The sequence below is a fragment of the Brumimicrobium sp. genome, assembly GCF_048268645.1.
GTDB classification, from domain to species: domain Bacteria; phylum Bacteroidota; class Bacteroidia; order Flavobacteriales_D; family Crocinitomicaceae; genus Brumimicrobium; species Brumimicrobium ulvae.
This window is the reverse complement of record NZ_JBLWVE010000013.1, coordinates 1-97,420: the sequence shown is the minus strand read 5'-3', so window position 1 is coordinate 97,420 and position 97,420 is coordinate 1. Positions and strand designations below refer to the sequence as shown.

Genomic DNA, 97,420 nt, shown 5'->3' with positions numbered 1-97,420 from the left:
TTAGATGATTTGATTGTAACAGTTATCGCCTCTTAGTTTATTGCTTTTGAAGCTATGTCATACCTGCTGGTATCCCCCAAGATTTCCATGATAAAACCGAGATTTAGCCCCAAGCTGCCCCAAGATTTAGCGCAGCTTCTCGTGGCCTTGGGTCTCAATCCCCCAGCCGCCACGAATTTCACCCCAACTTCTCCTGGCCTTAACTCTCCACACATCCACCCAGTAACCCACACAAAAAAAGTCTCCGACTAGAAAACTAGTGCTTAGATTGTAAAATATTTGTATTTTTAGAAGATAATAGTTGAGCTTCAGTCAACCACGAGATGAACCACGGAGTAGCACCGAAGGTAATCTCGCGGTAGCGGGAGGAAAACAGTATTTCTGACGTTAACAAGATTTCTGCCGGACAGACTATTAAAGTGACAAATTAAAATGATTAAAAAAATAAGTAAATACGCTATTATTTTAGTTTTAATATTTATGATATTATCCTTAGTAGATTCCCCCTTAAGTAAAAGGGATAAGAAACAATGGATTCCGTCTCAAGGCTTTGTGCCAAATGAGTTGACGGCGAGAAAGATAGCTGAAAGTATTTTAATACCAATTTATGGAAAGGAAATAATTAAACAAAAACCATTTAATGTTGAGTTAATAAGAGATAGTGTTTGGGTTGTTACCGGCACTCAAAATGAACTTGCTTTATCTGGAGTAGCTTATATTGAGATTCAAAAGAGTGATTGTAGGATATTAAAGGTTACTCATGGAAAGTAAATTCTTTTGTTGATCCTTCTTGACCAGTAACCAGAAAACTCATGTTTAAGTTGTTCGGGTTTTCCGATACCTTCAAATGGATTATCTTCAATTGCTTCAACAAGAGCAGTGATTTTTTTAAGAATAGATTTGTTACCAGATTTTTTCCAAAAGTCACGGTCTTTTAAAGCGTCAGGTGTATAACTTACTTCCATAAATCTTCGGTCTTGATCACCTTGTCTTTTCCTTGGGTATGCTGAAGTTTACTGCGTTTTATCTTTTTGACAAACTCAGGATTATAGGGTTTATCTTTTGCTACTTCAAATTTCATTTTCAGCGCTTTTACAAAAGCTTTTAAGGCGTTTGCCTGTTCTTCGTTTTCTGGATGTATAATGTAAATATCTTTTGCTTTCATAATGTGACTTTAAAACCTAATATATGAGGGTATTGCAAATATAAGACAATTTATTGCGAAAAAAGAAAGCTTTCTTAAAGCTCCAAACTTCCCCAAGATTTCCATGATAAAACCCAAGTAAATCTAACATTAAATAATCAACTAAATCTTCCGTGATATTCAAACATCTATAAAAACAAAAAAGGCCGACACTCATGCCGACCTTTATCAATATGATATAAGATTCAGATTACAAATTAAATGCTTTCTTAATTTTATCTACATAGTCTAACTTTTCCCACGTGAAGAATTCAACTTCCATTGTTTCTTTTCTTCCACCGTTTTCGAAAGTTACAGTTTTCGTTTCTGGTTTTCTTCCCATGTGACCATAAGCTGCTGCTGGTCCATAAATTGGATTTCTTAGTTTCAATCGGTTTTCAATAGCAGCTGGGCGCATATCGAACAACTTAGAAATCTCACGTGCAATAGCTCCATCTGTCATGTCAACCTTTGCTGTTCCGTAAGTGTTTACATAAAGTCCCATTGGTTCTGCAACTCCAATTGCATAAGAAACCTGAACAAGTACTTCGTCACACAATCCTGCAGCGACAAGATTCTTTGCAATATGACGCGTTGCATAAGCTCCAGAACGGTCAACTTTTGAAGGGTCTTTTCCTGAGAATGCACCACCACCGTGTCCACCTTTACCTCCGTAAGTATCTACAATGATTTTTCTTCCTGTTAATCCAGAATCTCCGTGAGGTCCACCGATCACAAATTTCCCTGTTGGGTTAATGTGGTAAGTAATTTCACCTTTGAATAGCTCCTCAACTTTAGGATTGTTTAATTTTTCTATCACACGTGGAATTAAGATTTCTTTGATGTCTTTCTTAATTTTATCCAACATAACTTTCTCGTCTGTATCAAACTCATCGTGTTGCGTTGAAAGAACAATCGTGTCGATCCTTTGTGGCTTATTGTCATCACTATACTCAATTGTTACCTGTGCTTTTGCATCTGGACGTAAGTAAGTAATTTCTTTTTCTTCTCTTCTTAACTCGGCAAGTTCCATCAACAAACGGTGAGATAAATCAAGTGCCAATGGCATATAATCTTCTGTTTCGTTGGTTGCGTAACCAAACATCATTCCTTGGTCACCTGCTCCTTGATCTTCTGGATTTTCACGCTCAACTCCACGATTAATATCAGGTGACTGTTCGTGAATCGCAGAAATTACTCCACATGATTTTGCATCAAATTGATATTCACTTTTCGTGTATCCAATTTTCTCGATGGTATCACGAGCAATCTTTTGAACATCTAAGTAAATGCTTGAATTCACCTCTCCTGCCAAAACAACTAATCCAGTTGTGACTAGTGTCTCACAGGCAACTTTTGAATTTCTATCAAAGGCTAAAAAGTGATCTATTAAGTTGTCAGAAATTTGGTCCGCAACTTTATCTGGGTGTCCTTCCGATACTGACTCGGATGTAAATAAATATGACATGTTCGAATTTTTTCTTATTTAGAACTTCCAAAAATAGTAATACTTCATCAAAACCCTCCAAATTTTGTCATAATTAAATGTGATTAATGAATAAAATTGTATTCTTGCAAAACGAATTGAATGATATGGCAAAACTTCTTCACATAGAAACATCTACAAAAGTGTGTTCTGTTGCACTTTCAGAAAACGGGAAATTAGTCGATTTACTGGAGGAAAGTTCAGACGCTTATATTCATTCTGAACGTCTAACAGTTTTCATCGAAAAGATCATCAAAACGAACAACTGGAAGCTTCCAGAACTATCTGCAATCGTTGTTACCAGTGGCCCTGGCTCCTACACAGGATTGCGCATCGGTGTATCTACAGCAAAAGGCTTGTGCTACGCATTAAAGGTCCCAATGATCGCTGTGAACACCCTGGAAAGCATCGCTTGTTTGGCACAAAAAAAACATCCAAACTCATCGATTTGCGCCATGATTGATGCCCGTAGAATGGAGGTTTTTTCTACTATTTTCGATAAGGATTTAAACATTATCAAAGCACTTGCTGCCGATGTTTTAGTAGCAGATTCTTATCAAGAGTTCCTACCTTTCATTGTTTGTGGTGATGGAGCTGGAAAAGTAAAAGAATTATGGCAAAACCGTAATCTTGTTTTTGATGAATCTATTGTTTCTAGCGCAGCAGGACAGGTAGAAATAGCATTCGAAAAATTCAAAAATGAAGCCTTTGAAGATGTGGCTTATTTTGAACCAAAATACCTTAAAGATTTTGTGGTGACACCGTCGAAAAAAAAGCTTTTTTAATGATGAAGGATGAAGGTTGAATTTTTTGAATTCATCATTCATAACTACCATGAATGTATCGCAGGTCTCAACTTTAAAAGCCCTGCAAGTGCAAAACCTATCACTAAAGTCAAGTCAGCGCAATGATAAATCCAAAACTGGTCCTCTAACTGCATAAAACTAGCTTTGGTTTCAATGGTTTGAACAATATAATACAAATGAATAATCCAACCCGGAAAAAAGGCCAACACGCTAGCGATAACAAAAGCATTAAAAGCCTGACCTTTTCCTTCTGAACTTGTGTTTTCACTTTTATTTAGTGTCAACAACATAGCAAAAGTGACCACGAGTAAAACCAAATACATTAATTTCAAAAATGCAGGCTGCACATATTGAAATGCCGTATCTGTATAATAAGCAACAATTTGTTCTGAAGTTTGATCAACATAAAACAGAAACATTCCGAAAACGAGTGTAAGAATTATTCCTAGTCGATATTCTTTTTTGAAAAATAAATTCAACGTGCTTAAGTTTTACGTTTTTTCTTCTTCGCAGCGGGAAAAAGGACATTGTTAAGAATTAGCCGATAACCAGGGGAATTTGGATGTAAACTCAAATCTGTATGAGGATCCCCTACTCTATGTTGATAATCTTCAGGGTCATGACCACCATAGAAAGTCCATGTTCCATTCCCCAACTCACCATGAATATACTTTACTGTTTCCAAAGCTTTTGATTCGCCCATAATTGTCACAGACGGTTTAACGTATTCTTTTACAAAATCTGTAGTTTGTCCATAGAAGTTTTTAATGATTTGGGTGTGGTTTTGAGTCAACATTGTTGGCACAACATCCCATTTTGCAGAAAATTCGAACAAGGTGAAAATATCGTCTTTTTCTGAAACCCTTCTGTGTCTATTGGTTCCGTCAATTGTGGAGTACTCGTATTCCAAAGGGTTTTCGATGATTTCATAATTTTCAAATGCCAATCCATTATCAAAATCTAATTTCGAACGGTAATTAGGATCCATTCCGTCTCCATCAAACATATGCTCAACGATATCGGTTTGATGTGCAGCTAGAGCAATATCAAAACTGTCTGTCCCACTACACATGGTAAAGAGAAAACCTCCAACAAAAACATAGTTTTTAATCGCTGTTGCCACCGCCAATTTCATGTCAGAGACTTTACTAAAGCCCATGCTTTTAGCACTTGCTTCCAATTTTGCTACCTGTTCTCTGTACCATGGGGCGTTTCTATATGCAGCATAAAACTTACCATATTGACCGGTGAAATCTTCATGGTGCAGGTGCAACCAATCATAGTCTTTTAATCCTCCCGCGATAACAGTACTGTCATAAACCTTATCGTAAGGAATTTCTGCATATTCCATCACTAGGGTTACTGCATCATCCCAGGGTTGCTTTCCTCCAGGTGTGTAAACTGCTATTTTAGGAGCTACTTCTAATTGCACCACTTCCTCATTAACTTCAGGTGAAGCAATGTTTCTTTTAATGTTATTGGCTTGACCATCTGCAATGATTTCATAGCTCACGCCACGGATTACCAGTTCGTTTTCAAGCGCAACAAGATGGGGCATTAAGAAAGACCCTCCTCTATGATTCAATAGCCATTCTAAAGTCACCCCATTTTCTAAAGCATAATAGGCAATACCGTAGGCTTTTAAATGATTGGTTTGACTTTTATCCATTGGCACAATAATTTGTGCTGCGTTTAATTGCACGGACAAAAAGAAGGCAAATATTAGGGTAAAAATATAACGCATAAATAATTCGTTTTAAGTAAAGTAATAAAATTTTATGACTCCACAATTAAAACGGTGCATCATCAACATCATTGTGTGAGATATCGAAGTCGTCATCGTCAATGTCATCCATACGACTAGAAATCACCATTCTGTTTTCGACTTCTGTGGAGTCAAAATCATGACCTACAGGCAAGGCGCCCGGTTGTGGAATATCATCATCCATTCCGAATGATTCAACGTTGTCGAACTTGGCGAATTTACCAACGAATTTCAATCGCACTGTATCTGTTGAACCGTTACGGTGTTTTGCAATAATAATATCTCCCATTCCTTGTGTTGGACCTTGCTCGTCTTCCAACAACCCATAATACTCAGCACGATAAATGAAAGAAACGATATCAGCATCCTGCTCAATAGCTCCAGACTCCCTCAAATCCGAAAGAATCGGTCTTTTATCTCCTCCACGCTGTTCAACGGAACGGCTTAATTGAGACAAGGCAATCACAGGAATATTTAATTCTTTAGCAATTTCTTTAATCGAACGAGAAATTTGCGAAATCTCTTGCTCACGGTTTCCTCCCCCCTTATTGGTTCCTGCTGTCATTAACTGAAGATAGTCAATAATCACCACTTCAATATTGTGTTTTTGCTTCATTCGACGGCACTTGGCACGCAATTCGAAAATTGAAATCCCAGGTGTATCATCAATAAATATAGGTGCTTTGGAAAGTCGACCAATTTTAGAGTGAATCATCTGAAATTCATGATCCTCAATATTTCCTTTTCTTAATTTTTCAGCATCAATTTGCGCCTCAGAAGAAATCAAACGTTTAACAAGCTGTACACTTGACATCTCCAGAGAGAAAATCGCGACTCCCATGTTATAATCAACCGCAGTATTTCTTGCCATAGACAAAACGAAGGCTGTTTTTCCCATTGCAGGACGTGCCGCAATAACAATCATGTCCGAACGCTGCCATCCTGAAGTAACACGGTCTAATGCTTTGAACCCTGTTGGAATTCCGGAAACACCATCTTTATTTCCACGTGCGCTTTCTATTTCCTCAATGGCGCCTTTCATCGCTGTCTGCATAGTGTCATAGCTCTTCTTCATATTGTTTTGAGCAATGGCAAACAAGTCTTCTTCCGCTTTTGAAAGTACACTAAATACGTCTTTGGTTTCGTCGTATGCTTCTTTTAGAATCTCGCTAGAAATCCCAATTATTTCACGTTGAATATACTTTTCAATAATAATTCTACTGTGGTGTTCAACATGGGCTGCAGAAGCCACTTTGTTGGTCAATGTTGAGAGGTAGTAAGCTCCTCCTGCTAGTTCTAAACTTCCCAGTTTACGAAGTTGTTCCGTTACTGTTAGCAAGTCAATTGGAGTCGTGGTATTATACAGCTCAGCCATGGCTTCAAAAATAGCCTGATGTTTTGGGTCGTAGAAAGCTTCTTTAGTACGGAGAATATCAATCACGTTATTCATCGCTGTACCATCAATCATCATTGCCCCAAGAACAGCTTGCTCTAAATCAGTAGCTTGAGGTGGTATACGACCAACGTCCATTGGACTTTTCCCACCACGATTACTTCTGCTAACTGCAAATTTCCCTTCTTTTCTATCTTCCTTCTCCATGTTACAAATATATCCAAATCCAAAACGATAATCGGTGATAAAAGCCGTCATCTTTTCAGAATGTGTAAAACTCAAAATTAGTGGATAACTTTTATCGGTCGCTAAGCTCGAATAGCACCTTTATTTAGCCTCTTCCAATTTCAAAAGCTGCATTAGTTTTGAACATTCAAAAATACGACATTCATCTTAGATTAACGAAACAAAAAAACTTTTTGACGATTAAATTGTAATACTTGAACATCGATAAATAATCTTTGTAAATTGTGTTATCCAACGGAGAAAATGAAAAAAATCATTCAAAACCAATTCCTTGTCAAGCTCCTTTTTGCGCTTCTCATTATCATCAGTTTATCTGGACTCATCAGTAGTCCTACAGCCTTAATTGGCGGTTTTTTATTTGCTCATTTTTTCGGACATCCATTTCTTTATCTCAACGGAAAAGCAGTAAGTTGGTTATTGAAAATAGCGGTAGTAGGGCTTGGTTTTGGAATGAATTTAACAGAAACCGTTGCAGCTGGAAAAGAGGGATTTATACTCACCGTTTTCTCTATTTTTACCACCTTGATTGTTGGGTATGGACTCGGAAGAATACTCAAAACAAACAGAAAAACCAGCCACTTGATTTCTTCAGGAACAGCCATTTGTGGAGGTAGTGCCATTGCTGCAGTAGCACCTGTGATTCGCGCAACAGAAAAAGATATTTCCATTGCTTTGGGAGTAATATTCTTATTGAATTCAATTGCATTAATTCTTTTCCCATTGCTTGGTAGTTTACTTGAATTAACACAACATCAATTTGGATTATGGTCTGCAATTGCCATTCACGACACCAGTTCTGTGGTAGGTGCTGCACATGCCTACGGAGATGAGGCTCTCCAAGTAGCAACTACCGTTAAATTAGCGAGAGCTCTTTGGATTATCCCCATTTCAATCCTCTCTGTGTTTCTGTTTAAAGGAAAAGGAAAAAGCGTAAGTATTCCATATTTTATCTTCCTATTTATTCTTGCAATAGTGCTCAACACTTACTTGCCAATTCCAGCGATGGTAACATCAGGAATCACCCAAGTTTCTAAATCCCTTTTGGTGTTGACGCTCTTTTTAATTGGTGCTGGATTATCGATTGACAAAATTAAATCTGCAGGATGGAAACCAATGATTTTAGGAACCTCACTGTGGATCTTTATTTCCATCACCTCTCTTTTGGCAATTCTTGCATGGTAAGTTGATTAAAAACATGTCTTTGATGGAAACAATCTTTATTTTTACAACAAACAAAAAACAATGAAGCGAGAAATAATAGAGACTAAAGATGGGTCTAAAACCATCCACTTGCCTGAATTGAACGAAAGTTACCACTCTACCCACGGTGCACTTCAAGAGGCGAAACACGTTTTTATTAAAAGTGGTTGGAATGAAATACAAAATTCTACCGTTTCAGTTTTAGAAATTGGTTTTGGCTCTGGATTAAATGCCCTCCTGACTTTATTGAATAGTATGAACGACAAGAAAACTGTTCATTACACCGGTTTAGAGGCTTACCCCGTTTCCTCTGACGAGATTAGCGCTTTAAATTATGCCCGTTTGGAAGATTTTGCTGAAGTTCGAAAAGAATATGAGTTAATGCATACCATACCTTGGGGAGAAAGAGCAACAATAAATGAATACTTCAATCTTTTGAAAGTAGCTCAAAAAATGGATGATTTCAAGCCAGAGAAAAAGACGTTTGACCTCATCTATTTTGACGCATTCGGTCCTAGGGTTCAACCTGAGATGTGGACAAAAGAAGTTTTGCAAAAAATGTATGATGCAACCGCTCCGAATGGTGTTTTTGTAACCTATTGTGCCAAAGGGGAAGTCAGAAGAAATTTAATCAGTGTTGGATTTGAAGTGGAGAAAATTCCAGGGCCTCCAGGGAAAAGAGAAATGCTTCGTGGTGTGCGTAAATAATTTTGGCATTGATTAAAACGTAGTGATTAAGTACGCTTCTGTTCAAATTAAACACGTCAAACCTACAGAAATGCTTACATTTGTTATTCAGAAAAGAACATTATGATTAAACATACTATTTTTTACATTTTTCTTATCTCTATGGTAGCTTGTACTACTGAGGAAACAACCAACGAAACACAGTTTTTCGAAAAAGGAGAACAAGTCACAGCTGAAGATCGTTTTCAACAGCTAACAGACAGCTTAGAACAATTTCCAGAAAAAACCAACCTTTGGATTGAGAAAGGTAATTTGTGTAAAGAGAACCTAGATTTCAACTGCGCCCTTGATGCTGGTGCTAAAGCTTTTCGCTTGGACTCTACAAACGTAAAAGCACGTCAACTTTATGCATGGACATTAATCAACAAGCCCAACGCACCAATCGCTGATATCGAGCGAGCGCAAAGACATTATCAATACATTCTGTCAACAAATCCTAATGACCCACAATCTTTGGTTGAACTGGCCAACACTTATTCTTTAACAGGAGATTTCAAAACAGCAATAAAATACATTAATGATGCTTTGAGAATTAATGAACGCTATAGAGATGGCTACGTTTTAAAAGGATCGATTTATAAAACCCTTGAGAAAAACGATTTGGCCTTATCCAGTTACCAAACAGCAGTTCAAATAGAACCTGATTTTTTCATGGGCCATTTGAATATTGGATGGCTATTAACAAGCATGGAAAAACATCAATTGGCATTGGAATATTATCAAAACGCGGTTGAATTAAAGCCCGAAAACATCAATGCGAACTATGGAGTAGCTAAAAGTCTACAAGACTTAGGTCAATATGATGCTGCTTTAGCGGAATATAGAAAGATACTAAAACTAGAGCCTAAGTTCTACATTGCCAACTTCAATCAAGCATACATCAAGCAACATTTTCAAAAAGAATTAGATAGCGCTGTATATTTTTACCGTGAAGTAGTAGATACAGACCCTAATTATATTCACGCATGGTATCAACTGGGAGAAACTTATTACGCGCAAGACAGAAAATATGAATCGGCTAAAGCATTTGCTGAAGCACTAAGCATTGATGAAGATTACCTCCCTGCCCGCGAAGCAGTTGAAAAGCTGAGGGACTACAAAATAGATTAGGCAATGAACCGACTCAGGTTAATTAACGCAATTAGCGAAGCGATTATTCCATTGTTGGGAATCTTCTTTTTTGAATGGGGAATTTATTTCATACTTCTGTTTTACTTTATCGACTTAGTGGCTACAGAGGTTTTTCTCTACATAAAAGTCAATAAAATCATTCAATTTCAGAAAATTAACTTTCCTTTTCAGACGAGGTACGGAAGATTATTGATGAATACTTTTTTAATGCTTTGCGTTATTCTTATAGCTCATATTGCTGTGTTTTATATTGTGCCAGAAATTGATTTCTTTGCTCAGATCCATGCCTTTATTCACTATGAGGAAGCCGGAATTCCAATTCCTCAAGGGTATATACTTTTACCTTTTGTGATTCTCGGGAATTTTCAACAATACAAAACCATGTTCATTAAAACAGGACAATATCAAAGGAGCTCTTGGAAGACGCTTATTTTTTCTAGGCGAAACGCCCTTTATGTTTCATTGATTGGTGGTGGTTTGGCGATTGTTCTCGCACAATTCATAACAATTCCAGAATTTGTATATGTGTTAATTGTAGTCGCTGTAAAATTTTACATCGATTTATACCACACAAAAAATAGCGCTGTATAAATACTTACACAGCGCTATCCTTATTTTTTGAACATTATTATTTCCACGTTTCCTCTTCGTTGTACAAACGAGGTGGATCGATTTGCTTTTCATGGAATACAATACCGTAATTTTCTAATTCTTTTAGAATTGGACCGTAAACATCCTTATGGGTTGGTATATGCACACCTTTCAAATCAATTGTGCCGTTCAGTACTTTCTTAACACAAGCCCCCAAAGGTAAACCAACTGTGTTGCTCATTGAAGTAAAGACTTGGTCTTCTCCAATATTTACCATTTCGGAAGTTATTTCTTTAAGCTCTCCTTTTAACTTGTAAACAAACTTATGATACATCACAATCATGTCCTTATCGTTTGGTTTGAGTTGCCATTTCTCTTCAAGAATTTTCTGCAACATTTGGGCTGGAGTAGCATTCTTAAGGCCGATTTTTTTCGTGTCATCAAAGATTCCTAACCAAACCAATTTGTCCCATAGAGAGTCATCTAAATCTATTTTCATGTAGTGACGCAGTTTCAATTCTACAGTATCACTATGATTATACGGTAAGAATGAGTTAATAAAATCACGATTCGTCATGTGCTCACTCCCTTCTAAAGTATAAGAATCATCAGTTGCACCTAATTGAACAAAGACATCCCACGCTCTAGAGAATCCAACCCTACGGAGGGTTCCTCTATAAATCGTTGGAATTCCTTCCAAACCATAAAGTTCTCTATACATTAATGAGTTTCTATTGGCATATCCTTCAAAACGACCGTACCCTTCAATGTCAATAATTTCTGTACGTCTAAATAGCTTGGTATAAGGAATATATTTGTACATTCCTTCTTGAATAAATTGAGCTGCACCACCTTGTCCGGCCAACACAACATTTCTCGGATTCCAAGTAAACTTATAGTTCCAAGGGTTGTCATCACTTTCTGGTGCAACCAATCCACCTGTGAAAGATTCGAATATTTTCATCTCTCCACCAGCATCTCTAATTTCATCAATTACACGCATTGCGCTCATGTGATCAATTCCAGGATCTACTCCAATCTCATTCATGATTAGAATTCCAGCCGCTTTAGCTTCTTTATCTAAAGCTTTCATTTCTGGAGAAACATAAGAAGGTGTAATTAAATTTGTTTTGAGATCGATACAATCTTTGGCTACATCTACATGGAACCGTGCGGGAAGCATACTAATTACGATATCTGCCTTCTCGATTTCCGGTCTTCTTTCCGCAGGATCTAAAGCATTAAAAACCATTGCTTCGGCGTGTTTAGAACCATTGATTTTTTTCTCAATAGCTTCTTTGTTCTGATCTACGATTTTCAAATGCCATTGTTCCTTCTCAGCATTTTGGAGCAGGTAGCGTATCAAAGAAGATGCGGACAATCCTGCACCTAAAATTAAAATATTTTTCATTGTTTGTTGTTTTTCACCCTGCGTTCTTATCTCATTTTAAAACCTCTTGTTCTGTCGGAATTAATAACGCAAGACGCTTTTTTGTCATATAACAAAACAACTAAAAATCACGAAACTTATCAAGTAAATTAGCGCTTAGTTTTCCCTTTAATTTACAGTTTGGATGAAGAAAAATATAAAACCCTCATTAAAAGTGATCTGATCAAATTTAACAAGGGGAAAACTACAAACTATGAACTATTTGTACCTTAAAATTCTATACTCATCTTTAGATTAAATGTCGTTCCTTGCTTCAATGAATAAAACATTTGGTCCTCTGCTTCGAAGGATTTAAACACGGCTTCTTTTTTGGCGTTGGCGATATTCTTTACTCCCAGTCCTATACTGAATTGCTCCTCTTTTCCGAATCGTTTTGAAATATTCATATTTAGTCCATGAAAAGGCACAGTGTAAATATCAGGCCGGTCTGCAATTCCTGAGAATAGCAAGGTTTCTCCTTGAACATTGTAGTACAGTCCTACTTGTAGGTTTTTACCAAATCCATGTTCTCCAGTGTATTCTAATCCACTATTGATAATCCAAGGTGACTGTCCAGCCATGTCTCGATAGGGTTGGATTTCTTGTCCTTCTCGGGCGTTGATTTCACGTGACTCTAACTCTGTAGCACTTAATTCAATTTGAGATTGCGTTAAAGTCACATTTACAGCTAAGTTGAAATTGTTTAATTTATTTGAAATAAAACCTAAAGACTGTCTGCCTTCAAACTCAACACCGACCACAGATCCATCTCCAACGTTTCTGGGTTGAAATGCCCCTGCTTGAGATGCAAACTGAACAATTTCTATAGGATTATTGAACATTTTGTAGAAGGCACTTATAGAAAAAGTTTGTCCTCTTCCATGAAACAGCTCCCAACGTAAATCGAAATTATGAATGGAGGTACTCACCAAGTTTCCATCCCAATACTCTATTCCCAACACATCATTGGCGTCTCTGAACAATCCACCAATAAATGTTCTTCCTGTAATCGGATCTAATATTTCAGAGTAAGACAATTCTTTGAAAGACGGACGGGCAGTTGTTTTTCCATAAGACAGCCTGATATTTTGTTGTTCAGTGATTGCAAACACGGCGTTCACAGAAGGGAAAAACCCTAATTCTTGCAAAACCACATCGTTGTTTAAGACATTGGTTCCCATTTGGTCTTGCCCTGTATATCTTTGGTTGTATAACTCTGTTCTCAAACCAACAATTAACCTCAAGCGTTCAACTGGTGAAATTTCAGTCATTGCATACAAACCTGATGACAATACAGAGGACTCAAATTGATTTGGGTTGACGGGAATAAATGGAGTTTCAAAGGTTGTCCCTTTAGAAACGTCTCCATTGTAAGGCCATAAGTTTTCAGGGGCAAATAATTCATTGGGGTCACCTGTTAACTCAACGTTTCTCACATTAATTGAAAAAGAACGAATATTAAAGTCACGTTTTTTATAATTCTGAATTGCTCCCGCTTTCAGTTGGGCTGAATTTCCAAACCATTTAAATTGCTTGGTTAAATCTACTTTCGCAGAAGTATTCAATTCATTTAATTCCCTCCAAATACGCTCTGGAAATCCTGATTCAGTACCAATAGAATAACTTCCGTCATTGCGTTCTTCATATCGTGTGAAACGAATGTCTGGATTATCAATAGAAGACAAAGATGTTGATGAAGCCCATGAGAGCTCCCAATCTTCATTGGTGAACTTGTGTTTTCCTGAGAGCATAACATTTGACAATGAGCGCTGCGCATATTCTAAGTTATGTTGAAAACCCTCGAACACAGCTCCTTGATCTGTTTTTTTATAATCGAAAATCCCCGCCGTTGATGTCCCATTTTGTAAGTGTAATAAATTTAAATTGAACTTTGATTTTGAAGTGCTTAGACTCAAGCCCAACATTCCACTTAACAACACGTTATTTTCTCCATAACTTCCTGTTTGTAGTTCTCTTAATTCCATTTCATTCACTTCTCTTTCACTTGATAAACCATATCTTGAAAACAAAGCATTTTCATAGAATTGCGTTTCATTTTTATAAGCTAAGTTGAAATTATATCCAATGGTGAAAGCTTGTTTTTTGAATGCCTCTCCAACATTTGCATCTATTCCAATGTCCATCATTGACGTAGCTTCCATTGCTGCTAATTGCGGATCAAAAGCACCTAAAATTTCTTTGTACCTTCTTGCTTTTTCACCATCTGGATCTGCTATACTTTCCGCAAAAAAAGGAATATTGTTTTCTGCTGGAATTGTTCTTCCTCCTTTTCCCATTGCAAAAAGGTCTGCACCCTCATTCTCGTAGGTCAAATAATTACTTTTAAAATGAGATGTAGGATTGAAAGAGGTGCTTAAAGCAATGCTTCTTGTTTTTTCTGACGGAGTATTATTCAAACTAATGTCAATTAACCCACCAGTAAAATCAGCGGGTAAATCTGCAGATGAAGATTTATAAACCACAATATTATCGATAATTTTTGTTGGAAAAATATCCATCTGAACAGTATTTCTGTCTGGATCAAGACCAGGAACGTCGAGTCCATTCAACAAAGTTTTACTGTATCGATCACCAATTCCGCGAATAAAGATATATTTTCCATCGCTTAAAGAAACCCCTGGGATTCTTCTCATTGCCGAACCTGCATCTGAATCTCCTGTTTTCTTAAACTTCGCCGAAGACATTCCATCAATCATATTGGATGACTTTTGTTTTAAAGAAAGAATAGCATTTTCTGTATTGGTTTTTCGGCTTGCAGCGATGACGACCTCATCAAAATCACTTACTTGTGCTACAATTTGTAAGGGTGCTAAGACATTGGTTTCATTGGCCATAACATTCACCTCTTTTACGATCAATGTATCATATCCCATAAATGTTACTTGCAGGTCATACTTTCCTTCGTTAATGGAAATTTTAAATTGACCATCAAAATCAGAATAAGCACCTACCTTATGATTTTTTACCGTAACTCTTGCACCTGGCATCAACTCACCGGTTACTTGATCACTAATTACACCTTCAATAAATCCTTGTTGAGCAAACACAGGAAAGGTAATCAATGCCAAAACGAATGTGATATATTTTAATTGTACTCGCATAAAATTCAATGTTAAAACAGTTCAAAAAAACAATCCCAAAAGCAAATTGCCTTTGGGTTGTTTGATAATTTGAAATTTTTAGAAGTTTGATAATTCTCCACGTTGATCAGAAAGTGTCCAACCAATAAACGGTGTTAGACTTGCTCCAACTGTGTTGGCTCCTTGCACCACATTTGTCACATTAGCATCTGTTCCATTCTTGAACACATCTGTTAATGCTACTCCATTGGGAAGTGTTACCTCTATGTTCGAAAAGTTCAATATTCCATTTGCGAAGTTGTCAATAGAAGGTTGACCACTTAGAGAAAAGTCACCCCTTCCTGCAGCTGCTGGATCTGGGAATCCGAAAAAGTACAAATTTTCAAGGGTTGCTCTTGCTCCATCTCTGAAGTCTCCAAGCTCACAGTTCTCAGCACCTTTAATTGAGCCGTTTTTCAATGTATGTGCACCCAACAAAGCTCCTTCTGGCCCATCGATTTCAAGTGCATGGTCTGTACTTTCTCCTGCGATAACGACAAAATTATCTAAGGTACCGCTCCAAGCTTGGTCTGTGTCTATTGCATCATCTCCAGCATTCCACACAATTACATTACGTACATTTACTGTACCTCCAAACCATTCAACACCGTCATCTTGATTGGATACCACTTCGATATTTTCGATCACCGTTCCATTTCCAACACCACCAAGTGTCAATCCGTTGATTTCGTTTCCTTCTCCGATATTTGCGCCTCCATGACGAATAGAGATATATTTCAGAACTCCAGAATTATCAGCTGCATCTGAACCACCATACAATCCATTTTGATCTGAAGGTGGAATTCCTTCGATTTGAACTGAAGGGTTATCTGCAGAAATTGGTGCATTCCCTAATACTATTACACCTCCCCAAAGTCCGTCTAATCCTGTATCCATGTTTGGACTATTGATTTGTCCCGGTTGAATTTCATCAGCAATAGTTGTAAAGATTATTGGTGAACTTACTGTTCCTTCCGCCATTAACTTCGCACCTCGTGCAATAATCAATGCTGTTGCATTCGGTCCAGACCCGACTTCTCCTTTTATGATTGTTCCTGGCTCAATTGTTAAAGTTGCACCTGAAGTAACTACAACACGTGTATTTAAAACATATACTTTATCATTTGTCCATGTGGTGTTCGATGATATATTTTCTGAAACGATGATTGTGGATTCATCATTAGCGGCATCACTGTATGTACACGAACCGTCGTCTTTTTTTGCTTCTTCGCTATAGTTGATTGCTGATGCATCTGTACACCCTTCTTTTTTACACGACACTGATGTAAATGCAAGCGTGGCAACGATTAGTAACCCTCCAACTTTTAATGTTTTCTTTTTCATTTTTGCTTTTTTAATTATTTAAAGCAAAGGTGCGTCAGAATAACATTTTTTGTATTTCGGGTAAATTAAAGGTATGTTAAATCCGTATTAACAGATTTAAGAAAACATGAATGAGGAGTTTTAATAAGTGTACAAATCATCGCTTTTCGCCCATAGCAATTCGTTTCTATCAGACTTAACTTGAACCCAAGTATCATCTTTGAAGAATTTTATAATTTTCAATCGACTTCCTGGATCAACATTATCTGAAGCTTCTACTCCATTAGGTGAGATAAAAAATGGGGTGTGATCATCTTTCACAATCGCAAAACGCTTTTGTGTATAATGTTTATTTGTGGCGTAAATACCATAAAATGAAATCAAGAATAGGACAAGAGCGGGTCCAAGTAAACGCAAACACCATTTATTCAAGGTAGATTTAGCATCGGGATTAGACGTTACTCTATACACCAAAATTGCTAAGAAAACAGAGGAGATAATGACCGCAAAAAGCCATAAATTTGCTCCAAATCCAAGTACTACCCTTTCAAACCAAGGGTAAGGATGTGTCCAATTGAATTTCGGGCTCAATTTCTGGGTGACAAATTCTGCATTAAATTGTGCGTCCCCGTTTAAGGGTTTAAATTTCAATGCAGATTCAAAAGCCCACTTTGCTTTACTCCATTCTTCCAGTCCTCCAGAAGCTACTCCTAAATTGTAATAAGAAGAGAAAGACGGGCTTTTTAATACATCATTGTGGAAGGTATTTTGCGCAGCATCATAGTTTTCCTCCAACATTTCATCTAAGCCTTTTACAAACAAAGAGTCTTTACTATTGCTCAAGAAGGCGATAGAGAATGTAAACAATATGGATAAAAAAACGACTTTCATTATTCAAATGAATTTATAATTTGTTCTGCTTCTCTTACCAAATGATTCACATCAGAATTTTCAATTTGACCTCCGTATTTAGTCGCATCTATTTCGTCAAAAATAGCAATAATAGAAGCATAAGTTTCTTCTGATAATTCTCCAGGAGTTTTTGTTTTCAAGAACATCCTGGTGATTTCTCCATTGCTGACTTTAAATTGCTTGGCTAGGAAACGAACCATTATTTGACTCAATTGGTCGATACGCGTCTCATTGTTTTGATCATCACTCAATAAACTCAATTCATACAAAGCATCAGTTTTATGCTGAATACGTTGTTGTTTTGCTAATGTATTTTCTGCGCTGTTATTTTTCACACGGACCAGCAACCCCAACACCAATCCAAACATGATCGGGGAACACAATAAGAATGCCCCTCCCCAACCTGTAAATAAGTCTATTGGTGCACTCCCCCCAGGAAGATATTCTGTTATATAAGGTTGCATAACTGGATCTCTCACCTCCTTCTTTTCCTCTTCTAATTCCTCTGGTTCTTCAAGGCCTGTCGATTTAACGTGAATGGTTTTCAATCTGCTTTGAACAGTAACATACTCCTCAGTTTTCGGATTAAAATAAGCGATTTTAATGGGGTTTAATTGAACTTCACCACTTCGATTAACTTGAATAAAGTAGGTGTAAGATTTACTCCCTTCAGCACCTTGACTTGAAAATCTTATAGAATCAACAACTTCTGGATCTCCATAAAAACTGAGTCCACGCGGCAGTTGAATTGTTGGTTGTTCAATATTATGAAGATTTCCACTTCCAGAAATTTTAAGTTTTAGCTCAATCACTTTCCCTTGATCTATGTATCGATTAGCAATATTTGCAGACACATTAAACTCACCTACTGCATCAATAAAATGCTTTGGTGTTCCAGCAGGCAATGGTTTAACGACAACATTTGCTTGGTTAGAAACGACTTTCAATCGTTCTGGAAATATTCTTCTTCTATCGTTATACACAATAATGGTTTGGAAAGGCTTAATACTATAATCTCCGATTCTTTCTGGGAAAATTAAGGTTTTTCCAATCTTAAATGTTTGAAGGTTTTTCCCATTAATCACTTCATAAGCGCTGGACACTTGATTTGAAGCAACCAATGACTTTGTTTCTGCTGGGCCATCAAAAGTAAAAGAGGAATAATCCTCAACTTGTAAAATTTCAACCTGTGAATATACCTTTCCTTCAACAACTAGAGGTTCACCTTCGTAAATTTCTTTTTTTGATTTTTGGATAATCCCAAAGACCATCTTATTCAAGTTTTTTGAAGGATCATCACTCATCATATTTTGACGGTTCGTTACCCTAACCTTGAATTCTTCTGAAAGGTATTCTTTTGTTCTCGTGATGACTTTTACTGGTCCCATCAAGTAGGTCCCCACATCTTCAAAATAACCGGTAAAAGTTCTATAGTTGTAACGTATGGCTTTTTGTCGGCCGTTAACATATTCAATAGATGAAGACATACCCGTTTGCATTGCACCAGATTGGATGAACTCATCAGGCAGACTCATGTCCAAATCTCCATCTACATTCGTTTTGATTGTAATGGTAACAGATTGACCTATTTCAACATCTTTTGGGTTGATGTCTAGTTCAACAAACTCATTTTGTCCGAACAATTGTACTGACAAAAGCAAAAACACGATATGTAAGGCAATATTTTTTACCATCGTTTCCCTGACTTTACCTGTTGTTGATTTTTACCCGATTCAATTCCACGTACTTTTCTTTTCGTTTCCATTTCCTTCTTAAGCAAATCCTCCAGCATTCGGTCAGTTTTTCTATCGGTTAATTTACCTTCAGTTTCTTGTGAAGCATCTCCCTCACTACCACCTGACTCAGAGTTTTGATTTTGAGGATCTTGGCTTTGGTTGTTTTGATTCTGGTCTTGATTCGACTGATCATCATTCTGACTGTTATTTTGATCGTCGTTTTCAGACTGATCTTGCGAATCTTTTTGATCCTGATTTTGATCTTTTTGGTCCTGCTCTTTTTGCTCTTGTTGCTTTACTCTTCTTTGGGCTTCTGCAAGATTATAACGTGCTTTATCATCAGCTGGATTTTTACGTAAAGCATTCTTATAGCTATCCACCGCTGCTTTATAATTTTTCTTTTGCATTTGACTGTTGCCTACATTGTGCCAGTGTTTTGCCTGACTTATCTCATCTTCTCCATTAGATGCTGCAGCACGAAAAGCTTTTTCAGCCATTTCATAATCCTGACTTCTATATGCAGCGTTACCAATATCTTGAGATAAATCTATTTCACTAGGCGCAAGTTTTTGTGCCTCAAGTAGACTTTGATAAGCCTGCTTATAATTCCCTTCCTGATAATATTTTTTACCTAAACGCAAAGAATCTTTCCATGATTGAGCTCCTACAAAGCCAGTTACGAATAAGACAATTGCCAATAAGATAATATTTTTCATTTTATTTAATTTCTCTTTTCGGGGCAGCTTCCCACACCAATAAAACAAGTAAAGTCAATAAAGCTAAGCCTAAAGGCCATTGGTATCTATTTTCACTTACCTTGAACTCCAAATCTACTGTGTTAGTCTCTGAACTTGTGTTAATTTGAGTTAAAAAATCTGAAACATTTGGAAAAGATTCGTTGGACAGGAGTACTTCACCACCTACTTCATTTGCGATATCTTCCAACATCGACAAATTCACTTTAGAAATCACAGACCTTCCCATATCGTCTTTTAGTGATAATGCTCTAGGCTCTTCACTTTCTGGAACAATACCTCCTTTTTCAGTTCCTATTCCAAGAATAAAAACATCAACATTTGCTTTTTTAATTTCGGCATACGCTTTTTTCATCCCTCCTTCGTGGTCCTCTCCATCCGTAATTAGAATCAAGACTTTTTTGGTCTCCTCCTTTGAGAAAAAACGACTTGATTCTTCCAAAGCTGCCGAAATATTCGTTCCTTGATTCGAAATAATGGAAGTGTTTAACTCATCAATGTACATTTTGGCTGCATTCTTATCTGCCGTCAAGGGCAACTGAGGATATGCATTTCCCGCAAACACGAGTAATCCAATGCGTGAAGCTGTTGATTCATTAATCAGTTGATTCATTGCACGTTTTGCGACTATCAACCTTGTTTCTCCACCAACGATATCTCGGGTATTCATTGAATTCGATATATCCACGGCAAAAATCAATTCCACACCAGTGGTTGTACCTTTAATGGTTTTGGTTCCAAGAGCAGGTTGCATCAATGCAAATACAGCAAAAACAATTGTATTTCGTATTAAAAAGTAACGAATGAACACATTTCGGGTAGAAACATAACGCATAAATGTACGTAGTGTTTTAACGCTTCCTAGCTGTTCAACCAACTGATTTCTCTGACGCAATTGATAAATAAATATGGCCATCAATAAAGGTACAGTCAAAAACCACCAGGCATATGCTGGATGCAAAAAGGAAAGCTGTTCACCAACACCTTGGTCTGAAAAAACGCCAAATATGCTGAGTAATTGCCATACCAAAACCCAAAACACCAGCTCCAGTACTACTACAGCACTAATAAATATAGGCAAACGATATTTAAATTCTTTTTTAGGCATTTTTCTTTAACAAAATCTGTTCTGTGGCCATTCCAATAAATATAAAAATCAAACCAAACAACAAGAAGCTTTCTGGCATATATGGAGGTTCTCGATGAATTGTGTTGTTTACCATTTTCTTTGTCTCCATTTGATCAATGGTTTGATATATTTCCCTTAATGAGTTTTCATCTGTAGCCCTAAAATATTCTCCTCCTGTCAAGTCGGCCATTTTCTTCAACAGCTTTTCATCGATATTGACCTGTGTATTTTGCATTATTTGTCCAAAGGGGGTGTTGATGGGCATTTTCACAATCCCCTTTTTACCCACACCAATCGTATAAACTGTAATGTTTTTATTCTTAGCCAACTCGGCTGCTGCCATTGGAGAAATCTCTCCTTTATTGGACTCTCCATCAGTCAATAAAATAATTACTTTCGATGAAAGGCTATCGCTTTTCAGTCGTGCAACAGCAGTCCCTAACCCTGTTCCAATGGCAGTTCCAGGTTCTATCATTCCCGATTTAATTCCATCAATTGTTTGTTTGAGGTAATCGTAATTTCTAGTGACTGGACATGCGGTATAAGCCTCTCCTTCAAACACTACGAAGCCAATACGGTCAGATTTTCGGCCATCAATAAATTCTTTAGCCATGGTTTTTGCTGCCTCTAATCTATTGGGTAAAAAATCCGTAGCCATCATACTTCCAGAAATATCCATAGAAATAATGATATCTATCCCTTCATCAAAATCATTTTCATTATCCTCAGCATACGGTAAGTAGGGCAAAGCTAAAGCGATAATTAAAAAGCTTGCCCCCACACCGATCAGTGCATAAACCGTTAGAATCAACCATTTTATAGGTGAAAAAGCAATAGCATTCAAATCTTTTGCTGGCCGAGGAAACTTAATGACTCCTTGACTTTTTTCTAAACGATAATACCTTAGAAAAAGCAGAATTGGGATCAATAAGAGTAGCCACAACCAATGTGGTGCATAGAATTGGTATTCCCAAAATCTAATATGTAGAAACAATGGACTATTCATTTTCTAAATCTAAGTCTGCTACTTCATTAACCACTCTTCTGGCGTCATTGGTAATGCTTTGTATTTCTTCTAAGCTTGGTTTAGACTGTGCAAATTTCACCATATCTGATTGTGTTAACAATTGACGCGTAAGTAAAACCATTTTCTGATCCAAACCATAATCAGATAAAATCGACTCTATTTCACCTGTTGTTTTATCTAATATTCTTTCTTGATAATGTGCTGCGAAGAACCGCCTTAAAATGATGGATAAATCGAAATAATATTCTTTCAAATTACTTTCGTACCCTTTACTTTTTTCAAGTAAATCTATTTTTTGCAAAGTTGATTGACGCAGAGACAAAGGAGTAGGTTCTTTTCTTTTTCTTGTGGCTAGAAAAACAACAACTCCAATAATTCCTAGTCCCATCAATGAAAGCCACCACCAATTGTTTTTTAAAAATTGTAACAATGGTCCATCTTCCTTTGGTAGTTCTGTAAATGCTTCATTAATATCATAAATAGGCTTGCTCGGGTCTGCAACTGGGCTATTAATATAAATTAAGCCTGCTGGAAAAGTATGAATACTGTCTTCAATTTGGACATGTTGTGGAGGAATAACTACATACGCACTATCCCATCCTGTCAGTTCATAGCTTCCTTCCCAGAAAAACTGTCCTTCCTTTGTATAGCTTGTGTCTTTAAACTCCTTTAAAACCTCCAATTCATAAGGAGTGCTCACACCAACTTCAGTTGCGTTGGCGCTATTTTTCGCAGCAAAAAGAACTTCTTGATGAGCATACACCAATGTATCTATCTTCGTATCACTAACAATTGTATATTTCAAAACGAAGGGTTCACCAATCAAGACTTCTTCTTTATCAATTGCCATCGATAAGTCTTGTCCGGATGCTCCGAAGGCAATTGCAAAAACAATGCTATTTAGAATCCACCTCATTATCTACTTCTCGTTAAGAACAGTTTATTCAATTCTGCCAAATATTTACCTTCGGTTGACAACATAGCATAGTCAACTCCTGACCTTCTGAAATTATCGTTTAGATTTTGTTCAAACGTCATATACCTTTTACTATAATTTTCTCGCACCCTTTTAGAGCTCGTATTCACCCATCTCACAAGACCTTTTTCTGCATCAAACATCTTCACCAAACCAAAATTAGGTAATTTCTGTTCTGAAGGGTCATATAAACGAAGTGCAACCATATCGTGTTTACTGTTAGCTATTTTCAAGCCTTCAAAAAAATCATGCTCATCATAAAAATCACTGATTAAAAAACAGATACTTCTTTTTTTCACCACATTTCTAAAGAACCTTAGGCCTTCATTTAGATGGGTATCTTGACTTTTAGGTTTGAACAGGATTAGCTCTCTCAAAATCATCAAGGCATGAGAGCGTCCTTTTTTGGGTGGAATATATTTCTCGACATTATCACTTACGAAAATAGCTCCAATTTTATCATTATTGGCCACTGCTGAAAAAGCTAAAACGGCGGCAACCTCAAGCATCAATTCCTTCTTTGACTTTTGTCGAGTTCCAAAATTATTGGATCCTGAAATATCCAAAACAAGAAATACCGACAGTTCTCTTTCTTCTTCGAAAACTTTAATAAATGGTTCATTGAACCGTGCAGTAACATTCCAATCAATATTTCTTACATCATCACCGTATTGGTAGTTTTTCACCTCTGAGAAAGTCATACCACGCCCTTTAAAGGCAGAGTGGTACTCTCCAGAAAACACTTGCTTGGTCAGTCCTCTGGTTTTGAGTTCAATCTCTCTTACTTTGCTCAGCAGCTCTTTAGTTTCCATCTAAATTACTGTTTACGGTACTTCAACTCTGGCTAAAACTTTATCCACAATATCGCGTGCATTTACACCTTCGGCTTCTGCTTCATAAGTTAAACCAAGCCTATGTTGAATTACATCTGCAGCGATATTTCGAATATCATCTGGAATCACATACGCTCTACCTTGAAGGAATGCGTTGGCCTTACCTGCTAAGGCTAAATTTATACTAGCTCTTGGAGATGCGCCAAAAGAAATCAAAGGAGCTAAGTTTCCGAGGTCATATTTCTTTGGATCACGTGTAGCAAATACGATATCAATAATATATTTCTCAATTTTTTCGTCTAGGTAAACATCACGAACCAGAGTTCTTAAACGAATAACATCTTCAGGGCTAATAATTGCACTTGCTTTTTCTAGGCCTTGACTTCTCACATTATTTCTCAGGATTAACATTTCCTCTTCGGGATTCGGATAATCTAACGTCACCTTCAACATAAATCGGTCAACTTGCGCTTCTGGCAATGGATAAGTCCCTTCTTGTTCAATTGGATTTTGAGTCGCTAACACCAAAAACGGCTTCGGCAAAGTAAAGGTTTCGTCTCCAATGGTTACTTGTCTTTCTTGCATCGCTTCCAACAAAGCGGATTGAACTTTAGCTGGGGCTCTATTGATTTCATCTGCCAAAATGAAATTGGCGAAGATTGGTCCTTTAGTAACCGAAAATTCTTGCGTTTTTTGATTGTAAATTTGAGTTCCTGTTACGTCGGCTGGAAGTAAATCTGGAGTAAACTGAATTCTACTGAAATCACCTCCAATCACATCTGACAAAGTTTTGATGGCTAAGGTTTTTGCTAAACCTGGAACACCCTCTAATAAAATATGTCCATTCGCCAAAAGCGCAATCAGTAAGCGTTCAAGCATTTTATCTTGACCAACAATTACTTTTGAAAGTTCTTTATTGACCAAATTAATGAGCGGTCTTTCATGTTGTATTTTTTCTGTAAGCTCCCGAATTGTATCTGCGGGTGTAAGCGAAGATGATGTGTTTTCTTCCATAATTTTACATTCTTTTTGCACTGTATACAAAGATGTTGATACTTAAGCCAAGGTCAACGAGTTGCGTGTTAAATATTGTTAATCGCATAGCCTCACGGCTTTTAAGTTATTTAGAACAAATATAAATAACTTAAGAACATGATAAGTCTTGCCTAAATTTTCTACCTTTACGGTAGGATGAAAATAATGCGGCTAATTATATCATTTTTTTTAATTGTTGGTTATCTCACTGGACTAACCAATAACCTAATGCCGCGTTGTGAAAGTGAAACTGCTCACCAAGACCATATTGTTTCAATTCATATCAATCACTTTCATAATTCAACACATTCAAATTCTGAATTAGCACATATTGGACATGAAGATCACGACGATGAGACTTCATTCATCAATATATTGCAACATCTTTTTGATGATATAGATAATCCAAAGGAAAAGTGTGAATCTGGCTTTTTCGCTAGTATTCACAGCTATACTCCTGATGTAAAATCATATGCTTTATATGCTGTTTTAAAATACCCTACACTATTTCTACCGGCATTTGATGATTCTATTAAGAATTTCGAATACAAAACACCTAATTATTCTCCACCCGATCAAAGGAATAAGCAACAGCGTGGACCTCCATTTTTTCTTGTTTGATTTATTAACTGTCTCTTCGACAGTTAATCTTGGGCTTTTAACAAGCCCATAAGTAGAGGAAATACATTTATGTATTCCTTTAAACATTAATTAAATACAAGAAAAAATGATTTACAGAATTATATCATTTTCTATCAAAAACAAATTAATCGTTGGGTTATTGACTCTAGCCATGATCGGCTTTGGAATTTTCTCAATGCGTACCATCAATTTAGGTTCAGTTCCTGATATTACCAACAATCAAGTTCAGGTAATGACGGTTTCGCCAAATCTTTCTACTGAGGATATCGAGCAATTCGTGACCTATCCTGTGGAAGTTGAAATGGGAAATCTGCCTGGCGTTGAAGAAATTCGTTCAATTTCTCGATTCGGATTATCAGTGGTTACCATCGTTTTTGAAGAAGAAATAGGGACTTACCATGCCCGACAATTGGTACAGGAAAAATTAATTGATGTTCGCCAAAACATTCCTGAAAAATTTGGAGCGCCTAGCATGGGACCAATCACAACGGGTTTAGGAGAAATCTATCAATACAGTATTGAAGTTGATCCAAAATACGACTCCGTTTATACTTTAACAGAATTACGCTCAGTTCAAGATTGGATTGTTGCGCGACAATTAACACTTATAGAAGGTGTTGTTGGAGTGAATGCTTTTGGTGGAAACGTAAAACAATACGAAGTTAGCGTTGATCCAAACAAACTAAAGTCGATGAATGTTACCATTGGTGATGTTTATAAAGCGCTTGAAGAAAACAACACCAACACAGGTGGAGCTTATATTGAGCGCAATAAAATGGCCAACTTTATTCGTGGAGAAGGTTTGATTCGCTCTTTGGATGACATTCGAAAAATTCCTGTAAAAACAGAAAACGGAGTTCCTACGACTATTGCCGATATTGCCGAAAAAGTAAGTTATGGAAGTCAAGTTCGTTACGGTGCTTTCACTAAAGATGGAAAAGAAGCCGTTGGTGGAATGGTTTTAATGTTGAAAGACGCCAATCCAAATAAAGTAATCACTAATGTAAAAGAACGAATTGAAAAAATTCAATCTTCCATGCCAGAAGGGTTAAAAATTGTGCCTTATCTTGACAGAAGTGAATTAATTGCTAGAACGACAGATACAGTTTCAACAAACCTCATCGAAGGAGCGTTAATTGTCATTTTTGCATTGGTTATTTTACTCGGTAGTTTTAGAGGTGGATTAATAACTGCCACGACAATTCCTTTGGCTTTGTTGTTTGCTTTTATTCTGATGAAACAATTCGGTGTTTGGGCAAATTTAATGAGTTTGGGGGCTATTGACTTTGGAATTATAATCGATGGAGCTGTAATTATTATTGAAGGAACGGTTTTCGAAATTCAAAGACGAATGCGGAAGGGAACACTCAATTTCTCCAGAAAAGAAATGGACAATGTTGCCATTGAAGCGAGTAACACCATGATGGAATCTGCGTTTTTTGGTCAAATCATTATCTTGATTGTCTTCATGCCGATTTTATTCTTGCAAGGAGTTGAAGGAAAAATGTTTCAACCGATGGCTTATACTTTCGGTTTTGCGATGATTGGAGCGATTATATTGTGTTTAACATATGTTCCAATGATGTCTGCATTATTTATGCGTCCAATGAGAAACAAAAACAATTGGTATGCTAAATTTGAATCCAAATTAGAGCGATTCAGCAATGGAATAATTGGTGGAATCAACAAAGTTTATCATCCAATTCTTGAAGCTGCAATGAAATTCAAATTGGCTGTTATAGGCGTAGCGGTTTTAATTCTAGGATTAACAATTTTCACTTTCTCAAGAATGGGTGGAGAATTTATTCCCCAATTAAAAGAAGGGGATTTAGCCATTCAAGCATTGATTAGACCTGGAAGTAGCTTAGAAGAAATGATTGCTACTTCTACAACTATTGAAACCACTTTATTGGAAAATTTCCCTGAAGTGAAATCAGCTGGTTCTCGAATTGGAGTTGCCGACATCCCAACAGATCCAATGCCTATGGATATTGCAGATATGTTTATCATACTTGAAAAAGACCACAGCAAATGGACATCGGCAGAAACGCAAGAAGAACTCATCGAAAAAATGAAAGATAAACTTTCCGAAGTTTTGGTTGGTGTAAACATCGTTATTAGTCAGCCTATTGAATTGCGTTTTAACGAATTATTGACTGGAGTCCGTGAAGATGTGGCCGTTAAAATTTATGGTGAAGATTTGGACGTATTGAATGAAAAAGCACAAGAACTTGCTGCGTTAATTCAATCCATTGATGGAGTTGGAGACATAAATGCAGAACGAACTTCCGGTTTACCACAAATAAACATCAAGTTTGACAGAGATAAAGTGGCACAATATGGTGTTTCCATCGAGCAACTGAATACTTATCTAAGTACTGCATTAGCAGGTGGAGTTGCAGGAACGATTTACGAGGGAGAACGTCGTTTTGACTTGGTTGTTCGATATGGAGAGAAATACCGTCAATCGATTGATGACATCAGGCAATTATACGTTGATATTCCAAATGGCTCACAAGTCATGTTGAAAGAATTTGCAACGATTGAATATGAACCCGGTCCAATGCAAATTTCAAGAGATGATACTTACCGCCAGACTTATATAGGTGTAAACACAAGAGGTCGAGATGTAAAATCTGTGGTAACTGACATTCAACAGAAAGTTAAAGATGAATTTGTTTTACCTCCTGGATACAACATCTCTTATGGCGGAGAATTTGAGAATCTTGAAAGTGCCACAAATCGCTTAATGGTTGTAGTACCAATAGCACTTGTACTGATTTTTATTCTGCTCTATTTCGCATTAAAATCATTTACGCAATCCATCATGATTTACATCGCTATTCCTTTAGCGGCAATAGGTGGAGTATTTGCTTTATGGATTCGTGATATGCCGTTTAGTATTTCAGCTGGAGTAGGATTTATCGTGCTTTTTGGAGTAGCTGTATTGAATGGTTTGGTATTAATAAATCGATTTAATTCTTTAAAAATGGAAGGAATAACAGATATTAAAGAACGAATTTTCACTGGAACGAGAGAACGTATTCGTCCAATTATGTTGACAGCAGTAACAGATATTTTCGGGTTCTTGCCTATGGCATTTTCCGCTTCTGCAGGTGCTGAAGTTCAACGTCCTCTCGCAACGGTTGTAATTGGAGGAATGATTAGCGCAACACTACTCACATTAATTGTTTTACCTATTTTGTATATGTATTTAGAAAAAAGAAAGGAAAGAACGAAGCGAAATCCATCATTAGCAATGGGAATTGGAGTGTTGTTTATTCTAATCACTCCAATGTTTAACGCACAAAATTCAATTGAAGAAAATTGGCAACCAATTACAATCGAAGAAGCACAAGAACAAGCGTTGAGTCGCTTACCAACATTAAAGGCCAAACAATTAGAAGTCGACCAACAAACGGCTTTAAAGAAAACAGCTTGGGATTTTGGCAATACGACAATATACACCGGAAAAGAAGAGATTGGAAATGGTTCAGATGGAGTTTATACCCGGATTGGCTTACAACAGCAAGGAATCAATTTATTTGGAATTGCACCGGGGATAAAGTTTCAGAATCAACAAATTCTTTTGGCCGAAAAAGCCTTAGAATTATCTCAAATTTCTATTCGTTATGAAGTTAAAAAAGCTTGGGCTGAAGTTTATACGAATCAAGAAATTTATAAAGTTTATCAAGCTTTAGACTCAATTTTCTCAAAAATAAAAGACACGGAAAAAATACGTTACGAAGTGGAAGATATTTCAAATTTATCCTATTTATCTACAGCCAATGAAGCCAATGGATTAAGGATTAAAAAGGAACAAAAATATCATGAATACCTGATTTCAATCAAGAAATTAAACCTTTGGTTGGTCAGTGACACGGTTTTCACAGTTCCAGAAATTGAATATTCAAACTTTGTTGAGATTATAGAAATGAATGAAGATTCTATCCTTTCTCACCCGCTTCTTTCTTATTATGAACAGCAAATTAATATTGCTGAAGCGCATATTAAAAAACAGAATTCACAGTACTTACCTACTTTTAATGGTCAGTTTGGTGAACAGATGATCGCAAATCAAACAGGATTCTACACCTATCAAATTGGTATAAATATTCCGTTAATATTTAATCGTCAACTGGGACTTTCTCAAGCAGCCAAAATTGACCGTAAAATTGCTGAACAAAATTATCAGCAACAAGCAATGGAGTTGAAAATGGAGATCAATTCCACTTATGAAGACTATCAGAAATGGCGAAATACGTGGATGTATTATCAAGAAGAAGCTTTGCCTTTAGCACAATTGCAACGAAAAAGTGCGATTACTGCTTTTGAGGAAGGCGAGATTGATTACACGCAATTTTTACAAACCGTAAGAACTGCTATTCGCATTGAGGTTGACGCTTGGGATGCTTTAGATAATTATCTGCTTCAGCGTTATTTATTAGAATACTATTTACAATGGAATTAATTTCCCTAAAAAACATTTAAAATGAAAACACAATTCACAATTATAATAAGCGCTATTTTGTTGTTGGCATTTTCTGCCTGTTCAAACAACGAAACAAGCCAAGGAAATCAAGCGGAAGAGGAAGATCATGACCACGCTCATGACGAAGTGCATCTTTCACCGCAAAAATTCAAGAGTTTAAAAATTGAACTCGATACCATGCAAAGACACACTTTCGAAGGTATTATTTATACGAATGGAAGTCTTGAGGTTCCACCACAACACGAAGCGACAATCACCGCTATCCTAGGTGGAAATGTTGTTGGAATCGAAGTGATTGAAGGGACAGTGATTAAAAAAGGGCAAACCATTGCTTACTTAAGTCATCCTAATTTCATCAATATTCAAACGGCGTATTTCAAGGCATTCAACAATGATAAATACTTGTCTAAACAGGTTGAGAGACAACAAAAGTTGTCAGATGCTGAAATTGGAGCTGGAAAAGAGTTACAAAAAATAGAATCGGAATACCTATCCAACAAAGGAGATTTGAACGGTTATGCGGCACAATTGAAACAGTTAAACTTGAGTTTAAATTATATCCAATCAGGAAAACTGTATGATAGAATTCCGGTGATTAGTCCAATTGCAGGTTCGGTTGAGGCCGTTGACATTCAATTGGGACAATTTGTAGATGCACAAAAAGAAATGTTTAAAGTAGTGAACACAGAACATGTACATGCCGACTTTATGGTTTTTGAAAAGGACATTGTTCATGTTAAGAAAGGTCAGCAAATTGAATTTACAGTAGCAACATCAGAACAAACCTTAAGTGCAAAAATCATCTCGGTTGGGAAACGTTTTGAAGAAACTCCAAGAGCAGTTCACGTTCATGCGGAAATTGAAGAGAAAGACCTTCACTTGGTCGCAGGAATGTACATTAAAGGAAAGATTTTCACTGCAGACAATGAACGCGATGCCCTTCCTGAATCTGCTGTGATTACAGAAGAAGGTAAAACATACATTTTTATCACCACGCAATCAGAAGAAGAGCAAAAAGAAGAATTCGAGTTTAAAATGGTTGAAGTAATCACAGGACAACAAGAAGGTGGTTATGTAGCCATTGATTTATTGACACCTCTCCCAGAAAATGCAAAAATCGTTCAGAATGGAGCTTATTATTTGATCGCAGAAATGATGAAAAGCGAGACAGAACATAGTCACTAACAACAACTTTTTACCCTCGTCGTAGATTTTAACAGAATAGACCTAACTCTTTGTTGATGATAAATATCGATCATTGACAAAGAGTTTTTCTTTTTTAGATGAAAATTCACTAGATTAGCTAAACTACTTATAAATTAATACCTTATGAAAGAGTCCGAAAAAGAAAGAGCTTGCCAAGAGTGCGGAACACAATTGAATGGAAGACGTGATCAAAAGTTTTGTGGGGACTACTGTAGGAACACTTTCAACAACAGATTGAATGAGGACAGCAATAAATACATGCGTAGGATCAATAATATTTTACGGAAAAACAGACGTATTTTATCAAAACTAAATCCCGAGGGCAAAAAAACTGTGGATGGTATTACAATGGCTGAGGAAGGATTTAACTTCCACTATTACACCAATATCTACACCACCAAAAAAGGAAGTCAGTATATTTTTTGTTATGACCAAGGTTACCTTAAAATGGACGACAATCAGTACATGTTAGTTCATAAGCAAGATTATGTTAAATAATTATGAATGATGAGTGCTGAATACGATAGGGGTGGTTGTTTTATTCCAAACACGCGCTGTATTAAACTGCGGAAGTAGGCGGTTTTATCTAATGCTAGCTGATTGACAATTAAAAAATCCGTAGGAATCTGCGACGCATTGTATTGGAGCACGATTTTCTACAGGCCTTACAAAGCGATGACAACAATCGTCTATTACGGATTAAAACCAATTGTAATTAGTGGCTCACTTAAACTATAGAAAAATGCTTCATACACCAACTGTTTAAACTTGACTGATTTTGATGAATACATACTTGTCTTTGTTGGAGAAGATTTACATTGAATACCATTGTTTTCTGCATGCAGCATCCCCCTTTTCATGTGCAGTGGATCAGAAATCAACAAAACACTGTTTAAATTATGCGACGTAAGTAACTTTTTTGCTTCACTCAAGTTTTGAGTTGTATACTTTGACACTTTTTCAATTAGAATATCTTCCTTCTTGACGCCTTTACTAATGGCGTATAACATGGCTACTTCGCTTTCCGACTGTGTGTGACCTTTTCCAACCCCACCAGTATAAATCACCTTATCGATTACTCCTTTCTTATACAAATATATACTGTGATTTATCCTTTCTCTAAAAACAGGTGATGGAGTACCATTGTTAATTGCCGCACCTAAAACAATTGCAACATCCGATTGCTCTTCACTGTATTCAGATGAATAGTTATAAATGCGCAATGCATTCAGCATAAAGTATGCAAAAAAGAACAAGGTGAAATAGACGATAGATTTTTTTAAAAATTTCATCACTACTGAAATTAGTATTGCGGATAATTACTGTTACTTCGCAAACTTAAACTGCAATGTCACATATCCGTTAATCCCTTCAGAGGGTAGAATTCCAGGTCCAGGATAACCTGTTGCTCTTCTGGTAAAATAATTTGAATTGGTAAAGTTATTTACACCAAACTCAACTTGGAAATACTTTTTAAATGCATATTTCCCACTGAAGTCAAAGACAGAATATGCGGGGACCTCCCCCAACAGAGCATCACCTGAAGCTTCTACAGCGTTAGAGGCGTCAGAAAATTGCGCAGAATTAAAACTGTATTGAATTTTAAAAGTCCAGCTCTTGAAACTGGTACTGATTCCGGTTTTCACCATAAATTCACTGACATATTCCACTTTGTTCCCTACATAGTTTGGTTCTTTCGAACGGATGTAATTGGCGTTAATATAAGAAGCATTAACGAAGGTGTTCAAACTCCATTCGCGCTTTTCGGTCCCCAATTTCATCCAATCTATTTCCGCAAATGCTTCCAATCCATAATTCTGTGCATCACCAATATTGGTTCTTTCTTTTTTAACGGTTTTTGGTTTTGGTGCTAAGCCAATTTTATCACCATAGAAAATATAAAAGGCTGATAAATCATAAATTAAGAGGTCTTTTAAAAGTCCTCTAAACCCTAATTCAGCAGTAAACCCATATTCATCTCTAATGTTTGGATCCACCACAACGTTTGGATTGGTCACGCGTATATCTGTGAAGTTTATGGCACGGTAATTCTGTGTGAAATTAGTATATAAACTTGCGCTTTTCCCGACCTTGTAGGATACTCCAGCTCCAAACAAAGGAACTGTTCTCGACACAGCATTCGAATCTGTAACACGGTTTACCATCAGGGTATCGAAATTTAAGGGATGAACTACATATTGTTTATAGAATCCTTCCGAGCGAGTAGAAATATTTTCTAAACGGACACCTAAATTAAACCTCCATTTTTTACCTAAAAAGAACATGTTTTCTGCAAACAAAGCTTGATTTACTGAAGGATAAACAAAAGATGAACCTTCTACGTCATCGGGATGAATAAAAACAAAGTTGGCATCATCACCATCTGCGGCTGTTCCCTGTTTGGTTTTTGTTTCTCCTTGGTAAACCCTAGCTCCAACAAGTAATGCTCCTTTAATTTTTGCAGAGGAAGTTTCTGATTTAAACCAGCTGTACTTTTTCATGAAACGTGCTTCTATTCCACCGTTGATGAAGTCAGAATAAATCATTTCTCTGTTTCCTCCATTGTCGGTTTGGGTTATTTTCCCTAAGAAACCTAAAGTTCTTCGGTTTGAAATCATTCCAAAAGCACGTATATCAAAAGTTGTTGTCTTATTGATTTGATAATTTGAAGTCAAGGCCAACAAGTTCCAATCTACAGCGAACCAGTTTCTATCTCGAACACTTTGACGTGGATCTTCTTGGAAGGCCACATCGGTTAATCCCCCGGCTTGTTTGGTCAAATAATTCATGTGCGTAAACTCAATACCGACCGTCCAGTTTTCGTTTAAATAGTACCCCAACTGTGCAAAAGCTTGGTGTTGATAAAAGTGACTATTTTCTCTGTAGCCGTCTCCTCTTTTATATTGGTGATAAGCTTGATAATACATTCTTTTGTGGGAACCTGAAATCCTGTTGAATGTACTAAAGTAGCCATATCCTCCTCCAGTAATTCTAGAAGTAAACTCAAAGGGACTGTGTTTAACTGGTGCTAAAATTTCAAAATTCAATAGACCTCCAAACTGAGTTCCGAACTGTAATGCGGCAGAACCACGGATAATCTCTATGCTTTTTAGCGCCTCAATTGGTGGCGTATAGTAGCTTTCTGGATAACCTAAAGCATCCGCACTGATATCGTATCCGTTTTGTCTGGTATTAAAATTGGCTGTCCTTTTTGGACTCAACCCCCTTCCTCCAATTCCCGTTTGAATACCTGAACCATCGTTTTCCCAAATATTTAGTCCGGGAACTTTTGCATACATTTCACGCGCATTCCCTGTGGATTTTGCTCCGCTTAAGTTTTCTAATTCAATAATAGAGTTGGTTCCGGTATTTAATCGAACTCCTTTGATGGGTGGCATAAATCCCACGTTAAAATCGGCCATTCGCTTTTTCACAATAATTACTTCACCAATCTCTTGGGTTTCGTAACACATCTTCAATCGGTTGTTATTGTTGGTAGACATATCCTTTCCAGCAACAACCAATAAAGTATCATACTGACTAAAAGTAAATTGGATTGTATCTCCGTAATTTGCAGGTATAGTAAATTCACCTTTATTCGAGGCTCTTGCCAATGCTTTTGAGGCCAAGTTCTGAACCTTTATCCCTGGAACTCCTTCATTCTCTTGATCGACAATGATTCCACTATAATTTTCTTGTCCGAATGAAACGAACACCATTAAAAATGATATGATTGCTACTACTGTTCTCACTTTTCAAAAGGTTCTATCCAATCACGGTGTTTTAAATTATAAGGCAAGGCTGTCAAATCGTGTTTTTTATCAATAAACTTCTGTGATGGCCTTCCATTCAAACTCACAAATACTTCTGCATGAACTGCAGGATCGTGCAAAGTTATTGATTGTTCCTTGTTAGAGTAGGTTTTTCCATCAAATTCTTGCTTTAAATATTTTGCAAATTGCAGAATCATGTCTGGTTGGGTCATCATTTGATCTTCTTGTCTTACGGTAAGGTAATCAGTGTTGTCAATTTCTATCGTTCTCCCTGTTGCTTTATCGGTTACGTAAAAAGTAGCGTGACCTTCTTTATGCATCAGCATAACCCGCCATGAAAAGCGGAATCCTTCTTCATTCCAAAACAAGTTTCCAGGATACAAAACAAAGCGCAATGGGATGATTATTTGAAGCGCTATATACGTTGGAAGTGCAAACCTCACTAGCTTCTGTGAACCAGTATGTTTTCGAACAAGGTTCGGAACTGTCGCTGTCCATCTGAATACTTTCTTGAGTCCATTCAACATGGTCTGGTGAAACTTCACACTAAAAAACAAAGTGGTAGAAAAGATCATCACCCAAGGGAACACACCAATAGGAAACAATAACCACGTCACCACATGAAAGAAGATAACTGCCAAGTAGGCAAAAGGACGGGTGCGTTTATTCAATAAAAAGAATACGATGAACAAGTCGTACAGACACCCCATCCAACTGAAGAAATAAGCTGTAATTTCTTCCTGAAGTAATCCACCTATGAAAGGTACATTATGGTGCGCCTGCAACCAAATCTTTAAGGGTTGAGCTTCAAAAAGCCAATCAGAATTAATTTTTGCAATTCCTGCGAAAATATACACCACGGCCAATTGAAACTTTAATATTCCAATATGCCAAGCTGCTGTTTCCGTCCTTCTGATTTTAGGAAAAAGCTTTGCGTCAATGGAGAAGTCGCGATGAGCCGGAATCCACATCATTAAGAAGCTCATTAAACTTAAAAAATAATAGTGGTTGAGGTAATTGGATTTATCCAGTAATTCAACATAGGTAAAACACACAAAAAACAACAGCGTACTCACCCGATAAAACAACCCCAAGACGATAAACAGTGCAGCAACAACCATGATGATGAATGGAATGTACATTAAGTTTCCTTCCAAAGGTTTAACCCATTCAAAACCTAAGAATCCAAAAAAGAACTTCGGCTCGATGTATTGCGTTTCCACCCATCCTTTCAAAATAAAACGCACACTACTAAAAAGCAGCATAGCTCCAAAAATTATGCGAAACATAACCAATGGAGCTATAGCTGTTTGCTTAAAAAAATCAGCCTTTGTGCTTCTATTTATTGCTTTAATCACCGTCGTTGTCCTGATAAGTAATCAATACTCCAAACGCTGAAGTCATGTCTGTTTTAATGTTGACCACTTGCTGTTGAAGATGAAGGTATAACTCATCTAACTGATTCATCATTGAAGGATTGTTAATGGCTTCCTCTAAAGTCACTGTAAAAGCTTCTGCGTCTGCAATAATCAAATCGAATTTATCATTGATCACATCATCCAACCCTACTTTTTCTAAATGGACTAAATAATTGCTAAATCCAACACCACTGGTGTTATTCGCAAAACTATTTCCGTTATAAACGGCCTTTAGCCTTTTAATGCTCTCGATAAGTAATTCAAATGAAATACCGCTGTAGCGTGCCTCCACATATTCAGGCTTCACCAATCCAAGGTTTGCTTTTCCTATTGGAATTCCAACTTTTGCAGTCTTTGCCAACTCATAATCTCTATTGAATTCATTAACGAACTCCGAAAAAGCTGAAGTTGAAGAAGTACCGGTCGATTTATTGAAAACTGACTCATAATTGACCCATGCATTTACCACAGATTGTGTTTCACTGTATAGCTTCTCAATTACTTCCTCAGTATATGATAAATAAGCTGTTTCATTTTGAAAGCGATTCAGTGCATCGTAATTGTACAACAAATAATCTAAGGCATTGAACCCAATAGCGTCCAAATTATTCACAGCAGCTAAATTATAACCTCCGTTGGATATGTTGGTTTGAATTTTTGCGGTATCAACAGGATAAGTTCCTGTTGCATTTTTAAATCCAATAGAGCGTACCGGACCAAAATCAAATATCTTAACCGTTTGCCAAGTCAAATAAGCTGCTTTCCAGTTTGACTTTACTATATCCAAGTTGGCATTTGTCGGATTGTTTTTAAAATCCATAAAGCTTGATTTTAAATCACTCACCTCATGATCAAAACTATTCAAAGCGGGTAAAATGATATTCCCAGACACATTCTCTAAGAGGGCGCTTTTATTAAAATCGGCTTGATCACCATCCTTGTTTTTATCCTTACAAGAGAATAAAAAACCAAGGCTTAAAACAAATACAAATCCAACTAATTTCTTCAACATGACTTTCTTTATTTTAACATTAAAACTTCGCCTCAATCGAAGCTACAATCGCATTGATATCTGCAACTGTAATATCCCACATATTTGCAGGGAACTGAGCCATTAATGAAGTATGTTCAGCAACTGACATTCTTCTCGTTTCCAAGGGCGCATAACGTAAATTCCAGGCAAAAGCATAAGCTTCAGATAGTGCATGAAATGCTTTGGCATTATCCACACCTAAATCAGCTACAGCAGCGTTTAAGTAATAAATTGCCTGACGTGCAGAAATGGTTTCCCACATTGTTCTAATTTCTTGAATTGCAGCATCACGCTTTGCCATATCATCATTTGAAATTGCAGCACGTCCTTTCAAGAAGTTATCCATCATTACTGAATTTGAATTTAACTCTGCATCACGCACATTACAGTATTTCCCCCAAAAACTATTGGGTACATCAGTTGGGAAATTTGTAGGAACACCAAAGTATCCAAACGCTTCATCAAAATGATGTTCCATTGCCGTATAGAATTTGCCATTTGCTGCATCTACAGCTACAGAATTATCCACATTCATTTTAGCATCACTAAAATATCCATTCACTGCTTGGTGCATAAAAACAGCCCCCATCAATCCTTTTTCAATTAACTGAACTGGCTCATATCCATTGGCATCAAATAAATACTTTTTAGAACCTGATGTTAAAACACCTGCTTGACCACTAGCTGCAGTTTCAGCAAAATCATTACTGGCAAATGCTAGATCAGCCATCCAGTCTTTAAACATCTGAACATCGTCCGGAAAACATTTATTCTCTAGTTGCTTGGTTGAAGAAAAAGAGAAGTTTCCTCCTCCATTGTCACCGGTATTGGCAAACATATCTAACAAAGCTTGCTCACCAACCATACCTGTTATTCCAGACTTCATTTCAACCACCATTTCTTCTAATTGACTTAGACGATCAATTTGTCCTCCGTAACTTACAGTTGAATTTCCGTTAGCATCTTTAAAGGTATAGGTCGTTGGAACAGTATACCCTTCTGCTGTTTCATATTTACAAGAACCGTCTTCTTTTTTGGCTTCTGAATTATAATTGATTGCAGTTTCGTCCATACACCCTTCTTTCTTACAAGAAAATAATGTCGCTGCAACTGCTGTAACTAGTAAAATATTTTTTAACATCCTTTTTTGTTTTTTTGATACTGCAAAATAACAGCTTCTTCGGAAAACTGACAATACCCTAAAATAGGTATTTAGAATCATTTTAAATAAAGAATATTAATTGATATCTTTGACTGTGAACAATAGCAAGCAAAAAACGTTAAGATTAAAAAACATAGAACAATGTCAGAAAACATAAAAAAATACAATGAGCTAACACCAGAAGAGCAACGTGTCATCCTCCAGAAAGGGACAGAACGTCCTTTTACAGGAGCATTACTGAACGAATCAGCAAAAGGGATATACACCTGTAAACAGTGCGATGCTCCACTATACACTTCGGAAAGCAAATTTGACGCGATGTGCGGTTGGCCAGCCTTCGACGACGAAATTGAAGGTGCGGTTGAACGTGTACCTGATGCAGATGGGAGAAGAACAGAGATTATTTGTTCTAATTGTAAAGGTCATCTAGGTCATGTTTTTGTTGGTGAAAACTTTACTGCAAAAAACACAAGACACTGTGTGAATTCTGTTTCAATGAATTTCAAAGCATTATAAGTCTTTGTTGGAAAATGTAAAGACTTAAAACTTTGTTTTTTTGTAATAGATAAAATCTCGTTTACTTAATTTTCTAAAGATGAGTATAACAAGACCACTATGGACTGAAAGCGCTATAGGTTTAGATAAAAAAAATTCTAAGTGTAAAAGAAATAGCCAGCCGTAATTAACGACTGGCTATTTTATTTTTAACTAGTTCTGCCTATTTAGACAAGACCTTAAATTCTGTTCTTCTGTTTTGTTGATGCGCAGCTTCTTTATCTGAGCGGCGTGACATCTTAGCTATTTCAGCATCTGTTTTTATAGGTTGCTCCATACCATACCCAGCAAAAACCAATCGGTCCTTTTTGATTCCTTTTTCAACTAAATAGTCAACAACTGCTTTCGCTCTGTTCTTAGAAAGTTCTTTGTTAAATGCAGCAGAACCTCTTGAATCTGTATGACCACTAATCTCTATCTTTAATCCTGGATTTTCAATTAATAACTGTGTTAATCTGTTTAATTCAATTTCAGATTCAGGTCGTAAAGAATACTTACTCAAATCAAAGAAGATGTTTTTCAAGACGATAGATTTACCAACATTCACCTTCTTCAAGTCTATATTTAATTCGACTTCTTTATAACTAGCATCTTGTTTTACATCAAAGTTCTCTGAATGGAACAAATAGTCCGTTGCTTTTACTGCGATACCATAGTTTTTACCCCCTGGTAAAGAAACCAAATAACGTCCAGACTTACTATCTGATGTAAATTCAGCGATTACCTTATTGGTCTCATTGTCAACCAACTCAATATCAGCGGCAATTGGCGATTTAGATTCATCATCTCTTACCACTCCTCTCAAGATCATCAGCTTACTTCCAGAAACCTCAACCTTTGGCTCAATTTGGACAGCGCGAATGGCAATTGTTGCGTTGGCCAAAAGCATATCTTCCCCGCTCAATATCGGATCTTTCTTTTCCCCCAATAAAGTTACTTTATAGAGGTCGTTTCCTCCAAAGCCATCTTCACGGTAGGAGGTCATATAAGCATCTCGTCCATTTGCAGCAACAACAAAAAACACATCATGGTCTGGTGTATTGATTGGATAGCCTAAATTTTCAGGGTCAGACCAAGTCCCGTCCTCGTTTTTTACTGCTTTAAAAACATCATACCCCCCCATTGAGTTATGACCTTTTGATGAAAAATATATAGTCTTCCCGTCTGGATGAACATAAATTCCATCCTCATCATATTTTGAATTAATATTTTCTGGTAAACGCTCGACATTACCCCACTCCTCTTTTTCTTCATTCCAAGTTGCAACATAAATATCTCTGTCCTTAGGGTCTCCTTTTTTAACCAAAGGACGCTCACTAATAAAATACAACTGTCTTCCATCTGGAGTATACCAAGCAGAAGCTTCGTGGTACTCACTGCAAATGGCTTCATTTAATTTTTTTGGTTTACTCCAAGTATCACCATCTCGGAGGCTTTCATAGAGGTTACCATCTCCCTTATCATCGATATAAACAATCATTTTACTTCCATCAGGACTCAATGAAACTACAGCATCGTGACCTTTAGTATTGATCGGAGCACCTACATTTCTTGCTGGAGTCCAATCTTTGCTTGTATACCGGTTCGAAGTATAGACATCTTCAAAATATTCATCTGTAAACTCATCTCTTTCATCACCAGTTGAACCCGGTCTACGGCTCGTAAAGAAAATCTCAGAAGCATTGGCCGTCATCACCATTCCATATTCTGGATAAGCAGAGTTAATTTGCTTTCCCATATTGTCTATCCAAACGCGAACAGGATTTTTCACCAACTGCTTACCCGACTGACATTCTAGGATTCTTTTGTTTACATCCATATATGCTTCTAGGTCTTTTTTCGAATCAATACGTCCTTTATGGGTTTCGTAATGATTAATTGCCTTATCCCAATCCATTTTCAGGTGAAAACCTCTACCTAAAAAATAGTGGATGTCTGGGTGTAAGTTGGCATTTAATTGGAATGCATTTTGAAAATACTCCAAAGCCTTAAATTTTTGAGGTGTATTCAAATAACACAGTCCAATCTGATAATTCACATGAGCGCTTTTCGGATTGAATTCTTGGGCCTTCAAATAATAACTCAAAGCTTGTCCATATCTCGGAAAAGGCATTGGCATCATCAATTCGTCTGCCATTTTAAGATGACCTTCCGCTTCCTTAAACTCTTTCTTGTTGTCTTTAAAATTCTTTTTATCGAAAGTCACTTCTTGTGCAAACAAAGAAATACTGAAAAGGCTTAAAACTGAAATTAGAACTATTTTCTTCATTATTTTTCGATTAAATTTCCACAACTATTCGTTGTATAATATTCTTCTGCAATACGAATTCCGAGATCTGCGGCTTGACTCCAATCCTTACATGCTTGAACTTCGTTTCTTAACATTTCATTCGCAATGGCACGGTTGTAATACGCCGCCCCTAAATTTTCGTCTCTTTCGATTGCCTTGGTACTATACGTGACTACATTTTCATATTCCTCCATTTCCATATATACACCTGCAATGTTATTATAAGCAATGGCATAATCAGGACTTAAAAGGTTTACGCGTTTAAAATCTGAAAGCGCTGCTGGATAATCGCCTTTTTCGAATTTTGCGAATCCTCTATTGTTCCAAGCCAGGTAGTTGTTTTGATCAATAAGAATAGCTTTATCATAGGCTTTTATGGCGCGATCATATTCTTTTTGCTCTCTATATAAACTCCCAAGATTGTTATAAGCAAGACCAGATTTTTTGTTTAAATCAGCCGCTTTGGTGTAGTCTGCAATCGCCTTGTCTATTTTTCCAGTTAACTTATACGCACTCCCTCTATCGTTATAGGCATCTGCATCTTTAGGGTCAATAAGCACCACTTTAGAAAAATCCTCTACAGCAGTTTCGTACCGACCTAATTTAAAATATAAAATACCACGTTGATAATAATAACGCTTGTCGTTTTTCTTACGATCAATCGCATTTGAATAATATTTTATTGCCAAATCTGTACTGTCCTTCAGCTCTGCAAGTGTTCCTAACTCATAAAAAGGTAGATGCGCAGTTTCATCAATTGTTGTAAGGTGCAAAAATTGCTGTTCTGCCAGTTCCACTTTCTTGTCAGAAAGGTAAGTATAAGACAAATTAGAATGAGCCAAAATAAAGTCGGGAGAAATCTCGATGGCTTTTTTAAATTGCTTTATCGCTTCAGCATAATTTTTATTTTCGAAGGCTGTTGTTCCTTCGTTGTATGCTTTTTGCGCCTCTGGATCAACTCCTGTTGAGTCAATTTCTACATTATTGGCTACAACAATTTTCACGCTATCTTCTTGACCATAAGTAGATAAAATGAAAAAAAAGCAAAACAGCAGCAGGAATGACTGTAAGTTTCTCATAATAGTATTGTTTTTAAAAGACTAAATATAATCTTTTCAAGCAAATAATCACTATTTCCATTCAGAGAACTCAAACACTATTCTAATTATATGTAAAATAAAAACATGGGTTTTTCAGACATTATTGTCGTTTGAATAGTATTTTTGTTACAGAATAAAGGTGACATAAAAAGTGCTCTTTATTCCAACTAAAAATAGCTGAGATGAAATATGGAAAGTGGTTTGTTCGGGTCAATTGGATAACTCTGGTTTTTATTTTTTTAGTGGTCATTGCAGGAAGCTTTGTTAGAATTACAGGAAGTGGAATGGGATGTCCAGATTGGCCAAAGTGTTTTGGGCAGTGGGTTCCTCCAACAGACAGTGCTACTTTGCCTGACAATTACAAAGACATTTATAGCGAGAAACGAGCGAAAAAAGTAGAAAAATTCAGCAATATGCTTTCTGCCATTGGATTAGAAGAAAGCGCTAATAAAATTCGCAACGACAAGTCTATTTTAATCGAGCAAGATTTTAACGCTAGAAAAACTTGGACCGAATATGTCAATCGACTGTTTGGTTTTATGGCGGGGAATGGCGTTTTATTGGTTTTTCTTTGGATAGTCGCAAAATATCGTCAAAAGAAATTGGTCGTCGTTTCTACTGTAAATTTACTTTTATTGGTCTTCCAGGCTTGGTTTGGGTCTATTGTTGTTGCAACGAACCTTGTACCCTGGACAATAACTGTTCATATGTTTTTGGCCCTGGTCATCATCGGATTACAACTATATATAATTAGAATAGTTTCAACGACGCAACAAAAAAACATAAAAGTCAGCAAGCCATTTTACGCTTTAGTTTTCTTTATTTTCGTTGTTGTTTTTGCACAAATGTTTTTAGGGACACAGGTTCGAGAAGAAATTGATCACCTTACCAAAATGGGGATTGGCCGAGAAGGCTGGGCTGAAAACTTGGGAACCATTTTCTTTATCCACAGAAGTTCTTCATGGATTATCCTTGGTTTGATTACCGTTATGTTTTGGATTTCAAGAAAACGTAAAGATTTACGTATTATTCATTGGGCTTTTGTAATGTTAGCCATAGAATTATTGAGTGGGGTTATTCTCAATCATTTTAATGTTCCAGGTCTGGTTCAAACAGCTCATTTACTCTTTGCATGTATCCTGTTCGGAATACTTATGATGGCAACTTTCAGATTAAAGACGAATGAGATTGCATAGAAAATATTAATTTACACTCCAAGACTAAGTTATAATTATGGAAAAAATTCAGAATTACATCAACGGTAAATTTGTTGCGCCTAAAGCAGGGAATTATTTTGACAATATAGAACCTTCCAAAGGAGTTGCTTATTCTTTGATCCCAGATTCTCAAACAGAAGATGTCGAAGCGGCAATTGCAGCAGCACAAGCAGCATTCCCAAGTTGGTCTGGATTAAGCATTGAAGAACGTGGAGACTGGATGATGAAACTTTCTGAAGGAATCGCAGCAAGAATGACTGAGTTTGTTGAAGCTGAAAGTCGTGACAATGGGAAGCCCATAAAACTTGCTGAGCATGTAGATATTCCACGTGCTATTTCAAACTTTAAGTTTTTCGCCACTGGAGTTCAACACTACGCTTCTGAATCGCACGAAATGGTTGGAGTGGGAATCAATTATACTTTGCGCAAGCCATTGGGCGTTGTAGGTTGTATTTCCCCATGGAATTTACCTTTGTATTTGTTCTCGTGGAAAATTGCGCCCGCTATGGCAACAGGAAATTGTGTCGTTGCAAAACCTTCTGAAGTTACTCCGTACACTGCTTATTTATTGTGTAAGGTCATGGAGGACATTAACTTTCCAAAAGGAGTTTTGAACATCGTTCACGGATACGGTCACACAGCGGGAGATGCGATTGTTCGTCATGAATTAACCAAAGCCATCTCATTTACTGGTGGCACCACAACAGGTCAAACCATTGCGAAGATTGCAGCACCGATGTTTAAAAAACTTTCTCTAGAATTGGGTGGAAAGAATCCAAACATCATTTTTGACGATTGTGATTTTGATGAAATGTTAAGCACAACCATTCGTTCAAGTTTTGCCAATCAAGGTCAGATTTGCTTGTGTGGATCGAGGATTTTCGTTCAAAAAGGAATTTATGAGCGATTTAAAGCCGAGTTTGTAACAAAAATCAAGAAATCTAAAGTTTCCTACCCGTCAGACCCAAAAGCTCAATTGGGTGCTGTGGTTTCAAAACCGCACATGGAAAAAGTGTTGAGTTACATCGATCTAGCCAAAGAAGAAGGTGGAACAATTTTAGCCGGAGGACACCAAGTGAAATTAGATGCGCCTTATGACCAAGGATTCTACATTGCTCCTACGATCATCGAAGGATTAAAATTCGATTGCAGAACAAATCAAGAAGAAATATTTGGGCCTGTAGTGACCATTACTCCATTTGAAACAGAAGAAGAGGTTTTAATGATGGCCAATTCTACACAATATGGATTATCAGCAACAATATGGACCAATGATTTAAAACGAGCTCACCGTATGGCCAACGACATTGAAGCAGGAATTGTTTGGATTAATGCTTGGTTGGTTAGAGATTTACGTACGCCGTTTGGAGGGACAAAATCTTCTGGAGTTGGAAGAGAAGGTGGCTGGGAAGCTATGAAGTTTTTTACTGAGCCGAAGAATGTTTTTGTGAAGTATTAGCAGCTGTAGGCTTTTGGCGGTATGCTTTTGGCATGTAATACTATTGAGATTTAGTTTTAACCCAAAGGGAAAGAAAGATACTCTTCGTTAGGTTTACGCAAAGATTCGCAGAGTTGCGCAGAGGTGGGGACGCTGAGTCACGCAATAGGAGAAGGTTTCTTCTTACACAGGGATCATGGAGGAGTCACAAAGGCCTATAGGGTGTTTATTTGATATAACTTACGCTGAGTTTCGCAAAGATTCGCAGAGTTACGCAAAGGAAAGAAGGCAGAAGCACTTATATTGTAGACCACGACTTGGTCAACTAAAAAGAATTCCTTTTCTAATCACGATTTTCCTAAAACAGATTTCTCCATCGAGTAAAATCAAAGATTTCACACAATGATCGAAATGACAAGTCATATGAGTAGGACATCGAAAGAGGCTGTTTCAAGCTTTGCTTGAAACAGCCTCTTTCGCCACTAAATCATAAAATGAATGTCATTTCGAAAATGCTTGCATTGAGAAATCTAATTCTAGTTGCGTTATAAAAAACCATTCAAAACCACATAATAAATCGTGAATTGCAGCGCTGCGTTAAACATTAACAATAGAATTCAATATCTACAAATTTAAAAATCAAACGCTTTTATGCGTACTTTAAAATCCTCAAGAGACTTGGCTACGAAAGCAAAGCCGAAGTCTCCATTATCTACATGAAATATTTGACCAGTAAATTTACCATAAGTAGAAATAAAGAATACTCCACAAGCATCTTCAATAATAGGAAATAAGAATTTAGAATCAACTAAGAGTTTATGCGTTTCAAAATGCTCCTCAAACTCTTCTAGGTATTTAAGATTAGGTAGTATTTCAATAATTTCACTTTCAGATAAAAAACAATCAAAGAAGGTATCACTTCTTCCTCCGTCAAAGTATTCTATATCAATAGTGTATTTTTGATTGGGTTCACCTATCCATTTACCGATATGATGATTCAAAACAAGCTCAATATCTGAATCAATATTTTTATTCCATTCGGCTCTTAACTTGATATTCATAATACAAATGAAAATTATTCAAACTAGCTTATTGCTTAAAGCCTTAAGCAGCCGTAGGCTCTACCCTACAGAATACTTCACCTTGTTCTCAGCGCTCAAAGATGATTTCAGTTCTGGCAACATTTCCACCACCGTTTTAATGATTCCTTTAACATCGAAACCAACATCTGCATAAAGCTCTTGCTGTGTACCGTGATGAATATATTCATCAGGAATCCCCAATCTTTTTACTTTAGAGGAATACCCTTGATCGACCATAAATTCTAGAATTGCACTACCCATTCCGCCCATCAAACAACCGTCTTCAACAGTGATGACTTTATCGAATTTTGAGAACACTTCGTGCAATAGGTTTTCATCCAATGGTTTTACAAAACGCATATCGTAATGTGCTACCGAAACTCCCATTTCACTCAACTCTTTGATGGCCTTTTGGGCAAAATTTCCTGGGTGACCTATGGTCAAAATAGCAATGTCTTCTCCGGTCGTAATTTTACGTCCAGTTCCAACTTTCATCGGTTTCATTACTGTTTTCCATTCTGTCATAACCCCTTTACCTCTAGGATATCGAATGCTGAATGGTCCCATGTTTTCTTGCTGAGCCGTAAACATCATGTTTCTTAGCTCTGCTTCGTTCATAGGTGCAGCAACAATCATATTAGGAATGCTGCGCATATAAGCGATGTCGTAAGCCCCATGGTGAGTTGCACCATCAGCTCCTGCAAATCCGGCACGATCTAAACAGAATACCACGTTCAAGTTTTGCAAAGCTACGTCGTGAATCACCTGGTCATAGGCGCGCTGCATAAAAGAAGAGTATATATTACAGAAAGGAACTAAACCTTGTGTTGCCAATCCTGCAGAAAAAGTTACCGCATGTTGTTCTGCAATCCCCACGTCAAAAGAACGATCGGGCATTGCTTTCATCATAATATTGAGTGAAGAACCAGAAGGCATTGCTGGGGTAATTCCCATGATTTTATCGTTCTTCTCTGCTAATTCTACAATGGTATGTCCAAAAACTTCTTGGTATTTTGGAGGTTGAGGCGAACTGGGAACAATTTTTACAATTTCACCTGTTTCCTTATTGAAAACTCCAGGCGCATGCCATTGCGTTGGGTTTCCTTCCTCCGAATATTTAAATCCTTTCCCTTTTTTTGTTATACAATGTAAAATCTTTGGACCTGGAATATCTTTTAAATCTTCAAATATTTTCGCCAATCCAATTACATCATGACCATCTACAGGTCCGAAATAGCGGAAATTCAAGGCTTCAAACATATTGCTTTGTTTAAGCAAGCTCCCTTTAAGGGCGGTTGAAACTTTACTAACTACTGAACGTGCGTCCGGACCAAATTTTGAAATTTTTTCCAACATTGTCCACACCTCATCTTTCACCTTGTTGTAAGTATGCGAAGTCGTGATGTCTGTTAAATAGTCGCGTAAAGCACCAACATTTGGATCAATCGACATACAGTTGTCGTTTAATACCACCAATAAGTTGGCATCTTTTTCAAACCCCGCATGATTCAGTCCTTCGAATGCTAATCCAGCCGTCATGGCTCCATCACCAATTACAGCAATATGCTGACGGTTTGGAAGGCCTTTGTAACGATTGGCAACAGCCATTCCTAAGGCGCCTGAAATAGAAGTTGATGAATGTCCTACACCAAAAGTATCATATTCACTTTCGCTACGTTTTGGAAATCCACTAATTCCTCCTTTTGTACGATTCGTAGGAAAAGCATCTCTTCTTCCTGTCAGAATTTTATGTCCATATGCTTGATGTCCAACATCCCAGACCAATTGGTCGTGCGGTGTATCAAAAGCATAATGTAAAGCAACTGTTAATTCAACAACACCTAGACTTGCTCCAAAGTGTGAATTACCAATTTCTGATAATACATCAATCATATATTGACGTACTTCCTCAGAAACTTGAGGTAGTTGCTCTTCTGTTAACTTTCTTAAGTCAGCAGGATTATTGATGTCTTTTAAGAGTAGACCTGGTTTATATTTCGCCATTTATTAAATCGTATGAACGCAAAAATACGTTTACTTATTATAGTTACAAAACAGTTTAAACTTAAAAATTGTTTAAACCTTATTTTACTTTTATTAAACAATTGAGTCCTTGAAGATGAATGATTTGTAAAAACAGATTAAACCATTTGTAAAGTTTATGGCCATTCGTCCAAATAATTGGCTGGTCCACGATATAAAATTCCACCCACGCTCTCTGTTTCTTTATTGAATTGAGTTAGCTCAATAGCGCCCTCAAAAGTCTGTGAATAAAACACTTCTTTTCCTGTTTGTAACTTCAACCTTATTTTAGTTTTAAAACTCCCTTGATATTTTTTGATGGGAATCATGACTTGCTGACCTGGTTTTAAATTTAAGGTTCTATAACTGTTCCCACAACCGCTTTTTACCCAATATTCTATTGGAACCCATTCCTCTTTTTCATTCATTGCTTCTTGGATCATCAGTAAACTTCCGTCTTGTAGTTTAGAACTAAACGTTGAGTCGCTTGTATTGATTAAATAGGCAACAAAATGGTTTTCTGGATTATCTTCAATCCACCCGAAACCGAGTGACTCTAAATTCTTGGCTTTTTCTTCGGTATTGAATTGAAAATAGACTGCATTAGGCTTTAAATTGACAACATTGTCATCTATTTCTTGTTCAGTCCCGATTTCATACCACGCCCTAGCGTTTCCGTTCGGTTGATCTTGAGACAATAAGATATTCGAAAAAATAAAAAAATAAAGCAATAAATAGAATGTAGTTTTCATAAGCGATTCTTTTATAACATAACAACCTCTTTCTGCTCAATTTATTGCACACTCCTTGCAAAAACAATAGTGATGTTCAAGACTAATTAATTTCTTCAAAAAACAGGGAATAAGTGTTTAGTCTACATTCCTCATTTCAAATTCTTGATCTGCTGCCTGAATTGTTGATTTTGAATCATAAGTCCGTTCAACAAATTTCATGTTTCCATTCTGACCGATTATTAGCAAAGTTGAACAACGTGTTCCGTAGTCCTTGGTATCGATAAAAATAGATGACAAGGCTTTTTCTAGTTCATCAGACAAGCCTGTATTTGGGAGTTCGTCTTCCTGAGCTTGGGTTTGGTCATTGAGTAAGTCGAACAAGGACGCTTTAGAAAGGTCTTCATTCTGTAATTTCTTTTTTAGCATTTCTTTTGCCTTTTCAAGTTTCGGCCAAGGTGTATTCAGCAAAGCATTGCTTACTCCATGAATTCCAGGTTCGATCTTGGTAATCACATCCGAAATGTTTGAATAGTGATAAATTCCTGTTGAATCTCCGACCAAAAGATTAAAGCCATTGTATCTTTCAGCGCCATCTTGAAGTTTTAAAAGATATTCCTTTCCTGTTTTTTTGGTCTTTAAAAAATCGGGAATCAAATTTCCTCTTGTTGGGGCAGTTTCTTTAATTCTTTTCATATCTCTATGGTTGGTGACTGCCGCCCATTTCCCAGTTTCACTGACTCCAAACCATGTTCCACCGGCCTTCAAATCTTTTCCTGCAAGAATTCGATGTTTTTCTGTTCCTTTCCAAAAGTGAGCTTTTTCTGTTGCTCGATCGTAAAACTCCTCCCGATTTGCGACAAGAATTAAAGGATATTCTGGAGAAACTTTGTAAGCAAAAGCAATTAAACACATAGAAGTTAAGATAAGGAAAATTCTAAGAATAACAATTCTGTCTTTGTCCACACAACAACCAAAGACTCATTCACAAGCATGTCAACCCACCTTGAAAAAACTTACACATCCTGGTTATTCAACCTTAAAACCTAAAGGTCAATCCTGCCATAAACTGAAAAGCATTTACTGGGTAGCCAAACCACCTTTGGTAGCTTTGGGCAGCGACATTATTGAAGTTGGCAAATATAGACAAACGTTTAGTGTATCTGAACTCAACGCCCAAGTTAGCATCGGCTAAAACGCCTAATTTTTTAAAGTGAATTCCGTCTTCCATCTCCACTCCTTCAATTGTGGGGTCAAATACGCGTGCTCTTCTTCCTGTTTCAAGAGAAAAATCAACTTTAGCAATTAACTTATCCGCGATGTTGTAGCTTCCTCTTGTGATTAATTCCAATTGAGGTTTGTTCCATGCATAAGGGTTGTTCTTTGCTTCGTAGCTATTGAATTTACCGATTACATCTACTTTCAATTTCTCATTGTGTTGGTAAGAGATACTTGCCGAAATAGTAGTCATTGAAACAGTGTCGTACTCCACACGGAACTGATTTCCTGAAGAATATATGGTGTCGTTCACAAACAAGGCGTGATTTCTCAAGTTAGCAAATGCAACGTTGGCATTAAAACTAATACGAGAAGACAAGGTTCCTTTGATTCCGAAATAGAACTCATATCTGCTCTCATTTTTTAATTGATTATTGGATCCTATGAATTCATTTTCATTGGCCAAAAGCTCAAAACGCTGTTGTTTCAACCCTCCTTCGATACCTGCGTAGGGAATAAACATATCATTAAAAAGTGAATATCGGGCTTCAGCAATTGGATAAAGGCTCGCTCTTGTTTTATCGTGAAAGTCTAATGCGAATTCTCCTCCAACTTTAAACTGAAGTTTTTCATTGAGACCGTAAAAGCTTGTCACTGGTCGCAATTGAATTACGGTGTTTTTCGATACAATTCCAGTGTCTAAAGCTGTGAGTGAACTGTCGCCAATTCCATAACGGTAATCATTGTAGCTAATGTCAAAATCAGCACGCAAGTTAGAGAGCAAAACATTCGAACTCATATTGTACTGCCAAGTGGTTTTAACCCCAACAAAGTTTTCACGACCTCTCCATAACTTTAAGCTATCTTCTTCTGGTTTTCTATCCATAAAGTTATCATACTCTAGTCCAACCCTGTAATTTAACATTGCAGAATCTTTTTTATGCGAATCAAAAAAGGCATTGAACCCAATGGATTGATAACGTTGTCTAATACTGTCTCTGTCAGCATCTGGATTATTGAAACCATAATAATGCAAACCTTGGTTTTGGTAATCAAAAGCACCTCCGTAGGAAAAACGACGTTCTTCAATCTTCCCGAACACTTTTGCAGAAGTATTGTCATATTGAGAAGGCGCGTAGTCAGAAATTTGCCCCCATTCTGAGTGATGCTTTGCATGAATTCCCCAATTGTATTTTCTTGAGCGAACAGAATTATAATACACTTCTCCAAGTCCCATCAATCTGCTTCCTCCACCAATTTTAGCATATCCATTATACAATTGTGGCAACTGTGGACGGTGGCGAATATTTGCGGGTTCAATACCATCAACTTCGAATGAAATTTCTTCTTGCAACACCAACAATGGATAATCAACCACTGGAGAAGTAATAGAAGTATCAATCATTTTTGGTCGCGAATAAATCCTTGTTGCCAGACTGATCGAGCGGTCGGAATCTGTAACTACCTCAACATCTCCTGTCTTTTGACCAAAAGCAGGAAAGAAGCAAACTATGCTTAGAAATATAACTATGTACTTATTCATTGCCTCCATCATTTATGTCAATCATTCGATTTGTTTTGTCCTCCACGTTTTTAGGAGAATCTTTGAGTTGCATTAGTTCGGACTTTACTTTTTCCGCTTCTTGCAATACACCATCCTCTTGATTCGGATAGTTGTTAATTACTAAATCAAGGGTTTTTTCTGCTTGAAATAAATCACCAGTGACCATGAACACACGTCCTTGAAGAATTAAAGATTTTGCAATCCAATAATCATAGGCAGGCTTTCTTTTTAGCAACTCATTGTGCAATTTTTCTGCTTGCGTATAGTTTTCCAGGTGGAAATAAGAACTGGTCAAAGTATATAAAGCTTCTGTTCCTCTAACTTTTCCAGTATTGTCTGCCGTCCAACGCAAAAAGTCTAGTGATTTTTGATACTCCTTGGTTTTATAATAAGACATTCCTGCGATATAGTTTCCTTCTACACGAATAGTTTCGTCGTCCAATAAATCGTCTTTTAACACTTTATTGGCAGCAATTGCTGCTTTCCCATAGTTTTCTAAAAGGTAATTTGTCCTCATTAAGCCAACGCGCGTGTTGAAAACGATTTGTGGTTTAGAGGCGAGGTTTTCTAGCTTTTCATAATGTGGCAAAGCACGACTGTACTGTTCACTGTTGTACAATAGTTTTGAAGCACGGACCAAAGCTTCTTCTGTATATGCAGAGTTTGGACGATTGATAATATTCTCATAATAAGTCACCGCTTTATCTTCTTCTCCATCTTGATAGTAGATGTCTGCCAAATAGCTCAACAGCTGTACTGCAAACCTTCCATTCGGGTATCGTTTCAAGTACTTATTGATTTCTGGAATAGCTTCATCATAATTTTCGTTCATGTACAGCTCGCTTGCTGTTTCATAAAAGAAGACCTCTTCATCATCTTCTGAAATATCGGCACAAGGGTATTCATTTCCAATACCTACGATTTCATCTTGACGACGAGTTACACGATATACGTCGACAATACCTTGAGTGGCACGTTTACAAGTAACATCATCTAAAGTATATTCATTCAACACACGTCTGAAATAGCTCTCTGATTCTTGATAATGCTTTTGTTTAAATTTGATGTCTGCAATTTCAATGAGCGCATCTTTGACTAAAATATTACTCGGATAATTATTTACTATTTGCTCAAACTGAGCTACTGCTTCACTATAGGCCCCATTGTTTTTGTACCCCATTCCCATGTCAAATATTGCAGGAATAACAAAGGAAGAATTAGGATAGTTTTTAATGATTTTCTTCAAGGTAGAAATTTGCGCATCTCTTTTTCCTGGAGTTAAACGGTATACTTTCGACAATGAATAAAGCAAACCATCTTTCTTTGCCGCATCATAAGTTAAAGCTTTCTCGTAATTCAATGCTGCCTTTTGGAAATCAGGTTCTGCTTTTGTATAGTAACAATCTCCAATTCTCGCATAAGCATCTGCCAATTTTGATGGGTCTTGAATATTATTTAATTGTGTAAATGTTCTGAAGGCTTGAATTGCTTGGACCCAATCTTTTTGATTGTAATAGGCATAAGCAATATTATAATATGCAGATTCTTTCAGTTCTAAATCATTCATTCCTGGAATTGTTAAGAATTCTCGGAACTCTTTTATTGCAACATTAAATTCAGTCAACATAAAGTGGGCATCTGCCTCCCAAAACTTTGCTTTACTGGTAATCATTGGGTCGATGTCATATTTCAAAACTCCTTGTAAAGCCTTTATAGCACCTTGATAATCTCCTCTTTCATATTTTTCAATTCCCATATTGTAGGAAACCACCTGATAAGCTGTTTTCAACTTGATGTTTAAGCTTGGAATTCGATCTAAGGATTTTAATGCTTCCGCATAATTCTTCGTGCTCGAATATACGTTCACCAAATAACTGTAAACATCCTCTTTTCGGTCGGAATTAGGATATTCATTTAGGAAAAGTTCGAAGGCTAAAATAGCTTCGTTGTAGGGGTTGTAATCTAATCGGTAAGACAATACGGCATAATTGTACAGTGCATCTTCTTGAACTTCTGGATCAAAATCTAAATCTGACGCCGACTTAAAAGCAGTTCGCGCATAATTCAATTCTTCCTTGTACATATACGCCTGTGCAATATGATAGAATGACACCTGACCCAACTTATCTTCGGTTCTTGAAACACGGTCAAACATTCTGATGGCATCGTCATATTGTTTACTTTTAAAGTAAGAAAAAGCCAAAGCATAATCTTGTTGGCGGGTCGTCTGACTTCTGTTGTTATAATCTTCTAGGTAGGCTACTGCTTCATCGAATTTATCGACTTTATAGTAGGCATCCCCAATCAACAAGTTCATCTCTGCTGTATTCCCTGCAATTCCTTTTCCTTCCGAGTTATATTCTGGCGCGTATTCTGTCACTTTTTCATAATCTCCTAATAGGTAGTAGATTTGAGTTATGTAAAATGGAACTTCATCCTTAAACACGGGATCTTCTCTCAACACTAAAAAACCATCCAAAGCCTCTTGATAGGTTTCATTTTTATAAGCAATATGTGAATAATAATACAAAGCTGGTGCACTAAAACTTGAGTTCCCATCTTTGATGTCATAAAATTCATTTCTTGCTGCTGTATAGTCTCCTAGCTGAAAATTAGAATACCCTAGTTTAAAATGATAAGCCGCCACATAAGCAGTGTCAATTTCCGAAGGATCAGTTTTGTCCAACCACTCCCTTGCGTCCTTATATTTTTTACGTTGGTAAAAGTGTTCACCAATCTTAAAGTAGATATCGTTTTTATAAATGCTCTCAGGATAATCATTGTTGAATTCCATCAGAATTTTGACCGCATCGCTATTGTACAATTCCAAGGCAGAGATTCCCAAATAATATCTTGCTTTAATATATTGCGGGTCTTGACGATTGTTAAAATTACTTAAAAACTCTGCAAATGTTTCTCTTGCGGCACTGTATTGTTCTTTTTCAAACAATTCTTCGGCCCTATAGAAATTTGCATATTCTCCACTGTACTTTTCAGAAGATTGTCCCCAAACGACTGTTGTAAGGGTTAACGAGAGAAGAAAAATAAAACTACGTGGTGTAATCATCGTACGACTTTAATAAAAAAATGCTTTAGAGCTTAAAAATAAGCAGGAAACACGAGAGAAAAATGCCATTCTCTAAAAGTTTTAAACGCAAATCTGTTAAGATTGTTATTTATAAGCGTAAATTTCTTCTAATATTTTGTTCATCTTTGTACAAATCAAATGTCTGTGGAAAAGGTAATCAATATTATTCAAGGAAGAGTTGAGCAGAAAAAGGTAACGGTTCTGCAAGACATTAACGTAACAATTTCTGCCAAAGAATTTGTTTACCTCATCGGTAAAACAGGGTCTGGGAAGAGTAGTTTTCTTAAAACGCTCTATGCTGACTTGCGTCTTGTTGATGGCGAAGGAGAAGTTGTTGGGTTCAACTTGAATAAACTAAAAAAGAGAGAGATTCCTTTATTGCGCAGAAAGATTGGAATTGTATTCCAAGACTTCCAATTATTAACAGACCGCTCGGTAATGAAAAATTTATTTTTCGTTATGAAAGCCACTGGATGGAAAAAGAAATCTGTAATGGAACAACGAGGACTCGAAGTGCTCCGTATGGTTGGAATAGAAGATAAAGCTTACAAGATGCCACATGAACTTTCTGGAGGAGAACAACAAAGGGTTTCTATTGCGAGGGCATTATTGAACAATCCAGAATTAATTCTTGCCGATGAGCCAACAGGAAATTTAGACCCTGAAACCTCTGCTGCCATTATGAGTTTGCTTCACTCCATTGCTAAAGAAGGAACGGCACTATTGATGGCCACACATGACATGGGCTTGGTCGACAAGTTTCCAGGAAGGGTTCTGCGCGTTGAAAAGAATACCATTAAAGAAGTCGAGGCATTGGGTAACTTTAACCCTTTCGAAGTGAAGGAGTTTTAGTAGAATTATTCTACCGAAACAAATTTTTCTTCCACCCCTTTCAGTTTTGCATTTTCATAGTCAGGTCGTTGTAAAAGTTCCCAATATCCTTCAGGGGTATGTGTCATCCACCAGATTTTCTTATACCCTTCCTTCGTCATTGAGTCGTAATGGATGTAGCCTTTAAAATACTGCCAAGTTTGAAAATTATTCAAATAAACAAAGAAGAAGGGAATCAACACCAAGCTCATCCTTACTTTATTTTTAAGCAACCAAGTCAATAAGGCCGCTAAAGGAATAGCCATAAACGGCAAAATATCAATCAGTGTTCGTGCTCCAAATCCTCCACCATACCACCAACACCACCAACTAAATGTGATATAAAGAAAAGGCACAATAAACACCACAATTCCGATGAAATATTCCTTTTTTGTTTTGTACAAGGGAATCAAACCCAGTAAGGCCAAGAACATCATAGGTGTATAAAGCAACCATCCTTTTCGGAAAGAAAAAAGACCCTCCCAAATATGAGGATTCGTCCAAAAAAAGCCTTCATCTCTATAAGAATAATACATGAATCCTCCTGTTTGCACTTTCCAAAAGAGCAGTTGAGGTAACATGATTAAAAACGCGCCAACAATAATCAAAACAATATGTGAAAGGGGTAGAAACAAGCGTTGTAAATGCACTTTCCACAAGTCTTCAGGTTGCTTTAAAAAGAACAAGAAAGGAACACAAAACAGGATATTAATGGGACGAATTAAAACAATCATTCCGAAGACAAGTCCTATCAACAAACTTTTCCATATCTTTTTATCTAGAATCCACCGGTCAGTTAAAAGTAACAATGAAGCGACTAAAAAGAAAGTTGGAGGGTGAGCCATTCCAGTTTCATTCACTGTATAATGGTAAAGATTTGTTCCAAATGCGATAAAGAATAAGGTCAGTAAGGTAACGGTCTTGGAAAATCTTTTTTTCAAGAAAAGCCCTAAGAAAATCAATCCGAAGATGGTAAAAAACACCGAAGACAATGATATGGACAAATGATATGGGCTAGAAAACCCATCTGCTTCATACCTAGAGTCCAACAAGGCATACAAATGTCCCCCTAAGAAGAAAGGTGTTTCCAGCATAGCTACTCCCATACTCATTTTTACAGCATTTCTTCCTGTTGGACTGGTGTGTATTCTAAATTTAGAATCTTGTTCTACTTCTCCCTCAAAAAGAGGGTTCCCATAGATAAATGTCGCAGGCAAATAGGTGTAGTAAATCGCTACATCAGATCGAATAATTTGATTTTCTCTCCACTTGGAATTGCTAATATTTTGCCAAATGAGTACAAATGAGGCAACAATCAAAAGGACAGTATAGATATGCTTTTTTAAAAACCCCATCTTAATCATTAAAAAAAACAAGAAATTTCATTTCACCTAAAACCGTTTTTGTTTAAAGGTTGACTTTGTGAAATGACACATTAATTAGAGTAAAGTTAAGACATTTTCTGGAGGTCTTCCAACAACAGCTTTATCACCTTTAACAAAGATGGGACGTTCAATTAATTTTGGATATTGAATAAAGGCTTGGATCCATTCTTCATCGGTCAAAGATTTGCCTTTGAAGTTTTCTTTATAGTCCTTTTCCCCTTTTCTAACAATTTCTTCGGCTTTCATTCCGAGTTTCTTTAACAAATCTCTTAATGCTTCAGCGCTTGGTGTTTCCTCTAGGTATTTCACCACATCAACCTCTACTCCTTTTTCTTGTAGTATTTCCAAAGCCCCTCTGCTTTTAGAACAACGTGGATTATGATAAATCTTCATGGTCATGTTATATTTCTTTATGCCAACTTCCCTTTTAAGTTCTTCATGAACTTAGAAGCGTAAACGAAGTCTATAATTTCTGGATTATCCGTTTTAATAATTTCTTCTTTGGTTCCTTGCCACCAATTTCTTCCAGTATGGATGAATATAATATGATCTCCAATTTCTATTACACTATTCATATCATGAGTAATTACAACTGTGGTCATACCGTATTCATAAGTAATTTCTTGAATCAAATTATCGATCAAAATGGAAGTACTCGGATCAAGACCTGAGTTCGGTTCATCACAGAAAAGATACTTTGGCTTCATAGAAATGGCCCGTGCGATAGCTACACGCTTCATCATTCCCCCACTTAATTCTGCAGGCAGCAGCTTATTTCTTCCGGATAGATTAACACGCTCAAGACAAAAGTCCGCTCGCTCTTGCATTTCCTTTTTGGACATATTGGTAAACATCTTCAAAGGAAACATAATATTTTCTTCCACTGACATTGAATCAAAAAGCGCAGAACCTTGAAAAAGCATACCAATTTCCTTGCGGATATCCTTTCTTTCCTTTCTGTTCATTTTAGAAAAATCGCGACCATTGTATAACACACTTCCAGAGTCAACCTCCATTAGTCCAACTATACATTTCGTTAAAACAGATTTTCCTTGACCGGATTGACCAATGATGAGATTTACTTGTCCTTCTTCGAACTTCGCTGAGAAATCGTGCAAAACGTGATTCTCTCCAAAAGACTTATTTACATTTTTTACTTCAATCATTACATTAGTATTAATTGAGTCAGTACAAAGTTAGTTAAGAGGATCACAATACTACTCCAAACCACCGCTTGAGTTGAAGATTTCCCTACATCTAGTGCACCACCTTTCGTAAAGTAACCGAAGTAAGAAGACACAGTTACAATCACAAAAGCAAAGACGCAAGTTTTAACCAAGGCATAAGTAATGTCACTCACTTTAAAAAAGGCGCGAATTCCGTATACAAACTCTTCGTGTGATGCTAATTCGGAAAGCGTTACTGCGTAATATCCACCGATGATGCTTAATCCCATAGAGCAAATAATCAGAAACGGGAAGAAGAATACTGCTGCGATGACTTTAGGAAGTACAAGAAAAGAAAGAGAGTTCACCCCCATAATTTCTAAAGCATCAATTTGCTCGGTTACCCTCATGGTTCCTATTTCAGAAGCGATATTCGAACCTACTTTACCAGCTAAAATTAAAGAAATAATTGTCGGTGAGAACTCTAGAATAGTACTTGAACGGGTAATATAACCTATTGTATATTTGGGCAACAGTGGACTATCCATATTGGAAGCTGTTTGCAATGAAATTACCGCTCCCATAAAAACAGAAAGGATGGCCACAATCCCTGCAGAGTTAATTCCTATGGTCTCAATCTCTGTTAACGTACGTGTATAATAGACCTTTAGACGTTCTGGCTTTGAGAACACCTGCCTAATCATGCCGACATATTTTCCTACACTCTCTATATAACTCATTGGTTATGCTAAATTAATAGCTTATTCCTAAACAAAGCGAATAATTCGATAAAAATTAATGTTATAAGTACATTTGTGTCGTGAAAACAAAGAAAGAAAAAATCGCAGAAGCTTTAAAGAAGTATGTCCCAGAAGGGTATATTCCTTACGTAGTAGAATTGATGTTTTCTGAAAACCTTGCTTTTAGAATCAGTAAACCACGTAAAACGAAAGCTGGGGATTACCGTCCTCCATACAATGGTCAACCGCATCGCATTTCCATCAATGGAGACCTCAACCCTTATGCGTTTTTAATTACCACAATTCATGAGTTTGCGCACATGACCACCTACATCAAATACGGACCTTATGTTCAACCTCATGGTGCAGAATGGAAAAGCGAATTTAAACGTTTACTTATTCCTGTATTAGAAAAAAAAGAGCTTCCTGTTGAAATAGAAGCAGCATTGAAGCGCAGTTTACAGAATTTAAAAGCGTCAAGTTGTACCGACATCCACCTGACCAGAGCATTAAAAAAGCATGATAAACGAGATGAATCAATCGTTTTGTTGGAAAATTTAGGGAATAATGAGTACTTTCGTCTAGGCAAAAAAACCTTTCAACGTGGTGTCTTACGTAGAAGAAGATACCTGTGCAAGGAAATTAATACAGGGAAACAGTATCTCGTCAATCGATTGGCAGAGGTAGAACCCATAAACAATTAATGATGAGAGAAAATAATTACGCAGTAATTATGGCAGGTGGAGTTGGAAGTAGATTCTGGCCCATGTCAGTTGAAGATTTACCTAAACAATTCCTTGATGTATTAGGGATCGGTAAGACTTTAATTCAATTGACTTATGAGCGTTTGTGCAATGTTGTACCAGATGAGAACATATACATTGTAACCAATGAGCATTATGTAGAGCTAGTAAAAACACAATTGCCTGCCTTAAAACCAAATCAGATTTTAACGGAGCCTGAACGTAAAAACACTGCTCCTTGTATTGCTTATGCAGCAGCAAAGATTTATTCGATCAACCATGATGCAAATCTGATTGTTGCTCCATCTGACCACTTAATTCTAAAGGAAGAAAAATTCAAACGCATTATTAACACAGCGATTACACGCGCCTCAAAGGAAGATAGAATTTTAACCTTAGGTATTAAGCCTACACGTCCGGATACAGGATACGGTTACATTCAGTTTCACCAAGACGGAGACTTATTGCCTGGACAAATTTCTAAGGTAAAGCAGTTCACTGAGAAACCGAATCGTGAAATGGCTGAAATATTCTTGAAAAGCGGTGATTATTACTGGAATTCTGGAATTTTCATTTGGAGAGCTAAAACAATTCTTAAAGCTTTAAGAAAGTTCAAACCTGAATTGTATGAACTATTCTGTGATGACTTTAGCATCTACAACACTCCCGGTGAATACGAATATGTTAACACAGCTTTTAGAAGATGTGAAAGTATTTCTATTGATTTTGCCATTATGGAAAACGCTAAAAACGTGGATGTTGTTTTGGCCGATTTTGACTGGAGCGATTTAGGAACATGGGGAAGTTTATTCGACCATTTAGACAAAGATGTGAATGGAAACAGCATCAAAGGAAAGAACACCCATGTATTTAACTCTTACAATTGCTTGATTAATCTACCCAATGAAAAACTAGCCATTATTCAAGGACTTAACAATCAAATCGTAGTTGAGTCGGATAATCGTTTATTGATTCTAGACAAGCGGGATGAGCAAAACCTTAAAACATACCTTAAGGCAGTAAAAGAAAAGAATTAACTCACCCATACGTTAAACAGACAGAAGAACATGGATTTAGATATACCCAAAGATTTCAACTCAGACAGCGACGACCAACCGTTTACAGCTTGTAAGGTTTGTGAGCGTGACCTCAGCAAAGGAGAAGTTCCTTATTCGATAGAAAAAGCTTACAAAAGAGTTGACGAAGATAAAGATGTAACACTTTTCGAGGTGGCTATTTGTATGCCTTGTGCAGAAAAGCAAGCAGAGAAAATGAGCAAAGAATCAAGGGCTTATTTAATGCAAATGATGGGTGGGGTTGCGCATATAGAAAAACGTCAAAAAATGTGGGAATCCAATTGGAGGGAAAATTGGAAATCTGCCTGTTTATTTTCTGATGAAGAAATAAAACTCAATGATGAATACCACATCGTTGGTCAGTTTATGGGCGGTAAATTACTTCCTCAAATGACACCTTTTGTAATTGGTCAGTCCTACATTGAAGCCATTCAAGAAAACCTTTCCTTAGAAACCAAGGAAGAAATGGATAGGTTTGGCGAGCAATTCTTAGGACCAGACCCTTCTTTGAGGGCTTTATTAAAAGACCATCAGTTTGTTTTGGTTTAATGGTGCGTTTTGTAATCATGAATTGGTGGCTATACTAGTATAAAATAGTTAGTTTTACAACGAAAAACACTAAACAACTATATTTCAACACTATACCCCGAGTCTTTTTTCATTTAAGTCTAGTACTTAATAAACAAGGCGACAGAGGGCTTCAAAAGTTAATCGAAATGAAAAATACAATCCTCAAAAAAAATTTAACGCTCAAGGTGATATTTTTGAGTGGGTTTCTACTCTTAGGTTTTACCAACAAGCTGTTTTCACAAGATTCTCTCATAATATATTTCGGTGACGAGTATCACATTTCATCTCCTCATAGCAATGGTTTTATGAAACTATTTAAATGTACTGATGATGGTAGGTTTATTCATTATGGTAAAACTAAACAGATTGTTTTCCCAGAAAATTTTATTGTCAAAGACACTGCCTTAGCACTTAACTACTTTACAGGTTGGAAAAACTCCATAACACCGAACCAAGTCCTCTTTTTAATTGGTAATTATTCAAGTTTTAGTCCTGTTGTATATGTTGATTACAATCAAAATCTAGATTTTTCAGATGATGGAGACCCTCTTATTTTTCGCGCGGACACTTCAGCTATAGTATATCTTAATAATTCAGAATTTACGTCAGCACAGTTCCCGATTAAACTATATTATCCAAATTTAAATCCTAAATTAAAGGGACAGGTTAAGTCTATATTAGGGAGCACAGATGATGCTCTTGGGAATGACAATGTTGACGTAGATTACTGGTTTGCAGATAAAAGAATGAACTTAAAAGTATCTTATCTTGTTTTCGATGAAGACAGTTTGAAAATCGGAATATACGATTATAATTGCAACGGATTATATAACGACCTCGGTTTTGACAGAATAACTATTAGCGACTCAAAAAATAATCCTATTTCAATTGAACTCAATCAAGGTGCAGTTGTGTACACCGACGACTTCGCTATTAAAGTTGGAAACCAAGTCTATGAAATACAAGAGATTGAAGCTTCTGGAAAATATATAAAACTCAAAAAGAGTGAAGAAAAATATTTACAGCCGATAAAATTAGGCAGTGACATTTCAGATTTAAACCTAAAACTGTTAACTGAAGAAATAACGACTATTCAACACATACAAGAACACGGTAAGTACTTACTTATTGATTTTTGGGGTACGTGGTGTAAAGGTTGCACACAGCAATTACCCGCTTTGAAAAAGCTTGTAGAATCTAATAAGGATAAGCTTCAAGTTATTGGAATGAGTTTCGGTGATACAAAAGAACAAATTGAAAATTACGTTAAAAAACACACTATTAAATGGAGCATTGGCTTTGCCGACGAGGACCTAATCAGAAAATTAAGGGTTGATGGTTTTCCTACATACATGCTCCTCAATAAAAGTGGTGAAATTTTACTAATGAATGGTGATCTTGAACAAATATCTAAAATAATAGAGTAAACTAAAGCCCTGATTTTATAAATTTTAAGGACACAAATCCTGATGAATTCGCCAGTGCTTCTCAAATTAAATAACTCAAGTTATGTAAATTCAAATTGCTCAAAGGATTAATCAACAAAAACTTTATCTTATAGCTTTAAGAATTAGACAGCCTGCGATACTAGTATAAAAAACTATTGTAAGGATAACGTACTTGAAATATTGTTTTCACCTCTTCGTAAATCACGTGTTTTAGTTCATCGAAGTTTGTTTTGTTCTCTGCTGAGATAAATACACATTTGCTATTGCTCATTTTCGTCATCCACTGACTTTTCAGTTCTTCAAGTGTATAATTTTCTCTGGTCTTCGGAGACAAATCATTTTCATCTTGCTGAACGTATTGATAAGCATCGATTTTGTTGAACACAACAATTGTAGGTTTATCTGACTTATCAATTTCAGCTAAAGTTTCATTAACAACTTTATAATGATCTTCGAAATTAGGATGGGAAACATCTACCACATGGATCAACAAATCGGATTCGCGCACTTCGTCTAATGTCGACTTGAATGACTCCACCAACTGGTGAGGTAACTTTCGAATAAACCCTACAGTATCGGTTAACAAGAAAGGAAGGTTGTCGATGACCACTTTTCGAACTGTGGTATCAAGGGTTGCAAATAATTTATTTTCTGCGAATACTTCAGATTTACTTAAAGCATTCATGATTGTACTTTTCCCAACGTTGGTATAGCCAACCAAAGCAACACGAACCAATTGACCTCGATTTCCTCGTTGAACTTTTTTCTGCTTGTCAATTTCCTTGAGCTTCTTCTTCAAGAAAGCAATTCTTTCTTTAATGATTCTTCGGTCAGTTTCAATCTGACGTTCCCCTGGACCACGCATCCCAATTCCTCCTTTTTGTTTATCAAGGTGGGTCCACATACGTGTCAATCGTGGCAAAAGGTATTGATATTGCGCTAACTCTACTTGAGTTCTTGCGTGAGAAGTTTGTGCCCTAGAAGCAAAGATATCGAGGATTAAACTGCTACGATCAAGGATTTTAACCTCTAATATTCTTTCAATATTTCTTAGTTGAGAAGGAGATAGATCATCATCAAAAATCACCATATCAATTTCATTTTTGATCACATAATCTTTAACCTCTTCTAGCTTACCGGCTCCTAAAAATGTTTTAGAATTGGCCATTTGTAGCTTTTGCAAAAACTTTTTCTCTGTCTCTGCTCCAGCGGTCCTTGCTAAAAACTCCAGTTCTTCAATATGTTCTGTTGCTTCCTCCTCGCTTTGGTTCTGTTCAATAACACCAACCAATACTGCTTTTTCTCCTTTTAAATCTTCTTTTAATTTACCTACTTCCATTCAGTGATTCTACTGTTCTTTTTATATAAATACGATTGCCTTAAACCTTGTCGTCTGTTGGTCAAACTTTAGTCGCCTAGAAATAACCAGCTCCTACGTCATAGATAAATGGCCAAGGAATACCAATAAAAATAATGATGAGTCCAAGACCGTAATACCTTAAAATTAATTTATGACGCAAGCCTAGCTCTGGCGTTTTTTCCGCCTTTTTACGACCTAGCGTTACTAAGGTAATTCCTACTAACATAAGCAAAATATGTTCAACGGCATAGAATCTTAGCGCACTATTCCCCATTAAACCTTCAACGAACTGCACTTTATCACTAATTATGTATAAAACCAAGCCTAAAAGGAGTTGAATGTGAAGAAAAATCATCGCAAAGAGATTAATCATTTTATCCTTCTTTTCATACTTGTTTGATTTCAGGTTTGCAATAGCATTAAAGATGGCAATTACCAACAATGCTAAAACAATATACCTTAATCCTGAATGTGCAGCTACTAATCCTTTCATTTTACTTTTTTTGTTCCAAATATACCTAAAAACAAACAATATATTTATTCATTACTTATAAATGATTATTTTCGAGGTTTAAAACTTACAAGCCCAATGAAAACAGCACTTTTTTTAACGTTTTTATTCTCCCTAATCAGCACACTTACTTTTGGTCAGATTCCCACTCCTAACAACGGAGTTAAAAAATCCGAAGCCTCTGCTTACGTGTTGAGGAATGCCAAAATAATTGTAGGTCCAGATCAAATCATAAAAAAAGGATCATTGGTAGTTCAAGAAGGGAAAATCAAGGCTGTTGGTAGACAAGTAAGATTTCCCAACGGAGCTATTATAATAGATATGGAAGGCCGAACAATTGTTCCTTCTTTTATAGAAAGTTACTCTTCTATTGGGCTCCCAAAAGCAGAAAGCAAACAATGGTCGCCTCGTCCACAAATGGAAAGCAGTAAAGCTGGGGCATATTATTGGAATGAAGCCATTCATCCGGAGGTTCAAGCTGCACAACATTTTGAAATTGATAAAAAAGGTGCTGAACTTCTTCAAAAAATGGGCTTTGGTGTTGCCGTTACGCATATTAATGACGGAATAGCAAGAGGGAGTGGTGCTATTGTCGCTCTTGGTGATCTAGACCACAGCGAGGCGGTGTTGAAATCGAACGGAGGTGCTTTCTTCTCTTTTCATAAAGGTGTTTCAAAACAAAGCTACCCTTCTTCTCAAATGGGAGCGATTGCCTTGCTTCGCCAATTGTTCCATGATGCGCAATACTATGCCGACAACAAAGATTCAAATCCAGAAAACCTGTCGTTAAATGCATTAAACGAACAACTAAAACACCCTTTAGTGTTTGCTGTTGATGATAAGTTAGAGGTGTTCAGGGCCAACAAAATCGGAGAAGAATTCAACCTTGATTTCATTATTTTGGGCGGAGGAAATGAGTTTGAACAAATTGAACAGTTTAAAGATTGGAAGAATCCGATGATTCTCCCCATGAACTTCCCTTCAGCTTATGATGTAAATGATCCTTATGTTGCGCTTCAAATTCCTTTGGGCGATTTAAAAGAATGGGAATTAGCACCGTCTAATCCCTACCTATTAAAAAAGAACAATGTTACATTTGCTTTGACATCAAAAGGACATAACAAAGCTGAAGATTTTTGGAAACACTTCCATAAAATGTTAGAAAATGGACTTTCTAGAGAGGATGCCTTGGCTGCATTGACGACAATCCCAGCTGAAATATTCAATATTAGTGATCAAGCAGGAACATTAGAGGAGGGTAAAATTGCAAGCTTTTCTGTTTTTGACAAAGACCCTTTCGAAGTGAAAAATGCTGTAATGGAAGAATCATGGTCACTTGGTAAAAAGCACATCTTAAAAGAAAAAGCAGACATCGACATCCGCGGGAAATACCGATTTAGTTTACCCGAAACCTCTTATGTGATAGACATCAAAGGAACCCCTGAACAACCAACAGGAGAGGTTATTACGTACAAAACAACGATTGACTCCACAACTAATCCTGTCAAAAAAACAATAGATACAATCAAGGTAAAAGCAGGCATAAAAGTTGACTTTAGAGATGCTGTATTTCACTTTGACGTAGATGATGACAACTACAAAGGGGTACTGACATTGCATGGTAATTTCAGTCCGAAAATTGATGCTTTCCTAGGACAAGGACAAACTCCAGATGGAATCTGGATCAAATGGGCTGGGGTCCAACTTTCTAGATACAAGAAAAAGGAAGACGAATTATCCAAACATGCAATAAAAGTCGACACCAGTTCAATAGGTAAGGTTTGGTTCCCCAATATGGCTTATGGCTTTGATTCACTTCCTAAAAAACAACATTACATATTGCGAAACGCCACATTATGGACCAATGAGAAAGAAGGAATCATCAAAGAAGGAACGGTGATATTAAAAGATGGAAAAATAGAATTTGTAGGAACAGGAAATTACAGCATTCCGCATGATGCCATCGAAATTGATTGTAAAGGGATGCACATCACTACAGGAATCATCGATGAACATTCACACATTGCCATTTCTAAGGGAGTAAACGAAAGTGGACAAGCCGTAACTGCCGAAGTCAGTATTGAAGACGTCGTTAGAAATGACGACATCAATATATATCGTCAATTATCAGGAGGAGTAACCACTTCACAGTTGTTACACGGATCTGCCAATCCAATTGGAGGTCGTTCTGCAATCATCAAGTTGAAATGGGGATACTCACCAGATCAAATGTTAATTCCATACTCACCAAAATTCATCAAATTTGCCTTGGGAGAAAACGTAAAACAGAGCAATTGGGGAGATTACCAAACAATTCGTTTTCCACAGACAAGAATGGGTGTAGAACAAGTGTTTTATGATGCATTTATCCGCGCTGAGGAGTACAAAAAGAGTTGGAATGAATTTACACAGCTTTCGCCAAAGCAAGCAGAAAGAAAAAACATCAAGGCACCTGCAGTAGATTTGGAATTAGAAGCAGTTTGGGAAATCAAAAATGGGGAGCGCTTCATTTCATGCCACAGTTATGTCCAAAGTGAAATCAACATGCTGATGAAAGTAGCAGACTCAATGGGTTTCACTGTAAACACATTTACGCATATACTTGAAGGTTACAAACTTGCAGATAAAATGGCCAAACACGGTGCTGGAGGAAGCACTTTTTCAGACTGGTGGGCTTACAAGATGGAGGTGAAGGATGCTATTCCATACAATGCTAATTTAATGCAAGAGCAAGGTGTTGTTGTGGCCATCAACTCTGATGATGCAGAAATGGGAAGGAGACTCAATCAAGAAGCTGCAAAGTCGATTAAATATGGTGGAATGTCAGAAGAAGATGCCTGGAAGATGGTGACCTTAAATCCAGCAAAGCTAATGCATTTAGACGACAGATTAGGAAGTTTGAAAAAAGGAAAGGATGCAGATATTGTGATTTGGACAAGCAACCCATTGAGCATAGAAGCTAGGGTTTCAAAAACATTTGTTGATGGAGAGTTATTGTACGACGAAAGTAAAAGCGTTGATCATTACCTTCGCATTCAACAAGAAAAAGCAAGAATTATCAGTAAAATGCTCGCTTCTAATAAAGCAGGAGAAGCGAAAAAGCCATTCATAAAGAAGAAAGAGAAACACTGGCACTGTGACACTATTGGAGATTCAATTGATTAAGATATGAAGACATTAAATATACTGAGCGCGTTTATCCTCACTTTCTGTGTTGGTTTTATTGCGTATACACAAGATCGCGTTTTGCTTTCTAAAGCAAAAGTTCACATTGGAAATGGAAAAGTCATCAATCAAGGATATGTAGGAATTCAAGGAGAAGAAATCATCTTGGTTGAAAATGCATTGACATATAATTTAGACAAAAGCAAATGGGACACCATCATTGATCTAAAGGGGCAAGAGTTATATCCTGGTTTTTTCGCACCGAATTCTAACATTGGATTAACAGAAGTTGATGCCGTAAGAGCGACGCGTGATTTTCGTGAAATCGGAACATACAACCCCCATGTACGTTCTTTAATCGCTTTTAATGCAGAGTCAGAAATAAGTACAACAGTTAAAACCAACGGTGTGCTTTATGCGCAAGTAACTCCTCAAGGTGGAGTAATTTCTGGAAGTTCCTCCATTATGAAACTCGAAGCTTGGAATTGGGAGGACGCTGCCGTAAAAACAGATGATGGAATTCATCTACACTGGCCTTCTACGACCAAAGGAGGTGGTTGGTGGGCAGAACCAGCAACACGTAAATCGAATGAGAATTACAGCAATCAATTAAAAGACCTCCGTGAATTCTTCGAAGCAGCATTAGCTTACAGTAAAGCCAACGATAAATTTGATGCTCGATTTGAAGCGATGCGTGAAGTGTTTACGGGCGAAAAAAGATTGTACATCCATGCCAATCAACTTCGCGCTTTATTGGACATTATAGACTTTAAACGTGAGTTAAAAATTAATTACCCAGTTATTGTTGGAGGTTATGACGCTTATAAAGTCGCGGATCAACTTAAGGATGCTGAAATTCCAATCATCATCAAAGGAGGTCACACCCTTCCAGAAAACGAAGATGACCCAGTTGACTTACCTTATCGTTTACCTGCCTTACTTCAAAATGCGGGAGTATTGTATTGCATTCAAAATTCAGGAAGAATGGAAACCATGAATACAAGAAACATTCCTTTCTTAGCAGGAACAGCGATGGCTTATGGTTTAACTGAGGAAGAAGCCATTTCGGCAGTTACTTTAAATACTGCAAAAATATTAGGGGTTGACAAGTTCACAGGAAGTATTGAAGTTGGGAAAAAAGCAACCTTGTTTGTTAGCACTGGAAATGCATTAGACATGCGCACCAACAATTTGACTTTAGGAATGATACATGGAAAGTTCATTAGTTTAACCAATCTACAAACAGACCTTTACCATAAATACAAGGAGAAATACGAGGCTGAGTAAATCGGCTGGTGGATTTAAGGTTTGCTATATCTAAGGAATGAAAAGAAAAAAATAATGAGCACAAAAAAAGAGCTTGCATTTGCAAGCTCCCTGTAATTCTGTAAAGAGTAATATCTTAGTTTAACTCTTTTTGAATTTTCATATCAGCTTCTTCAACCATTTCTTTTGCATTTTCAGCTCCATCTTCAGCAGCTTCTTTTACAGTTTCAGCGCCTTCTTCAACACCTTCTTTTGCGTTTTCAACACCTTCTTCGATTTTCTCTCCAGCTGCTTCCATTTCATCAGAAATGTTCTCTGAAGCCTCTTCTCCAGCGTCTTTCACATCTTCACCTGCTTCTTCCATCGCATCTTTTGCGTTTTCTAATTCAGATTCTACAGAGTCTCCTCCACAAGAAGCCATTGCAAATGTCATTGCAAAAGCAGTAGCGTACATAAATACCTTTTTCATAAAAATTGTTTTAGTTTACCATTAATAGTTGAGCATAAATATAAAAACATTTTGTTAAGTGCGAAAAGGAAAAGAATAAAAACAAAAATATTCTAGTTTTCCAACTGCTTAAAAGTCATTCAAAATATGAGCAAAGCGCTCTTGGTGATTAAAGTCCGCAATATTATTCCGAGCAACTGTTTCCAATAGAAAAGAGAAGATTAAAACAAATGTCACATATAAACATTGACCTATAGAAAAGTAGTCCGAAAGCTGTCTATTCTGAATATAGCTTTGTACCTTTGTAAGTAAACAAAACAATAGTAATGGATATTCAAGCAATACGTTCTCAATTTCCTATTTTAGAGGAGAAAGTTCACGGGAAACCGCTGGTTTATTTTGACAATGGAGCCACAACACAAAAACCTTTGTCTGTTATTCATCGACTAAGTGATTATTACACTAAAGAAAATGCTAATATTCATCGTGGGGTGCATACTTTAAGTCAAGAAGCCACTACAGCGTATGAAAATGCAAGAAATACCATTCAAAAATACATTGGAGCTAAGGAAAACCATGAAGTTTTATTTACGAAAGGAACAACAGACAGCATCAATTTAGTTGCCTATTCTTTTGGTGAATTGCTTCAAGCAGGAGATGAAATCATCATTTCTGCAATGGAGCACCACTCCAACATTGTTCCTTGGCAATTGCTCTGCGAGCGTAAAGGGTGCAAATTGCGCTTCATCCCTATGGATGACAAAGGAGATTTAATGTTAGACACTTATGTTGAGTTATTATCAGAAAAAACTAAACTTGTTGCAGTTACACATATTTCCAACTCATTGGGTACGGTGAACGATGTTAAATTCATCATTGACAAAGCCCATGGAGTAGGCGCAAAAGTTTTGATCGACGGGGCACAGAGCATTCAGCACATCAAGGTGAATGTACAAGAATTAGACTGTGATTTTTACGCTTTTTCTGGTCATAAGCTATTTGGCCCAACAGGAATAGGTGTTTTGTACGGAAAGGAAGAACTTTTAAATCAAATGCCGCCTTACCAGGGAGGTGGAGACATGATCAAAGAAGTTAAATTAGAGCAATCAACATACAATACTTTACCTCATAAATTTGAAGCGGGAACACCAAATATAGCAGGAGGAATAGGATTGGGGACTGCCTTTGAATTTCTAAATTCTTTGGACATGGACAAGGTCCATAAACACGAGCAAGAGTTATTGGAATACGCTACGTCAGCACTTAAAAAAATTGAAGGAATTCAATTCTATGGTCAAGCCAAAGAAAAAACCAGCGTCATTTCATTCTTAATTGAAGGACTTCATCCTTATGATGTGGGTACATTATTGGACAAAATGGGTATTGCAGTCCGTACAGGTCACCATTGTACACAACCAATCATGGATCAGTTCTGTATCCCAGGAACTATTCGTGTCTCTTTCGCCCTTTATAACACCAAGGAAGAAATTGATTTATTTATTTCAGCACTGGAAAGAATTATTCCGATGCTTAAAAATTAAAAACGAAATTAGAATATGAGTATTCAAGAGAAAGAACAAGAGATTATTGATGAGTTTGCCATTTATGAAGATTGGATGGACAAATACGAATACATTATCGAGCTTGGAAAAGACTTACCGTTAATTGAAGAAAAGTATAAAACTGAAGATCGATTAATCAAAGGGTGTCAATCGCAAGTTTGGTTACATGCAGAAACAAAAGATGGCAAAATGAAGTTTACTGCAGATTCTGACGCCATCATTACAAAAGGAATTATAGCGTTATTAATTCGCGTTGTCGATAATGAATCTCCTTCAGATGTTGCCACCTCTCAGTTCAGTTTTATTAAAGAAATCGGGTTGCAAGAGCATTTATCACCAACACGTTCGAATGGATTGGTAAGCATGGTGAAAGAAATGAAGTTAAATGCTTTAAAAGCGGTAAAGTAATGCAACAAAAGCGATCTAAAAACTACCTCATCTTAGTCTTTTTGTTTTCCGCTCTATTTCTGACCAGTTGTGAGGACCCTGAGCTCGATGCATTAATGTCCGATTACTGTGAGTGCATTAGTCAATCAAGGTATGATGAGACCAAGCAAATGGAATGTGCAGAAATGATGAATTCCATCACAGAAAAGTATGAAGGTCAACCCCGAAAAATAAAAACAGTATTAGAAAAGACTGACGAATGCTATTAACCTTCGATTCCTTGTAAGAACAATGGGAGGTTAGGATTTTTAGCGACCTCATCATCGCCTAAGATCAATAAAGTTTTGGGTCTATTTCTATCCAACCACATATTAAAGTTAGAATTGGTTGCCGCTAAGGTACCATTGAGATCTACTTTATGCACAGCTTTATTATCTCTGCTTAAATCCTCTTGTGTTTCATCATCCTCCTTCGAAAAGTTATGATTTTCATGAAACAATACAACACCGTCAACAAGTTCACTTAAATCACCACTTCTGTGTGATGTAGCAACCACTTGAATACGCTTATCTTCAGCCCACTCTCCAATGGTCTTTCCAAACTTGTTGTTTTCGATAACGTATATGGTCTCTATTTTCATTATTATAAATCAATTATATGGCCAAAAGGCAGGTCAAAACGAGGTGCAAAAATAATGACTTCTTACTAATATCAAACTAAAAGCCAAGATTAAAAACAAAAAATGGGAATAAATATTTGGTTTTAAAACATTTGAATGGTTTAAAATGAGAGATAAAACCCTAAAAAAACATAGTTAAACTACGGTGTTTCCGACAAACTTATATCCTACTCCTTTTACTGTCTGAATATAATGAGCACCCAGTTTTTCTCTTAACTTTCTCACATGCACGTCGATTGTTCTGTCACCAACAACAATTCCATCGCCCCAAACTGAGGATAATATTTGCTCACGTTCAAAAACAACACCGGGTTTTGAATTTAACAGAGCCAGTAATTCAAATTCTTTTCTGGGCAATTGTATCACCTCCCCATTCAAAGTAACGATATATTTTTCTCTATTGATGGTTAAACCATGGGAATCCTCTATTTTTCGCTGCCTAGAACCATTTCTACGCAACAATGCATTAATTCTACTGATCAGTACTTTTGGTTTTAATGGTTTAGAAATATAATCATCTGCGCCTGCATCAAGCCCGGCGACTTGACTGTAATCTTCGTTTCTGGCGGTTAAAAAACAAATCAAAACATCATCATACTTAGGCTCTTTTCGGATCATTTCACACACCTCTATTCCATCCATTACTGGCATCATTACATCCAGTAAAACCAAGTCTATTTTATGTTTATTTTCTTCTAAAGTGTCTAATCCTTCTTTTCCATTAGCCGCCATAAAAGTTGAAAAGCCATTTTTCTGAAGATTATACTCTAATAATTCACGAATTTCAACCTCATCATCTATGATTAATACGCCTTTCATGGTGATCTAATTTATTTTCACCAAAGATAGAGAATCTTAATCAGAAGTCAGTCAACAGAGTAAAAGTTATGTGAAGTAGAATTATAGTTTTTTATGAAAACTCAATACTTAATATTATTCTTTAACTATCGAAAACACTATATTGTTACAACAAAAAAACGGAATAAATTATGAGAAAAATTGCAATGCTTACATCTTTATTGATGCTATCATTTTTTAGTTATGGACAAACTTACCAAAATGCTATCGGACTGAAAGGGATGAATGCAGGTGGAGGACCATTTGGTGGAGGTGGAGTTAATTTCAAAACTTTCATTGGCGGAAAGAATGCACTTGAGTTTACCGTAGGAGGTGGCCCATACCATATTTCAGGTCAAGCCCTTTACGAATGGCAAAACCCTACCGGTTGGACAAATGGTTTTGATTGGTACTTAGGTGTTGGACCAAGTTTAGGTGTTTGGGGAAGCTCAGATCATTGGCACTATGATGACGACCATGATTATTACAAAAAAGGATTTCATTTAGGTGTAGACGGTGTTATCGGATTAGACTTTAACATTAAGCCAAACACAGGTGTTCCTTTAGGATTTGCTGTAGATACAGGACCATATATTGGTTTGATCAATTCTCCCTACTTTGGTTGGGGAGGCTCTATTGCTGTTCGATATATCATCAACTAAATAAAAAAAATCCCAGTAGATCTACTGGGATTTTTTTTGTATGTTTCAAATTCCTATTAATCTACATAGCTTAACCTTAACATATTTGATTTTCCTTTTGATTCAATCGGCATAGAAGCAATGTTAATTACCAACTCCCCTTCTTTAACGAATCCTTTTTCTTTCAATATATACTTAATATCTGCAATGGTATGATCGGTACTTACCATCTTATCATAATAGATAGCACGAACTCCCCAAACTAAATTCAACTGGGTTAAGATTTCACGATTGCTTGTAAAAACAAATATTTGTGATTTAGGACGTTGAGAAGCAATTTTGTATGCAGTGTATCCTGAGAAAGTCATCGTTACAATTGCTTTTGCGTCAACTCGATTACCTAATCTTGTGGCATTAAAACAAATTGAATCAGAGATAAAGCGATCTTGATTCTTCTCAGGAACCTCTTCCTTGTAATAAATCAAATCTGACTCTTCAACTTTCGACACAATTTTATTCATTGCTTGAATCACCAAGACTGGATGTTTACCAACGGAAGTCTCACCTGATAGCATTACAGCATCTGCACCATCCAGTACAGCATTTGCAACATCATTCACCTCTGCTCTTGTTGGCGTATAATCTTCTATCATGCTCTCCATCATTTGGGTTGCTACAATAATTGGTTTTGCATGCAGATAGCATTTTTTGATCAACATTTTTTGAACTAAAGGAACGTCTTCCATTGGAATCTCTACTCCTAAGTCACCACGAGCCACCATAATCGCATCAGTTTCACGAATAATTCCATCGATGTCTTTAATCGCCTCAGGTTTTTCAATCTTTGCGACAATTTTCGCTTTATTGTGGTGCTTGCTGATAATGTGCTTGAGTTCAATAATATCTCGTGCCGATCGTACAAAAGACAAACCTACCCAGTCCACATTGTGATCCATTGCAAACTGTAAATCTTCTTGGTCTTTTTCTGTCAATGAAGGCAAGGAAATCACAGTGTTGGGTAAGTTCACTCCTTTATTCGAAGATAAAATTCCACCATGGTTCACCACTGCTGTAATTACTTTCCCATCTGTTGAAATAGCTTCCAATTCCAATTTACCATCATCTAAACGAATACGCTCACCAGGGTTAATGTCTTCTGCTAGTTGTGCATAGTTGATTGCAAATTTCTTGCTTGTTCCTACCACACCTTCTTCAGTAACAATTTCAACTTTTTCACCAGGAATAAGGTCCACACCATTGTTTTCCATTTCTCTAGTACGGATCTTAGGACCTTGTAAGTCGGCCAATATTGCTACGTTTAATCCTGTCTCTTCGTTTAATTCACGAATAATATTGATTACTTTTTCATGATCCTCATAGGAACCATGAGAAAAATTGATTCTCGCAACGTTCATTCCTTCTTCCATCATTGCTCTCAAAGTTTCCTTTGATGATGAAGCAGGACCTAAGGTCGCTACAATTTTTGTTCGTTTCATTGTTTTCATTCTTTCTTTCTTAATTGAATTTCAATTGTTTTGCAACTTAAAAAATAAATTTATTGGCAGACTTCAGTTCATAGGGGTCAAAAATAAACGCGGTCAATACACAAGAGATTTTTCTTAACTCTCCTAAAAGGGATTCTACATCCACTACCCCAGCGTCTTTAATCACCAAAAAGAAATCAATTTGTGCTTTTTCTGGCACCAAAAATTTCCCTTCGTTCTTATTTTGAATGAAGTAATAGTTCACGTTCTCTTCTTCATCAAACCACTCATACAAGGAATGTGAAGAGGTGATCGCACCTTTTTTACCAGACACCATATAAGGTTCAGTGGATTTTTGAAGCCGTAAACCAATACGTTCATTAATTGACCAACACACTCTGTAATCGCCTTGATGGCTACATAAGCCTATTAAATCATAATTAAAATCATCTTCTAAACTTAAGGTGTACTTTGCCATAAATCATTGCTCAACAAGATACCAAATTTAAGAAAAATTAGTCGATGAACAGTGTTAAATCTATATTAATTCATCTTCTCGATGCGGTACCAAATCAAAGGATTTTTGGTTTTCTCTGGAATCAAAACAGGATGCACTAATTTTAGACGCCCCAGAATCGAACTGCGGACCTCAGCTTGAAATATAAAAGCATGGTCGACGTAGCTATAAAAAACTATGCGGTACTTCGTAAATGACTGTAAACCCTGAACATGCATTCGTTGAGGCTTCCAAGAAACACTAAGTGGTGTAGAAAACACTGGAGCGTTTAACGCACAAGGGGTTTCTGCAAGTTGCTCTAAAGACATTCCTGCTGCAGTATTAATATTGAACGTTCTGTTGTACACATATCCTGCAGCTGTTGACTTGTCTTCAGTAACAATATACTGAGTCTCAACTATATCTTTATTTGTTTGTTCGAATTTTTCCTTTTGTCTGCCCAATACCCCTTTATTTTCAACCGTATTCAAAAACCAATCACTATTGAAATAATTTTTAGTGGCAATAATCCTAGGCCATGACACCTCTTCATTTCTTCCCGTATCATCATAAATAGCAAAAGCAGCCCAAACATAATGCCCTACTAAGCCATTGTATGGTGAGCGCATAATATCAATGTAATGCCCTTGATAATCTGAACATTCGTAAGTATCATCTCCGTGATCAAACTCGCCCATGATTACGGGTTTGCCATAGGTTCTTTTCAATCTTTCAACAGTACACGCCATTGAGTTTTCATTGTCCCCACATTCGTTATTGCTATTCGTCTTCGAAATCAACATTTTTTCGGGACTTTTAGAATAATAGGAAATGGTAATCATATCCACTTCGTCGAGATACCAAGTACTGTCAATAAAATCCGGATCTCTTTCTGTGTAATGAGAATAAATGTTACTTTTTCCTGCAGGAAATCGTCCAACAGCACTCAACAACTTTTGATTGTATTGTATAGAATCTTTGATAAAGCTCGACATCTGTTTATGGTATTCATAAATGGCTTTTCTAGCAATATCACCAGCTTTTGTAAGCGAATCATACGGGGTATCCGAAGCGTAAGGATTTTCATTGATGTGCCATGGTTCACACAACAATTCAACGTTGGATATACTTGTTGAATACCCCCAACGGGCCATAATGTAGCGTGCACGTTCTTTAAGGTAACGCATCCCTAACTCCGATAAAAACATATCTGAAGGAGTTTTTGTGTTTAACAATCTTGAATAACCTGAAATTTCGGTTCTATCTTCAAACGGCCATGCCTTCTCATCATACCAATGGTCAGAGAAATCGAACCTAAACTGATGGTAGTCTCCTAATTTCATAAAATAGGAGTGATACATCAAATCAAGTTGTATCAAGGTATTACTCTCTTCACAAAGATCGATAATACGGTCTATCTCCCAAGCGAAATTTTGGCGACTATGGTAATACCCAACTTCTTCAAATTCAATTTCGGTTGAGCTTGGATGTAGGAACATTCTAAAGTACTCTCCTCCTTGATCAATATACCTTTTTACTTGGTCGTGATAAGCTTCCCAAACTTCAACATTAAGCGTTTCCTCCTTATCTATGCTGTACATCAAGTTGTTTTTATTCGAAGGAAAGGGCAAATTTACACCCGTCGGAATAATGGTACGTCCATCACGTTCGAGGTATTCTGTTTGCTTATTATAGGTTACATGACCTTTATATGTGGAAGAAACTACATTGAAGGTTTTAGGAGCAGAAAAATAACTCGGCATGCCTTTGACATCAACTTCAAAATATACTTCCCATTCGCCTGTTTTTGGCGGGGCGTACCTCACGCGAAAAGGCAATTCTGTATGCAAATAATTCCAGCGGTTGTACGATGTGTTGCGTTGCACCTCAGTATACCAAAAACCAATTGCCGTAAACTTCTCTCCACTAGCTCTATGTTTGAAATGGGCTTTTATATCAAGTTCCCAACTAACAAAAGGATTAAGTCCTGTTCTTTGGTGGGGCTGACCATATATAAATTCTTTAATCGACTTCATAAGGGTGTCGGGCAATGTCAGACCCAACTCCAATCTTGCGTTTTGCTTCACCGACTGAGGTTCTTGATCGACAAATTCGAAATCTATAGTGACTTTGTTTTGGGCAAAAGCAACAACAGGAAACAATAAAACGAAAATTAAAACTCTCATATCAAACGATTTAAGGTTTAAGGTAATTATTTTGAAGGATAAATCACAGGTCGGCTAGGGGCGGCATCATTTTCAAAAGGAGCAACTTGTAGATTCAACAGATAAATTCCATCTCGCACAGTATCAGGAATAAACACCATCTCAGTAATCGTACGATCGAAACGTGGTTGGCTTGGCACTTGCCAGAACCCATGATGAAAAGCCAAAACTCCACCATCTAGCTCTTGATCAACACTAGGGAGATCGATAAGCAAATGTTTCACACCTAATTCATTAATAATACTTAAACATTCTGCATCAATGAAAGGTGGATTAGTTGAAGAATAGTTTTTTGATTTTTTATCAATAGTATTGGGTAGCGTACGAATAATCAGTGCTTCGATTGCACCATATTCTTTTAGCTTTTTAAGTTGTTCAGCAACGATGATCTGGTCTTCACCTATTAACTTTGGCTCAACACTAAAGACAACTGCTTCGAAGAAATATTCATTCAAATTTGCATTGATGGAATATACTTCTTTTGTAATGTGCCCAAGACATTCGGTATGTGTTCCATGACCATGAGGATTAAAGAAAATATTTCGGAAATTAACAGTTCCTCCGTTTTTTACAGAGCCCACCCATCCGTCTTGCATAACAGGTTCGAACCTAGGAGGCTTGACATACCATGCCAGTGGATTCTTTTCATCATCAGAAAGGGGAATTGAAATATCAATCCCCCTCTTTAAATCATATTCGTTTCCTTGGGCTGTCTTTACAATCATGCACTCAATTAGTTTGGCAAAGCTCTTAATAATAACTGGTAACGCGCTTTGTAGGTTTCTTTTCCTGTACAACCTTGTTCGGTTGACTGGTTATAAAAATACTCAATACGATTATCTGGACTTGGGTGAGTACTTAACCATTCTGGCACACCTGCTCCACCTTCTGCTTCAATTTTCTCAAAGAATTTCGCACCACCTGCTGCAACATAATCGGTCGGACATAAATACGTTACGGATGCTTTATCTGCCTCTGTTTCATGTGTTCGTGAAAATTTCAAACCGATGATACTTTTTGTAATATCTTTAATTAAAGCACGATCACCTGCCAACATATTCAATAAAGTCTCAACACCATACAATTTGGTCATTTGTCTTGTAGAATGACGTAAATCAGCGTGACCAATCTCATGCGCCAGAACTCCTGCCAATTGCTCTTCAGAATCAAGGTACTTCATTAATCCAGTATACACATAAATGTATCCTCCTGGCGTACAAAATGCGTTTTTGGTTTGATCATCGTGGATAATTCTTAACCTCCAAGCAAAGTCGTTTTTATGTTCAACTTTACCTGAATTTAAAATTCTATCTCTAATGTCATACAAGTATTTGTAAGCTGTTGCGTTTTTTGCGCTATCTAGAATTGGATATTCTTGTGGATTACTTTCAATCTCCATGGCTACTTCCTTTCCTAATTGCTTATCGTTTTCGATGGTAAACAAATTGAATTCTGAAATTGATTTCTTGGTCATTTCACAACTCATGAAAAACAAAGTTGATGAAAATAAGAGGCTAAAAATGATTATTCTTTTCATATATGGTTTTTAATTTAAGGGTAAAAATAAATACTAATTATCTGTGTTGCAAATCCTAATAGATATCCTGCACTAATTTCTTTCATTGAATGTGCTTTCAATACTAGCCGGGCGGACAAAACCACACCTCCTAAGAACACTATTGAAATAAGCATACCAACAGGAACCTGTTCTAATCCGGTGGCGTACATATAGAAAAATCCAAATAGTGCCCCCATTCCTATCCCATGAAGACTGATTTTCATCTTTTTAGTGATAAAATAAGCAATAAATCCTGCGATGGCTCCACCCAAAACCATTGCTTTTATGATTTTCGGAATCAGCACTCCTTCTCCTTGAAAATGCAAAAACAAATACAATACCATGCAATAAAAGGTCATTATAGCAATTGGAGTCAAACGCTCCTCTTTACTTTCCATCTGGAAAGAACGGATGGTCTTGTTCATTCTTAAAACAGCAAAAGACATTCCTGGCGCCAAGACTATAAAAACCAAAAATAGCAACAAGAATAAATACTTTGCAACAGGGTCAATCATGAACAAAGATTCATTCGCTACAAAGGATTTGGACTGAACGGGCAAATACAAAGTCAGCAACAAACCATAAATTGGTGTGAATAAAGGCAAAAACAACCATGAGATAAACGAAGCGAATCCTTTCATTAAAGTTCTTTTCTTAAACGAGCAACTGGAATATTCAATTGTTCTCTATATTTTGCTACTGTTCTTCGTGCAATATTGTATCCTTTTTCTTTTAACAATGCCGCCAGCTTCTCATCCGTCAATGGTTTTCTTTTGTTTTCTTCAGCAACGGCTTCTAAAAGAATTTGTTTCACTTCTCTTGTCGAAACTTCCTCTCCAGAATCGGTAGATAATGACTCTGAAAAGAAGTGCTTCAAGGAGAATGTTCCATATTGCGTTTGAACATATTTTGAATTAGCCACACGAGATATGGTCGAAATATCTAAATCAACAATTTCTGCAATATCTTTCAAAATCATAGGACGCAACTGTGTATCATCACCTGTCAAGAAATATTCTTTTTGGTAATTCATAATTGCGGTCATTGTAGAAAACAATGTATTTTGACGTTGTTGAATGGCATCAATAAACCATTTGGCTGAATCCAGCTTACTTTTAACAAAAGACAATGTTTCTTTATCCGACTTATTCAGTTTTGCTCCTTCAGAATAATTTTGAAGCATCTTTTTATAACCTTGACTAATTTTCAAGTCTGGCGCGTTTCTTCCGTTTAATGTCAATACCAGCTTTCCATCCTCTTCGGTAATTTGAAAATCTGGAACCACCTGTTGCAATGACTTAGAGGATTCTTTAAGTGAACCACCTGGTTTGGGGTTCAAACGAATAATTTCGTGTACCGCTTCTTTTAAATCTTCCTCAGAAATCTCCATTTTTTGAATGATCTTTTGATAGTGTTTTTTTGTAAACTCTTCAAAATAATCTTCTAAGATTTTCAATGCGGTATAACGCGTAATATCACCATCTTGCTTCCGCTCCATTTGTAGAATTAGACACTCTTGAAGATCTCTAGCTCCTACTCCTGGGGGATCAAGTTTTTGAACATATTTTAGAATTTCTTCTAAATTTTCTTCAGTCGTAATTAAATTCTGAGAAAAGGCCAAATCATCAACAATTGCTTCTAAATCACGCTCCAGATAACCTGCATCATCAAGACTTCCAATTAAATAAGTTGCAATGGTCACCTCCTCCTCAGTCAACACTTGCATATTTAACTGAGACAACATTCTTTCTTGAAAAGATGAGCTCGAAGAAAGTGGCATTGACTTTTCCTCATCATCCTTCCCTTTATTGTTTACACTGGTTTTATAGGCGGGTTCATCATCGCTGAGGTAATCTTCTATATCAAAATCATTCTCATCTTCAGCAAAATCATCCTCATACTCTTCTTGTTCAAATTCATCTTCAAGCTCTTCCTTCCCTTCTTCAAGCGCAGGATTCACTTCAAGTTCTTGCTTAATGCGTTGATCTAACTCCATGGTTGGCACCTGCAATAACTTCATTAATTGAATCTGTTGCGGTGAGAGCTTTTGCTCCATCTTTTGAGAAAAGGTTTGTTTTAGTGCCATAATAGATAATTTCTACGCTTAAGATAAATATAATTAGCCAAATTACTGTTTTATTTCTGATTAAAGTTTAGCAAACTAACTCAACTTAATCTATGATTGTAAATTTAAAAATTTTTGCCGGCTTGGTGTTGTGGCGGTGCCACATTTTTCTTACACAGAGATAATGGGGAGGGCTTCACAGAGATGCACGGAGGATCGGATCACATTGGGTGAGGAGAGAAAATGGAGATGGGTATTTTTAGTTGATTGTTCGCTTCGCTCAGTTTTTTTTTATTTTTTACACGGAGAGAAAAACGATGCACTGAGCTTACCGAATGTAAGGTTTTTCACAGAGGCTCACGGAGGCTCACCTTAGGTGAAGTGAGAGAAAATGGAGATGGCTATAATACAAATCTCTTTATTCCCTCTTTTCTCTCCCTCTACCGAATGTAATTCTTCTCCGTGGCACTCTGTGAAAACCCTCTGTAAAACTCTGTGAAAACACCAAATGCCGCAGGCACTCTTCAACCTAAAAGTCAGCGTTACCCGGTGTTCTTGGGAAAGGAATTACGTCTCTAATATTCGTCATTCCTGTGGCAAACATCACCATTCTTTCGAATCCTAAACCGAACCCTGCGTGAGGAACTGTTCCGAATTTACGTGAGTCTATATACCACCACACTTCTTTTTCATCAATGTTGAAATCGGCACATTTCTTTTTCAAGACATCTAGACGCTCTTCACGTTGAGAACCTCCAACAATTTCCCCAATCCCTGGGAATAAAACATCCATTGCTGCAACCGTTTTTCCATCATCGTTTTGACGCATGTAGAAAGCTTTGATGTCGGCTGGGTAATCTGTAATAATTACTGGACAATTGAATTCTTTTTCTACCAAATAACGCTCATGTTCAGAGTGTAAATCTACACCCCATTCTACATCATATTTGAATTTCTTTTTCTTGAAAGGTTTAGAATTTCTTAGAATCTCGATGGCCTCCGTATAGGTAATTCTCTTGAATTCGTTGTTCGCCACAAACTCTAATCTTTCAATTAAAGTCAATGGATTTCTATCCTTGGCTGGTTTCGCACTTTGTTCTTTTACATCACGATCATTTAAGAATTTCAAATCATCTGCGTAGTTTTCAAGAACGTAGTTTGACAAGTACTTTAAGAATTCTTCTGTCAAATCCATGTTGTCTTTCAAGTCATTAAAAGCAACCTCTGGCTCAATCATCCAAAATTCCGCCAAGTGACGAGAAGTATTTGAATTTTCTGCTCTAAATGTAGGTCCAAAGGTATATACCTGACCTAAAGCCAAGGCCCCCAACTCAGCTTCTAACTGACCAGAGACCGTTAGGTTTACAGGTTTATTAAAGAAATCTTGTGAGTAATCAACTTTTCCGTCTTCTGTTTTCGGAATATTATTCAAGTCGAAATTCGTAACATGGAACATTTCACCCGCTCCTTCTGCATCAGATGAAGTTAAAATTGGCGTGTGTAAATTGTAAAATCCTTTATCGTTGAAAAACTTGTGAATTGCAAAAGTTAATCCATGACGAATTCTAAACACTGCTCCAAAAGTATTCGTTCTGAAACGCAAGTGTGCTTGTTCGCGTAAAAATTCAAGACTGTGTTTTTTAGGTTGCATTACCGTTTTCTGAACCTCATCTGGGTTTGCTTCTCCAAGAATATGAACATTTTCAACTGCTATTTCAACTGATTGCCCTTTTCCTTGAGATTCAATTAAAGTTCCATGCACTTCAACAGCAGCGGCAGTACTAATTTTTTTCAGGATGGCTTCATCAAAATTTTCATACTCAATTACCGCTTGGATATTATTGATCGTTGATCCGTCATTGATCTGAATAAAACGATTACTTCTGAAGGCCCTTACCCAACCTTTAACAATAACTTTTTCGCCTACTTGAGACGATTCCAATAACGCTTTAATTTTTGTATGTTTCATTATTTTTATTTTGAGTAATGCAAAAATAGAAAGAATCGGGATATAGCAACAAGTTTTACAAATTTCCAATTGGAATCTTTGTTTTAAAAACACTTAATCATTTCTTATTCTAGAAAAAGCCCTCGATTTCATTATATTCGCTATATTGATTTCAAAAGATAAAATAATTTTCAACCACATATGAGCGAACAAAAACGAACAAAAGCACAAGAAGCAACTCAAGCCATAGAGCGAATATACATAACAATGCGTCACCTTTTCAATAGGGGTTTCTATAAGCCAATGGGAGTTTCAGGTAAAAGTTTGAGGGAGAGCTTATTGGAGCTACAGCCTGAGATTTACGGTACAATGGGCGAAGAAAAGGTTGAGTTAAGCGGTTTAGTTTATGTTTTAGATCGTCTACCTCATGGTATTGAAGAATGTCCTGTAATCAACTTAACGGGAGATGAAGGTTATGATTTATCTAACCTAAAATCGATCATCCCTCCAAAAAGAAGAAGAAATTGTTACCGCATCGACAAAGACCAAATGAACGTGGAAATCACACGTGGTCGCTCTGATATATACGATATCCTTACCCACCTTACTTTCTTGTTTATTGAATCGCACAAGATTGCAAATCGTGTGGTGATTGATGACAAAGGTGGACTTACAAAAGAGTGGTTAAAATTCGAGTCCATTATCAATCAAGAAGAAATTTCAAACGAAGAACTTGAGGTAGCCATGTTTCATGTAGCCAATATCTTGGGGCGAACTTTTGAAGAAGTTTTAGATGTTAATAAAGCGCTGCATACCGAAGAATTACCACACCGTTTTTTACGGGTAATTTATTGGCTTGGAAAATTAGCCATTGACGAAGTGTTAGAAATCAACAAAAGAGTGATTTTATTTAGTCCTGTTTTAAGAGAACGAACAGGTCATCACATGCATGGTGAGAGGTGGGCCAATAGAATCAAAAAGGAGTTGGAAAACCAAGGCATTATTGACCGTCCAATTCACATTATCAGTGCAAATATGCACAGCGTGATGAACTATTTATTCAGTAAACAAATCTTATCAAAACAGAAAGAAAAACTGAATAAGCGAGAGTTTTTTGAACGATTAAGTCAGCCCGAAAACTCTAAAGACAGAAAGTTAATCAGTGATTTGGCAACAAAGCAAGGAATGACTTATCTTGCTGATCAATCCGGAACAAACATCGATGTACAGATTTTTGATTTATCAAAGGTAGATTTTAGTGACAGTTACCTTTCGGAGGTGATTGATGACACTAACGCTGTGATTATTGTGATGGATTATGCTTTTGGTGAACAAGCTTTTGAAACCATGGACGAATTATTGAAACCCTACAAGAAAGGGATCAATGGACCTGTAAAATTAAATGTAGATTCTGTTTCTATCATGGGTAAAGCAGGAATTCTGAAAGGAGGAAAAGGAGACATCATGATACCTCATGCACACGTTTTTGAGGGAACCACAGACAACTATCCCTTCGTGAACGAAATTACACTGGCCGATTTTGAAGATGAGGACATTGAGGCAACAGAAGGACACATGATAACCGTTTTAGGAACTTCATTACAAAACAAAGAGATGTTGAGTTACTTCAAGAAGTCGACTTGGAAAGTCATTGGTTTAGAAATGGAGGGTGCTCATTATCAAAAAGCGATTCAAGCAGCTTCTAAAATTCGAAACAGTATTTGTTCGGAGGTAAAAGTAAGGTATGCCTACTACGCTTCAGACAATCCATTAGAAACAGGAAGCACTTTAGCTTCGGGAGGACTTGGTCTGACAGGCGTGAAACCAACGTATTTAATTACTGAAAAGTTTTTGAAACAGATTGTTCGACAGGCGATATAGAAAGGGAGAGATTTTAGGGAGAGGGAGAGCAAAAAAAGAAGGTAACTGTTAACGTATGGGAAGTTGAATGCTTTCATCAAAGGTGTCTATCCAAAATTTTGTGGTTAAGCTGAAATTCACCCATTTATTTTCATTAAGAAACTCTTAAAAACAAAAAGTGCGTTAAGCTATTCAGCTCAACGCACAGTTTTATAAAACACAGTATAAGATTTACATCTCCTACATTGCTAATTTCTCAATGGCTTCAATTGTTGACGAATCATCAACACCTAAACCTTCTTTTTGATGAACCAAAACTCCTTCTTGATCAAATACACTAATGATGTTTGAGTGAGAGAAGTCAATTGGAGAAATACGCTTATAACTTACCGCAAGAACTGCGGCAAACTCGCGCGTATCTTCGATGCTTCCACGTAAGAAAACCCATTGGTCATTATCCATTTCGTTTTCAATCGCAAACGCTTTCATTCTTTCTGGTGTATCTACTTCTGGGTCGATGCTCACAAACACATATTTTACCTGCTTATTGGCTTTGTCACTTACTTTCTCGTGTATACGACGAATGTCAGCAATCAACCTTGGACAAGCAGCTTTACATGTAGTGTAAATCATTACCGCAACCACAATATCACCTTTAAGGTCCTCGAGTTTAATCAACTCTCCATTTTGATTGGTCCAGTCAGAAGGCAAATTATAAACAGAAAGCTCCGGTAATTCACCCGTGAACTCTTTTTTAACCGTCTCCTGTTCAAGCTCTTCAGAAGCTTCAACTTGCGGCTCTTCCTCAGTGCAACTGTAGAGCAAGCCCATGGAAAGCAAAGCAGTTAAACAAAGTATGATGTATTTTTTCATAGTCATTAATTAATGGATTTAGCACACCTAAATCCTAGATTTCTAATAGAGTAATTCGCTTTGACACTTCCACGGAATGCATATCTCATAAAAGCTGCATAATTCATTAAATCAGAAGAACCCAGTGCAGCACCACCGCAAAACAAGTCGTTTCCCCCATCTACATCACTTCTGGATTCACCAGAAATCAAAACAGAGTTAAAATCTTGCGTCCATTCCCATACCAGTCCGTGCATATCATACACACCCCAGTAGTTTTCAAAAGTACTACCAACTTCTTGGTTATACGAATTTGGTTTCTCGTACCAACTTAAAATAAACTTATTGTACTCATCTTTAGTCCTGGCATCAGCATCTTTTTCATCAGCCATTCCTACATACTCCCATTCATCAAGTGTTGGCAGTCTTTTCCCCTGACATTCACAATACTTTTTTGCAGCAAAATAAGAAACGTTTGTCATCGGAGCATTCTCCAATTCACCATCTTTCAGGTTCAAATCGTCTTTAAAGTGTCGCAAGTAGTTTCCATCTGCATAGAGGGCAATAACATTGGATTTTCTCCATTTTGGATTATCCTCAAGGAACTTCACATACTCAGCATTTGTTACTGGATACTGATCAATATAAAAATCTTGAACCTTAACGATATTGGAATCTGTTCCATACAGAGGGATATACTGGCCTCCTTTAATTAAAGCCATGCCTTCCTTTTGCCCATAGCTAATGAGAGAGAGAAAAATAATTACTACTACAGTTAAAAATTTGGAAAACATGACTTTAAAATTTAAAGGTGAATATATTATTATTTACGTACTTTCTTTACCATTTCAGTAGTAACCTCAGTACCGTTGTTACCCCAGCTGTTGTAAATATAAGTCATTACCGCAGCTACTTCTTCATCAGTTAAGTTTTGAGCAGTCATCACACTGTTGTATTTCTTACCGTTCACAGTAATTTCTCCGCTCTTACCTCTTAATACAATATCGATTGCACGATCTACATCCTCATTAAGATAATCAGCATTGGCCAATGGAGGGAATGCATTTTCGATTCCTTCTCCATTTGCTTGGTGACAAGCAAAACAAGTTGAACCATATAGCTTTTTACCCATTTCCATTTTCTCTGCTTTCGTCATCTCAACAGCTTCTTTTGCTGGTTGATCATCCTCAACTGGCATAGACTGAATTGTTCCTCCTTCAGGCAGGTAGATTCCTTCTTGAATAGTTCCAGAGTAAATCTGTTTGTTTTCAGGTCCAGTAACATTTAGAATACCTAATGCACCTTTATTAAATGCTCTAAAGATAGAGTGGTCAACTAATACCAATTCTCCAGGAACATCTACTTTAAACTCTACCATTGCTGCACCACCTGCAGGAACCAATGTTGTTTGTACATTTTCATTCACTAAACTACCCCCTTCTACAGTTACTCGGTCAAATATTTCACCAATTACGTGGAAAGAAGAAACTAAGTTTGGTCCACCATTTCCAAAATATATACGTACAGTTTCTCCCACTTTTGCAGTCAATGCGTCATCACCAGACAAAGCCCCAACACTACCGTTGAACACAACATAATCTGCTTCTTCATCAATTGCTTTCTGCATATCAAAAGGTTGAAGTCCTGCTTCACCATACTTTCCTTTGGTATAGAAATCACCTTGCATCACGTAGTACTCTTTGTCTACAGGTGGCAACCCTTCTTCAGGCTCTACCAAGATCAAACCATACATTCCGTTTGCAATGTGCATTCCAACAGGTGCAGTAGCACAGTGATAAACATATAGACCAGGTTTCAAAGTTTTAAACTGAAAAACAATTTCATGTCCTGGCGCTACGAATGAAGACACAGCTCCACCTCCTGGTCCTGTCACCGCGTGAAGGTCAATATTATGAGGTAACTTATTGTCTGGGTGGTTTTTCAAATGGAATTCCACTTCATCCCCCACTTTTGTTCTGATAAAACTACCAGGAACAGTTCCACCAAAAGTCCAGTAAACGTATTCTACTCCACTGGCCATTGTTCCAGTCTCCTCAATAATCTCCATATCAACGATAAGCTTAGTTGCCGCTCGATCAGCTGTAGATTTAGGAACGAAAGGAGGCGCTGTTAGCTCTGCTACCATTTCCGAAACAACTTTAATGTCTTCTGGATTTGTTTTACTTATTCCACTTTTCTGGTCACTCCCGCCAGAACATGAGGAGAAAGAAACCGCTCCTACTAGGAGAGATAAGGATGCTAAACTCCTTAGTTTTCTTTTAATTTGTGAATCAATCATCATATTTGTTTTTAAATTACGATATAAAACTAAGCATAGTGTATTGTCTCTCAAAGCCAAAATCAAAAGATTTTTGATAAACTGCATTTAATCATTTTTTTAAATGACCTAAAGCATAATTTAGGATTTTTTTGTCTTTTAATGATTTTCCAATTCCAAGAATTACAATTCATAAAACGTTCTTCAAAGAATTTCTCTTCGAATAAGCCTACTTTATTAATATAGCTTAACAAAAGACAAACACTTGTTTTAAATCATTGATGTTTTTGTCATTAAGTGATATATTACTTACTTTTGTAATCGATTTAAGTAAAAAAAAGATAAATGAACGAAGCAAAGGAACAATTAAAATACAAGGTTAAAGACATCAGCCTTGCGGATTGGGGAAGAAAAGAAATTAGACTTGCAGAAGCAGAAATGCCGGGACTAATGTCTTTACGTGAGGAGTACGGTGCTCAAAAACCATTAAAAGGTGCACGTATTGCAGGGTGTTTACACATGACAATTCAAACAGCAGTACTCATTGAAACATTAGTTGAATTAGGAGCTGACGTAACTTGGTCATCATGTAACATTTTCTCTACTCAAGATCATGCAGCGGCGGCAATTGCAGCAGCTGGAATCCCAGTTTTTGCATGGAAAGGAATGAATGAAGAAGAGTTTGACTGGTGTATCGAGCAGACATTACATGCTTTTGAAGGTGGTAAACCATTAAACATGATTCTTGATGATGGTGGTGATTTAACAAACATGGTTTTTGACCGCTACCCAGAATTAACAAAAGACATTAAAGGACTTTCTGAAGAAACAACTACAGGAGTTCACCGTTTATACGAAAGAAAGAAAAATGGTACTTTAGTAATGCCAGCAATCAACGTTAACGATTCTGTAACAAAATCTAAATTTGATAACAAATACGGATGTAAAGAATCATTGGTTGATGCTATTCGTCGTGCTACAGATACAATGATGGCTGGAAAGGTTGCTGTTGTTTGTGGATATGGTGATGTTGGTAAAGGTTCGGCTGCTTCATTACAAGGTGCTGGTGCACGTGTAATTGTTACAGAAATTGACCCGATTTGTGCTTTACAAGCTGCAATGGACGGTTTTGAAGTAAGAAAATTAGACAATGTTGTTCACAATGTTGATATCGTTGTTACAACGACAGGAAACAAAGACATCGTTGTTGATCGTCACTTCAAGAAAATGAAAGACAAAACAATCGTTTGTAACATTGGACACTTTGATAATGAAATCGATGTTGCTTGGTTGAATAACAACGCTCAATCGAAAGACGAAGTTAAACCACAAGTTGATTTATACAACTTAGATGGTAAAGACATTATTCTTTTGGCTGAAGGTCGTTTGGTCAACTTAGGTTGTGCAACGGGTCACCCATCTTTCGTAATGTCTAACTCTTTTGCTAACCAAACATTAGCACAATTAGAGCTTTGGAACAATTCTGACAAGTATGAAAACGATGTTTACATGCTGCCAAAACACCTTGATGAGAAAGTTGCTGAATTGCACCTTGCAAAAATCGGAGTTGAATTAGAAGAACTTTCTAAAGAACAAGCTGATTATATTGGTGTTGATGTGAAAGGTCCATATAAACCAGAGCATTACAGATACTAATTGTTTGTTTAGAAAGTCCGCTCTTGGCGTTGCACTCAATTTTAAAAATTAACATTGACTAATGTCAACTTATAATTTTTAAAATCAAGCGCGCCTTAATAGCAAACATTCTAATTCAAACAAATGATATTTGAAAAGAGTCCAAACTTAATTGTTTGGACTCTTTTTTTGAAAATTACTTTAATGAATAGGGAATGTACGGACGGTGAGCAATCGTTCTTTTCTCTGCCTATTTATTTTAAACGGCATGCTTACGCAAACGAGGTAGGCATACATTATCAAATTTATCACACTAATTTTCAGCAATCCTACCATAAAAACATCACACACAAAAAAGCCCAGACAATTTTGCCTGGGCCTTAAACATTTTAAAGTAATTTGATATTTATTCTTCAGTTGCTTCAGCAGCTTCTTCGCCACCTTCTGCTCCTTCTTCTTCCTCTTCGTCATCTGCATCAACAGCTCCACGTGCCATTTTAACAGAAACAACTACTGCGTTTTCATTTTCTAATGTTCTAACGCCTGGGATGTTAATATCTTTCACACGGTAAGATTGACCAATACGAAGTGGTGTAATGTCAATTTCTACTTCTTCTGGAAGATCTTTTGGTAAACCTTCAACATTGATTCGACGGAAGATAGTCATTAAACGACCACCGTTCATAACTCCTTTCGAACGACCAACTACACGAAGTGGAATACCAACCTTCACTGGTTTATCATCTGATAATTCAAGGAAATCAACGTGCAAAGGTTTATCTGTAACCGGGTGCATTTGTTTTGCTTGAATAATTGCCATTTTCTTTGTTCCATCGATATCCAATTCTACTTGGTATACGTTTGGAGAGAAAATTAACTTTTCGATGTCTACTGAACGAACTGAAAAGCATGTTTGCTCTCCTGATCCATAAAGTACACAAGGAACACCTCCATTCCTACGAATAGCTTTCGTGTCCTTTTTCCCTACGTTCGCTCTAAGCGAACCGCTCAATTGTACTGTTTTCATTGTTTTGTTTTTATTATGATATTATAAAATGTTTACTAATTGATTCGTTGTGTACCAACTTTTTGATGACATCACCAAAGAGTGGAGACACAGAAACAACACGAATTTTATCGCTTTGTTTCTTCAACGGAATTGTATCTGTAACGATCAACTCTGTTAATTGTGAGGCTTCTAAACGCTCATAAGCTGGCCCAGAAAGCACCGCGTGGGTACAATATGCACGAACACTTTTCGCACCTTTTTCCATGAATAAGTCTGCGGCTTTGGTTAGTGTACCTGCAGTGTCAATCATATCGTCAACAAGAACTACGTCTTTTCCTTCTACATCACCAATTACAGTCATTTCGGAAACTACGTTAGCCACTTTTCTTTGCTTATGACAAAGTGCCAATCCGAGGTTCAACTTCTTTGCATAAGAGTTGGCACGTTTAGCTCCACCAACATCTGGGGCTGCCATAACTACGATACCATTTTGAGACAATTCCTGAATTTCTGGGAAGAAAACCGTTGAAGCATATAAATGATCAACAGGCACTTCAAAAAATCCTTGAATTTGATCCGCATGTAAATCCATGGTCATCAATCGATCTACTCCAGCAGCCATTAACATGTTGGCCACCAACTTTGCTCCAATAGCAACACGGGGTTTGTCTTTTCTGTCTTGACGAGCAAAACCGAAGTAAGGAATCACTGCAATAATTTTTCGCGCAGAAGCACGTTTTGCAGCGTCAACCATTAACAACAACTCCATCAAGTTCTCTGAAGGTGGTGGTGTAGACTGAACGATAAAGACGTCTTGCCCTCTCACAGTCTCTTCGAATGAAGGTTGAAATTCACCATCACTGAATTCAGCTACAGTTACATTCCCCAAAGGGATTCCAAACTCTTTTGCTACCTTCTCTCCCAATTGCTGGGTTGCCCTTCCGGCAAATATTTTTACTCCTTTTGACATTCTATGATCGTTTGCAAGGCGACAAAGTTACATAAATTAATTATTTATACCGCAAAAGGCCATACAGAATTCCATTTTACCAAAAATCGCTATAATCTCCTTATAAACAGAGGACTTCGACATTAAAAAAGAGCGCTATAAAATATATTGCAATGAAACAAAGCGCAAAGATTTGGAAAAAGAAGTCTTTAAACTAAATTTGAGGTATCTTAAAACTCTGAATTTAGTGTTATGGCAAAAATGTTAATTAAAAATATCAAAGGTCTATTTCAAACAGGTGAAAATCTCCCACATTACAAAAAAGGAGAGCAAATGGATCATGACAACATGATTGAAAATGCGTTTTTAGCCATTGAAGACGATGAGATTATTGCCTATGGAAAAATGGAAGACTGGGGCGGAATTATGGATTGGAGAAACCTTGAAGTAATTGATGCCGAAGGGAAATATGTCCTACCGACTTTCTGTGATTCACATACACATGCTGTTTTTGCTGCCACCAGAGAAGAAGAATTCGAAGACCGTATTAAAGGCTTGACTTATGAAGAGATTGCCTTAAAAGGAGGTGGAATATTAAATTCTGCTGCGCGACTACAAGAAATGGATGAAGACACTCTTTTTGAAGAAGCGCTTGAGCGAATTCATGAATTGGCAAAATATGGAACAGGAGCCATCGAAATAAAATCGGGTTATGGACTTTCGGTAGAAGGCGAATTAAAGATGTTACGCGTAATCAAACGATTAAAAGCAGCTTCCCCGATGGCCATTAAAGCTACTTTTCTAGGAGCACACGCTTTTCCAGTAGAATTTAAAGAAAACCACCAAGGATATATCGACCTCATCATTAACGAAATGCTGCCCAAAATTGCAGCCGAAGATTTAGCAGATTATATTGATTGTTTCTGTGAAAGAAATTATTTCACTGTGGAACAAATGAACACCTTGCTTGAAGCAGGAGCAAAATACAACTTGATTCCAAAGGTTCATGTAAATCAATTCTCCATTATGGGAGGTGTAAAAGCAGCTGTTGAACATGGTGCTTTATCTGTAGACCATTTAGAAGAATTAGATGAAGCAGATATCGCTGCACTACAAGGAAGTGATGTGATGCCTACTTTCTTACCAGGCTGTTCCTTCTTTTTATCTATTCCTTATGGAAAGGCCAGACAAGTCATTGCCGCAGATTTACCTTTGGCTTTGGCTTCAGACTACAATCCAGGATCTTCTCCAAGTGGAAATATGCAATTATTGACTTCAATCGCTTGTACTAAAATGAACATGACTCCCGTTGAAACCTTAAATGCAACAACGCTGAATACAGCATACGCCATGGGGATTTCAAATAGTCACGGATCCATCTCCGTTGGTAAGAAGGCAAACATTATGATTACCCATCCAATTTCTTCATTAGCAAGAATTCCTTATTCTTTTGGTGAGAATAATATAGAAACTGTTATATTGAATGGGAAAATGTTCCATACCCACAAAGAATAACTAAATAATTCAATACATAACCTTATGCGCTACTCAATCTTTTTTATTTTGTTCTTGCTGAACTTTAATTCTTTCGGTCAAAAAAAAGAGATTGATAGATCTAATTATGAACTGTTATGGGAAATCTCTAGAGACGATATGCCCAACAGTTCGTATTTATTTGGAACCTACCACAGCAACGATAATGACGTTTTTGAGTTTCCCGACACCCTCTATCCCATTTTGGAAAATGCAGATGCTGTTGTTTTGGAAACAGACATCACAGAAATGATGTTGGATGAAGACATCGCACACAATCAGTTGGATTACAAAAAATCAAACTTGCTGCATTGGCTAATCCCTGCAAGAGGTGTAGATAATGTAACCTACACACTTTATGGTTCAGACAACGGTAGACCCCAGTTTATCGACATGTACTTTAAGCAAGTTGCCGATAATTGCAAAAAGAATTTCATTCCCCTAGAAACCATTCAAAGTCAAATGGTCATTGGAATAAACAATGAATATAACCCCGACGCCCCAAGTAATTTAAGAATACTTGGAAGAGATGCGTTAAAACGAAAATACCTCGAAGGGAATGCCCATGACTTGCATAAATACACCCGCAATTCAACTTTACAATATGTTGATTTATACAAAGATTTAATTGTTGACAGAAACATCAACATGACGGAAGGAATCGATACTATTCTTCACCAAAACAATTCAACTTTTATTGCTGTTGGGGCGGCTCATTTATTAGGACCTCAAGGAATTGTTCCCTTATTAAGAGAAAAAGGCTATACTGTTGAAGTGCTGAAAAGTAAATTCACTCCGCAATCTGTTCAAAAACAAAAACTCCTGAAAAAATGCACCCATTATGAATACATAGACGAACGCTATGGAGCATCCATTAGTTTTACGGGAAAACCTGCGACCATGGAGTATAGTTTTGGTGGAGGACGCATTGCAAAATACCTAGAACTTGGCCAGGGAAACACATACAGTTTAGGAATGTATCATTACAATTATAAAACCAACTTAGACTCTATTGTAATGAGTTACTTTGACCCTAAAGAATTCCAAATTACCTCCTTTGATTCCTTAATGATCGATGGACAAACAAAAGCCTACCAAGGAAATGTGAAATATGATGGCGGCGCGCAATGGATGAGGGTTTTCCACAAAAACAATATCATTTATGAAATCTACGCCTTTGGAGGACATCGTTTTATGAACTCAAATCGCGCTATCAACTTCTTCAACAGTTTCAAGTTTATTGATTTTGATCGTTATGGAGAACAAGACCTAGTCCATCCAGTAGTATCTCCTTCAAAAACAATGCGCCTTAACTTTCCAAAAGGAGCCATTGAAGAAACAAGACAACAAGACTATGACCAGATGTGGACAAGTTTATGGTTCAATCCAACAACAGATGAAACTTTTTTTGTTTTGGAAAGCATCATGACAGACAACACAATTTTTTACAACTCAGAAGATTTTGGACATTACCTTCTGCGAGAATATAATATAGACAGTATTGAGTTTTCAAATCAAATTCACAAAGAAGGTGAATATTTGCAGAAATCGTTTGCTGTGCAAGACCGTGGGAAAATAATCTACGGGAAAATTAGGGTGTTGGGAAACCTCATTCAACTTGTTGAATACACTGGTGAAGACGAAGCTAGAAAGGAACAGTTCCTAAGTGATTTCGATGCCATTCAGCCTTTTCCTTCTGAACGCAAAGAAACCAAGATAAGCAATAGTACATTTTCTACTACCTTAACGCATACAGGGTTCAAAAAACAGAAAGTGAGTACTCAATACAAATACAGAAATACAAATGAATATGTATTGAATGACATCAATAACAGTCTCACTTACCACGTATTGATAAAAGATTTCCATTCTTGGGCTTTTTCTCAAAAATCTTCAACCCAACTTTTAGATGATCAAATTTCTTGGCCCGAAGAAGAGCTTGGAGCAATTGTTGACACCACTTATGACCTTACAGGGCAACATCCAACTTTGTTTTTTGACATCTATTATCCTTCATCAGAAAACAGATTTGTAGGAAAAACAATGGTCATTGGAAAATCTATTGTAGTAGCGAGTATTACCTACCCCAACCTAGCACACAAAGCTTATCAAAACCTGTCTTTTTTAGACAGCCTCTCTTTCTCTATGTCAGACTCAATAGCAATCAATGAAATCAGTGTTCCTTTCCTCAAAAATGAATTAATGGTGAATGGCGAAGAAGCCATCGAGCAGTTAATAGAAGACGGACACATCAACAAAGAAACCCTGCTATCCATACTGGAATGGAAACCCAACTTTTTTAAAGCTTATGACCCAATTGGATCTTTACAAGGAACAGCTCTCGTTGCTCTCAATGATATGGATTCAACAACAAAAGTGATTGAATACTGGGAGGAAAATGTAAATTCAGACAACTTTATTCTTTCCCTTGCCGCACTTTATGTGCTCCAAGAAAGAAATCAACCTGAGCAATTCATAACTGTTGCTAAAAAAGCCAATGAGCTAGGGCATCATCAAATTGACTACTATTATTACATCAAGACAAACAAAGACCAGCTCGACTTTCTAAAAGCTACATGGCCCGTTTTTAGCCCCTTATTGGAAGACAGTTTAGCATGGAATACCAGCTTTGTGATTCAAGACCTCATGAAAGATGATTTCTTTTATGAATACTTTACAAGCACTGAGTTTATTCAAGCCATCACCAGTCAAAAACAACCGTCTTGGGCACCGTTCCGATACATGGATATCCTTCACGAACAAAACGTTCCAAAGGAAAAGCTATTGGAGGTTTTAACCGCATGGGGAAAGCATGAAAACGATGATAAAATTGGGAGCATTGCAGCGTGGAAAACCATTCTAAATGAAAAAATCACCTTTAGAGAAAAACGATTAATCAAACGAGATGCTGCCGTAGCCATCTCTTTCTCAAAAGTTATGGCCATCTCCAACACCCCAGTTTTCAAGCTCTTGACCTATGAAGATATGATTGGATATCTTTCTTTTGACCATTACAAGGACGCTTATACCGATAAAAGTAAATCCTTAAGTCATATCGAAAACAGAGTGCTTTCAGTTGATGGCGCACCTCGAAGTTTTGCTTTTTATAAAGCCATTGAAAATGGAAGAACTTATTTTATGGCACGAGAATTATTCCCAGAGCGCACCTTACCTTCCTATAGTGGTTTCGGTAACGACACTTACTTTCTTTATGGAAACGAAATATATCAACCTAAAAAAATTGAGGAAGAATTGAGGAAGAAAATTTCTGAATAATAGCTAAATTCATCCGTTTTGCAAACGTAGAATGACAAACAAATGGATGAGCAAGACGGTAAAAAAGGTGCCCAAGTATCCTCCCTGTTATGATTCTCAAAAGCCGAATGAATTATCCATTGCTTTATCGTTTTGATGAAAACAAACCTTGATAAAATAAAAAGAGATTCCTCAGTCGTCCCGAATTCTCGGAACTTCATCGGAACGACAAACAAATGGATGAGCAAGTCGGTAAAAAAGGTGCCCAAGTATCCTCCCTATTATGATTCTCAATAGCCGAATGAATTATCCATTGCTTTATCGTTTTGATGAAAACAAACCTTGATAAAATTAAAAGAGATTCCTCAGTCGTCCCGAATTCTCGGAACTTCATCGGAATGACAAACAAATGGATGAGCAAGTCGGTAAAAAAGGTGCCCAAGTATCCTCCCTATTATGATTCTCAAAAGCCGAATGAATTATCCATTGCTTTATCGTTTTGATGAAAACAAACCTTGATAAAATTAAAAGAGATTCCTCAGTCG

80 protein-coding genes are annotated in these 97,420 nt (G+C 36.9%); 28 read left to right on the top strand and 52 right to left on the bottom strand.

The window, feature by feature from the left end; translation table 11 throughout:
* The first annotated feature begins 432 nt into the window (after positions 1 to 432).
* Positions 433 to 771 (top strand): YbbC/YhhH family protein, encoded by a 339-nt coding sequence (locus ACN0U3_RS10890; RefSeq protein WP_417266242.1) that lies wholly within the window; start codon positions 433 to 435, stop codon positions 769 to 771.
* On the opposite strand, the gene ACN0U3_RS10885 is transcribed toward ACN0U3_RS10890, so the two are convergent.
* From ACN0U3_RS10885 to metK, 3 genes are all read right to left on the bottom strand, one after another.
* Positions 759 to 965 (bottom strand): Txe/YoeB family addiction module toxin, encoded by a 207-nt coding sequence (locus ACN0U3_RS10885; protein WP_417266241.1) that lies wholly within the window; start codon positions 963 to 965, stop codon positions 759 to 761. The genes ACN0U3_RS10890 and ACN0U3_RS10885 overlap by 13 nt on opposite strands.
* Entirely contained in the window at positions 956 to 1,165 is a 210-nt protein-coding gene (locus tag ACN0U3_RS10880) for a DUF2683 family protein (protein WP_417266240.1), read from the bottom strand. Before ACN0U3_RS10880 ends, ACN0U3_RS10885 begins: the two co-directional genes overlap by 10 nt.
* Positions 1,166 to 1,394: 229 nt before the next feature.
* Positions 1,395 to 2,651 carry a methionine adenosyltransferase gene (gene metK / locus ACN0U3_RS10875; protein ID WP_417266239.1) on the bottom strand — a complete coding sequence of 419 codons (1,257 nt, stop codon included), beginning with the start codon at positions 2,649 to 2,651 and terminating at the stop codon, positions 1,395 to 1,397.
* An 86-nt stretch (positions 2,652 to 2,737) separates the two neighbouring features.
* Here metK and tsaB point away from each other — a divergent pair, with 86 nt between their 5' ends.
* Positions 2,738 to 3,454 (top strand): tRNA (adenosine(37)-N6)-threonylcarbamoyltransferase complex dimerization subunit type 1 TsaB, encoded by a 717-nt coding sequence (gene tsaB / locus ACN0U3_RS10870; protein WP_417266238.1) that lies wholly within the window; start codon positions 2,738 to 2,740, stop codon positions 3,452 to 3,454.
* Between the two features lie 44 nt (positions 3,455 to 3,498).
* Here the strand turns inward: tsaB and ACN0U3_RS10865 are convergent, their stop codons facing one another.
* Genes ACN0U3_RS10865 through dnaB form a run of 3 tightly spaced genes read right to left on the bottom strand, consistent with a single transcriptional unit; the run spans position 3,499 to position 6,771 of the window.
* Positions 3,499 to 3,954 carry a hypothetical protein gene (locus ACN0U3_RS10865; protein WP_417266237.1) on the bottom strand — a complete coding sequence of 152 codons (456 nt, stop codon included), beginning with the start codon at positions 3,952 to 3,954 and terminating at the stop codon, positions 3,499 to 3,501.
* A gap of 5 nt (positions 3,955 to 3,959) precedes the next feature.
* The gene (locus ACN0U3_RS10860) at positions 3,960 to 5,219 is read right to left on the bottom strand and encodes an asparagine synthetase B (protein ID WP_417266236.1); all 1,260 of its coding nucleotides are present in this window, start codon (positions 5,217 to 5,219) and stop codon (positions 3,960 to 3,962) included.
* 46 nt (positions 5,220 to 5,265) lie between these two features.
* The gene (gene dnaB, locus ACN0U3_RS10855; RefSeq protein ID WP_417266244.1) at positions 5,266 to 6,771 is read right to left on the bottom strand and encodes a replicative DNA helicase; all 1,506 of its coding nucleotides are present in this window, start codon (positions 6,769 to 6,771) and stop codon (positions 5,266 to 5,268) included.
* A gap of 351 nt (positions 6,772 to 7,122) precedes the next feature.
* Here dnaB and ACN0U3_RS10850 point away from each other — a divergent pair, with 351 nt between their 5' ends.
* The 4 genes from ACN0U3_RS10850 to ACN0U3_RS10835 all read left to right on the top strand — a co-directional run bounded on the left by ACN0U3_RS10850 (position 7,123) and on the right by ACN0U3_RS10835 (position 10,548).
* A complete protein-coding gene (locus ACN0U3_RS10850) occupies positions 7,123 to 8,061 on the top strand; it encodes a YeiH family protein (RefSeq protein WP_417266235.1) in 939 nt (312 codons plus the stop codon).
* Positions 8,062 to 8,121: 60 nt separating this feature from the next.
* Positions 8,122 to 8,787, top strand: coding sequence for a tRNA (5-methylaminomethyl-2-thiouridine)(34)-methyltransferase MnmD (mnmD, locus tag ACN0U3_RS10845; RefSeq protein WP_417266234.1), 666 nt, complete (start codon positions 8,122 to 8,124; stop codon positions 8,785 to 8,787).
* Between the two features lie 102 nt (positions 8,788 to 8,889).
* Positions 8,890 to 9,936 carry a tetratricopeptide repeat protein gene (locus ACN0U3_RS10840; protein ID WP_417266233.1) on the top strand — a complete coding sequence of 349 codons (1,047 nt, stop codon included), beginning with the start codon at positions 8,890 to 8,892 and terminating at the stop codon, positions 9,934 to 9,936.
* Positions 9,937 to 9,939: 3 nt separating this feature from the next.
* Complete coding sequence (locus ACN0U3_RS10835) at positions 9,940 to 10,548, top strand: DUF6498-containing protein (protein ID WP_299204598.1); 609 nt, start codon at positions 9,940 to 9,942, stop codon at positions 10,546 to 10,548.
* Positions 10,549 to 10,585: 37 nt separating this feature from the next.
* Here ACN0U3_RS10835 and ACN0U3_RS10830 read toward each other — a convergent pair whose 3' ends face one another.
* From ACN0U3_RS10830 to ACN0U3_RS10780, 11 genes are all read right to left on the bottom strand, one after another.
* Positions 10,586 to 11,959, bottom strand: coding sequence for a saccharopine dehydrogenase family protein (locus ACN0U3_RS10830; RefSeq protein ID WP_417266232.1), 1,374 nt, complete (start codon positions 11,957 to 11,959; stop codon positions 10,586 to 10,588).
* 248 nt (positions 11,960 to 12,207) lie between these two features.
* The gene (locus tag ACN0U3_RS10825; RefSeq protein ID WP_417266231.1) at positions 12,208 to 15,099 is read right to left on the bottom strand and encodes a TonB-dependent receptor domain-containing protein; all 2,892 of its coding nucleotides are present in this window, start codon (positions 15,097 to 15,099) and stop codon (positions 12,208 to 12,210) included.
* Between the two features lie 78 nt (positions 15,100 to 15,177).
* Positions 15,178 to 16,461 (bottom strand): hypothetical protein, encoded by a 1,284-nt coding sequence (locus ACN0U3_RS10820; protein WP_417266230.1) that lies wholly within the window; start codon positions 16,459 to 16,461, stop codon positions 15,178 to 15,180.
* A gap of 120 nt (positions 16,462 to 16,581) precedes the next feature.
* Complete coding sequence (locus tag ACN0U3_RS10815) at positions 16,582 to 17,331, bottom strand: hypothetical protein (RefSeq protein WP_417266229.1); 750 nt, start codon at positions 17,329 to 17,331, stop codon at positions 16,582 to 16,584.
* On the bottom strand, positions 17,331 to 19,046 hold the full coding sequence (locus ACN0U3_RS10810) for a BatD family protein (protein WP_417266228.1): 1,716 nt from the start codon (positions 19,044 to 19,046) through the stop codon (positions 17,331 to 17,333). Before ACN0U3_RS10810 ends, ACN0U3_RS10815 begins: the two co-directional genes overlap by 1 nt.
* Positions 19,040 to 19,804, bottom strand: coding sequence for a tetratricopeptide repeat protein (locus ACN0U3_RS10805; protein WP_417266227.1), 765 nt, complete (start codon positions 19,802 to 19,804; stop codon positions 19,040 to 19,042). Before ACN0U3_RS10805 ends, ACN0U3_RS10810 begins: the two co-directional genes overlap by 7 nt.
* 1 nt (position 19,805) lies before the next feature.
* On the bottom strand, positions 19,806 to 20,951 hold the full coding sequence (locus tag ACN0U3_RS10800; RefSeq protein ID WP_417266226.1) for a VWA domain-containing protein: 1,146 nt from the start codon (positions 20,949 to 20,951) through the stop codon (positions 19,806 to 19,808).
* Positions 20,944 to 21,978, bottom strand: coding sequence for a VWA domain-containing protein (locus ACN0U3_RS10795; protein WP_417266225.1), 1,035 nt, complete (start codon positions 21,976 to 21,978; stop codon positions 20,944 to 20,946). Before ACN0U3_RS10795 ends, ACN0U3_RS10800 begins: the two co-directional genes overlap by 8 nt.
* Positions 21,971 to 22,915: an LPXTG cell wall anchor domain-containing protein gene (locus ACN0U3_RS10790; RefSeq protein WP_417266224.1), complete on the bottom strand. Its 945-nt coding sequence runs from the start codon at positions 22,913 to 22,915 to the stop codon at positions 21,971 to 21,973. The genes ACN0U3_RS10795 and ACN0U3_RS10790 overlap by 8 nt, the downstream gene beginning before the upstream one ends.
* Positions 22,915 to 23,787 carry a DUF58 domain-containing protein gene (locus tag ACN0U3_RS10785; RefSeq protein WP_417266223.1) on the bottom strand — a complete coding sequence of 291 codons (873 nt, stop codon included), beginning with the start codon at positions 23,785 to 23,787 and terminating at the stop codon, positions 22,915 to 22,917. The genes ACN0U3_RS10790 and ACN0U3_RS10785 overlap by 1 nt, the downstream gene beginning before the upstream one ends.
* Before the next feature lie 12 nt (positions 23,788 to 23,799).
* On the bottom strand, positions 23,800 to 24,822 hold the full coding sequence (locus tag ACN0U3_RS10780) for an AAA family ATPase (protein WP_417266222.1): 1,023 nt from the start codon (positions 24,820 to 24,822) through the stop codon (positions 23,800 to 23,802).
* A 186-nt stretch (positions 24,823 to 25,008) separates the two neighbouring features.
* Between ACN0U3_RS10780 and ACN0U3_RS10775 the strand changes: the two genes are divergently transcribed.
* The 4 genes from ACN0U3_RS10775 (at position 25,009) to ACN0U3_RS10760 (ending at position 31,681) form a co-directional block, all read left to right on the top strand.
* The gene (locus ACN0U3_RS10775; protein ID WP_299204634.1) at positions 25,009 to 25,464 is read left to right on the top strand and encodes a hypothetical protein; all 456 of its coding nucleotides are present in this window, start codon (positions 25,009 to 25,011) and stop codon (positions 25,462 to 25,464) included.
* 106 nt (positions 25,465 to 25,570) lie between these two features.
* Positions 25,571 to 29,956, top strand: a complete 4,386-nt coding sequence (locus ACN0U3_RS10770) for a CusA/CzcA family heavy metal efflux RND transporter (RefSeq protein ID WP_417266221.1) — start codon at positions 25,571 to 25,573, stop codon at positions 29,954 to 29,956.
* A gap of 21 nt (positions 29,957 to 29,977) precedes the next feature.
* Positions 29,978 to 31,162: an efflux RND transporter periplasmic adaptor subunit gene (locus ACN0U3_RS10765; RefSeq protein ID WP_417266220.1), complete on the top strand. Its 1,185-nt coding sequence runs from the start codon at positions 29,978 to 29,980 to the stop codon at positions 31,160 to 31,162.
* A 144-nt stretch (positions 31,163 to 31,306) separates the two neighbouring features.
* A complete protein-coding gene (locus tag ACN0U3_RS10760) occupies positions 31,307 to 31,681 on the top strand; it encodes a hypothetical protein (RefSeq protein ID WP_417266219.1) in 375 nt (124 codons plus the stop codon).
* Positions 31,682 to 31,875: 194 nt separating this feature from the next.
* On the opposite strand, the gene ACN0U3_RS10755 is transcribed toward ACN0U3_RS10760, so the two are convergent.
* The 5 genes from ACN0U3_RS10755 to ACN0U3_RS10735 are packed head-to-tail and all read right to left on the bottom strand — an operon-like array spanning position 31,876 to position 38,548.
* Entirely contained in the window at positions 31,876 to 32,475 is a 600-nt protein-coding gene (locus ACN0U3_RS10755; RefSeq protein ID WP_417266218.1) for a YdcF family protein, read from the bottom strand.
* 33 nt (positions 32,476 to 32,508) lie between these two features.
* A complete protein-coding gene (locus ACN0U3_RS10750; RefSeq protein ID WP_417266217.1) occupies positions 32,509 to 34,935 on the bottom strand; it encodes a TonB-dependent receptor family protein in 2,427 nt (808 codons plus the stop codon).
* Positions 34,932 to 36,314: an HTTM domain-containing protein gene (locus ACN0U3_RS10745; protein ID WP_417266216.1), complete on the bottom strand. Its 1,383-nt coding sequence runs from the start codon at positions 36,312 to 36,314 to the stop codon at positions 34,932 to 34,934. The genes ACN0U3_RS10750 and ACN0U3_RS10745 overlap by 4 nt, the downstream gene beginning before the upstream one ends.
* A complete protein-coding gene (locus tag ACN0U3_RS10740) occupies positions 36,307 to 37,386 on the bottom strand; it encodes an imelysin family protein (RefSeq protein ID WP_417266215.1) in 1,080 nt (359 codons plus the stop codon). The genes ACN0U3_RS10745 and ACN0U3_RS10740 overlap by 8 nt, the downstream gene beginning before the upstream one ends.
* A gap of 19 nt (positions 37,387 to 37,405) precedes the next feature.
* Complete coding sequence (locus ACN0U3_RS10735; RefSeq protein WP_417266214.1) at positions 37,406 to 38,548, bottom strand: DUF4856 domain-containing protein; 1,143 nt, start codon at positions 38,546 to 38,548, stop codon at positions 37,406 to 37,408.
* Between the two features lie 162 nt (positions 38,549 to 38,710).
* On the opposite strand from ACN0U3_RS10735, the gene ACN0U3_RS10730 reads away from it, so the two are divergent.
* Positions 38,711 to 39,085, top strand: a complete 375-nt coding sequence (locus ACN0U3_RS10730; RefSeq protein WP_417266213.1) for a methionine-R-sulfoxide reductase — start codon at positions 38,711 to 38,713, stop codon at positions 39,083 to 39,085.
* A gap of 202 nt (positions 39,086 to 39,287) precedes the next feature.
* Here ACN0U3_RS10730 and ACN0U3_RS10725 read toward each other — a convergent pair whose 3' ends face one another.
* Together ACN0U3_RS10725 and ACN0U3_RS10720 are read right to left on the bottom strand one after the other, a co-directional pair.
* Positions 39,288 to 41,393: an OmpA family protein gene (locus tag ACN0U3_RS10725; protein ID WP_417266212.1), complete on the bottom strand. Its 2,106-nt coding sequence runs from the start codon at positions 41,391 to 41,393 to the stop codon at positions 39,288 to 39,290.
* Positions 41,393 to 42,493: a tetratricopeptide repeat protein gene (locus ACN0U3_RS10720; RefSeq protein WP_417266211.1), complete on the bottom strand. Its 1,101-nt coding sequence runs from the start codon at positions 42,491 to 42,493 to the stop codon at positions 41,393 to 41,395. The genes ACN0U3_RS10725 and ACN0U3_RS10720 overlap by 1 nt, the downstream gene beginning before the upstream one ends.
* Positions 42,494 to 42,696: 203 nt before the next feature.
* Between ACN0U3_RS10720 and ACN0U3_RS10715 the strand changes: the two genes are divergently transcribed.
* Together ACN0U3_RS10715 and ACN0U3_RS10710 are read left to right on the top strand one after the other, a co-directional pair.
* Positions 42,697 to 43,710, top strand: coding sequence for a COX15/CtaA family protein (locus ACN0U3_RS10715; protein ID WP_417266210.1), 1,014 nt, complete (start codon positions 42,697 to 42,699; stop codon positions 43,708 to 43,710).
* A gap of 37 nt (positions 43,711 to 43,747) precedes the next feature.
* On the top strand, positions 43,748 to 45,190 hold the full coding sequence (locus ACN0U3_RS10710) for an aldehyde dehydrogenase (RefSeq protein ID WP_417266209.1): 1,443 nt from the start codon (positions 43,748 to 43,750) through the stop codon (positions 45,188 to 45,190).
* Between the two features lie 611 nt (positions 45,191 to 45,801).
* Here ACN0U3_RS10710 and ACN0U3_RS10705 read toward each other — a convergent pair.
* The 6 genes from ACN0U3_RS10705 to ACN0U3_RS10680 form a co-directional block, all read right to left on the bottom strand.
* A complete protein-coding gene (locus ACN0U3_RS10705) occupies positions 45,802 to 46,230 on the bottom strand; it encodes a hypothetical protein (RefSeq protein ID WP_417266208.1) in 429 nt (142 codons plus the stop codon).
* 60 nt (positions 46,231 to 46,290) lie between these two features.
* Positions 46,291 to 48,255, bottom strand: a complete 1,965-nt coding sequence (dxs, locus tag ACN0U3_RS10700) for a 1-deoxy-D-xylulose-5-phosphate synthase (protein ID WP_417266207.1) — start codon at positions 48,253 to 48,255, stop codon at positions 46,291 to 46,293.
* Positions 48,256 to 48,410: 155 nt separating this feature from the next.
* Positions 48,411 to 49,025 carry a hypothetical protein gene (locus ACN0U3_RS10695; RefSeq protein WP_417266206.1) on the bottom strand — a complete coding sequence of 205 codons (615 nt, stop codon included), beginning with the start codon at positions 49,023 to 49,025 and terminating at the stop codon, positions 48,411 to 48,413.
* A gap of 117 nt (positions 49,026 to 49,142) precedes the next feature.
* Positions 49,143 to 49,919, bottom strand: a complete 777-nt coding sequence (locus tag ACN0U3_RS10690) for an NRDE family protein (RefSeq protein ID WP_417266205.1) — start codon at positions 49,917 to 49,919, stop codon at positions 49,143 to 49,145.
* Between the two features lie 124 nt (positions 49,920 to 50,043).
* Positions 50,044 to 51,765: a hypothetical protein gene (locus ACN0U3_RS10685; RefSeq protein ID WP_417266204.1), complete on the bottom strand. Its 1,722-nt coding sequence runs from the start codon at positions 51,763 to 51,765 to the stop codon at positions 50,044 to 50,046.
* The gene (locus ACN0U3_RS10680; RefSeq protein WP_417266203.1) at positions 51,758 to 54,853 is read right to left on the bottom strand and encodes a tetratricopeptide repeat protein; all 3,096 of its coding nucleotides are present in this window, start codon (positions 54,851 to 54,853) and stop codon (positions 51,758 to 51,760) included. Before ACN0U3_RS10680 ends, ACN0U3_RS10685 begins: the two co-directional genes overlap by 8 nt.
* Before the next feature lie 165 nt (positions 54,854 to 55,018).
* Between ACN0U3_RS10680 and ACN0U3_RS10675 the strand changes: the two genes are divergently transcribed.
* Entirely contained in the window at positions 55,019 to 55,726 is a 708-nt protein-coding gene (locus ACN0U3_RS10675) for a cell division ATP-binding protein FtsE (RefSeq protein WP_299204698.1), read from the top strand.
* 5 nt (positions 55,727 to 55,731) lie between these two features.
* Here the strand turns inward: ACN0U3_RS10675 and ACN0U3_RS10670 are convergent, their stop codons facing one another.
* The 4 genes from ACN0U3_RS10670 to ACN0U3_RS10655 form a co-directional block, all read right to left on the bottom strand.
* Positions 55,732 to 57,099 carry a hypothetical protein gene (locus ACN0U3_RS10670; RefSeq protein ID WP_417266202.1) on the bottom strand — a complete coding sequence of 456 codons (1,368 nt, stop codon included), beginning with the start codon at positions 57,097 to 57,099 and terminating at the stop codon, positions 55,732 to 55,734.
* A gap of 84 nt (positions 57,100 to 57,183) precedes the next feature.
* Positions 57,184 to 57,528, bottom strand: a complete 345-nt coding sequence (gene arsC, locus ACN0U3_RS10665) for an arsenate reductase (glutaredoxin) (protein ID WP_299204705.1) — start codon at positions 57,526 to 57,528, stop codon at positions 57,184 to 57,186.
* 11 nt (positions 57,529 to 57,539) lie between these two features.
* Positions 57,540 to 58,295 carry an ABC transporter ATP-binding protein gene (locus ACN0U3_RS10660; RefSeq protein ID WP_299204708.1) on the bottom strand — a complete coding sequence of 252 codons (756 nt, stop codon included), beginning with the start codon at positions 58,293 to 58,295 and terminating at the stop codon, positions 57,540 to 57,542.
* Entirely contained in the window at positions 58,295 to 59,035 is a 741-nt protein-coding gene (locus tag ACN0U3_RS10655) for an MlaE family ABC transporter permease (RefSeq protein ID WP_299204711.1), read from the bottom strand. The genes ACN0U3_RS10660 and ACN0U3_RS10655 overlap by 1 nt, the downstream gene beginning before the upstream one ends.
* Before the next feature lie 80 nt (positions 59,036 to 59,115).
* Here ACN0U3_RS10655 and ACN0U3_RS10650 point away from each other — a divergent pair, with 80 nt between their 5' ends.
* The 4 genes from ACN0U3_RS10650 (at position 59,116) to ACN0U3_RS10635 (ending at position 62,851) form a co-directional block, all read left to right on the top strand.
* A complete protein-coding gene (locus ACN0U3_RS10650) occupies positions 59,116 to 59,739 on the top strand; it encodes a SprT-like domain-containing protein (RefSeq protein ID WP_299204714.1) in 624 nt (207 codons plus the stop codon).
* Positions 59,740 to 59,741: 2 nt separating this feature from the next.
* Complete coding sequence (locus tag ACN0U3_RS10645) at positions 59,742 to 60,815, top strand: mannose-1-phosphate guanylyltransferase (RefSeq protein WP_299204716.1); 1,074 nt, start codon at positions 59,742 to 59,744, stop codon at positions 60,813 to 60,815.
* Between the two features lie 30 nt (positions 60,816 to 60,845).
* Positions 60,846 to 61,403 carry a hypothetical protein gene (locus ACN0U3_RS10640; RefSeq protein WP_417266201.1) on the top strand — a complete coding sequence of 186 codons (558 nt, stop codon included), beginning with the start codon at positions 60,846 to 60,848 and terminating at the stop codon, positions 61,401 to 61,403.
* 167 nt (positions 61,404 to 61,570) lie between these two features.
* The gene (locus ACN0U3_RS10635) at positions 61,571 to 62,851 is read left to right on the top strand and encodes a TlpA family protein disulfide reductase (protein WP_417266200.1); all 1,281 of its coding nucleotides are present in this window, start codon (positions 61,571 to 61,573) and stop codon (positions 62,849 to 62,851) included.
* A gap of 160 nt (positions 62,852 to 63,011) precedes the next feature.
* Here ACN0U3_RS10635 and hflX read toward each other — a convergent pair whose 3' ends face one another.
* Complete coding sequence (gene hflX, locus ACN0U3_RS10630; protein WP_417266199.1) at positions 63,012 to 64,211, bottom strand: GTPase HflX; 1,200 nt, start codon at positions 64,209 to 64,211, stop codon at positions 63,012 to 63,014.
* Between the two features lie 76 nt (positions 64,212 to 64,287).
* Positions 64,288 to 64,725 carry a hypothetical protein gene (locus tag ACN0U3_RS10625; protein ID WP_299204729.1) on the bottom strand — a complete coding sequence of 146 codons (438 nt, stop codon included), beginning with the start codon at positions 64,723 to 64,725 and terminating at the stop codon, positions 64,288 to 64,290.
* Between the two features lie 96 nt (positions 64,726 to 64,821).
* On the opposite strand from ACN0U3_RS10625, the gene ACN0U3_RS10620 reads away from it, so the two are divergent.
* Together ACN0U3_RS10620 and ACN0U3_RS10615 are read left to right on the top strand one after the other, a co-directional pair.
* Positions 64,822 to 67,908: an amidohydrolase family protein gene (locus ACN0U3_RS10620; RefSeq protein WP_417266198.1), complete on the top strand. Its 3,087-nt coding sequence runs from the start codon at positions 64,822 to 64,824 to the stop codon at positions 67,906 to 67,908.
* A gap of 3 nt (positions 67,909 to 67,911) precedes the next feature.
* Positions 67,912 to 69,195 carry an amidohydrolase family protein gene (locus tag ACN0U3_RS10615; protein WP_417266197.1) on the top strand — a complete coding sequence of 428 codons (1,284 nt, stop codon included), beginning with the start codon at positions 67,912 to 67,914 and terminating at the stop codon, positions 69,193 to 69,195.
* Between the two features lie 115 nt (positions 69,196 to 69,310).
* On the opposite strand, the gene ACN0U3_RS10610 is transcribed toward ACN0U3_RS10615, so the two are convergent.
* Complete coding sequence (locus ACN0U3_RS10610) at positions 69,311 to 69,643, bottom strand: hypothetical protein (RefSeq protein WP_417266196.1); 333 nt, start codon at positions 69,641 to 69,643, stop codon at positions 69,311 to 69,313.
* Between the two features lie 305 nt (positions 69,644 to 69,948).
* On the opposite strand from ACN0U3_RS10610, the gene ACN0U3_RS10605 reads away from it, so the two are divergent.
* The 3 genes from ACN0U3_RS10605 to ACN0U3_RS10595 are packed head-to-tail and all read left to right on the top strand — an operon-like array spanning position 69,949 to position 71,840.
* Positions 69,949 to 71,163, top strand: coding sequence for an aminotransferase class V-fold PLP-dependent enzyme (locus ACN0U3_RS10605; protein WP_417266195.1), 1,215 nt, complete (start codon positions 69,949 to 69,951; stop codon positions 71,161 to 71,163).
* Between the two features lie 15 nt (positions 71,164 to 71,178).
* On the top strand, positions 71,179 to 71,592 hold the full coding sequence (locus ACN0U3_RS10600) for a SufE family protein (RefSeq protein WP_299204741.1): 414 nt from the start codon (positions 71,179 to 71,181) through the stop codon (positions 71,590 to 71,592).
* Entirely contained in the window at positions 71,592 to 71,840 is a 249-nt protein-coding gene (locus ACN0U3_RS10595) for a hypothetical protein (protein ID WP_299204744.1), read from the top strand. The genes ACN0U3_RS10600 and ACN0U3_RS10595 overlap by 1 nt, the downstream gene beginning before the upstream one ends.
* On the opposite strand, the gene ACN0U3_RS10590 is transcribed toward ACN0U3_RS10595, so the two are convergent.
* On the bottom strand, positions 71,837 to 72,211 hold the full coding sequence (locus ACN0U3_RS10590; RefSeq protein WP_299204747.1) for a hypothetical protein: 375 nt from the start codon (positions 72,209 to 72,211) through the stop codon (positions 71,837 to 71,839). The genes ACN0U3_RS10595 and ACN0U3_RS10590 overlap by 4 nt on opposite strands.
* Positions 72,212 to 72,385: 174 nt before the next feature.
* Positions 72,386 to 73,069 (bottom strand): response regulator transcription factor, encoded by a 684-nt coding sequence (locus tag ACN0U3_RS10585; protein WP_299204750.1) that lies wholly within the window; start codon positions 73,067 to 73,069, stop codon positions 72,386 to 72,388.
* A 170-nt stretch (positions 73,070 to 73,239) separates the two neighbouring features.
* Between ACN0U3_RS10585 and ACN0U3_RS10580 the strand changes: the two genes are divergently transcribed.
* The gene (locus tag ACN0U3_RS10580; protein ID WP_417266194.1) at positions 73,240 to 73,749 is read left to right on the top strand and encodes a hypothetical protein; all 510 of its coding nucleotides are present in this window, start codon (positions 73,240 to 73,242) and stop codon (positions 73,747 to 73,749) included.
* Positions 73,750 to 73,805: 56 nt separating this feature from the next.
* Here ACN0U3_RS10580 and pyk read toward each other — a convergent pair whose 3' ends face one another.
* The 8 genes from pyk to asnS form a co-directional block, all read right to left on the bottom strand.
* The gene (gene pyk / locus ACN0U3_RS10575) at positions 73,806 to 75,224 is read right to left on the bottom strand and encodes a pyruvate kinase (protein WP_417266193.1); all 1,419 of its coding nucleotides are present in this window, start codon (positions 75,222 to 75,224) and stop codon (positions 73,806 to 73,808) included.
* Positions 75,225 to 75,270: 46 nt separating this feature from the next.
* Complete coding sequence (locus ACN0U3_RS10570) at positions 75,271 to 75,690, bottom strand: IPExxxVDY family protein (RefSeq protein ID WP_417266192.1); 420 nt, start codon at positions 75,688 to 75,690, stop codon at positions 75,271 to 75,273.
* Between the two features lie 65 nt (positions 75,691 to 75,755).
* A complete protein-coding gene (locus tag ACN0U3_RS10565) occupies positions 75,756 to 77,894 on the bottom strand; it encodes a DUF5060 domain-containing protein (RefSeq protein WP_417266191.1) in 2,139 nt (712 codons plus the stop codon).
* 26 nt (positions 77,895 to 77,920) lie between these two features.
* The gene (locus ACN0U3_RS10560; protein ID WP_417266190.1) at positions 77,921 to 78,658 is read right to left on the bottom strand and encodes a cyclase family protein; all 738 of its coding nucleotides are present in this window, start codon (positions 78,656 to 78,658) and stop codon (positions 77,921 to 77,923) included.
* Positions 78,659 to 78,666: 8 nt separating this feature from the next.
* The gene (locus ACN0U3_RS10555) at positions 78,667 to 79,470 is read right to left on the bottom strand and encodes a M48 family metalloprotease (RefSeq protein WP_299204773.1); all 804 of its coding nucleotides are present in this window, start codon (positions 79,468 to 79,470) and stop codon (positions 78,667 to 78,669) included.
* 14 nt (positions 79,471 to 79,484) lie between these two features.
* Positions 79,485 to 80,132: a hypothetical protein gene (locus ACN0U3_RS10550; protein WP_417266189.1), complete on the bottom strand. Its 648-nt coding sequence runs from the start codon at positions 80,130 to 80,132 to the stop codon at positions 79,485 to 79,487.
* Complete coding sequence (rpoN, locus tag ACN0U3_RS10545) at positions 80,132 to 81,577, bottom strand: RNA polymerase factor sigma-54 (protein ID WP_299204779.1); 1,446 nt, start codon at positions 81,575 to 81,577, stop codon at positions 80,132 to 80,134. Before rpoN ends, ACN0U3_RS10550 begins: the two co-directional genes overlap by 1 nt.
* A 508-nt stretch (positions 81,578 to 82,085) precedes the next feature.
* Positions 82,086 to 83,525 carry an asparagine--tRNA ligase gene (asnS, locus tag ACN0U3_RS10540; RefSeq protein ID WP_299204783.1) on the bottom strand — a complete coding sequence of 480 codons (1,440 nt, stop codon included), beginning with the start codon at positions 83,523 to 83,525 and terminating at the stop codon, positions 82,086 to 82,088.
* A gap of 180 nt (positions 83,526 to 83,705) precedes the next feature.
* On the opposite strand from asnS, the gene ACN0U3_RS10535 reads away from it, so the two are divergent.
* On the top strand, positions 83,706 to 85,385 hold the full coding sequence (locus tag ACN0U3_RS10535; protein ID WP_417266188.1) for a DUF6909 family protein: 1,680 nt from the start codon (positions 83,706 to 83,708) through the stop codon (positions 85,383 to 85,385).
* 219 nt (positions 85,386 to 85,604) lie between these two features.
* Here the strand turns inward: ACN0U3_RS10535 and ACN0U3_RS10530 are convergent, their stop codons facing one another.
* Genes ACN0U3_RS10530 through nirK form a run of 3 tightly spaced genes read right to left on the bottom strand, consistent with a single transcriptional unit; the run spans position 85,605 to position 88,518 of the window.
* Positions 85,605 to 86,237, bottom strand: coding sequence for an SCO family protein (locus ACN0U3_RS10530; RefSeq protein ID WP_299204789.1), 633 nt, complete (start codon positions 86,235 to 86,237; stop codon positions 85,605 to 85,607).
* A 5-nt stretch (positions 86,238 to 86,242) separates the two neighbouring features.
* Positions 86,243 to 87,010 (bottom strand): formylglycine-generating enzyme family protein, encoded by a 768-nt coding sequence (locus ACN0U3_RS10525; protein ID WP_299204791.1) that lies wholly within the window; start codon positions 87,008 to 87,010, stop codon positions 86,243 to 86,245.
* A gap of 29 nt (positions 87,011 to 87,039) precedes the next feature.
* The gene (gene nirK, locus ACN0U3_RS10520) at positions 87,040 to 88,518 is read right to left on the bottom strand and encodes a copper-containing nitrite reductase (protein WP_417266243.1); all 1,479 of its coding nucleotides are present in this window, start codon (positions 88,516 to 88,518) and stop codon (positions 87,040 to 87,042) included.
* A 321-nt stretch (positions 88,519 to 88,839) separates the two neighbouring features.
* Between nirK and ahcY the strand changes: the two genes are divergently transcribed.
* Positions 88,840 to 90,150 (top strand): adenosylhomocysteinase, encoded by a 1,311-nt coding sequence (gene ahcY, locus ACN0U3_RS10515; RefSeq protein WP_417266187.1) that lies wholly within the window; start codon positions 88,840 to 88,842, stop codon positions 90,148 to 90,150.
* 385 nt (positions 90,151 to 90,535) lie between these two features.
* Here the strand turns inward: ahcY and ACN0U3_RS10510 are convergent, their stop codons facing one another.
* Together ACN0U3_RS10510 and ACN0U3_RS10505 are read right to left on the bottom strand one after the other, a co-directional pair.
* Positions 90,536 to 91,156, bottom strand: coding sequence for a 50S ribosomal protein L25 (locus ACN0U3_RS10510; RefSeq protein ID WP_417266186.1), 621 nt, complete (start codon positions 91,154 to 91,156; stop codon positions 90,536 to 90,538).
* A gap of 13 nt (positions 91,157 to 91,169) precedes the next feature.
* Positions 91,170 to 92,108 carry a ribose-phosphate pyrophosphokinase gene (locus ACN0U3_RS10505; protein ID WP_299204803.1) on the bottom strand — a complete coding sequence of 313 codons (939 nt, stop codon included), beginning with the start codon at positions 92,106 to 92,108 and terminating at the stop codon, positions 91,170 to 91,172.
* A gap of 231 nt (positions 92,109 to 92,339) precedes the next feature.
* Between ACN0U3_RS10505 and hutI the strand changes: the two genes are divergently transcribed.
* Together hutI and ACN0U3_RS10495 are read left to right on the top strand one after the other, a co-directional pair.
* The gene (hutI, locus tag ACN0U3_RS10500) at positions 92,340 to 93,602 is read left to right on the top strand and encodes an imidazolonepropionase (RefSeq protein ID WP_417266185.1); all 1,263 of its coding nucleotides are present in this window, start codon (positions 92,340 to 92,342) and stop codon (positions 93,600 to 93,602) included.
* 24 nt (positions 93,603 to 93,626) lie between these two features.
* On the top strand, positions 93,627 to 96,896 hold the full coding sequence (locus tag ACN0U3_RS10495) for a TraB/GumN family protein (protein WP_417266184.1): 3,270 nt from the start codon (positions 93,627 to 93,629) through the stop codon (positions 96,894 to 96,896).
* The last annotated feature ends 524 nt before the right edge of the window (positions 96,897 to 97,420 follow it).

Bases quoted from the DNA above. Each gene is read 5' to 3' on its own strand.
- ACN0U3_RS10565 (WP_417266191.1), bottom strand. From the start codon at position 77,894: ATGAGAGTTTTAATTTTCGTTTTATTGTTTCCTGTTGTTGCTTTTGCC.
- ACN0U3_RS10695 (WP_417266206.1), bottom strand. From the start codon at position 49,025: ATGAAAACTACATTCTATTTATTGCTTTATTTTTTTATTTTTTCGAAT.
- ACN0U3_RS10840 (WP_417266233.1), top strand. From the start codon at position 8,890: ATGATTAAACATACTATTTTTTACATTTTTCTTATCTCTATGGTAGCT.
- ACN0U3_RS10505 (WP_299204803.1), bottom strand. From the start codon at position 92,108: ATGTCAAAAGGAGTAAAAATATTTGCCGGAAGGGCAACCCAGCAATTG.
- ACN0U3_RS10720 (WP_417266211.1), bottom strand. From the start codon at position 42,493: ATGAGAAACTTACAGTCATTCCTGCTGCTGTTTTGCTTTTTTTTCATT.
- ACN0U3_RS10580 (WP_417266194.1), top strand. From the start codon at position 73,240: ATGAGAAAAATTGCAATGCTTACATCTTTATTGATGCTATCATTTTTT.
- pyk (WP_417266193.1), bottom strand. From the start codon at position 75,224: ATGAAACGAACAAAAATTGTAGCGACCTTAGGTCCTGCTTCATCATCA.
- ACN0U3_RS10555 (WP_299204773.1), bottom strand. From the start codon at position 79,470: ATGAAAAGAATAATCATTTTTAGCCTCTTATTTTCATCAACTTTGTTT.
- ACN0U3_RS10725 (WP_417266212.1), bottom strand. From the start codon at position 41,393: ATGAAGAAAATAGTTCTAATTTCAGTTTTAAGCCTTTTCAGTATTTCT.
- dnaB (WP_417266244.1), bottom strand. From the start codon at position 6,771: ATGGACGTTGGTCGTATACCACCTCAAGCTACTGATTTAGAGCAAGCT.
- ACN0U3_RS10780 (WP_417266222.1), bottom strand. From the start codon at position 24,822: ATGGAAGAAAACACATCATCTTCGCTTACACCCGCAGATACAATTCGG.
- ACN0U3_RS10795 (WP_417266225.1), bottom strand. From the start codon at position 21,978: ATGAATAGTCCATTGTTTCTACATATTAGATTTTGGGAATACCAATTC.
- ACN0U3_RS10815 (WP_417266229.1), bottom strand. From the start codon at position 17,331: ATGAAAGTCGTTTTTTTATCCATATTGTTTACATTCTCTATCGCCTTC.
- rpoN (WP_299204779.1), bottom strand. From the start codon at position 81,577: ATGGCACTAAAACAAACCTTTTCTCAAAAGATGGAGCAAAAGCTCTCA.
- ACN0U3_RS10495 (WP_417266184.1), top strand. From the start codon at position 93,627: ATGCGCTACTCAATCTTTTTTATTTTGTTCTTGCTGAACTTTAATTCT.
- ACN0U3_RS10585 (WP_299204750.1), bottom strand. From the start codon at position 73,069: ATGAAAGGCGTATTAATCATAGATGATGAGGTTGAAATTCGTGAATTA.
- ACN0U3_RS10530 (WP_299204789.1), bottom strand. From the start codon at position 86,237: ATGAAAAAATACATCATACTTTGTTTAACTGCTTTGCTTTCCATGGGC.
- ACN0U3_RS10880 (WP_417266240.1), bottom strand. From the start codon at position 1,165: ATGAAAGCAAAAGATATTTACATTATACATCCAGAAAACGAAGAACAG.
- ACN0U3_RS10670 (WP_417266202.1), bottom strand. From the start codon at position 57,099: ATGGGGTTTTTAAAAAAGCATATCTATACTGTCCTTTTGATTGTTGCC.
- ACN0U3_RS10735 (WP_417266214.1), bottom strand. From the start codon at position 38,548: ATGTTAAAAAATATTTTACTAGTTACAGCAGTTGCAGCGACATTATTT.
- ACN0U3_RS10850 (WP_417266235.1), top strand. From the start codon at position 7,123: ATGAAAAAAATCATTCAAAACCAATTCCTTGTCAAGCTCCTTTTTGCG.
- ACN0U3_RS10645 (WP_299204716.1), top strand. From the start codon at position 59,742: ATGAGAGAAAATAATTACGCAGTAATTATGGCAGGTGGAGTTGGAAGT.
- ACN0U3_RS10640 (WP_417266201.1), top strand. From the start codon at position 60,846: ATGGATTTAGATATACCCAAAGATTTCAACTCAGACAGCGACGACCAA.
- ACN0U3_RS10835 (WP_299204598.1), top strand. From the start codon at position 9,940: ATGAACCGACTCAGGTTAATTAACGCAATTAGCGAAGCGATTATTCCA.
- ACN0U3_RS10510 (WP_417266186.1), bottom strand. From the start codon at position 91,156: ATGAAAACAGTACAATTGAGCGGTTCGCTTAGAGCGAACGTAGGGAAA.
- ACN0U3_RS10535 (WP_417266188.1), top strand. From the start codon at position 83,706: ATGAGCGAACAAAAACGAACAAAAGCACAAGAAGCAACTCAAGCCATA.
- ACN0U3_RS10655 (WP_299204711.1), bottom strand. From the start codon at position 59,035: ATGAGTTATATAGAGAGTGTAGGAAAATATGTCGGCATGATTAGGCAG.
- nirK (WP_417266243.1), bottom strand. From the start codon at position 88,518: ATGATGATTGATTCACAAATTAAAAGAAAACTAAGGAGTTTAGCATCC.
- ACN0U3_RS10600 (WP_299204741.1), top strand. From the start codon at position 71,179: ATGAGTATTCAAGAGAAAGAACAAGAGATTATTGATGAGTTTGCCATT.
- dxs (WP_417266207.1), bottom strand. From the start codon at position 48,255: ATGGCGAAATATAAACCAGGTCTACTCTTAAAAGACATCAATAATCCT.
- ACN0U3_RS10765 (WP_417266220.1), top strand. From the start codon at position 29,978: ATGAAAACACAATTCACAATTATAATAAGCGCTATTTTGTTGTTGGCA.
- ACN0U3_RS10550 (WP_417266189.1), bottom strand. From the start codon at position 80,132: ATGAAAGGATTCGCTTCGTTTATCTCATGGTTGTTTTTGCCTTTATTC.
- ACN0U3_RS10690 (WP_417266205.1), bottom strand. From the start codon at position 49,919: ATGTGTTTAATTGCTTTTGCTTACAAAGTTTCTCCAGAATATCCTTTA.
- ACN0U3_RS10605 (WP_417266195.1), top strand. From the start codon at position 69,949: ATGGATATTCAAGCAATACGTTCTCAATTTCCTATTTTAGAGGAGAAA.
- arsC (WP_299204705.1), bottom strand. From the start codon at position 57,528: ATGACCATGAAGATTTATCATAATCCACGTTGTTCTAAAAGCAGAGGG.
- ACN0U3_RS10710 (WP_417266209.1), top strand. From the start codon at position 43,748: ATGGAAAAAATTCAGAATTACATCAACGGTAAATTTGTTGCGCCTAAA.
- ACN0U3_RS10885 (WP_417266241.1), bottom strand. From the start codon at position 965: ATGGAAGTAAGTTATACACCTGACGCTTTAAAAGACCGTGACTTTTGG.
- ACN0U3_RS10730 (WP_417266213.1), top strand. From the start codon at position 38,711: ATGTCAGAAAACATAAAAAAATACAATGAGCTAACACCAGAAGAGCAA.
- ACN0U3_RS10775 (WP_299204634.1), top strand. From the start codon at position 25,009: ATGCGGCTAATTATATCATTTTTTTTAATTGTTGGTTATCTCACTGGA.
- ACN0U3_RS10590 (WP_299204747.1), bottom strand. From the start codon at position 72,211: ATGAAAATAGAGACCATATACGTTATCGAAAACAACAAGTTTGGAAAG.
- ACN0U3_RS10805 (WP_417266227.1), bottom strand. From the start codon at position 19,804: ATGAAAAATATTATCTTATTGGCAATTGTCTTATTCGTAACTGGCTTT.
- ACN0U3_RS10830 (WP_417266232.1), bottom strand. From the start codon at position 11,959: ATGAAAAATATTTTAATTTTAGGTGCAGGATTGTCCGCATCTTCTTTG.
- ACN0U3_RS10560 (WP_417266190.1), bottom strand. From the start codon at position 78,658: ATGATTGTAAAGACAGCCCAAGGAAACGAATATGATTTAAAGAGGGGG.
- ACN0U3_RS10705 (WP_417266208.1), bottom strand. From the start codon at position 46,230: ATGAATATCAAGTTAAGAGCCGAATGGAATAAAAATATTGATTCAGAT.
- ACN0U3_RS10770 (WP_417266221.1), top strand. From the start codon at position 25,571: ATGATTTACAGAATTATATCATTTTCTATCAAAAACAAATTAATCGTT.
- ACN0U3_RS10625 (WP_299204729.1), bottom strand. From the start codon at position 64,725: ATGAAAGGATTAGTAGCTGCACATTCAGGATTAAGGTATATTGTTTTA.
- ACN0U3_RS10800 (WP_417266226.1), bottom strand. From the start codon at position 20,951: ATGCCTAAAAAAGAATTTAAATATCGTTTGCCTATATTTATTAGTGCT.
- ACN0U3_RS10680 (WP_417266203.1), bottom strand. From the start codon at position 54,853: ATGATTACACCACGTAGTTTTATTTTTCTTCTCTCGTTAACCCTTACA.
- ACN0U3_RS10820 (WP_417266230.1), bottom strand. From the start codon at position 16,461: ATGAAAAAGAAAACATTAAAAGTTGGAGGGTTACTAATCGTTGCCACG.
- ACN0U3_RS10740 (WP_417266215.1), bottom strand. From the start codon at position 37,386: ATGTTGAAGAAATTAGTTGGATTTGTATTTGTTTTAAGCCTTGGTTTT.
- ACN0U3_RS10620 (WP_417266198.1), top strand. From the start codon at position 64,822: ATGAAAACAGCACTTTTTTTAACGTTTTTATTCTCCCTAATCAGCACA.
- ACN0U3_RS10825 (WP_417266231.1), bottom strand. From the start codon at position 15,099: ATGCGAGTACAATTAAAATATATCACATTCGTTTTGGCATTGATTACC.
- metK (WP_417266239.1), bottom strand. From the start codon at position 2,651: ATGTCATATTTATTTACATCCGAGTCAGTATCGGAAGGACACCCAGAT.
- ACN0U3_RS10785 (WP_417266223.1), bottom strand. From the start codon at position 23,787: ATGGAAACTAAAGAGCTGCTGAGCAAAGTAAGAGAGATTGAACTCAAA.
- ACN0U3_RS10715 (WP_417266210.1), top strand. From the start codon at position 42,697: ATGAAATATGGAAAGTGGTTTGTTCGGGTCAATTGGATAACTCTGGTT.
- ACN0U3_RS10660 (WP_299204708.1), bottom strand. From the start codon at position 58,295: ATGATTGAAGTAAAAAATGTAAATAAGTCTTTTGGAGAGAATCACGTT.
- ACN0U3_RS10635 (WP_417266200.1), top strand. From the start codon at position 61,571: ATGAAAAATACAATCCTCAAAAAAAATTTAACGCTCAAGGTGATATTT.
- hutI (WP_417266185.1), top strand. From the start codon at position 92,340: ATGGCAAAAATGTTAATTAAAAATATCAAAGGTCTATTTCAAACAGGT.
- ACN0U3_RS10860 (WP_417266236.1), bottom strand. From the start codon at position 5,219: ATGCGTTATATTTTTACCCTAATATTTGCCTTCTTTTTGTCCGTGCAA.
- ahcY (WP_417266187.1), top strand. From the start codon at position 88,840: ATGAACGAAGCAAAGGAACAATTAAAATACAAGGTTAAAGACATCAGC.
- ACN0U3_RS10810 (WP_417266228.1), bottom strand. From the start codon at position 19,046: ATGGTAAAAAATATTGCCTTACATATCGTGTTTTTGCTTTTGTCAGTA.
- ACN0U3_RS10525 (WP_299204791.1), bottom strand. From the start codon at position 87,010: ATGTTTTCCAAATTTTTAACTGTAGTAGTAATTATTTTTCTCTCTCTC.
- ACN0U3_RS10685 (WP_417266204.1), bottom strand. From the start codon at position 51,765: ATGAATAAGTACATAGTTATATTTCTAAGCATAGTTTGCTTCTTTCCT.
- ACN0U3_RS10595 (WP_299204744.1), top strand. From the start codon at position 71,592: ATGCAACAAAAGCGATCTAAAAACTACCTCATCTTAGTCTTTTTGTTT.
- ACN0U3_RS10755 (WP_417266218.1), bottom strand. From the start codon at position 32,475: ATGAAATTTTTAAAAAAATCTATCGTCTATTTCACCTTGTTCTTTTTT.
- ACN0U3_RS10790 (WP_417266224.1), bottom strand. From the start codon at position 22,915: ATGAGGTGGATTCTAAATAGCATTGTTTTTGCAATTGCCTTCGGAGCA.
- tsaB (WP_417266238.1), top strand. From the start codon at position 2,738: ATGAATAAAATTGTATTCTTGCAAAACGAATTGAATGATATGGCAAAA.
- hflX (WP_417266199.1), bottom strand. From the start codon at position 64,211: ATGGAAGTAGGTAAATTAAAAGAAGATTTAAAAGGAGAAAAAGCAGTA.
- asnS (WP_299204783.1), bottom strand. From the start codon at position 83,525: ATGAAACATACAAAAATTAAAGCGTTATTGGAATCGTCTCAAGTAGGC.
- ACN0U3_RS10610 (WP_417266196.1), bottom strand. From the start codon at position 69,643: ATGAAAAAGGTATTTATGTACGCTACTGCTTTTGCAATGACATTTGCA.
- mnmD (WP_417266234.1), top strand. From the start codon at position 8,122: ATGAAGCGAGAAATAATAGAGACTAAAGATGGGTCTAAAACCATCCAC.
- ACN0U3_RS10615 (WP_417266197.1), top strand. From the start codon at position 67,912: ATGAAGACATTAAATATACTGAGCGCGTTTATCCTCACTTTCTGTGTT.
- ACN0U3_RS10890 (WP_417266242.1), top strand. From the start codon at position 433: ATGATTAAAAAAATAAGTAAATACGCTATTATTTTAGTTTTAATATTT.
- ACN0U3_RS10760 (WP_417266219.1), top strand. From the start codon at position 31,307: ATGAAAGAGTCCGAAAAAGAAAGAGCTTGCCAAGAGTGCGGAACACAA.
- ACN0U3_RS10570 (WP_417266192.1), bottom strand. From the start codon at position 75,690: ATGGCAAAGTACACCTTAAGTTTAGAAGATGATTTTAATTATGATTTA.